At 50.4% G+C, this 115,343-nt stretch carries 114 protein-coding genes, 1 tRNA gene and 1 pseudogene (1 of these 116 running past the window's edge); 100 read left to right on the top strand and 16 right to left on the bottom strand.

The annotated features are described in order from the left end of the window. From INF30_RS08545 to INF30_RS08515, 7 genes are all read left to right on the top strand, one after another. Positions 1-248 carry the 3' end of an MATE family efflux transporter gene (locus tag INF30_RS08545; protein WP_226394884.1) on the top strand. Its footprint begins 1,045 nt before the window's first position, so only the last 248 of its 1,293 coding nucleotides appear in the window; its start codon lies beyond the left edge, outside the window; the stop codon is at positions 246-248. Then, positions 232-1,113, top strand: coding sequence for a carbohydrate ABC transporter permease (locus INF30_RS08540; RefSeq protein WP_226394883.1), 882 nt, complete (start codon positions 232-234; stop codon positions 1,111-1,113). Before INF30_RS08545 ends, INF30_RS08540 begins: the two co-directional genes overlap by 17 nt. Before the next feature lie 15 nt (positions 1,114-1,128). Further along, positions 1,129-1,965 (top strand): carbohydrate ABC transporter permease, encoded by an 837-nt coding sequence (locus INF30_RS08535; protein WP_226394882.1) that lies wholly within the window; start codon positions 1,129-1,131, stop codon positions 1,963-1,965. A gap of 75 nt (positions 1,966-2,040) precedes the next feature. Then, positions 2,041-3,333 carry an ABC transporter substrate-binding protein gene (locus tag INF30_RS08530; protein ID WP_226394881.1) on the top strand — a complete coding sequence of 431 codons (1,293 nt, stop codon included), beginning with the start codon at positions 2,041-2,043 and terminating at the stop codon, positions 3,331-3,333. Position 3,334: 1 nt separating this feature from the next. After that, positions 3,335-4,822: a CehA/McbA family metallohydrolase gene (locus INF30_RS08525; protein WP_226394880.1), complete on the top strand. Its 1,488-nt coding sequence runs from the start codon at positions 3,335-3,337 to the stop codon at positions 4,820-4,822. 2 nt (positions 4,823-4,824) lie between these two features. Further along, positions 4,825-5,556: an HAD family hydrolase gene (locus tag INF30_RS08520; protein ID WP_226394879.1), complete on the top strand. Its 732-nt coding sequence runs from the start codon at positions 4,825-4,827 to the stop codon at positions 5,554-5,556. Between the two features lie 39 nt (positions 5,557-5,595). Beyond that, positions 5,596-6,678, top strand: a complete 1,083-nt coding sequence (locus INF30_RS08515) for an ABC transporter ATP-binding protein (RefSeq protein ID WP_226394878.1) — start codon at positions 5,596-5,598, stop codon at positions 6,676-6,678. Between the two features lie 104 nt (positions 6,679-6,782). On the opposite strand, the gene INF30_RS08510 is transcribed toward INF30_RS08515, so the two are convergent. Continuing rightward, on the bottom strand, positions 6,783-7,535 hold the full coding sequence (locus tag INF30_RS08510) for an alpha/beta fold hydrolase (protein WP_226394877.1): 753 nt from the start codon (positions 7,533-7,535) through the stop codon (positions 6,783-6,785). A gap of 366 nt (positions 7,536-7,901) precedes the next feature. Between INF30_RS08510 and INF30_RS08505 the strand changes: the two genes are divergently transcribed. Together INF30_RS08505 and INF30_RS08500 are read left to right on the top strand one after the other, a co-directional pair. Continuing rightward, positions 7,902-8,063, top strand: coding sequence for a hypothetical protein (locus INF30_RS08505; RefSeq protein WP_173829265.1), 162 nt, complete (start codon positions 7,902-7,904; stop codon positions 8,061-8,063). Further along, positions 8,056-8,331, top strand: a complete 276-nt coding sequence (locus INF30_RS08500; RefSeq protein ID WP_226394876.1) for a type II toxin-antitoxin system RelE/ParE family toxin — start codon at positions 8,056-8,058, stop codon at positions 8,329-8,331. Before INF30_RS08505 ends, INF30_RS08500 begins: the two co-directional genes overlap by 8 nt. A 189-nt stretch (positions 8,332-8,520) precedes the next feature. Here INF30_RS08500 and INF30_RS08495 read toward each other — a convergent pair. Further along, positions 8,521-8,603 (bottom strand) — tRNA-Leu (locus INF30_RS08495). 186 nt (positions 8,604-8,789) lie between these two features. Here INF30_RS08495 and sdaAB point away from each other — a divergent pair. Both sdaAB and sdaAA read left to right on the top strand, forming a co-directional pair. Continuing rightward, positions 8,790-9,464 (top strand): L-serine ammonia-lyase, iron-sulfur-dependent subunit beta, encoded by a 675-nt coding sequence (gene sdaAB / locus INF30_RS08490; RefSeq protein ID WP_033126995.1) that lies wholly within the window; start codon positions 8,790-8,792, stop codon positions 9,462-9,464. Positions 9,465-9,479: 15 nt separating this feature from the next. Next, the gene (gene sdaAA, locus INF30_RS08485; RefSeq protein WP_033126996.1) at positions 9,480-10,355 is read left to right on the top strand and encodes an L-serine ammonia-lyase, iron-sulfur-dependent, subunit alpha; all 876 of its coding nucleotides are present in this window, start codon (positions 9,480-9,482) and stop codon (positions 10,353-10,355) included. A gap of 88 nt (positions 10,356-10,443) precedes the next feature. On the opposite strand, the gene INF30_RS08480 is transcribed toward sdaAA, so the two are convergent. After that, positions 10,444-11,358: a DUF368 domain-containing protein gene (locus tag INF30_RS08480; protein WP_226394875.1), complete on the bottom strand. Its 915-nt coding sequence runs from the start codon at positions 11,356-11,358 to the stop codon at positions 10,444-10,446. A gap of 165 nt (positions 11,359-11,523) precedes the next feature. Between INF30_RS08480 and INF30_RS08475 the strand changes: the two genes are divergently transcribed. The 15 genes from INF30_RS08475 (at position 11,524) to INF30_RS08405 (ending at position 24,332) form a co-directional block, all read left to right on the top strand. Beyond that, the gene (locus INF30_RS08475; RefSeq protein WP_226394874.1) at positions 11,524-12,075 is read left to right on the top strand and encodes a class I SAM-dependent methyltransferase; all 552 of its coding nucleotides are present in this window, start codon (positions 11,524-11,526) and stop codon (positions 12,073-12,075) included. Positions 12,076-12,196: 121 nt separating this feature from the next. Next, entirely contained in the window at positions 12,197-13,162 is a 966-nt protein-coding gene (locus INF30_RS08470) for a beta-ketoacyl-ACP synthase III (protein ID WP_033126998.1), read from the top strand. A 78-nt stretch (positions 13,163-13,240) separates the two neighbouring features. Beyond that, complete coding sequence (gene acpP / locus INF30_RS08465) at positions 13,241-13,465, top strand: acyl carrier protein (RefSeq protein ID WP_226394873.1); 225 nt, start codon at positions 13,241-13,243, stop codon at positions 13,463-13,465. A gap of 16 nt (positions 13,466-13,481) precedes the next feature. Beyond that, complete coding sequence (gene fabK, locus INF30_RS08460) at positions 13,482-14,468, top strand: enoyl-[acyl-carrier-protein] reductase FabK (RefSeq protein WP_076779205.1); 987 nt, start codon at positions 13,482-13,484, stop codon at positions 14,466-14,468. Beyond that, the gene (gene fabD / locus INF30_RS08455; RefSeq protein ID WP_226394872.1) at positions 14,461-15,393 is read left to right on the top strand and encodes an ACP S-malonyltransferase; all 933 of its coding nucleotides are present in this window, start codon (positions 14,461-14,463) and stop codon (positions 15,391-15,393) included. The genes fabK and fabD overlap by 8 nt, the downstream gene beginning before the upstream one ends. 51 nt (positions 15,394-15,444) lie before the next feature. Beyond that, the gene (fabG, locus tag INF30_RS08450; RefSeq protein WP_076779201.1) at positions 15,445-16,185 is read left to right on the top strand and encodes a 3-oxoacyl-[acyl-carrier-protein] reductase; all 741 of its coding nucleotides are present in this window, start codon (positions 15,445-15,447) and stop codon (positions 16,183-16,185) included. Further along, the gene (fabF, locus tag INF30_RS08445; RefSeq protein ID WP_033127020.1) at positions 16,185-17,423 is read left to right on the top strand and encodes a beta-ketoacyl-ACP synthase II; all 1,239 of its coding nucleotides are present in this window, start codon (positions 16,185-16,187) and stop codon (positions 17,421-17,423) included. Before fabG ends, fabF begins: the two co-directional genes overlap by 1 nt. A gap of 16 nt (positions 17,424-17,439) precedes the next feature. Continuing rightward, positions 17,440-17,910, top strand: a complete 471-nt coding sequence (accB, locus tag INF30_RS08440) for an acetyl-CoA carboxylase biotin carboxyl carrier protein (protein ID WP_226394871.1) — start codon at positions 17,440-17,442, stop codon at positions 17,908-17,910. A 25-nt stretch (positions 17,911-17,935) separates the two neighbouring features. Then, a complete protein-coding gene (fabZ, locus tag INF30_RS08435) occupies positions 17,936-18,364 on the top strand; it encodes a 3-hydroxyacyl-ACP dehydratase FabZ (protein ID WP_076779198.1) in 429 nt (142 codons plus the stop codon). A gap of 32 nt (positions 18,365-18,396) precedes the next feature. After that, entirely contained in the window at positions 18,397-19,752 is a 1,356-nt protein-coding gene (locus INF30_RS08430) for an acetyl-CoA carboxylase biotin carboxylase subunit (RefSeq protein ID WP_076781041.1), read from the top strand. 2 nt (positions 19,753-19,754) lie between these two features. Further along, complete coding sequence (locus tag INF30_RS08425) at positions 19,755-21,485, top strand: acetyl-CoA carboxylase carboxyltransferase subunit alpha (protein WP_076779195.1); 1,731 nt, start codon at positions 19,755-19,757, stop codon at positions 21,483-21,485. 9 nt (positions 21,486-21,494) lie between these two features. Next, positions 21,495-22,604, top strand: coding sequence for an NAD(P)H-dependent flavin oxidoreductase (locus tag INF30_RS08420; RefSeq protein WP_033127006.1), 1,110 nt, complete (start codon positions 21,495-21,497; stop codon positions 22,602-22,604). 22 nt (positions 22,605-22,626) lie between these two features. Then, positions 22,627-23,079 (top strand): MarR family winged helix-turn-helix transcriptional regulator, encoded by a 453-nt coding sequence (locus INF30_RS08415; RefSeq protein WP_033127007.1) that lies wholly within the window; start codon positions 22,627-22,629, stop codon positions 23,077-23,079. A 92-nt stretch (positions 23,080-23,171) separates the two neighbouring features. Then, positions 23,172-23,591: a PPC domain-containing DNA-binding protein gene (locus INF30_RS08410; RefSeq protein WP_033127008.1), complete on the top strand. Its 420-nt coding sequence runs from the start codon at positions 23,172-23,174 to the stop codon at positions 23,589-23,591. A 12-nt stretch (positions 23,592-23,603) separates the two neighbouring features. After that, a complete protein-coding gene (locus INF30_RS08405) occupies positions 23,604-24,332 on the top strand; it encodes an NAD-dependent protein deacylase (RefSeq protein WP_076779193.1) in 729 nt (242 codons plus the stop codon). Here INF30_RS08405 and INF30_RS08400 read toward each other — a convergent pair. Beyond that, entirely contained in the window at positions 24,319-24,921 is a 603-nt protein-coding gene (locus INF30_RS08400) for a putative ABC transporter permease (protein WP_226394870.1), read from the bottom strand. The genes INF30_RS08405 and INF30_RS08400 overlap by 14 nt on opposite strands. Before the next feature lie 143 nt (positions 24,922-25,064). Between INF30_RS08400 and INF30_RS08395 the strand changes: the two genes are divergently transcribed. Next, positions 25,065-25,688, top strand: coding sequence for a cysteine peptidase family C39 domain-containing protein (locus INF30_RS08395; RefSeq protein ID WP_076779189.1), 624 nt, complete (start codon positions 25,065-25,067; stop codon positions 25,686-25,688). A gap of 51 nt (positions 25,689-25,739) precedes the next feature. On the opposite strand, the gene INF30_RS08390 is transcribed toward INF30_RS08395, so the two are convergent. Further along, positions 25,740-26,420, bottom strand: coding sequence for an RraA family protein (locus tag INF30_RS08390; protein WP_076779187.1), 681 nt, complete (start codon positions 26,418-26,420; stop codon positions 25,740-25,742). 27 nt (positions 26,421-26,447) lie between these two features. Next, positions 26,448-27,626, bottom strand: coding sequence for a pyridoxal phosphate-dependent aminotransferase (locus tag INF30_RS08385; RefSeq protein WP_076779186.1), 1,179 nt, complete (start codon positions 27,624-27,626; stop codon positions 26,448-26,450). A 251-nt stretch (positions 27,627-27,877) separates the two neighbouring features. On the opposite strand from INF30_RS08385, the gene INF30_RS08380 reads away from it, so the two are divergent. The 9 genes from INF30_RS08380 to INF30_RS08340 all read left to right on the top strand — a co-directional run bounded on the left by INF30_RS08380 (position 27,878) and on the right by INF30_RS08340 (position 36,028). Then, positions 27,878-28,396 (top strand): peptidylprolyl isomerase, encoded by a 519-nt coding sequence (locus tag INF30_RS08380; RefSeq protein WP_087173385.1) that lies wholly within the window; start codon positions 27,878-27,880, stop codon positions 28,394-28,396. Between the two features lie 186 nt (positions 28,397-28,582). After that, on the top strand, positions 28,583-29,440 hold the full coding sequence (locus INF30_RS08375) for an energy-coupling factor transporter ATPase (protein WP_226394869.1): 858 nt from the start codon (positions 28,583-28,585) through the stop codon (positions 29,438-29,440). Further along, positions 29,425-30,288, top strand: a complete 864-nt coding sequence (locus INF30_RS08370; RefSeq protein ID WP_226394868.1) for an energy-coupling factor transporter ATPase — start codon at positions 29,425-29,427, stop codon at positions 30,286-30,288. The genes INF30_RS08375 and INF30_RS08370 overlap by 16 nt, the downstream gene beginning before the upstream one ends. Beyond that, positions 30,289-31,113, top strand: a complete 825-nt coding sequence (locus INF30_RS08365) for an energy-coupling factor transporter transmembrane component T family protein (protein WP_226394867.1) — start codon at positions 30,289-30,291, stop codon at positions 31,111-31,113. 58 nt (positions 31,114-31,171) lie between these two features. After that, the gene (truA, locus tag INF30_RS08360; protein WP_226394866.1) at positions 31,172-31,957 is read left to right on the top strand and encodes a tRNA pseudouridine(38-40) synthase TruA; all 786 of its coding nucleotides are present in this window, start codon (positions 31,172-31,174) and stop codon (positions 31,955-31,957) included. A 321-nt stretch (positions 31,958-32,278) separates the two neighbouring features. Further along, positions 32,279-33,094 carry a hypothetical protein gene (locus INF30_RS08355; protein WP_226394865.1) on the top strand — a complete coding sequence of 272 codons (816 nt, stop codon included), beginning with the start codon at positions 32,279-32,281 and terminating at the stop codon, positions 33,092-33,094. Positions 33,095-33,221: 127 nt separating this feature from the next. Further along, positions 33,222-33,548, top strand: a complete 327-nt coding sequence (locus INF30_RS08350; RefSeq protein ID WP_033126037.1) for a PadR family transcriptional regulator — start codon at positions 33,222-33,224, stop codon at positions 33,546-33,548. A 31-nt stretch (positions 33,549-33,579) separates the two neighbouring features. Beyond that, a complete protein-coding gene (locus INF30_RS08345; protein ID WP_264176884.1) occupies positions 33,580-34,158 on the top strand; it encodes a hypothetical protein in 579 nt (192 codons plus the stop codon). Positions 34,159-34,489: 331 nt separating this feature from the next. Then, positions 34,490-36,028, top strand: coding sequence for an ATP-binding cassette domain-containing protein (locus tag INF30_RS08340; protein ID WP_226394864.1), 1,539 nt, complete (start codon positions 34,490-34,492; stop codon positions 36,026-36,028). 45 nt (positions 36,029-36,073) lie between these two features. Here the strand turns inward: INF30_RS08340 and INF30_RS08335 are convergent, their stop codons facing one another. Further along, positions 36,074-37,357 carry an L-cysteine desulfidase family protein gene (locus INF30_RS08335; protein ID WP_033126040.1) on the bottom strand — a complete coding sequence of 428 codons (1,284 nt, stop codon included), beginning with the start codon at positions 37,355-37,357 and terminating at the stop codon, positions 36,074-36,076. A 174-nt stretch (positions 37,358-37,531) separates the two neighbouring features. On the opposite strand from INF30_RS08335, the gene INF30_RS08330 reads away from it, so the two are divergent. The 7 genes from INF30_RS08330 (at position 37,532) to INF30_RS08300 (ending at position 43,990) form a co-directional block, all read left to right on the top strand. Then, positions 37,532-38,233, top strand: a complete 702-nt coding sequence (locus INF30_RS08330) for a response regulator transcription factor (protein ID WP_226394863.1) — start codon at positions 37,532-37,534, stop codon at positions 38,231-38,233. Beyond that, complete coding sequence (locus INF30_RS08325; protein WP_226394862.1) at positions 38,223-39,272, top strand: sensor histidine kinase; 1,050 nt, start codon at positions 38,223-38,225, stop codon at positions 39,270-39,272. The genes INF30_RS08330 and INF30_RS08325 overlap by 11 nt, the downstream gene beginning before the upstream one ends. A gap of 125 nt (positions 39,273-39,397) precedes the next feature. Next, positions 39,398-39,730 (top strand): hypothetical protein, encoded by a 333-nt coding sequence (locus INF30_RS08320; RefSeq protein ID WP_033126041.1) that lies wholly within the window; start codon positions 39,398-39,400, stop codon positions 39,728-39,730. Between the two features lie 113 nt (positions 39,731-39,843). Then, positions 39,844-41,016 (top strand): N-acetylglucosamine-6-phosphate deacetylase, encoded by a 1,173-nt coding sequence (gene nagA, locus INF30_RS08315; RefSeq protein WP_033126042.1) that lies wholly within the window; start codon positions 39,844-39,846, stop codon positions 41,014-41,016. Positions 41,017-41,021: 5 nt separating this feature from the next. Then, complete coding sequence (locus tag INF30_RS08310; RefSeq protein ID WP_076779167.1) at positions 41,022-41,741, top strand: DUF5714 domain-containing protein; 720 nt, start codon at positions 41,022-41,024, stop codon at positions 41,739-41,741. A 488-nt stretch (positions 41,742-42,229) separates the two neighbouring features. Then, positions 42,230-43,450, top strand: a complete 1,221-nt coding sequence (gene tyrS, locus INF30_RS08305) for a tyrosine--tRNA ligase (RefSeq protein WP_033127030.1) — start codon at positions 42,230-42,232, stop codon at positions 43,448-43,450. 15 nt (positions 43,451-43,465) lie between these two features. Beyond that, positions 43,466-43,990: a flavin reductase gene (locus INF30_RS08300; RefSeq protein WP_226394861.1), complete on the top strand. Its 525-nt coding sequence runs from the start codon at positions 43,466-43,468 to the stop codon at positions 43,988-43,990. Positions 43,991-44,019: 29 nt separating this feature from the next. Here INF30_RS08300 and INF30_RS08295 read toward each other — a convergent pair whose 3' ends face one another. From INF30_RS08295 to INF30_RS08285, 3 genes are all read right to left on the bottom strand, one after another. Then, positions 44,020-44,958, bottom strand: coding sequence for a carbohydrate kinase family protein (locus tag INF30_RS08295; protein ID WP_226394860.1), 939 nt, complete (start codon positions 44,956-44,958; stop codon positions 44,020-44,022). Positions 44,959-44,981: 23 nt separating this feature from the next. Continuing rightward, entirely contained in the window at positions 44,982-46,289 is a 1,308-nt protein-coding gene (locus INF30_RS08290; RefSeq protein WP_226394859.1) for an alpha-amylase family glycosyl hydrolase, read from the bottom strand. A gap of 156 nt (positions 46,290-46,445) precedes the next feature. Next, positions 46,446-47,819: an MATE family efflux transporter gene (locus tag INF30_RS08285; protein WP_226394858.1), complete on the bottom strand. Its 1,374-nt coding sequence runs from the start codon at positions 47,817-47,819 to the stop codon at positions 46,446-46,448. A gap of 332 nt (positions 47,820-48,151) precedes the next feature. Here INF30_RS08285 and rplM point away from each other — a divergent pair, with 332 nt between their 5' ends. The 11 genes from rplM (at position 48,152) to INF30_RS08230 (ending at position 55,768) form a co-directional block, all read left to right on the top strand. After that, on the top strand, positions 48,152-48,580 hold the full coding sequence (rplM, locus tag INF30_RS08280; protein WP_033127025.1) for a 50S ribosomal protein L13: 429 nt from the start codon (positions 48,152-48,154) through the stop codon (positions 48,578-48,580). Between the two features lie 28 nt (positions 48,581-48,608). Further along, the gene (rpsI, locus tag INF30_RS08275; protein ID WP_033127024.1) at positions 48,609-49,001 is read left to right on the top strand and encodes a 30S ribosomal protein S9; all 393 of its coding nucleotides are present in this window, start codon (positions 48,609-48,611) and stop codon (positions 48,999-49,001) included. 443 nt (positions 49,002-49,444) lie between these two features. After that, positions 49,445-50,266, top strand: a complete 822-nt coding sequence (locus INF30_RS08270) for a ParA family protein (protein WP_002576359.1) — start codon at positions 49,445-49,447, stop codon at positions 50,264-50,266. Continuing rightward, complete coding sequence (locus INF30_RS08265; RefSeq protein WP_002576358.1) at positions 50,223-51,149, top strand: ParB/RepB/Spo0J family partition protein; 927 nt, start codon at positions 50,223-50,225, stop codon at positions 51,147-51,149. Before INF30_RS08270 ends, INF30_RS08265 begins: the two co-directional genes overlap by 44 nt. 12 nt (positions 51,150-51,161) lie before the next feature. Then, positions 51,162-51,437, top strand: a complete 276-nt coding sequence (locus INF30_RS08260; RefSeq protein ID WP_002576357.1) for a DUF5720 family protein — start codon at positions 51,162-51,164, stop codon at positions 51,435-51,437. Between the two features lie 33 nt (positions 51,438-51,470). Beyond that, positions 51,471-51,656, top strand: a complete 186-nt coding sequence (locus INF30_RS08255; RefSeq protein ID WP_038270780.1) for a hypothetical protein — start codon at positions 51,471-51,473, stop codon at positions 51,654-51,656. 69 nt (positions 51,657-51,725) lie between these two features. Then, on the top strand, positions 51,726-52,619 hold the full coding sequence (locus tag INF30_RS08250; protein ID WP_076779157.1) for a DUF6017 domain-containing protein: 894 nt from the start codon (positions 51,726-51,728) through the stop codon (positions 52,617-52,619). A 48-nt stretch (positions 52,620-52,667) separates the two neighbouring features. Beyond that, the gene (locus INF30_RS08245) at positions 52,668-53,030 is read left to right on the top strand and encodes a DUF7768 domain-containing protein (RefSeq protein ID WP_002576354.1); all 363 of its coding nucleotides are present in this window, start codon (positions 52,668-52,670) and stop codon (positions 53,028-53,030) included. Then, the gene (locus INF30_RS08240) at positions 53,023-53,334 is read left to right on the top strand and encodes a DUF5720 family protein (RefSeq protein ID WP_002576353.1); all 312 of its coding nucleotides are present in this window, start codon (positions 53,023-53,025) and stop codon (positions 53,332-53,334) included. The genes INF30_RS08245 and INF30_RS08240 overlap by 8 nt, the downstream gene beginning before the upstream one ends. A gap of 101 nt (positions 53,335-53,435) precedes the next feature. Then, positions 53,436-53,936, top strand: a complete 501-nt coding sequence (locus tag INF30_RS08235) for a PcfB family protein (protein WP_002576352.1) — start codon at positions 53,436-53,438, stop codon at positions 53,934-53,936. Positions 53,937-53,938: 2 nt separating this feature from the next. Continuing rightward, positions 53,939-55,768, top strand: a complete 1,830-nt coding sequence (locus INF30_RS08230) for a VirD4-like conjugal transfer protein, CD1115 family (protein WP_026649524.1) — start codon at positions 53,939-53,941, stop codon at positions 55,766-55,768. Between the two features lie 146 nt (positions 55,769-55,914). Here INF30_RS08230 and INF30_RS08225 read toward each other — a convergent pair whose 3' ends face one another. Further along, positions 55,915-57,123 carry an IS110-like element ISEnfa110 family transposase gene (locus INF30_RS08225; protein ID WP_002382856.1) on the bottom strand — a complete coding sequence of 403 codons (1,209 nt, stop codon included), beginning with the start codon at positions 57,121-57,123 and terminating at the stop codon, positions 55,915-55,917. Between the two features lie 471 nt (positions 57,124-57,594). Here INF30_RS08225 and INF30_RS08220 point away from each other — a divergent pair, with 471 nt between their 5' ends. The 13 genes and pseudogenes from INF30_RS08220 to INF30_RS08160 all read left to right on the top strand — a co-directional run bounded on the left by INF30_RS08220 (position 57,595) and on the right by INF30_RS08160 (position 70,766). Continuing rightward, complete coding sequence (locus INF30_RS08220) at positions 57,595-57,813, top strand: Maff2 family mobile element protein (protein WP_002588903.1); 219 nt, start codon at positions 57,595-57,597, stop codon at positions 57,811-57,813. Positions 57,814-57,896: 83 nt separating this feature from the next. Then, the gene (locus INF30_RS08215; protein ID WP_002578790.1) at positions 57,897-58,766 is read left to right on the top strand and encodes a VirB6/TrbL-like conjugal transfer protein, CD1112 family; all 870 of its coding nucleotides are present in this window, start codon (positions 57,897-57,899) and stop codon (positions 58,764-58,766) included. A gap of 20 nt (positions 58,767-58,786) precedes the next feature. Beyond that, positions 58,787-59,209 (top strand): PrgI family protein, encoded by a 423-nt coding sequence (locus tag INF30_RS08210; RefSeq protein WP_002578789.1) that lies wholly within the window; start codon positions 58,787-58,789, stop codon positions 59,207-59,209. Positions 59,210-59,219: 10 nt separating this feature from the next. Beyond that, positions 59,220-61,601, top strand: coding sequence for a VirB4-like conjugal transfer ATPase, CD1110 family (locus INF30_RS08205; RefSeq protein ID WP_002578788.1), 2,382 nt, complete (start codon positions 59,220-59,222; stop codon positions 61,599-61,601). Further along, entirely contained in the window at positions 61,598-61,972 is a 375-nt protein-coding gene (locus INF30_RS08200) for a DUF3851 family protein (RefSeq protein WP_033126285.1), read from the top strand. The genes INF30_RS08205 and INF30_RS08200 overlap by 4 nt, the downstream gene beginning before the upstream one ends. Continuing rightward, positions 61,965-63,701 carry a CD1108 family mobile element protein gene (locus INF30_RS08195; protein WP_002588927.1) on the top strand — a complete coding sequence of 579 codons (1,737 nt, stop codon included), beginning with the start codon at positions 61,965-61,967 and terminating at the stop codon, positions 63,699-63,701. The genes INF30_RS08200 and INF30_RS08195 overlap by 8 nt, the downstream gene beginning before the upstream one ends. A 30-nt stretch (positions 63,702-63,731) precedes the next feature. Then, entirely contained in the window at positions 63,732-63,989 is a 258-nt protein-coding gene (locus tag INF30_RS08190) for a DUF4315 family protein (protein ID WP_002588926.1), read from the top strand. Next, positions 63,979-64,752, top strand: a complete 774-nt coding sequence (locus INF30_RS08185; RefSeq protein WP_002588925.1) for a DUF4366 domain-containing protein — start codon at positions 63,979-63,981, stop codon at positions 64,750-64,752. The genes INF30_RS08190 and INF30_RS08185 overlap by 11 nt, the downstream gene beginning before the upstream one ends. A 195-nt stretch (positions 64,753-64,947) precedes the next feature. After that, entirely contained in the window at positions 64,948-67,047 is a 2,100-nt protein-coding gene (locus INF30_RS08175; RefSeq protein WP_226394857.1) for a type IA DNA topoisomerase, read from the top strand. After that, complete coding sequence (locus INF30_RS08170) at positions 67,044-67,325, top strand: hypothetical protein (RefSeq protein WP_002588923.1); 282 nt, start codon at positions 67,044-67,046, stop codon at positions 67,323-67,325. Before INF30_RS08175 ends, INF30_RS08170 begins: the two co-directional genes overlap by 4 nt. 2 nt (positions 67,326-67,327) lie before the next feature. Beyond that, positions 67,328-69,989, top strand: a pseudogene (locus tag INF30_RS08165) (LPD16 domain-containing protein); the annotation flags it as partial. A gap of 26 nt (positions 69,990-70,015) precedes the next feature. Continuing rightward, complete coding sequence (locus INF30_RS14925; protein ID WP_416385621.1) at positions 70,016-70,549, top strand: YodL domain-containing protein; 534 nt, start codon at positions 70,016-70,018, stop codon at positions 70,547-70,549. Position 70,550: 1 nt separating this feature from the next. Then, positions 70,551-70,766, top strand: coding sequence for a transposon-transfer assisting family protein (locus INF30_RS08160; protein WP_002588921.1), 216 nt, complete (start codon positions 70,551-70,553; stop codon positions 70,764-70,766). Between the two features lie 49 nt (positions 70,767-70,815). Here INF30_RS08160 and INF30_RS08155 read toward each other — a convergent pair whose 3' ends face one another. Then, on the bottom strand, positions 70,816-71,619 hold the full coding sequence (locus INF30_RS08155) for a hypothetical protein (protein ID WP_072853160.1): 804 nt from the start codon (positions 71,617-71,619) through the stop codon (positions 70,816-70,818). Here INF30_RS08155 and INF30_RS08150 point away from each other — a divergent pair. The 6 genes from INF30_RS08150 to INF30_RS08125 all read left to right on the top strand — a co-directional run bounded on the left by INF30_RS08150 (position 71,618) and on the right by INF30_RS08125 (position 81,931). Next, positions 71,618-71,974, top strand: a complete 357-nt coding sequence (locus INF30_RS08150) for a TnpV protein (RefSeq protein ID WP_072853158.1) — start codon at positions 71,618-71,620, stop codon at positions 71,972-71,974. The genes INF30_RS08155 and INF30_RS08150 overlap by 2 nt on opposite strands. Before the next feature lie 53 nt (positions 71,975-72,027). Continuing rightward, a complete protein-coding gene (locus tag INF30_RS08145) occupies positions 72,028-80,016 on the top strand; it encodes a MutS N-terminal domain-containing protein (RefSeq protein ID WP_226394856.1) in 7,989 nt (2,662 codons plus the stop codon). Position 80,017: 1 nt separating this feature from the next. Next, positions 80,018-80,824: a DUF3848 domain-containing protein gene (locus INF30_RS08140; RefSeq protein ID WP_002578490.1), complete on the top strand. Its 807-nt coding sequence runs from the start codon at positions 80,018-80,020 to the stop codon at positions 80,822-80,824. Beyond that, complete coding sequence (locus tag INF30_RS08135) at positions 80,821-81,165, top strand: plasmid mobilization protein (RefSeq protein ID WP_002578491.1); 345 nt, start codon at positions 80,821-80,823, stop codon at positions 81,163-81,165. The genes INF30_RS08140 and INF30_RS08135 overlap by 4 nt, the downstream gene beginning before the upstream one ends. A gap of 152 nt (positions 81,166-81,317) precedes the next feature. Continuing rightward, positions 81,318-81,623, top strand: coding sequence for a hypothetical protein (locus INF30_RS08130; protein WP_002578492.1), 306 nt, complete (start codon positions 81,318-81,320; stop codon positions 81,621-81,623). After that, the gene (locus INF30_RS08125; protein ID WP_002578493.1) at positions 81,620-81,931 is read left to right on the top strand and encodes a CD1845 family protein; all 312 of its coding nucleotides are present in this window, start codon (positions 81,620-81,622) and stop codon (positions 81,929-81,931) included. Before INF30_RS08130 ends, INF30_RS08125 begins: the two co-directional genes overlap by 4 nt. Before the next feature lie 33 nt (positions 81,932-81,964). Here the strand turns inward: INF30_RS08125 and INF30_RS08120 are convergent, their stop codons facing one another. Next, the gene (locus INF30_RS08120; protein WP_002578494.1) at positions 81,965-82,204 is read right to left on the bottom strand and encodes a helix-turn-helix domain-containing protein; all 240 of its coding nucleotides are present in this window, start codon (positions 82,202-82,204) and stop codon (positions 81,965-81,967) included. Positions 82,205-82,324: 120 nt separating this feature from the next. On the opposite strand from INF30_RS08120, the gene INF30_RS08115 reads away from it, so the two are divergent. The 6 genes from INF30_RS08115 to INF30_RS08090 all read left to right on the top strand — a co-directional run bounded on the left by INF30_RS08115 (position 82,325) and on the right by INF30_RS08090 (position 86,724). Beyond that, positions 82,325-82,762, top strand: a complete 438-nt coding sequence (locus INF30_RS08115; RefSeq protein ID WP_002578495.1) for a hypothetical protein — start codon at positions 82,325-82,327, stop codon at positions 82,760-82,762. A gap of 136 nt (positions 82,763-82,898) precedes the next feature. Next, positions 82,899-83,492: a type IV toxin-antitoxin system AbiEi family antitoxin domain-containing protein gene (locus INF30_RS08110; protein WP_002578496.1), complete on the top strand. Its 594-nt coding sequence runs from the start codon at positions 82,899-82,901 to the stop codon at positions 83,490-83,492. Next, a complete protein-coding gene (locus INF30_RS08105; RefSeq protein ID WP_002578497.1) occupies positions 83,489-84,343 on the top strand; it encodes a nucleotidyl transferase AbiEii/AbiGii toxin family protein in 855 nt (284 codons plus the stop codon). Before INF30_RS08110 ends, INF30_RS08105 begins: the two co-directional genes overlap by 4 nt. Next, entirely contained in the window at positions 84,340-84,672 is a 333-nt protein-coding gene (locus INF30_RS08100) for a hypothetical protein (RefSeq protein ID WP_002578498.1), read from the top strand. The genes INF30_RS08105 and INF30_RS08100 overlap by 4 nt, the downstream gene beginning before the upstream one ends. A 55-nt stretch (positions 84,673-84,727) precedes the next feature. Beyond that, entirely contained in the window at positions 84,728-86,143 is a 1,416-nt protein-coding gene (locus tag INF30_RS08095; protein ID WP_002578499.1) for a relaxase/mobilization nuclease domain-containing protein, read from the top strand. Positions 86,144-86,427: 284 nt separating this feature from the next. Then, entirely contained in the window at positions 86,428-86,724 is a 297-nt protein-coding gene (locus tag INF30_RS08090) for a hypothetical protein (RefSeq protein WP_002576327.1), read from the top strand. 80 nt (positions 86,725-86,804) lie between these two features. Here INF30_RS08090 and INF30_RS08085 read toward each other — a convergent pair whose 3' ends face one another. After that, on the bottom strand, positions 86,805-87,158 hold the full coding sequence (locus tag INF30_RS08085; protein WP_002576326.1) for a helix-turn-helix domain-containing protein: 354 nt from the start codon (positions 87,156-87,158) through the stop codon (positions 86,805-86,807). 165 nt (positions 87,159-87,323) lie between these two features. On the opposite strand from INF30_RS08085, the gene INF30_RS14740 reads away from it, so the two are divergent. From INF30_RS14740 to INF30_RS08040, 9 genes are all read left to right on the top strand, one after another. After that, complete coding sequence (locus tag INF30_RS14740) at positions 87,324-87,521, top strand: helix-turn-helix domain-containing protein (RefSeq protein WP_009246557.1); 198 nt, start codon at positions 87,324-87,326, stop codon at positions 87,519-87,521. Continuing rightward, positions 87,511-88,125 (top strand): bacitracin resistance transcriptional activator BcrR, encoded by a 615-nt coding sequence (bcrR, locus tag INF30_RS08075; RefSeq protein ID WP_226394855.1) that lies wholly within the window; start codon positions 87,511-87,513, stop codon positions 88,123-88,125. The genes INF30_RS14740 and bcrR overlap by 11 nt, the downstream gene beginning before the upstream one ends. A gap of 180 nt (positions 88,126-88,305) precedes the next feature. Further along, positions 88,306-89,223 carry a bacitracin ABC transporter ATP-binding protein BcrA gene (gene bcrA, locus INF30_RS08070; RefSeq protein ID WP_002576324.1) on the top strand — a complete coding sequence of 306 codons (918 nt, stop codon included), beginning with the start codon at positions 88,306-88,308 and terminating at the stop codon, positions 89,221-89,223. Then, a complete protein-coding gene (locus INF30_RS08065; protein WP_002576323.1) occupies positions 89,216-89,965 on the top strand; it encodes an ABC transporter permease in 750 nt (249 codons plus the stop codon). Before bcrA ends, INF30_RS08065 begins: the two co-directional genes overlap by 8 nt. Next, positions 89,965-90,792 carry a bacitracin resistance undecaprenyl-diphosphatase BcrD gene (gene bcrD / locus INF30_RS08060; RefSeq protein WP_002576322.1) on the top strand — a complete coding sequence of 276 codons (828 nt, stop codon included), beginning with the start codon at positions 89,965-89,967 and terminating at the stop codon, positions 90,790-90,792. Before INF30_RS08065 ends, bcrD begins: the two co-directional genes overlap by 1 nt. A 167-nt stretch (positions 90,793-90,959) precedes the next feature. Next, positions 90,960-91,430, top strand: a complete 471-nt coding sequence (locus INF30_RS08055; RefSeq protein WP_226394854.1) for an RNA polymerase subunit sigma-70 — start codon at positions 90,960-90,962, stop codon at positions 91,428-91,430. 476 nt (positions 91,431-91,906) lie between these two features. Further along, on the top strand, positions 91,907-92,137 hold the full coding sequence (locus INF30_RS08050) for a hypothetical protein (RefSeq protein WP_002576320.1): 231 nt from the start codon (positions 91,907-91,909) through the stop codon (positions 92,135-92,137). An 84-nt stretch (positions 92,138-92,221) separates the two neighbouring features. Further along, positions 92,222-93,433, top strand: a complete 1,212-nt coding sequence (locus INF30_RS08045; RefSeq protein WP_002576319.1) for a tyrosine-type recombinase/integrase — start codon at positions 92,222-92,224, stop codon at positions 93,431-93,433. 145 nt (positions 93,434-93,578) lie between these two features. Continuing rightward, positions 93,579-94,790, top strand: a complete 1,212-nt coding sequence (locus INF30_RS08040) for a tyrosine-type recombinase/integrase (RefSeq protein ID WP_002576318.1) — start codon at positions 93,579-93,581, stop codon at positions 94,788-94,790. Positions 94,791-95,121: 331 nt separating this feature from the next. Here INF30_RS08040 and INF30_RS08035 read toward each other — a convergent pair whose 3' ends face one another. Both INF30_RS08035 and INF30_RS08030 read right to left on the bottom strand, forming a co-directional pair. Continuing rightward, the gene (locus INF30_RS08035; protein WP_070087364.1) at positions 95,122-96,183 is read right to left on the bottom strand and encodes a tyrosine-type recombinase/integrase; all 1,062 of its coding nucleotides are present in this window, start codon (positions 96,181-96,183) and stop codon (positions 95,122-95,124) included. 29 nt (positions 96,184-96,212) lie between these two features. Further along, on the bottom strand, positions 96,213-96,803 hold the full coding sequence (locus INF30_RS08030) for a helix-turn-helix domain-containing protein (protein WP_226394853.1): 591 nt from the start codon (positions 96,801-96,803) through the stop codon (positions 96,213-96,215). Positions 96,804-97,011: 208 nt separating this feature from the next. On the opposite strand from INF30_RS08030, the gene INF30_RS08025 reads away from it, so the two are divergent. The 12 genes from INF30_RS08025 (at position 97,012) to INF30_RS07970 (ending at position 114,943) form a co-directional block, all read left to right on the top strand. Next, positions 97,012-97,260 (top strand): hypothetical protein, encoded by a 249-nt coding sequence (locus INF30_RS08025; protein WP_226394852.1) that lies wholly within the window; start codon positions 97,012-97,014, stop codon positions 97,258-97,260. 109 nt (positions 97,261-97,369) lie between these two features. Beyond that, a complete protein-coding gene (locus INF30_RS08020; RefSeq protein ID WP_226394851.1) occupies positions 97,370-97,993 on the top strand; it encodes a CHC2 zinc finger domain-containing protein in 624 nt (207 codons plus the stop codon). Between the two features lies 1 nt (position 97,994). Further along, positions 97,995-99,290: a virulence-associated E family protein gene (locus tag INF30_RS08015; protein ID WP_226394929.1), complete on the top strand. Its 1,296-nt coding sequence runs from the start codon at positions 97,995-97,997 to the stop codon at positions 99,288-99,290. A gap of 336 nt (positions 99,291-99,626) precedes the next feature. Continuing rightward, positions 99,627-101,168: a MobA/MobL family protein gene (locus INF30_RS08010; RefSeq protein WP_226394850.1), complete on the top strand. Its 1,542-nt coding sequence runs from the start codon at positions 99,627-99,629 to the stop codon at positions 101,166-101,168. A 530-nt stretch (positions 101,169-101,698) separates the two neighbouring features. Continuing rightward, positions 101,699-104,881: a helicase-related protein gene (locus tag INF30_RS08005; RefSeq protein WP_226394849.1), complete on the top strand. Its 3,183-nt coding sequence runs from the start codon at positions 101,699-101,701 to the stop codon at positions 104,879-104,881. A 25-nt stretch (positions 104,882-104,906) separates the two neighbouring features. After that, complete coding sequence (locus INF30_RS08000; protein ID WP_226394848.1) at positions 104,907-105,629, top strand: DUF4391 domain-containing protein; 723 nt, start codon at positions 104,907-104,909, stop codon at positions 105,627-105,629. A gap of 16 nt (positions 105,630-105,645) precedes the next feature. Continuing rightward, a complete protein-coding gene (locus INF30_RS07995) occupies positions 105,646-106,350 on the top strand; it encodes a hypothetical protein (RefSeq protein ID WP_226394847.1) in 705 nt (234 codons plus the stop codon). A 20-nt stretch (positions 106,351-106,370) separates the two neighbouring features. After that, positions 106,371-108,242 (top strand): site-specific DNA-methyltransferase, encoded by a 1,872-nt coding sequence (locus INF30_RS07990; RefSeq protein ID WP_226394846.1) that lies wholly within the window; start codon positions 106,371-106,373, stop codon positions 108,240-108,242. Positions 108,243-108,254: 12 nt separating this feature from the next. Continuing rightward, positions 108,255-111,347: a restriction endonuclease gene (locus tag INF30_RS07985; RefSeq protein WP_226394845.1), complete on the top strand. Its 3,093-nt coding sequence runs from the start codon at positions 108,255-108,257 to the stop codon at positions 111,345-111,347. 35 nt (positions 111,348-111,382) lie between these two features. Beyond that, positions 111,383-112,912, top strand: coding sequence for an ATP-binding protein (locus tag INF30_RS07980; RefSeq protein ID WP_226394844.1), 1,530 nt, complete (start codon positions 111,383-111,385; stop codon positions 112,910-112,912). A 62-nt stretch (positions 112,913-112,974) separates the two neighbouring features. Beyond that, positions 112,975-113,892: an abortive infection system antitoxin AbiGi family protein gene (locus INF30_RS07975; RefSeq protein ID WP_226394843.1), complete on the top strand. Its 918-nt coding sequence runs from the start codon at positions 112,975-112,977 to the stop codon at positions 113,890-113,892. A 1-nt stretch (position 113,893) separates the two neighbouring features. Further along, positions 113,894-114,943 (top strand): hypothetical protein, encoded by a 1,050-nt coding sequence (locus tag INF30_RS07970; protein WP_226394842.1) that lies wholly within the window; start codon positions 113,894-113,896, stop codon positions 114,941-114,943. Positions 114,944-115,343: the final 400 nt, after the last annotated feature.

Genomic DNA, 115,343 nt, shown 5'->3' with positions numbered 1-115,343 from the left:
TTGCCTTTCTTGTGACAGGATTTGTCAAATTCAATCTGTCCTATCTGAATGCAGTGCTGAAGACGAAGCTGGCCGTGATCCTCACGTTTGCAGAAAGTCTGATCGTCTCGCCGGCGTACCTGTTTCTGCTTCCGGTGGCTGTGGGGATGTCCGGCATATGGATCTCACTGCCCGCAACGGCGGTTACAATGCTTGTGATCTATGGAATTATAAACAGAAAGGAAATGAGTTATGAAAAAAAGGATTAATATCCGAAAGGTGGGAAGTGTGTGGCTGTTTGTCCTGCCGGCACTGATCCCGCTGATCGTGTTCTGGATTTACCCGATACTTCGGTCAGTCTACATCAGTTTTACAGACTGGGATTACATGTCGCCAACATACAATTTTGTATTTCTTGACAACTTTATAGCGCTTTTTAAGGACGACCGTTTCTACGATGCACTGTGGAATACACTTGTATTTACTGTGGGAACCCTGGTTCCCACCATCGTACTGGGACTGCTCCTGGCGCTGCTGATGCAGAAGGCGTTCAAAGGAAGCGGGATCGTGAAGTTTATTCTGTTTTCCCCGTGGATCACGCCTACAGTGGCAATTTCCATTGTGTGGACCTGGATCTATGATCCGGACACCGGAATTGCAAACGCAGTGCTGGAATTTCTGCATCTTCCGGCACTGCAGTGGATAAAAAGTTCCGAGACAGCCATGCTGGCGGTGATCATTGTGACTGTCTGGAAGAGCCTGGGATACGCTATGATCTTCTACCTGTCGGCTCTGGAGAAAGTTCCGGGAGAGCTGTACGAGGCAAGCGGCCTTGACGGGGCGAAGAGCTGGCAGAGATTCCGGGATGTGACGCTGCCGTGTATCTCCCCCACCACATTTTTCCTGGTGATCATTACAATGGTCAGTTCCCTGCAGGCCTATGATCAGATACAGATCCTGACCCAGGGCGGCCCGTCGGGAAGCACAAGGACGCTTCTGTATATGTACTATCAGCTTGGATTTGAGGAATTTAATATGGGACAGGCTACAGCGGTGGCTATTGTCATGATCATTTTGACGGTGCTCCTGTCAGCCATACAGTTCACAGCATCCAAAAAATGGGTCCACTATTAGAAAAGAGGGAAAAATATGAAGATAAAAACAGGAATTCAAAAGACAGGAAAAATCATCATACTTCTTGTGTTCTGCGTGTTTACAGTGTTCCCTTTCATCTGGATGGTGCTGAGTGCGCTGAAGACAAAGGCGGAGGTTATGGATGTGTCTGCCTTCTTCCCGGCGGAATTTCAGTGGCAGAATTTTTATGAAGTCATCTTTAACTCCCCGCTTCTGAAATACGTGGCAAACAGCTTGTATGTATCTGCATTTACACTGCTGATACAGATTGTCACAGGGGCCATGATCGCCTATGCCATCGTGTTTATGAACTTTAAGGGTAAGAAAGTTCTGTTTGCCATTATCATGGGAACCTACATGCTGCCAACGGCGGCTACCTACATTCCCAGCTATATCATCCTGGCAAATGGGGGTCTTCTGAATACATACACAGGACTGATCATCTCCGGATGTGTCAGCATATTCGGCATCTTCCTCCTCCGCCAGGCCTTCATGCAGGTGCCTGCGGGCATGATCGAAGCAGCCAGGATAGACGGGGCAAGCCACTGGCAGATCCTCTGGAGAGTGGTGTGCCCCATGACAAAGTCCTCTTTTATCACCATGGGACTTATGAATTTTATCACCTGTTACAACAACTACATGTGGCCGTCCCTTATCACGGACACAGACGAGAAAATGCTGGTGTCCCAGGGACTTCGGAAGTTCTTTATCGAAGGAGGCGCCTACGGAACCGAGTGGCCCCTTGTTATGGCGGGAAGCGCCATCATTGTCCTGCCGCTTCTGATCCTCTTTGCCTTTACCCAGAAATGGTTTATCAACGGCATCGGCGGAGATACGGGTATGAAGGGCTAGTCCCTCTTACATAGATTATTTTTAACTGAATAAAGGAAAAGTAAAAAAGGAATTGAACAAAAAAGGAGAAATGACATGAAAAAAAGAATTGTATCAGCACTTTTATTATGCGCAATGGCAACCTCTCTTCTGGCTGGCTGCGGCGGTAGCTCCGCTTCTGAGACAACTACCACAGCAGACGGAAAGATCCAGATCGATCTGTGGTATTCCGGAGGAAAGACGGCTGTGAACGTGTTCCAGGAGATCGTTGACGACTTCAACGCATCCCAGGATGAGTACGAGGTGGCCACCACCACACAGGCAGACTACACAGAGACCTACGAGAAGCTCCAGGCGGGGATCGCAGGAAAGAACGCGCCGGATATGGCCCTTCTCGGCACAGACAATTCCAGGAACCTCTCAGAGAAGAACCTGGTGGCAGACATCAATGAGTTTGTGGACGCTGACGACGAGTTCGACAAAGAGGACTACGTTCCGGTCTTCTATGACCAGGGCGTGGACGCGGACGGAAAGCTCTTTGCCCTTCCGGCCTACGGGACCACACAGGTGCTCTACTACAACAAACAGATATTTGCAGACGCAGGGATCGACCCCACCACCATTAAGACATGGCAGGACCTGGAGGCGGCAGCAGAGAAGATCACAACAGACAGCGTGGTTGGATGGGAGCCCATGTGGGGCTACGGGAACCTTGTGGACGCAGCTCTCAGCAACGGAGCTTCTCTCCTCAGCGAGGACGGGGAGACATGTCTGATCAACTCACCAGAGTGGGTAGATGTGTGGGAGAGCTTCCGCCAGTGGATCCACGATGACCAGATCATGAAAGTACATTCCGGCGGACAGGGATGGGAGTACTGGTATACAACCATTGACGATGTGCTCCAGAACAAGGCCGGCGGATACACAGGATCCTCAGGAGACCAGGCAGACCTTGACTTCAGCATTGTGGGAGCCATCGAGCAGCCGGGATTTGGCGACAATCCGTCCGCACCTACAGCAGACGCACTGCAGCTTGTTATGCTGGAGGGATCCTCTGATGAAGAGAAGCAGGGCGTGTATGAATTTATGAAATACTTCACAACACCGGAGAACCAGGCAAAATGGTCCATGGCTACAGGATACGTGGCAGTGCGTGAGTCCACACAGGAAGTGCCGGATTTCAAAGCCTACACAGATGAGAACCCCCATGCACTTGTACCTCTGCAGCAGTCCATGCACGGCACATCAGCCCTTGTAGACCCGACGGGAGGCAAGATCCTTGACGCACTGAAGATCGCGGCAGACCAGGTAGAGCTGGAGAATGTTCCGGCACAGGAGGCGCTGGACGCAGCACAGGAAACAGCACAGGAGGCGCTGGACGCGTTATAAAATGAAAGAGACACTGACATTTACCATCAGCCGCAAAGCGGACAATCTGCACAGGGAACCGTTACAGGTTCCCTGTGATACAGAAAACCTGTATATCCAGGTGGATCTTCCGGATGAGTTCCGGTACATGAGCTTTATCATTGTGGAAGATCCAGACGGCCGCGTCCGGCTGCAGAAGCAGCTTGCCTGGGGAGAACAGAACCTGGGCATCGGGGCAGGACCGGAGGATACCACAATCGGAGGCGTGCCCGGCAGGATCCAGACGGGCACATGGCAGGTAGGACTTGGTATTTTCACAGAATATCTGAATCAGAGACTGGGGGAAAGAGAAGGACAGATCACCATGACAGTGTCCGATGAAAAGGGCGCTGTCTCAGATCCGATGGATACCTGCTGGGTGGATGACGGGCTGGCTATCTCGCCGGAGAAGTACCGCTGGGACAGAATATGTGGAACGAAAAAGCAGTGGTACAAGGGCGATTTCCACACCCATACAAGGCTGTCTGACGGCAAGGAGTCCCTGGAAAGTGCCATGAAGAAGGCACAGGATATGGAGATGGATTTCTACGTGCCGACAGAGCACAACCTGATGCACACAGGATGGTGCAATACATCCCTGTGTATCCTTCCCGGCATAGAAGTGACGACGGACAAAGGACACATGAATCTGTTTGGTATCACAAAGATGCCGGAGCGCATCATGGACATCGTGGCTCACAATGGGGAGGAGATCGTGGATACCTATATGGAGGAGACCATACAGGAGGCCAGAAGAAATCACTGGATCACAAGCATCAATCATCCTTTCCTCACCATCTGGAAATGGCTCTATGAACAGACGGATCTGCGCGACATAGACTGCCTGGAGATCATCAATGATCCCACGTACACAGACGCTCCGGACTCCAACGAGAAGGCGGTGCGCTTTCTGGACGCGCTGTGGCAGGACGGACACAGGATCTACGGCGTGGGAGGCAGCGACTCACACAATCTGGTGGAGGAGCGCTACGAGGGGGCGGATCTTCCGTCTATCCCCGGCGATCCGGCTACATGGGTCTACTGCGGCGATCTGTCACCGGAAAATCTGATGACAGCCGTGAAGGCGGGACATATGTGTGTGACCCGGTTCTGTAAAATGACGCCGGTGATCCATGCGGCAGGAGAAACATTCCTGCCCGGGGACGAACTTCCGGAGGAAGCCAGGACAGTCACCATACAGGCTGTCGTGGAGGGCCTTTCTGAACAGCCGGAGATCTCCCTTGTGAAAAACGGCAGCTTTGAGAAGCTGGAAGTAAAAGAACTGGGAAATGGCGCCTGGGAAGTCCTGGCGGAGACAGACCTGGAAGAAAGGCAGTGGCAGTGGATACGTCTGGAGATCCGCAGCAGCAAAAAGCATCTTCTTGGTTACATGAACCCTGTGTTCAAGGGACAGAAGATATCCAGATATCGCACATTCGGCGAAATAAATAAGATGATGGATGAACCATAAATATGATCAGAGGAATTTTATTTGACAAAGACGGAACCCTGGTGGATTTTTTCTCCCTGTGGCTTAAGGCGGCTCTGGAAGTGACTCCGGCGTTTTTACGAGAAAACAACCTGGACGACAACGCGCAGATGACCGACTATGTGCTGCGGGCCATGGGCGTGGAAGACGGGAAAGTGGATCCCAAAGGTGCGCTTGCCTACAAGTCCTACCAGGAGATCGCGGAAGATATCTGCCGGGCGCTGGAAGAAAAAGGCATTGTCCTGGATACCAGCAGGGTTCAGGAGCAGCTGGAGCGGCTCTTTAACGGGAGTGTCACCAGCGGAGACATCAGCTACAGAGAGCTGACAGATATCGGACAGGTCATGCGGGATCTGAAAGGAAAAGGGATCTGCGTGGGACTTGCCACGGCGGACACCCTGTACTCGGCAGAGAGCTGTCTGAAAAAGCTGGGCACATACCAGGAATTTGACTATGTAGGAGCCGATGACGGTATCCGAAAACCCAAGCCGGAGGCGGATATGTTCCTGGAGTTTCAGAACAAATTTCATCTGAAACCGGAGGAGATCGCCGTGGTGGGAGACACTTACAATGATGTTGTGTTTGCAAAGAACAACGGCGGCATTGCCATTGGAGTCTTAAGCGGCGTCAGCAGCGAGGAAGACTTCCGGGGCGATGCGGACTATATTCTGAATTCCATCCAGGAACTGCCGCAGCTTCTGGAGCGGATGGAATAAATAAAACAGATCAGACACGGATGACAAGGAGGAATAGCTGTGGCTGAAATTCAGTTAAACCATGTTTATAAAAAATTTGATGATGGAGTTACCGCGGTAAAGAATTTTACCCTGGATATACAGGACAGGGATTTCGTGGTCTTTGTAGGACCTTCCGGGTGTGGAAAATCCACCACCCTGCGCATGATTGCCGGTCTGGAGAAGATCTCCGACGGCACTCTTGTGATCGATGGGAAGAAGATGAATGATGTACAGTCCTGCGACAGGGATATAGCCATGGTATTCCAGAATTATGCTCTCTATCCACATATGACAGTGGCGGAGAATATGGCATACAGCCTGAGGCTGAAGCATGTGCCGAAAAAAGAACGCAGACAGAAAGTGGAGGAAGTGGCAAAGATCCTGGGACTGGAAGAGGTGCTGGACAGAAAGCCGGCAGAGCTTTCCGGCGGACAGAAGCAGAGAGTGGCCATGGGGCGCGCCATCGTGCGGCAGCCGAAGGCCTTTCTCATGGATGAGCCTTTGTCCAACCTGGACGCCAAGCTCAGGACCCAGATGAGGAGGGAGATTCAGAAGCTGTACAGGGAACTGAACAGTACATTTATCTACGTGACCCATGACCAGACAGAGGCCATGACGCTGGGGACAAAGATCGTGGTTATGAAAGCCGGCGAGATCCAGCAGATCGCCTCCCCGGAAATGCTGTACAATGAACCGGCCAATGTGTTCGTGGCAGGATTTATCGGCATGCCGCCCATGAATTTCTTCAGAGGCAGATGCCAGATGCGCTATGAGAAGGTCTATGTCAGCACAGCGGGTATGCAGATCGAGCTGCCCCCGGACATGGCTGACCGGGTAAAGAAAAAAAGCGAGCTTGGGAAGGACGTCATTATCGGCGTGCGCCCGGAGGATATGCTGATCGCGGACGAGGGAGTAGAAAGCAAGGTCCGTGTCTATGAGATGCTGGGCTCGGAGACATATCTGTATTTCGATCACGATGGGGGAACTGTGGCAGTCAGAACAGCGGCAGACACTCCCATCCGCAAAGGAGACAGGGTGCACTTCAACTTCCGAAAGGACAAGATCCATCTGTTTGACGCTCAGACAGAGAAGAGAATATAAAATATCACAACAGATAAAAGGAACGAAGCGCCGCTTCATCTTCAGAATACGAGGATGAGGCGGCGCTTTGCGTTCACCTGTACCTGGCAGTGTCAGAAACCAGGTTATCCGTAGATAAATTCAGTTATGACTCTGGCGGAAAGCTCTGCGTTTGTCAAGATGGAAGGGTGCCCGCCTGTCTGAAACATGTGGATAGAACCGTCCTGCACGAGACGGCTCATCTCAAGGTACTCCTCTTCTATATTCCTGCGGCACATAGAGTCCTCTCTGCTTCCCATGAAAAGGATGGGAACCTGCAGCTTCTCAAGGGGCATGCAGAACAGAGGAACACGGTCTGCGGCGCACTTTACAAGCGCCTGTGTGTTGAGCTCCACGATGCTTTCCCAGTCCTCACCCTGGCACCACTGGTAAAACTGCCTGGCAGAAGGATCCTGCATGGCGGCTCTGCGCTCTTTTAACAGGTCTTCTGCGAATGTTTCGTGCAGTGTTCTGCCGTCAAAGCTGTCGGCGATCACTTTTTCTGTCAGATCGGGACGCTTCAGAGCAGTGTTGGCTGCTATCCAGGCCCCTCCGCTTGTGCCAAGAATATTTACTTTCTCGATATGCATATGCTCAATAAGCGCAATGACCTGCTCGGCCTGCGAACTCCAGAGATCTGCGGGAAAATGACTGACTCTGTCTGACTGTCCGTTTCCGAGAAAATCAAGCAGGATCACCCGGAAATTTTCTTGGTACAGTGGTAACAGAAACTCGAACATGACAGAGGAAGCGGTGTCGCCGTGCAGCATGACAAGGGGCTTTCCGTGCCCGGCTTCCTTATAAAAAATCTTTTTTGAATGAAAAGTTAAATAAGACATATTTTCGGCCTCCTGATCATTTGATTTGTTCGACTGACCAGCAAGGCGCAGCAACAAAGGTACACCCTGCTGTTACTTTGCGTTCCAGATCCCCATATAGGCGGCCTCCTTTCTCTGTATTCTGTTTTCATTATACCATGTGGGAGGGGAGATGGGCTATGAAATAGAAGGATGTACCGGGAAAACCTAAATCCTTTCAGCAGCCTGTAGATAGTGGAAAAGAAGAATACTGCACATCGTTTTTGAAGGTAAGCAATCAATATATTTAGGAAAAATTAAGGGATATAATAATAGAATTATATGGAGTAATCGGATATAATGAAATTACGGAAGCAACCAACTTTTCTTGTGGAAGGAGTTGTTAATATGACATCAGCAGAAATGTTAGCCTATGAAAAAGAATTGGAAGAAAATCAGAGAACTGTTCGGCAGATGGTTTTAGACAGCCTGGAAGATGTTAGAGCGGGAAAAGGAAGAGACTTTAACGAATTCTTTGATGAATTGGAGAAAAAGTACCAGAATGTATAAATATCGAATTATCATTGAACCGTTAGCCGAGGAGGATATTATCAGAAATGCAGAGTATATTGCATATGAGAAAAAATCTCCGAAGACAGCCAGAAGCCTGTTAAAAGGACTTAGAAAAGAAATAGGAAGCTTGTCAATTAATCCTCAAAGACACATGTTTGATGAAGATGAGGATTTAGCTAATCTGGAAGTTAGGAAGCATTATTACAAAAATTATAAAATTTTTTATATAGTGGATAAGACAATATTACGTATTGTAAAAGATTAAGAGACCAGTTGCTTGAAAAAGTCGCTGGTTTTTTATATAGAATTACTGGAAAGGATAATATTCTCTCTTTTGCTTCGAAAAAGGACAGCAAAAAGGTAATCAAAGGTAATCAAATCTTACCGGCGTAAAGGCAACAAAAAAAGAACGGAAACCCTTGGAATACCAAGGATTTCCGCTTCTCTCAAAGCATGCGGAGAAAGGGACTTGAACCCTCACAGGATTGCTCCCACTAGAACCTGAATCTAGCGCGTCTGCCATTCCGCCATCTCCGCTCGACAAAAAGTATATTATCATATATCGCTGAGAATTGCAAACATTTTTTTGAAAAATTTAAAAATTTTTCTGAGGTGTCCTGTGGGCGCATATGGTATAATAACTACAGAGCGGTTTTTATACCACATACATGAAGTGAGTAACACTGAGACAGACGAAAAAGGAAGAAAGGAAAGGTAACCAGTATGGCAAGTATTTTCGACATTTTAGGTCCTGTAATGGTAGGGCCGTCCAGTTCCCATACGGCAGGGGCAGTGCGTATCGGGCTTATCGGCAGGCAGCTTCTGGGGAGACAGCCGCAGAAAGCCACCATCTATCTGCACGGTTCTTTTGCGGCGACAGGTGAAGGACATGGAACAGACCGGGCGATTGTGGCAGGGCTTCTGGGGATGAAGCCGGATGACATGCGTATACCGGACAGTTTTAAGATCGCGAAAAAGGAGAAATGTGATTTCACGATCCAGAAGAAAGAGATCCGCGGCGCTCATCCGAATACCGTGCAGATGCTTCTGGAGGCGGGCGATGCCAGTCTTGACATTCAGGCCTGTTCCATAGGAGGCGGACGTATCGTGGTGAGCAAGTTGGACGGTATTGATGTGAATTTCAATGCAGAGAGTAATACGCTGATCGTCCATAACCAGGATCAGCCGGGGCATGTGGCCCAGGTGGCAAATATTTTAAGCCAGAAGAACATCAATATTGCCACCATGCAGCTTTTCCGGGACAAGCGGGGCGGCTATGCGGTCATGGTCATTGAGACGGATCAGATCATCCCGGACAGCGCCATATCGTGGCTGGAGAATCTGGATGGAATCATTAAAGTTACGTTCCTCAATGTGAGCGGAGCAGAAGAAGAATAGGAGGGGCGCAAAGATATGTCATATGGATCAATAGATGCAATCAAGGAAAGATGTAAAAAAGACGGTATTGAGTTCTGGAAGGCCGTGCAGATCGAAGACTGCAATGAGAGGGATGTGTCTGAGGAGAGTTCCTGGAAAGAGATGACCCGCATGTGGCGGATCATGTGTGAGAACGTGGACACATATGAGCCGGACCGTGTTTCCAGAAGCGGCCTTGTGGGGAAAGAAGGCGGCCTCATGGAAGAGTATCAGAAAAAAGGGGATACTCTTTGCGGGGATTTTATGGCAAAGGTTATGACAGTGGCTCTGAAGATGGGCTGCAACAACGCCTGCATGAAGCGTATCATTGCGGCGCCCACAGCCGGGGCCTGCGGTGTTCTTCCGGCTGTGCTCATTCCTTATTTCAAGGAGCATGAAGTGCCGGAGGAGAAGATGGTGGAAGCCATGTACGTGGCGGCCGGTGTGGGACAGGTCATTGCCAACCGGGCGTTCCTTGCCGGTGCGGCGGGCGGATGCCAGGCAGAGATCGGCTCGGGTTCCGCCATGGCGGCGGCAGCCATCTGCCATGTAAAAGGGGCGGATGCGGAGACCATGGGCCATGCGGCGGCTATGGCTCTGAAGAATCTGATGGGCCTTGTGTGTGACCCGGTGGCAGGCCTGGTAGAGGTGCCCTGCGTCAAGAGAAATGTAGGCGGGGCTGTCAATGCCCTGGCGGCGGCTGACATGGCCCTGGCGGGCATCACAAGCCGGATCCCCGTGGATCAGGTTATCGACGCCATGCGGGAAGTGGGCGACAAGATGGATGTGACTCTGCGGGAGACCGGAGCAGGCGGCGTGGCAGCCAGCATCACGGGTGTGGAGATCGCAGAGCGGATCATACAGACGGATTAAAGATAAGCGGACAGTGTCCGGATAAAAAAGCAGAGGCGGCGTTCTCCCGGAAGGGAGGCGCTGCCTCTGCGTTACTGTACAGAGTTTTTTATTCAGCTTTCACCCCGCTGTTGAACTTATCCAGCGCCAGCGCAATCACCACGCCTGCCGCAATGCAGATGATGTTGACAATGGCGGAACCCGGTGTGGCAAAGCTGGACACAGGGATGATCATGACCGTGGCCGCGATGACAATGCCGATAATGCCGTGGAAGGCAAGAGAGTAGTAATTTTCAAACAATGTGTTGACGGCTTTGGCCAGCAGGATGACTGTGACGACTGCTCCGATGCCTCCTGGTACAAGGACATTCATGTCAAAGTGTCCGATGCCGTCCACAAAGGGTGTGTAAAGCCCCAGAGGCATCAGCAGGGTGGAAAAGCTCATGCCGGGAGCAATAATGCTCAGAGCCAGGCAGAAGCCGCAGAACAGATACCAGACGAAGCCCGGAGTTACTTCTATAGAGTTCATCTGCAGGCCCATAAGCAGGGCAAAGATCACGCACATGCAGACGACAAGAGAGATCCAGGAACCTTTGCTGCGCCCCTGTTCGCCCGCCTCCCGGAAGAGAGAGGGGAGCATGCCCGCGATCAGACCGATAAAGAGGCAGACGGAAGGATCCGGGTATCTGTTTAAGAAAAAGGACAGGATATTGGCCACACCCAGGAAACCAATGGCGACTCCGATAAGTACTGGGATCAGCTTTGGAACATGGGTCTTAAAGTTCCTGACCGGACTGGACAAAAGCTCCATGATAGGTTTATAGATGCCGAAGACCACGCACAGGACGCCTCCGGAGATGCCCGGGAGGACGGCTCCAAGTCCGATCAGAGCTCCCTGGATAATGCGGAATAGAAACTGTACAGGTGACATTTTGCTGTTCTGTTTTTTGTTCATATAAATCAAAAATCCTTTCTTATGGTGCGCCGCATCCTGCAGCGCGGTGAGTTTCTTTACTACTTCCATATTTGACAGACCCTATATTTATACTATTATTTCGATTATTTTTCAAGTATATCCGTTCGGCAAAAAGTCTTCTGTGGAAACCGGGTTGTAAAGGGCCGCAACTTCTGCTATCGTTGCCATGGAGACATTTTCCCGTGAAGGGAGAAGAAGACGGAGGAAAAAGTTATGGGAAATATATATGATGATCCGGTGTTCTTTGATGCCTACGCACAGATGGACAGAAGCCGGAAAGGGCTTGAGGGAGCCGGGGAGTGGCATCAGCTGGTGCGGCTTTTCCCGGACATGGAAGGAAAGCATGTACTGGATCTGGGATGCGGATACGGCTGGCACAGTAAATATGCGGCGGAAAATGGGGCCGGGGCAGTGACGGCCATAGACCAGAGCAGCCGCATGATCGGGGAGGCCGGGAAGCGAAATGCAGACGGCAGGATCACTTACAGGGTCTGTGCCCTGGAGGACTATGAGTATCCGGAAGAGACCTTTGACCTTGTGGTGTCCAACCTGGTGCTCCACTACGCGGAAGATCTGAATGGCATATACAGGAAGGTATATCGGACACTGAAAAAGGGAGGCGACTTCCTTATGAATATTGAACACCCTGTGTTTACCGGCAGTGTCATGGAGGAGGCGTATCCGGACCCGGCCATGCTGGATCTGCCGGGCATGAAAGACGAGATGCGCCGACCCATGATGCTTTTTGTGAAGGCAAAGAAATAGCGCAAAACTCTTGACAGAAGCCATGTGCTGCTATATACTTTGAAAGTCAAAATATTTCAGAATAAAAATATTTGAAGCATCGAAATAATAATAGAAATAAAGAAACGAGGAAGCAAAGAACATGACCGGAGTGATATGCGGTACAGGCTCAAGTGTGCCTGTACATACGATGGATAACAATGATATTGCCCAGCTTGTGGAGACCAGCGACGAGTGGATCCAGGAGAGAACCGGAGTGGTACGGCGCCACATCATCACTGAGGAGACGACAGTGTCCATGGCCGCCGATGCAGCCAGAAAAGCGCTGGAGAACAGCGGCACTGCTCCGGAGGAAGTGGATCTGATCCTTGTGTCCACCATCTCCTCCAACGTGATCCTGCCCTGCGCGGCCTGCGAGGTGCAAAAAGAGATTGGCGCTGTGAACGCCACCTGCTACGACATGAGCGCGGCCTGCACCGGCTTTGTGCTGGGCTACAGCTCCGCTCTGGCCTATCTGGCCTCCGGCATGTACAGCACCATCCTTGTGATCGGGAGCGAGAGCCTGTCCAATCTGACAAACTGGAAGGACAGAGGCACATGTATCCTCTTTGGAGACGGCGCCGGCGCCGCGGTGGTGAAAGCCGGGGAGGGAACCTTCTACTATCCGGTGACCCACTCGGAGGGAGCCAAGGGCGAGGCCCTGACATGTACCAGCCGCTACAACCGGAACTGGGAGAGCATCCCGGAGGAGGAGATGCTTATGCAGATGGACGGCCGTGGCGTGTTCAAATTTGCTGTGAAGAAGGTGCCGGAAGTGATCGGCGAGGTCCTTGAGAAAAACGGCCTTACAAAGGAGGATATCGACCTGTATGTACTCCACCAGGCCAACAGAAGGATCGTGGAGTCCGTGGCAAAGCGGATGGAGGAACCCATCGAAAAATTCCCCATGAACCTGCAGGAGTACGGCAACACGTCTTCTGCCAGCATCCCTATCCTGCTGGATGAGCTGAACCGGGATGGAAGGCTGAAGAAGGGGCAAAGAATTGTGATCGCCGGATTTGGAGCCGGCCTGTCCTGGGGGGCAGCAGTCATAGACTGGACAAAATAAGCGTGCAGCGCCGCAAAAGCGCGGCGATGGCATAGATAAAATCAAAGTAAAAAGGTAAAAGAAAAGGAGAACAAGACAATGCTGGAAAAGATCAAAGAAATGGTAGCAGAATCATTAGGAGTAGATGCGGGAACGATCACAGAGGAGACTTCCTTCAAGGATGATCTTGGCGCTGACTCTCTGGACCTGTTTGAGCTTGTAATGGCTCTGGAGGAAGAGTACGATGTGGAGATCCCCACAGAGGATCTGGAGCAGATCGCTACAGTAGGCGACGTGATTTCCTACATCGAGTCCCACAAATAGATCAGATAAGCAGTATATATTTCATCAGAATAAAAAGACGAAAAAAGAAAAAGAGGTTGTCAATATGAAAACAGAAGTAACGGAATTACTGGGAATTGAATATCCGATTATCCAGGGCGGTATGGCCTGGGTCGCTGAATATCACTTGGCAGCCGGCGTATCAAATGCCGGTGGGCTTGGACTGATAGGAGCAGCAAGCGCTCCGGCAGACTGGGTGCGCGAACAGATCAGAGAAGCAAAAAAACTGACAGATAAGCCTTTCGGCGTCAACATCATGCTGATGAGCCCGTACGCGGACGACGTTGCGAAGGTGATCGTGGAAGAAGGCGTAAAGGTGGTCACCACCGGAGCCGGAAGCCCGGAGAAATACATGAAGATGTGGAAGGAAGCAGGCGTAAAAGTCATCCCTGTTGTCGCCTCCGTTGCACTTGCAAAGCGCATGGAGCGCTGCGGCGCTGACGCGGTTGTCGCAGAAGGGACAGAAGCCGGCGGACACATCGGAGAAAATACGACCATGGTCCTGGTACCCCAGGTGGTGGATGCGGTAAACATTCCGGTCATCGCCGCAGGCGGTATCGCTGACGGAAGAGGCATTGCCGCAGCGTTCATGCTGGGCGCAAAGGGCGTGCAGATGGGCACACACTTTGTTGTCACAGATGAGTCCCAGGTACATGAAAATTACAAAGAACGCATCATCAAGGCAAAAGATATCGACTCCCGTGTCACAGGCCGCACCACAGGACATCCGGTGCGCGCGCTGAGAAACGACATGACAAAGAAATATCTGGAGCTGGAAAATAAAGGCGCAGGCTTTGAGGAGCTGGAGCTTCTGACACTGGGCGGCCTTCGCAAGGCAGTTGTGGAGGGCGACGTGAAAAACGGAAGCGTCATGGCAGGACAGATCGCCGGCATGGTGAAAGAGAGAATGTCCTGCAAGGAGCTGATCGACAAGCTGGTAAGCGAGACAGATGCACTGATCAAAGGAGCGGGCTTTTATGAGTAAGATTGCATTTATTTATCCCGGCCAGGGCGCGCAGAAATGCGGCATGGGCCAGGATTTCTACGAGAACAGCGCTTCCGCGAAGGCTGTGTACGACATGGCTTCAGAGGTGCTGAAAGATAACATGGACATTGACATGAAAGATCTGTGCTTTCATGAGAACGATAAATTGGACCTTACAGAGTACACACAGGCAGCCCTTGTGACCACCTGTCTGGCCATGACAAAGCCGCTTGTCGAGGCGGGGATCCGCCCGGATGTGACAGCAGGCTTAAGTCTTGGCGAGTACTGTGCCATTGCGGCGGCAGGCGGCATGAAGGACGAGGATGCCATCCGCCTTGTGAGAAAAAGAGGCCTTCTCATGCAGAACACGGTTCCTGCAGGGGAGGGTGCCATGTGCGCCATCATGGGCATGACCGGCGAAGAGATCGAGGCAGTCACTGACGGCATGGAAGGCGTGTCTGTTGCCAACTACAACTGCCCGGGGCAGATCGTTATTACCGGGGAGACAAAGGCAGTGGAGGCTGCGGCAGAAAAGCTGAAAGAAGCAGGAGCCAAAAGGGCGGTCATGCTGAATGTCAGCGGACCTTTCCACTCCCCCATGCTGAAGAAGGCCGGGGAGGAGCTGGCGCAGGTGCTGGAGGGCGTGGAGCTGTCCCAGCTTAACGTGCCTTATGTGACAAACGTGACAGCGCAGCAGGTGACAGACATCAGCCAGACAAAAGAGCTTCTGGCAGAGCAGGTCAGCTCCTCCGTGCGCTGGCAGCAGAGCATGGAAAATCTCATCGCGGACGGCGTGGACACGTTCATTGAGATCGGGCCGGGCAGAACCCTTGCCGGTTTCATGAGAAAGATCAGCCGCGATGTGACGGTTTACAACGTAGGCACATGGGCCGATGTGGAGAAAGTGGCGGAAAGTCTGAAATAAAGTCGAAAAGCAAAAAGGAGGCAGGGGCGGTTAACCGTCCTGTACGAGAAAATGTTAGATGGAAAGATTGCAGTAGTAACAGGAGCTTCCCGAGGGATCGGAAGGGCCATCGCCCTGGAACTGGCTTCCCGGGGAGCCTTCGTGGTAGTCAACTACAACGGTTCAAAGGACCGGGCGGAGGAAGTGAAAAAAGAGATCGAGGCAGCCGGAGGAAAAGCGGAAGTCTATCAGTGCAATGTATCTGATTTTGAAAAATGCCAGGCATTTATCCAGGATGTCATCAAAACATACGGAAGACTGGATATTCTTGTCAACAATGCGGGCATCACAAGAGACGGACTTCTGATGAAGATGTCTGAGGCGGACTTTGACAGCGTCATCGAGACCAACCTTAAGGGCACTTTCAACACCATCCGCTTCGCGTCCAGACAGATGCTGAAGCAGAGAAGCGGCCGCATCATCAATATGTCCTCTGTTGTGGGCATTGCAGGCAATGCGGGACAGGCCAATTACGCCTCCTCCAAGGCGGGCGTTATCGGCCTTACAAAAGCCGTGGCAAGAGAGCTGGCTTCCAGGGGCATCACGGTGAACGCCATTGCTCCCGGATTTATCGAGACAGAGATGACGGAGGTCCTCTCCGACGCAGTGAAAGAGGCGTCTGTGGCCCAGATCCCTCTTGGAAGATTCGGAAAGCCGGAGGATATCGCAAAGACAGCGGCCTTCCTGGCTTCTGACGATGCAGGCTATATTACAGGACAGGTGATCCAGGTAGACGGAGGAATGGCGATATGATGAAGAGAAGAGTAGTTGTGACAGGGCTTGGGGCCATCACCCCCCTGGGAAATACAGTTCCCGAGTTCTGGGCGGGCGTAAAGGAAGGAAAGGTGGGCATCGCGCCTATCACGAAGTTTGATACCACTGAATATAAAGTAAAACTGGCGGCAGAAGTCAAAGATTTTGTGGCAAAAGACCGGATGGATTTCAAGGCTGCAAGAAGGATGGAGGCTTTCTCACAGTACGCTGTGGCGGCTGCAAAGGAAGCTTTCGACGACGCAGGCATTGACATGGAGAAGGAGGACTCCTTCCGGGCCGGCGTCATCATCGGCTCCGGTATCGGAAGCCTGCAGCAGGTGGAGTCCAGCTACGAGAAGATCAAGACAAAAGGCCCTAACAAGGTAAACCCGCTGATGGTGCCCCTTATGATCTGCAACATGGCGGCAGGAAATGTTTCCATCCAGCTTGGCCTGCGGGGAAAATGCTCCAATGTGGTGACAGCCTGTGCCACAGGAACCCACTGTATCGGAGACGCCTTCCGGGCTATCCAGTATGGTGACGCGGACATTATGCTTGCAGGGGGAACAGAGAGCGCTATCTGCCCCACAGGAGTGGCAGGATTTACCGCCCTCACCGCCCTTTCCACCAACCCGGATCCGGCCACGGCATCCCGCCCCTTTGACAAAGACAGAGACGGCTTTGTCATGGGTGAAGGAGCAGGCGTGGTTGTTCTGGAGGAACTGGAACACGCAAAGGCAAGAGGAGCAAAGATCTACGCGGAGGTAGTGGGATACGGCGCCACAGGAGACGCTTACCACATCACTTCACCGGCAGAGGACGGCGCAGGTGCTGCCAAGGCCATGGAGCTTGCCATGGAGGAGGCGGAAGTTTCACCTTCCCAGGTAGAGTACATCAATGCCCACGGCACAAGTACACACCACAATGACCTCTTCGAGACAAGAGCCATCAAGAAGGCTTTCGGCGACGCGGCAAAAGACGTAGTCATCAACTCCACAAAATCCATGATCGGCCATCTCTTAGGTGCAGCCGGCGGCGTGGAGTTCATCACTCTTGTGAAATCCGTGGAGGAAGGGTTTATCCACCAGACCATGGGAACCGTGGAGACAGACGAGGACTGTGACCTTAACTATGCGGTAGGCGCTCCGGTGGAGAAGGAGATCCACTACGCCATGACCAACTCTCTTGGCTTTGGCGGACACAACGCAACCGTGCTGATCAAGAAATACGAAGAATAAAAAGAGGTGCGAGATCATGGAATTTGAGAACCTGTTAAAACTCATCCAGGCAGTCTCCGACTCAGAGCTGACCGGACTGAAATACGAAGAAAAGGGCGTAAAGCTCCATCTGACAAAAGAAAAAGAGACCATCGTCACAGCCCTGCAGGCGGCGGAGAGTACTGTGGCGGTTCCGGCCGCGCAGGCAGCAGCTCCCGCAGCGGCTGCACAGGCTGACAAGGCAGCAGAAGAGAAGACATCTGCAGAGCCCTCCGGCAAGATCGTGAAGAGCCCCCTGGTGGGAACATTCTACGCAGCTCCGGCAGAGGATGCGGATCCTTACGTGTCTGTGGGAGACACGGTGAAAAAAGGCCAGGTCATGGCCATCGTGGAAGCCATGAAGCTGATGAACGAGATCGAGAGCGACTTTGACGGGACAGTGGAGGAGATCTACGTGGAAAACGGCCAGGCCGTGGAGTACGGACAGCCTCTGTTCCGCCTTTCATAGGAAATACAGGAAGGAGACAAAGAGCATGAAGCATTTGGATATCAACCAGATCAAGGAGATCATTCCCCACCGCCATCCCTTCCTCCTTGTGGACTACATCGAGGACTATGAGCCGGGACAGTTTGCGGTAGGTTATAAATGCGTCACATACAGGGAAGATTTCTTCAAGGGACATTTTCCCCAGGAGCCGGTAATGCCCGGTGTGCTGACGGTGGAGGCGCTGGCCCAGGTAGGGGCTGTGGCCATCCTGAGCAAAGAGGAGAACAAAGGAAAGATCGCCTACTTCGGCGGCATCAATAAATGCAAGTTTAAAGGAAAGATCGTGCCGGGAGATAAAGTAAAGCTGGAGACAAAGATCATCAAGGCCAAAGGGCCTATGGGGATCGGAGAGGCCACTGCCAGCGTGGACGGCAAAGTGGTAGTCAGCGCGGAGCTGACCTTTATGGTAGGCTAGACTGACAGGAGGATGAAAGAGAAATGAGCCAGATGATTAAGAAAGTATTGATCGCCAACCGGGGCGAGATCGCGGTCCGCATTATCCGGGCCTGCCGGGAGATGGGGATTGAGACCGTGGCCGTCTACTCGGAGGCAGACAGGGACGCCCTCCACACACAGCTTGCGGACGAGGCCATCTGCATTGGCCCGGCGCCCTCCACGGAGAGCTATCTGAGCATGGACCGGATCATCAGCGCCACCATCATTTCCGGCGCCGATGCCATCCATCCGGGATTTGGCTTTCTCTCTGAGAACAGCCGGTTTGCGGAGCTGTGCGAGCAGTGCAACATCACCTTTATCGGCCCCGGATCGGACGTCATTGCCCGGCTGGGAAACAAGCAGGAGGCAAGAAACACCATGGTGGCTGCCGGAGTACCGGTGATCCCGGGCAGCAAAGAGCCTGTGTACGATGCAAAAGAGGGGGCGAAGATCGCGGAGGAGATCGGCTACCCGGTGATCGTGAAGGCGGCTCTTGGAGGCGGCGGAAAAGGCATGCGCGTGGCGCAGACGCCGGAGGAGTTTGAGAGCAGCTTCCAGACAGCCCAGAAAGAGACGCAGATGGCGTTTGGCGACAATACCATGTACATCGAGCACTTTGTACAGCATCCCCGCCATATTGAGTTCCAGATCCTGGCGGACAGCCATGGCCATGTGATCCACTTGGGAGAGAGGGACTGTTCCATCCAGAGGAACCACCAGAAGATGATCGAGGAGTCCCCTTCCGTGGCTATCTCAGAGGAGCTCCGCCGGAAAATGGGGGAGGCTGCCGTGAAGGCGGCGAAGGCAGCCGGGTATGTGAATGCGGGGACCATTGAGTTCCTTCTGGAGAAGAACGGGAACTTTTACTTTATGGAGATGAACACCCGTATCCAGGTGGAGCACCCGGTGACCGAGTGGGTGACAGGCATCGACCTTATCAAGGAGCAGATCCGCATCGCCTCCGGAAGGGAGCTCTCCTACCGGCAGGAGGATGTGCATCTTACCGGCCATGCCATTGAGTGCAGGATCAATGCGGAGAACCCGGAGAAAGGCTTCCGGCCTTCACCGGGAACCATCACCGACATGTATCTGCCGGGAGGCAAGGGGATCCGGATCGACTCCGCCATCTACAGCGGCTACACCATACCCCCCTACTATGACTCCATGATCGCCAAGCTGATCGTGTGGGCTAAGAACAGGGACGAGGCCATCCGCAAGATGAGAAGCGCTCTGGGAGAAGTCATCATTGAGGGCATTGACACCAACGTGGACTACCAGTACGGGATACTGGAAAATCCGGACTACATTGCCGGAAACATAGACATCGAATTCATCGAAGAGCTTGAAAGAGCCCGGAAAGAAGCGTAAAAATGAAGTTAGAAAATATGTTTAAAAAGACAAGAGCTGTCTCGGGGAGAAAGGGATACATCTCCCTGCGGGAGAGGCGGCCGGAGGTGCCGGAGGGCCTGCTGCGCAAGTGCAACAAATGCGGCAGCGCCATCATTGCCGAGGACGTAAAGAGAGGCTACTATATCTGCCCGAAATGCGGAGGCTACTTCCGCGTCCATGCGTACCGGCGCATCGAGATGATTGCCGACGACGGTACTTTTGAGGAGTGGGACAAGGAGCTTGTGGGAGAAAATCCCATGGACTATAAAGGATATCCGGAGAAGCTGGCAGCCGTGCAGGAGAAGACGAATCTCACCGAGGCGGTTGTGACAGGAAAGGCGGAGATCAACGGCATGGAGACTGTCATCGGTGTCTGCGACGGCCGCTTCCTCATGTCCAGCATGGGGGAAGCTGTAGGCGAGAAGATCGCCAGGGCTGTGGAGCGGGCCACCAAAGAGCGGCTTCCGGTGATCCTTTTTGCCTGTTCCGGCGGGGCCAGGATGCAGGAGGGGATCACCTCCCTTATGCAGATGGCAAAGACTTCCGCGGCTCTGAAGCGGCACAGCGATGCGGGACTTCTCTATATTTCCGTTCTGACAGACCCCACCACAGGCGGTGTGACGGCCAGCTTTGCCATGCTGGGAGATGTGATCCTGGCAGAGCCCAAGGCCCTCATCGGTTTTGCAGGCCCCAGGGTCATTGAGCAGACCATCGGACAGAAACTGCCCAAGGGCTTTCAGAGATCCGAGTTCCTGCTGGAGCACGGTTTCATTGACCGGATCGTGGAGAGGGAAGAACTGAAGACGGTTCTCTCCGAGATCCTGCAGATGCACCAGGAGAGCGGCAGGACGTATAAGAGAGGAGCTGCTTCTGAACGGGACGCTGCCTTGGAAGAGCAGATGGAGGCTCTGGCAGCTCCGGAAGAAGAGGAGCTGTCAGCCTGGGAGCGGGTGCAGATCTCCCGGATGAAGGACCGCCCGGTGGGATCGGACTACATCCAGACGCTGTTTACTGATTTCATGGAGTTCCACGGCGATCGGTATTTTGCAGATGACAAAGCCATCATAGGCGGCATTGCCAGATTTCACGGCCGTCCGGTGACTGTCATTGCCCAGGCCAAAGGAACCAGCACAAAGGAAAACATTGAGCGCAACTTCGGCATGCCTTCTCCGGACGGATACCGCAAGGCGCTGCGGCTGATGAAGCAGGCGGAGAAATTCGGCCGCCCGGTGATCTGTTTTGTGGACACCCCGGGAGCTTTCTGCGGCCTGGAAGCTGAGGAGAGAGGCCAGGGAGAGGCCATTGCCAGAAACATCTATGAGATGTCGGGACTGAAGGTGCCGGTGCTCTCTGTCATCATCGGAGAGGGAGGCAGCGGAGGAGCCCTTGCCATGGCTACTGCGGACGAGGTGTGGATGCTGGAGAATTCCGTGTATTCCATCCTCTCCCCGGAAGGATTTGCCAGCATCCTGTGGAAGGACAGCACAAAGGCAAAAGAGGCGGCAGAGGTTATGAAGCTGACAGCCAGGGATCTTTATAAGGCGGGCATTGTGGAGAAGGTCATTCCGGAACCTGCCCACTATACAGTGCTGAACCTGGAGGAAGTGACAGACAGGCTCTCGGAGGGCATGGACCGCTTCCTTGAAACATATGAAAGCATGTCGGCAGAAGAGCTGACCCAGAGGCGGTACGAGCGTTTCCGCCGGATGTAGGAGATCTGTATGGAAAGAAAACCATTGAAAGTGGGCGAAAAGGAGGCCAGGCTGCCTCTGATCCAGGGCGGTATGGGCGTGGGCATCAGCCTGGGAGGCCTGGCCGGAGCCGTGGCAGCAGAGGGCGGCGTGGGGCTTATCTCCACCGCCCAGATCGGCTTTCGGGAGCAGGATTTTGACCGGGACTCCCTGGGGGCCAATCTGCGGGCTTTGAAAAAGGAATTTGACAGGGCCCGGGCCATCTCGCCCCAGGGCGTCATCGGCTTTAACATCATGGTGGCCAGCAGGTGCTATGAGGCCTACGTGAAAGCTGCCGTGGAGGCAGGCGCGGACATCATCGTCTCCGGCGCCGGACTTCCCATGGATCTGCCAAAAGAGGCCGCCTGCGCCGCCAGGGAGGCGGGCAGAAAGAGGGAACCTGCGCTGGCGCCTATTGTCTCCACAGAGAAAGCGGCCCGGGTGATCCTGCGGTACTGGGATAAGAAGTACAGCAGGGTACCGGATCTTCTGGTGGTGGAGGGACCTCTTGCAGGGGGGCATCTTGGATTTAGCGGGGAGCAGCTGGAAGCATTCCGGAGGGAGTCCGGGCAGGGAGACGGGGACATCTCGCTGGCCTACGAAGAAGAGATCCAGGCCATCCTTCAGACGGTCCGTTCCTTTGAGGAGAAATACGGGCGGAAGATCCCTGTGGCTCTTGCAGGGGGCATCGACAACCGGGAGAAGGCGCAGAAAGCCTTCTCGCTGGGGGCGGACGCCATCCAGGTGGCCAGCCGTTTTGTCACCACAGAGGAATGCGACGCAGACATCCGGTACAAGGAGGCATACATCCGTGCCGGCAAAGAGGACATCGTGATCGTGAAGAGCCCGGTGGGCATGCCGGGGCGGGCCATCCGGAACCGCTTTATGGAGCGGGTCATGGGAGGGGAGCAGATCCCCCACAGCCCCTGTCACAAATGTCTTCACACCTGCAATCCGGCAAAAATTCCCTACTGCATCACAGACGCCCTTATCTGTGCTGCCAAAGGAGAGGTGGAGGACGCCCTTCTCTTTTGCGGCGCTAACGCCTGGAAGGCAGACAGGATAGAGACAGTGAGGGAAGTCATAGAGTCACTTCTGTAAGATCATAGAAAGGAAAATGTTCATGGAGGATGCATACAGGGCCATCAACGATATTCTTGTCAATCTGTTCCACGAGATATGGGAACTGGAGGAGAAGGCCATCATAACAGAGGAATTTAAAGATCTGACAAACAATGATATGCACGTCATTGAGGCCATCGGCCTGGGCGAGGGGAACAATATGTCCTCCATCGCCAGAAAACTGAATATCACCGTGGGCTCTCTTACGACAGCCATGAACAGCCTTGTGAACAAAGCCTACGTGGAGCGCCGCCGCAGCGAGAAGGACCGGCGGGTGGTCTACGTCAGACTGACAGAGAAGGGGATCAAAGCCTTCCATCACCACGAGGACTATCACCGGCAGATGACCCAGGCGATCCTGGACAAACTGACGGAGGATGAGATCCCTGTTCTTGTAAAGACACTGGAAGGACTGTCCGAATTTTTCAAAGGGTACAGTCAGAAAGTAAGATAGAGGAACACAGCGGGAGAAAGAGTATCGAGGGGTACTCTTTCTCCTTTTTGCATGATACAATGGATGTAGTGAAAGTGAAAGGAGGGCTCACTGTGGAATACAGGAGATTTGACAATACGATTGTTGCAAGAATTGACAAGGGAGAGGAAATCCTGGACCAGGTAAAAGAGATTGCTCTGAAAGAGGAGATAAAGCTGGCCTCCATCCAGGCGCTTGGAGCCATCAGCCAGTTTACAGCAGGTGTTTTTAAGACGGAGGAAAAGAAATACCTGGCCAATGAATTTGAGGGCAGCTTTGAGATCGTGTCACTGACAGGCACCATCAGCACCATGGACGGGGAATTTTACGCGCATCTGCATATAAGCGCCGGAAATGAAAAAGGGGAAGTCTTTGGGGGACATCTGAACCGGGCGGTGGTCAGCGCCACCTGTGAGATGGTCATCACGGTGATACCGGGCGTGGTGGACCGGCGCTACAGCGAGGAGATCGGATTAAATTTATTTCAGTTTTAAGAAGGTGACAGTATGTACCAGGAGGAAGTAAGAAAACTGCAGGAGATCATAGACGACAGCCGGCGGATCGTCTTTTTCGGAGGGGCCGGCGTCTCCACGGAGAGCGGGATACCGGACTTCCGGAGCGCGGAGGGCATTTACCATCAGCACTACAAATACGCGCCGGAGCAGGTGGTGAGCCACAGCTTCTTTAAAGCCCACCCGGATGTTTTCTATGAATTCTATAAAGAAAAGATGATGTGTCTGGAGGCGGAGCCAAATGCGGCCCACAGGAAGCTGGCCCAGCTGGAGGAGGCAGGGCGCCTCACAGCGGTCATCACCCAGAATATCGACGGACTCCATCAGAAGGCGGGAAGTAAGAAAGTGTATGAGCTTCACGGCAGCATCCACAGGAACTACTGCCAGAAGTGCGGCCGGTTCTACGATGCGGCCTTTGTAAAGGAGGCCCCGGGCATTCCCAGGTGCGGGTGCGGAGGCATCATCAAGCCGGATGTGGTCCTCTATGAGGAGAGCCTGGACTCCATGACAATAGAAAAGAGCGTCCGTGCCATTGCGGAGGCGGATACGCTCATCATCGGGGGCACCTCCCTTGTGGTGTACCCGGCGGCCGGGTTTATTGATTATTTCCGCGGCAGGCATCTGGTGGTCATCAATAAAAGCGCCACAGCCAGGGAAGTGGGAGCGGAGCTTTCCATATCGGCTCCCATAGGGGAGATCCTGGGACAGATCAAAGTGAAGTGATCCCCGGCCCCATGTTGGGGGAGATAAAGGAGAGCACCAGGTCTGCGGCAAAGAGAGCGCACAAGATCACACACAGCAGCCTTTTCCTTTTCCGGGAGACGGACAGGCGTCTGAACTGCCTATCCAGCGCAGGGGCGGCGATGTAGATGATAAAGAGGCCGCCTGTGCCAAAAAGCAGCAGTCCTTCCAGGCAGACTCTGCCCTGGATCTGGAAGAGCATGTCGCTGTAGTTCCACCAGCGGACACCGAACATGGTCTCCAGGAAGAGTCCGGCGAAATACTCCACCGTGCCGCACAGAAGCACAATGAGGCCAAAAGACAGGAGCGGGCGGCTGCGCCATTTTTTCAGAAGCACAAGGATCAGCACGCCCCCTGTCCCGTAGATGGGAAGCCAGGGGCCGGCCATGAAGCCCCGGTTGAAGAACATGCCGTCTACCACCAGGTGGAGGCCCACCTCCCAGAGCCAGCCGATGCCGGAAAAGGTAAAGAACATAAGGACAAGGGAGGACACAGAGTAGTCCTGCCGGCAGGACAGCGCGGGCCTGTGTGTGACCAGTATATTTCCTACGTAAGTAACGGCAGCTCTCATAAAAATCCCCTCCTGTAAAGTATATATAGAGTAAGTTTTCTTTTGTTGTATCCAGTATAAGAAAAAGATATAAAGATAAATGGCAGGAAATTATGAAGAATTTCAAAAGATTATGACAGAAAAAATGAAGGGAAGATACATCTATGGAAAGACATCTGGATTATTTTGAGATTGAAGGTTCCTACGGCGGAAGCCAGGACTGGTTTACCAATATCGTCATGCACGTGGGCGGCTGCGGGGCGGCCACAGCCTGTGACACCTGCATCTATCTGGCTCTGCGAAAGGGAATGAAGGGGCTGTATCCCGGTGACGCGGGCCGTCTCACAAAACAGGCCTACAAGGAGTTCAGCATGAAGATGAAGCCCTATCTGAAGCCCAGGGCAGGGGGCATCGACAGGCTGGAAACCTATATAGAAGGGTATGCCCGCTATCTTGCGGATCTGGGAAATGAGGACGGCAGAAGCCTTCACATGGAGCCCCTTCACGGGGAGACGGATGTGGAGGAGGCCAAAGCGGCGGTCAGAAGGCAGATTGACAAGGGGCTTCCCGTGCCGTATCTTCTGCTCTACCACAAGGACAAAAAGCAGTTCGGAGATTTTACCTGGCACTGGTTTCTTCTCACCGGTTATGAGGAGAGGGAGGACCGTTTCTATGTGACGGCTGCCACCTACGGGGCTGCCACCAGGCTGGATCTCGAGGAAATGTGGGATACCGGGTATGAGAAAAAGGGCGGGATGGTGCTCTACGCCCTGGAAGATGGGAAATAAAAAAAGGACCAGACGGTCCTTTTTTATTTTACCCTGTATCTGATTAACAGATTAGTCTACAAATTCAAATCCAACCTTTTCCAGGGTCTCGTCTACCCATGGACGGGGCCACTCGCCGCGGGTGTGGATGCCTTCCAGCTGTTTTTCCTCACCTGCGTGGTAAGCTCTTGCCTTCTCGGCCAGCTCTTTGGCGAACTCGGGTCTGATGGCGATCAGTCCGTCAGAGTCTCCCACGATGATATCCCCCGGATTAATGATGATGCCTGCAAAGGATACGGGGAAGTTCATTTCCCCCGGTCCGTTCTTGTAGGGCCCGTTGGGAGTCACGCCCTTTGCGTATACCGGGAAATCCATCTGGCTGAGAGCGTAGCTGTCGCGCACGCATCCGTCGATGATGATGCCTGCCAGACCTCTGGATTTCGCGTAGCTGCTCATGATCTCTCCGCATAAGGAGCGGCTCATGCTGCCCTTGTTTGCCAGGACGATGACATCCCCCGGCTGAGCCATATCCAGCGCCTTGTGGAACAGAAGATTGTCTCCTGCCGGTGCATTTACAGTAAAGGCGGTTCCCAGAAGCCGGGCCTTGGGATTTAAGGGATAAATGCTGGCGTCTACCGCAGCGATCCTGCCGCACTGGTCATCAATGTTGGCTACCGGAATTCCGCGGAAAGCTTCCACCAGTTCCTTGTCCGGTCTCTCAAAGTTTCTTTTAATTCTGCATCCTACTGCCATTTCTCTAACCTCTTTCTTTTTGTAGCTTTATTTTTTCAGTTTTTCTACCGCGTCCTTTATCCTGCGGATGGCTTCCTGGAGATCCTCGTAGCTGCAGGCGTAGGACAGTCTCAGATATCCTTCTCCTTCAGATCCGAAAGCGGAGCCGGGAACCATGGCTACCTTTGCCTCCTCAAGGAAGTACTCGGCCACCTCCATGGAGGACATGCCCAGACTCTTGACATTTACAAAGATGTAGAACGCGCCCTGGGGATCATTGCAGCTGATACCGTCGATCTCATTGAGGGCTTTCACCGCGTAATCCTTCCGTCTCTGATACTCCTGGCGCATAGCTTCCACATCGTCCGCGCAGTCGCGAAGAGCGTTCACAGCGGCCTCCTGTACAAAGGAGGAAGCGCAGGTGATGGTATACTGGTGTACTCTGACGCAGGCGGCGATAATGCCCCTGGGAGCGCACATGTATCCAAGACGCCAGCCGGTCATGGAATAAGCCTTGGAAAAGCCGCCCAGTGTGATGGTCCTCTCCTTCATGCCGGGAAGGGAGGCAATGCTGACATGTTTTGTATCGTCATAGACAAGCTGGCTGTAGATCTCGTCTGCCACCACCAGAAGGTCATTCTTGATGGCAAGCTGGCTGAGCTTTTCCAGTGTCTCTCTGGAGAGAACGCCTCCTGTCGGGTTGCTGGGGTTGACGATGACGATCATCTTTGTCCTGTCTGTGATCTTTGATGCCAGCTCTTCCATATCGATCTGGTAGTTGTTCTCCTCTTTCAGATTGTATGTCACAGGGACAGCTCCCAGAGAGGACGGAACGTGAATGTAGTTCAGCCATACCGGATTGGGCACGAGAACTTCGTCTCCGTCTTCCAGGAAGGCTGCCATGGAAGCGTAGGTGGCTTCGCCGACACCTACTGTCACAAGAACCTCATCGGCATCATACTGTACACCGTGATGCTCTGTTTCCCATTTGGCGATCTCTTTTCTCAGAGCCGGTATTCCGTAGTTGGAGGTGTAAAATACATGCCCCGCTTTCAGACTCTCATAAGCGGCCTCCTTGATCTTTTCCGGTGTGTCAAAATCCGGACGTCCGATTTCCAGATGAATGACGTTTTCTCCTGCCTGCTGCATCTTTGTGGCCTTTTCCATTACTGCACGGATCTCGGAAAAAGGCAGGCTTTCCATTCGTTTTGCTGTCTTGTACTCCATAGCATCTCCTCCAAAGTAAATTGCAAAGTGTATTGTGAATTTATTACTATAGAAAAAATCGTAGCATCAGAAGAATGTAAAGTCAATTTAATAATTTGTATCTATAATATTAATAAAATTTATATTTAGTGGACATAAATGGAAGTGAAGAGCAGAGAGGATCTGCTCTGATTGCAGTATTTTTTCCTCTGTGCTACAATACCCAGGAAAGACAATTTCTGAAAAAACAGAAGAAATGAGGTAGACAAAAAATGGCAAATCCAGTCGTTACATTTGAAATGGAAAACGGAGATATCATGAAGGCGGAGCTCTATCCCGAGATCGCTCCCAACACAGTGGACAACTTTATCTCGCTGGTGAACAAAGGCTTCTACGACGGCCTTATTTTCCACCGGGTCATCAGCGGTTTTATGATCCAGGGCGGATGCCCCGACGGAACAGGCATGGGCGGCCCGGGCTACACCATCAAAGGCGAGTTCAGCCAGAACGGCTTTGCAAATGATCTGAAGCACACAGAGGGCGTGCTGTCCATGGCAAGAGCCATGCATCCGGACTCGGCGGGAAGCCAGTTCTTTATCATGCACAAGAACTCTCCCCATCTGGACGGCGCTTACGCGGCTTTCGGAAAGATCACAGAGGGCATGGATATTGTAAATAAGATTGCCCAGACTCCTACAGACTACAGCGACAGACCGCTGGAAGTGCAGAGGATGAAAAAGGTGACTGTGGATACCATGGGAGTGGAGTACCAGGAGCCGCAGAAGGCGTAGAGGTGACGTACACAGAATTTAAAAGAAATGTGATGACCGACAGGTAGAGGAGGAAAAGAAAAGGAAAGTCCCAGACCTTGCAAAATAGAGCATAATCACTTAAAATAAGACACAGCATGTAAGCGCTGTGTCTTATTTTAACGGGAAGATCATTAGGATTTTCCCCATGGAGATGGAAAAACTGATATGAAACATAATATGATCCAGACAGAAAAGCTCATATTTGAATATGAAAAAAGAGATGAAGAAGGAAATGTCATCGGCACCTCCCGGGCCATCGATGAGGTGGATCTTGGCATAGAGGAAGGCCAGTTTATTGCCATTCTGGGCCACAACGGCTCCGGCAAGTCTACCCTGGCCAAACACATGAACGCTATTCTCGTTCCTACAGGAGGCACCATGTGGGTGGACGGCCGGAATACGAAAGATCCCCAGGAGCTGTGGAATGTGCGTCAGAGTGCGGGCATGGTGTTCCAGAACCCGGACAACCAGATCATCGGCACCGTAGTGGAGGAGGACGTGGGCTTTGGCCCGGAGAACTTAGGCGTCCCCACAGACGAGATCTGGAAGCGGGTGGAGGACAGCCTTAAGTCCGTGGGCATGATCGAGTACCGGCACCACTCGCCAAACAAGCTGTCCGGCGGGCAGAAGCAGAGAGTGGCCATTGCCGGCGTCATTGCCATGGAGCCAAAGTGCATTGTGCTGGACGAGCCCACCGCCATGCTGGACCCGGACGGCAGGAAGGAAGTCCTGCGGACGGTGCGTGAGCTGCGCCACAGGAAGCATGTGACGGTCATTCTCATCACCCACTATATGGAGGAAGTGATCTACGCGGACCGGATCTTTGTCATGGACCACGGCCATATTGTCATGCAGGGAACGCCCCGGGAGATCTTCTCCCAGGTGGATACGTTAAAATCCTACCGGCTGGACGTCCCCCAGGTGACCATGCTGGCAGATGAACTGAGAAAGCGGGGACTTGATATCCCTGCCGGAATATTGAAAAAGGAAGAGCTGGTGGAAGCGCTATGTCGATTAAATTAGAACACGTCAATTATATATACAGCCCGGGCACAGCCTACGAGAAGAAGGCGCTCTCTGACATCTGCCTTGAGATCCCTCACGGGGAGTTTGTGGGCATCATCGGCCACACCGGGTCCGGGAAATCCACACTGACCCAGCATCTGAACGGTCTCATACGGGCCACCAGCGGCGAGGTCTTTTACAACGGAGAAAACATTTACGCGGAAGGGTACGATATGCGGAAGCTCCGCAGCCAGGTGGGGCTTGTCTTCCAGTACCCGGAGCATCAGCTTTTTGAGGTGGACGTGCTGACGGATGTGTGCTTTGGCCCGAAGAACCAGGGGCTTACTCCGGAGGAATGTGAAAAGAGAGCCACAGAGGCGCTGCGCCTTGTGGGGCTGAAGGAAAAATACTGGAAATCCTCCCCCTTTGAGCTGTCCGGCGGACAGAAGAGGCGGGCGGCCATTGCAGGTGTCCTGGCCATGCGCCCCGGCGTCCTTGTGCTGGACGAGCCCACTGCCGGCCTGGATCCAAAGGGCCGGGACGAGATACTGGATCAGATCGCATACCTGCACAGGCAGAGCGATATGACGGTGATCCTTGTGTCCCACAGCATGGAGGATATTGCAAAATATGCGGACCGGATCATTGTCATGAACAAAGGAAAGATCCTGTACAACGACACACCGAAACAGGTATTTTCCCATTACCAGGAGCTGGAGAAGATCGGTCTTGCAGCCCCCCAGGTCACTTACATCATGCACGATATAAGAGAGGCCGGGTTCGACGTGGGGGTGACGGCCACCACAGTGGAGGAGGCTGCGGACGAGATCATGGAGGCTGTGAAGAAAAGGCGGGGGAGTGTATAGATGATAAGAGACATTACAATAGGACAATATTATCCGGCCCAGAGCATCCTGCACCGCCTGGACCCGAGGGTGAAGCTGGTGGGGACGCTGCTCTATCTGATTTCCCTGTTTCTCTTCAACAGTATTCCCGGGTATCTGGTGGCCACCATTTTCCTTGTGGCCATCATACGCATGTCAAAGGTACCTTTTTCCTATATCATGAAGGGCATGAAGCCCATTATCATGCTGCTGATGATCACGGTTCTCTTCAACCTCTTTCTCACAAGAGGCGGAGAGACGCTGTTCCACGCCTGGATATTTACCATCACGGAGGAGGGCCTGCGGACCGCGGTATTTATGGCGATCCGTCTGATCTATCTGATCGCCGGCTCATCGCTGATGACCTTTACCACGACGCCCAACGCCCTGACAGACGGCATTGAGAGCCTTCTGCATCCCCTCAACAGGATACACGTGCCGGTGCACGAGGTGGCCATGATGATGTCCATCGCCCTCCGTTTTATCCCCATCCTTCTGGAGGAGACGGACAAGATCATGAAAGCCCAGATCGCAAGGGGAGCGGACCTGGAAAGCGGCAACATCATCCAGAGGGTGAAAAGCATGATCCCCATTCTGGTGCCTCTCTTCGTATCTGCTTTCCGCCGGGCCAACGACCTTGCCATGGCCATGGAGGCCAGGTGCTACCGGGGCGGGGAAGGGCGCACAAAGATGAAGCCTCTGCGGTACAAAAGCAGGGACCGGATGGCTTACATTGTCATGATCGTGTATGTGGTGGCAGTGGTGGTCATCGGACGGTATGTTCCCTTCCACATATGGATTTTTTAGGATGGATTTTCCGGGGCATGTATGAATGTCCCGGTATGTTTTAGAGAGGAAAAGAAACTTGAGACGGATAAAGCTGACAGTGGCCTACGACGGTACAAACTACTGTGGCTGGCAGGTCCAGCCAAACGGGATCACGATAGAGGAGGTCCTCAATAAAAAACTCAGTACACTCACAAAGGAGGACATCCGGGTCATTGGCGCCAGCCGCACCGACTCCGGTGTCCATGCCCTGGGAAATGTGGCGGTCTTTGACACGGAGAGCACCATTCCGCCGGAGCGCATGGCACTGGCTCTGAACCAGAAGCTGCCGGAGGATATTGTGATCGTAAAGTCCCAGGAAGTGCCCCTCTCCTGGCATCCCAGATACCAAGACAATATCACCAAGACCTACGAGTATCACATTTACAATGCCAGGACGGCCAATCCCATGAAAAAGCGCACCAGCACCTTTGTGTACGTACCCCTGGATGTGGAGAAGATGAGGAAGGGCGCGGCTTATCTCGTGGGAGAGCACGATTTTGCCAGCTTCTGCTGTATCCGTACCAACACAGAGGACACGGTGCGGCGCATCGACAGCCTGGAGGTGGAGGAGCGCCCCTGCACGGAAGGAGACTTCTCCTACAGGGAGGCGGAGGCAAAGGAGATCGTCGTCCGCGTCAGCGGCAACGGCTTTCTCTACAACATGGTCCGCATCATCGCCGGCACCTTGATCCGGGTGGGGCGGGGATTTTACGAGCCGGAAAAAGTAAAAGAGATACTGGAAGCGCGGGTCCGCACCGAGGCCGGTGTGACGGCGCCGCCCCAGGGACTGGTTCTTATGGAGATCCGGTACGGGGAGGAGTGACCTGCAGGAAATACGGGAGTTCCGCTTTGCGGAGCTCCTTTTCGCGTGATTTAGGAGAAGGAAATATTCCACAAGATCAAGTAGGGGATTTTGTGCACTATTCCATCTTGCCGATTGTCATAATTCTGCGTATAATGTAAACCATTCACAGAGGAAATCTTTTCTTATGAGGCTGCCAGGGCAGCCATTCTTATTTTTCATCATCCGGCGCATGTCCGGGGCGGTTTCCGCCAGAACCATTCCTTTTTTACAAAGTGTGCAGACAAGGGAAAAGGTTGCAGTACGTTGTCTTTATGTCTATAATGGAGGTATAATATTTCTATGAGTATGACCAGAAAAGTAAATATTGTAAATGTGGATGACTCAGAATATCCCACCGCTGACCGGGAGTATAAGGACCGGCTTTTCCGGCTTGTATTCAGCAATAAGGAGGATCTTCTGTCTCTGTATAATGCCGTGTCCGGCACAGAGTACGAGCATCAGAGCACCTACAATCCCAATATGCCTATGCGGGGGCTTCTATATTATGCAAAGCTGTACGAAAAGATCATTGCACGGAACAATATCAACATCTACGGCTCCAGCGCAAAAACCTTTCCGTTCCCACAGCATATTGTGTTTTACAATGGTACGGACAGCCAGCCGGACCGGACGGTCCTTCGTCTGTCTGACCTTTTTGAGAAGGGCGGGGAGGGGAGAACTCCGGCCCTGGAATGCACCACGGTAATGCTGAACATTAACTATGGCCATAACCGTGAGCTTATGGAAAAATGCCGCAGGCTTAAGGAGTACGCGATTTTTGTGGACAGGGTGCGGAAAAACCTGGAGACAAAGAAGTCTCTGGAAGAAGCGATCATGCAGACGATAGACGACTGCATCCGGGATGAAATTCTGAAGGACATCTTAATCCAGCAGAAGGCGGAGGTAGTGCAGATGATACTGGAGACATTTGACCAGGAGAAGTATGAGAAAGCAGTGAAAAATGAGGCGTTTGAGGACGGATATCAAGCTGGAAAAGAAGCAGTGCTGATGGAAAAGATAAAGAAAAAACTGGCCAGGGGAAAGACGGCGGAGGAGATCGCCCAGGACCTGGAGGAGAGCAAAGAGACGATCCAGGAGATTATTGACCGGATTTAACCTGCAGAAAGTGAGCCTGGCGGCTTGACATAGGTAGATGTTCGATATACTATATAGATAGTCGATATATCGAACATCTATATGAATGACTCCCCTGTATGGGGGAAAAGGAAAGGAGGCCGGGTTTATGGCAGTGGAAAAGAGTCTGATTTCCGGGAGCACAGCTATGCTCATTATGAAACTTCTGGAAGAGAAGGATATGTACGGCTACGAGATGATCGAGACGCTGCGTGAGAAATCAGAGAATGTGTTTGAACTGAAAGCGGGAACTCTGTACCCTCTTCTGCACACGCTGGAGGAAAAAGGATATCTCACCTCCTGGGAGCAGGACGCCGGTGGGAAGACGCGGAAATACTACGGGCTCACAAAGGCCGGAAAAAAACAGCTTGCGAAAAAAGAGGAGGAGTGGAAGGAGTATTCCAGAGCTGTGGTGAAAGTTCTGGGAGGAGCTTGAGGGCCATATCGAGGATCAGAAGCTGGATTACATGGCAGATGGAATGAACACTGATGAGGCGGAAGAGGAGGCTGTGCGCCAGATGGGAGATCCGGTGGAGACAGGGATGGAGCTGGACCGGATACACAGGCCCCGGATGGACTGGAAGCTGGTGGCGGTGATCGTTGTGCTGAGCCTGGCAGGCCTCTTTCTGCAATGGATGACCTACCGGCAGCCAGACTCCGCCTACAAGGCCGCGGAGGTGTGGAGACAGGGGAAATACATGGCCCTGGGAGTTCTGATGATGGCAGGGATCTGCCTGGCAGATTATACGGTGATAGGGAAGTATGCTTTCCGCTTCTGGATCTCTGCCATCGGGATCAATGCGGGCTGTAAATTGCTGGCATGTGCTGAACCGGGCCGCTTTTTTCTGAATGGAGTAAGCTGGTTCTGGACCACGTCCTGGTTCTGGGGTTCGCTGATCCTCCCGGCTTACGCTGCTGTTGTGTGGCGCAGCGGGCGGGAGGGGAAAAAAGGACTTTTCAAAAGTGTGGCGTGTCTGGGGGTGTCGGCTGTTGTATGCCGGTATCCTTCTCAGTATATACCGGAACAGCAGCGTGGTGAAAAATGAAAGGTAAAACAGAAGTCAGAGGTTGACAGCCAGAGGGGTCTGTGCTATTTTGTACAGGAAGAATGTACATGCAAAGGGGTGAAAGGATGAAGAATTTCTGCAGATAATATATGAAGTTCATATAGGCGTGACAGATCCGCCGGGGAAGGAACCGCGGTGGACATGTTTTATGCGCATGCAGAAATGAAAATCCTTGTATCCAGATAAATAGAATCCGTAAGAGGCGCGCAGGGCGCAGCTTTGTATGGAAAGAGACTCCGGATGGAGTTTTTCGGGCACGGGAATTTTCCCGTGCTTTTTTGTATGCGCTTTGAAAAGGAGGGATCACACAATGTCAATGATACAAGTCAGTCATCTGACGTTCTGCTATGAGGGAGGAATGGAGCCGGTTTTTGAGGACGTGTCCTTCAGAATTGATACGGACTGGAAGCTGGGCCTTACCGGCAGAAACGGGCGGGGAAAGACGACGCTTCTTAAGCTCCTCATGGGAGCATATGAGTATACTGGAAGTATCCAGGGGGATGTGCAGATGGAGTATTTTCCTGTCCCGGTGAAAGATGGGAGCAGGGATGTCATAGAGGTGCTGGAGGAGGCGGACCCGTCCTGCGAACTGTGGAAAATCTGCCGGGAGTTGACCTGCCTGAATATGGATCCGGGGATCCTGTACAGACCTTTTGACTCTTTAAGCGGCGGGGAGCAGACCCGGGTTATGATGGCCGGGCTCTTTGCCAGAGAGAACGCCTTCCTGCTGATCGACGAGCCCACCAATCATCTGGATATGGAGGCCAGGGAGAGTATGATGCGCTATCTGCAGGGAAAGAAAGGCTTTATCCTCGTGTCCCATGACCGGTATTTTCTGGACGGGTGTGTGGATCACATTCTGTCCATTAACCGGTCAGATATAGAGGTCATCCGGGGGAATTTTACCACATGGCAGGAACAGAAAGAGAAGAAAGATACTTTTGAGCTGGGAGAGAATGAAAAACTGAAAAAAGATATCCGGCGCCTGGAGGCAGCGGCTGCCCGCACGGAAAGGTGGTCGGACGCTGTGGAGAAGACAAAGACCGGAACAAAGATCGGAGGACTGAAGCCGGACCGGGGAGCCATCGGCCACAAGGCTGCCAAAATGATGAAGCGCTCCAAAAGCATGGAGAACAGAATGCTGACGGCAGCGGAGGAAAAAAGGAAGCTACTGAAAAATGTGGAGACGGCGGAGGATCTGAAGATCTGTCCTCTTACGCATCACAAAAACAGGCTGGTGCTTATGGAGGACGTCACCCTGTCCTACGGCAGCCGCAGAGTGCTGGAGGGGCTCAGTCTGCATGTGGACCAGGGAGAGAGGGTGCTTCTTTCGGGGCGCAACGGCTGCGGGAAATCCAGTGTGCTGAAAGCGGTTCTTACGTCCTGGATGGATGGTGAGGAGGCCGGCGGGATGCAGGCGGCTTTGCCGGCAGAAGCAGGGGAGCTGCGGATCACCGGCGGACGCATCCGGCTTGCCCCCGGGCTTGTCATATCCTATGTGCCCCAGAACCCTGCCGGCCTGTCGGGGGATCTGAGGACTTATGCAAAAAACAGAGGCCTCTCCCTGTCTCTTTTCATGGCGCTTCTTAGGAAGATGGATTTTTCCAGGCTGCAGTTTGAGAAGAAGATGGAGGACTACAGCCTGGGGCAGAAAAAGAAAGTGCTGATCGCAGCCAGCCTCTGTGAGCAGGCTCACCTGTATATATGGGATGAACCCATGAACTATATCGATATCTTTTCCAGGAGACAGATTATGGAGCTGATACAGAAATACAGCCCCACCATGCTTCTGGTAGAGCATGACAGGGATTTTGCCGATCATGCGGCCACGAGAATGGCAGGGCTGTAAATACAGCACATATGTAAAAAAGTATGTAACGTAAAGAAAGGTATGTCAGATGGAAGACAGGTCTGTCTTTCCGATCATCATGTTCAAGATCTCGATATCCGTCTGGCGCATACCTTCCCGGCCCATGTATCCGATGGCCTTTACCGTGTCCTCGGCCGTGTCCATGGCAAGTCCCTCGCCGGCCTCAAAGCGGAAGCCTTTCATGGCCAGGCTGTGGCCCAGGAAGGCGGCCTGCAGGGAGGAGAAGATTTTGGCGGCGCAGCTTGGCTTTGCGCCGTCGCAGGTGATGCCGCCGGCATTGACAATGGTGTTGATCACTGTGTTCTCGATCTGTTCCGCGGTGCCGCCGCACAGGTAGGTAATTCCCGCGCCTGCTCCGGCTGCCGCGCAGACAGCTCCGCAGTAGGCGGACAGGGGACCGATATAGCGCTTCTGATCCTGGGCTGTCAGATTGGAAATGCACAGGGCCCGCAGAAGCTTCTCGTGTGATGCGCCGGTGGAGCGGGCGTATTCAATCACCGGGAGAGAGCAGGTCATGCCCTGGTTGCCGGAGCCGGAGATGATGATCACCGGCAGGGAACAGCCGCTCATGCGGGCGTCTGATCCGGCGGCGGCTCTGGCTATGGACTTCCAGCGCACATCCTGGCCGAATGTTTCCAGGATCGTCCGGCCCACGCCGGCGCCCCAGTTGTTTTTCAGCCCTTCCTCAGAGATGGCCATGTTGTACTCGATCTGGCGCTCCAGACAGTCCTTTACCAGATCCAGATCCACTTCCTCTGCAAATGTGATGATATCATTTAGATTAAGAAGGGATTTGTCTGTCAGAGCCTCCTGGGAGACGGCTTCTTTCTCAAAAAGAACAGCGCCGTTCCGGGAGATGAAGGTAATGTTTGTGTGGGTCTGCTCGATCCGCACAACAGCGGTTTCCGCCCCTTTAAAAGCGTGGATTTCAATATAGAGGTTGGGAACCCCTTCCTTGAGAAGGCAGGTGCAGAAGCGGTCTTTCAGAAGCGCGGCCGTGCGCTCCCTGTCTTTTTCCTGGACGCTCTCCAGCACCTCCAGCTCCTTGGAGGCATCCCCGCCGGCAGCGCCCAGGATGACAGCGGCTTCCACGCCTTTGAGACCTCCCGAGTTGGGCACTTTGACGCCTTTCACATTCTTGATGATGTTGCCGCTGCACAGGGCTTCCATACGGTCCGGAAAATCGCCCAGCACGTCCACGGCTTTGGCGGAAGCGTAGGCAAGAGCGATAGGCTCCGTGCATCCCAGGGCGGGCACAAGCTCCGTCTTCAGTATTTTCACATAACAATCATAGGTTTTCTGGTTCATGTATACATTCCCCTTTGTATTTGAAATTTTACTAAAGCTACTATAACAAAAAAGGGAAAGGTGTACAATCCATCTCCGGCCGGAATTTTCCCAAAAAGGATTGTGATGCGGGAGGGCCTGTGTTACATTCTAAGCAGGATATGTCAGAAGCAGATCAAAGAGAGGGAGAAAGATATGGATAAAAAAGCGAAAATACTTGTGGCGGACGATGAAAAAGAGATACGCGGCATACTTGGCATGCTCCTTGCGGAAGAGGGGTATGAGGTGGTGGAGGCGGCAGACGGCCAGGAGGCGGTGAACCTGGCGGATGACACCATTGACCTCTATATCCTGGATGTAAACATGCCCGGAATGTCCGGGTTTGCGGCCGGGATGGAGATACGAAGGAACTACTATGTGCCCATCATTTTTCTCACCGCATACTCCGGCGAGGCGGACAAGAGAATGGGTTTTGATGCGGGGGCGGACGACTATATGGTGAAGCCGTTTTCCAATGCAGAACTTCTGATGCGGGTGGGAGCGCTGCTGCGAAGGAGCCGCGACTATGCAAGAATGCAGCACAAGGCGGAGGAGGCGCCGGCGGATGAACTGACTTACAAAGATCTGAAACTGGACACGGATCGCCAGTCCGTCTGGAAAGACGGGGAGATGATTATTCTGACGCACACAGAGTACCGGATTCTGGAGCTGCTTATCAGCCACAGGAAAAAGATCTATTCCCTGGACAATATTTACCAGAGCGTCTGGGAGGATGACGCGGTAGGGGATACAACGATCATGGTACATATCAAAAACATCCGGAAAAAGCTGGGGGATGACTCCAGAAATCCAAGGTATATCAAGACGGCCTGGGGAAAGGGGTACTATGTGGAATAAAAAGGGAAAAAAGCCGGCCAGGGCGAAGAAACTGGCGGGAGAGATTTTTGAGTATCTGGTGCTGTCGGTCATTGTGGCTGTCTTTACTTTTTTCTTCCTTTATCTCACCTCCCAGTCCATTGTGGAGGTCTACCTGGACAGAAGGCAGATCATTCCCGAGGGGATCGTGTATGCGGCTATAGGGGTCTGGCTGAGAGGAGTGTGCATTGCCGCGGCTGTGATCGTGTTTGTCATTCTGTTCCTTCTTCTTCTGGGGCGGAGACTCTCCTATCTGATACAGATCATAAACGGCGTGGAGAGCATGCAGAAAAGAGAAAATGTGCAGATCCCGCTGGAAGGAGATGATGAGCTGACCCGGCTGGCAGAGAGCATCAATTACCTTACAGCCACCAGAAAGGAGATCAGCCGGAGAGAGCAGGAGATGAAGGATGCAAGGGAAGCTTTCATACGTTCCCTCTCCCACGATATCCGCACGCCTCTTACCTCTGTCCTGTCCTACACGGAACTGCTGGAAAAAAGAGAGACAGTCACTAAGGAAGAGATGCACAGCTACATGGAGCTTGTCCGGTCCAAAGCCATACAGGTGAAAGAGCTGATGGATCAGCTTCTGGACGGGCGATCCGGGACATGGGAGAAGGTGGAAGATATCCGCTTCCTTGCGGAACAGCTTGCCGCCGGGTGGGAGGAGCTGCTGGAGGAGCGGTTTACATGCAGGACCGATCTCTCCGGGTGTGGTTCTTTCCCGGGGCGGGCGGATATATCTGCCCTGCGTCGCATCGTGGATAACCTTATTTCCAATGTGGAAAAATATGCAGATCCGGACAGGGAAGTGGTGCTTGTCATAGAGAGCAGAGGGAATGAGCTGAGGATCCTCCAGGAAAATGGGATCCGCAGGACAGAGGGACAGGTGGAGAGCAGGCAGATCGGCCTGGAGAGTATAAAGGAGACCGCGGCTGCCTACGGCGGAGAGGTACAGGCCGGCCCCGAGGGAAATGTGTTCCGGATCAGAATTACATTAAATATTCCGGCGCTTCTTTAGAATTCTTCAGAATCATATGCCAGGTTTCTTTATAAAGCCATGATATTCTGTATACCAGAAAGGGATATGAATCCCGCCTCCCGGAAGGGAGGTAAACAATAAATGTATACCAGGAGGAAATAAGAATGGCATTAGGATTATTATTAATTTTTTATGTGGGAATCAGTGTGATCAGCATCGGAGGGCTTCTCGGCCTGTACCTTGTAAAGGGAGAAAAGGTAAAAAAAGTACTCTTTTATCTTATGTCTGCGTGGGGCATCGCTCTTTCGGCGCTTCAGGCAATTTCTCTTCCGACGAACTGGATTGCTCAGCGCGTGATGGGGCTGGCCCCCGGCGTTTTGTGCATCGCGGCTCTGATCGTGCATCTGAAAGCCGGAAACGGCAGACAGAAGATGGCGGCATACCTGCTTCTGACGGTGGCCGTGGCAGCAGATGTTCTGCAGTTTATAATTCGATAAGATTTTTCGCGGAGACTGAATTTTTCAGTCTCCGTGTTGTTTGTACAGGCAGAGTATACTATAATGTTCTCAGCACAGTCTGTCCGGAGGGGACAGCGGAAGGAGAAAGAGATATGCGTATCAAAAATGTAAAAGTATACAGGGAAGATAAATCTTTTGAAGAAGGGGAAATCTGTATCAGAGACGGGCTTTTTGCCGCTCCTGGGGAAGAGACGGAAAATTCCGGGGAACAGGAAGAGACGCTGGACGGAGAAGGATGCTATGCCATTCCCGGCCTCATAGATATCCACTTTCACGGATGCATGGGGCATGATTTCTGCGACGGCACAGAGGAGGCCATAGAGGAGATCGCAAAATACGAGGCCTCTGTGGGAGTTACAGGCATCAACCCGGCTACCATGACGCTGCCTGTGGAGGAACTGGAGGAGATCCTGGCCACAGGAGCTGCCTACGGCAAAAAGCAGCAGGCCCAGCCGGATCCGGCGAGGGCGGACTTCCTCGGCGTGAATATGGAAGGCCCCTTTATCAGTGAGGAGAAGAAGGGAGCTCAGGACGCCAGAAATATCCGTCTCTGTGACGTGGAGATCTTCCACCGTTTCCAGAAGGCGGCGGAAGGGACAGTCAACTATATCGGCGTTGCGCCGGAGAAGGAGGGCGCCCTGGAGTTTGTGGAGGCAGTGAAAGATGAAGTCCATGTATCACTGGCCCATACCAATGCGGACTATGACTCTGCAAAGGCGGCTTACGACAGAGGAGCCTGCCACGCAGTGCATTTATATAATGCCATGCCGGCCTTTACACACCGCGCTCCCGGCGTGGTGGGAGCAGTGGCGGACAGCCCCCACGTGATGGCGGAGCTGATCTGTGACGGCGTGCACATCCATCCGGCGATGGTCCGGGCTACCTTTAAGATGCTGGGCGAAGACCGGATCATTTTCATCAGCGACAGCATGCGGGCCACAGGGATGCCGGACGGGCGGTACACTCTGGGCGGACTGGATGTGGATGTGAAAGGAAACCACGCCACCCTTGTGTCTGACGGGGCTCTGGCAGGCTCTGCCACCAATCTTATGGACTGTGTGCGCACGGCTGTAAAGAAGATGGACATTCCTCTGGAGACAGCCGTGGCCTGCGCCACCATGAACCCGGCAAAAAGCCTGGGAGTTTACGAGACCAGAGGCTCCATCACACCTGGGAAGAAGGCGGATCTTGTGCTTCTTGATAAGGATCTGCGTCTGAAGGCTGTCATCAAGGATGGAAACGTACTGACAGAGACAGGAAGGTAGAAGTCATGGAAGAGAAGAAAAAAGGAGGAAGAGGGGGCTGCCTTGTCTGCGGGCAGGAGCTTGTGTACTGCCAGGAGGCGGTGGACATGACCTGCGTCTTCTGTGGGAAAAAGGAGAAGAGCCACGCTTCCTGCCGGGAGGGTCACTATGTCTGTGACGCCTGCCACGCGAAGAAAGGATTGGAAGCGATACGGGCCCTGTGCCTGGAGACTTCCCTTAAGGATCCTGTGGCCATTGTGCAGCAGATCATGGCGGATCCTTATATATACATGCACGGGCCGGAGCATCACGTGATGGCAGGGGCAGCTCTCCTTACCGCCTGCCATAACTGTGGAGCCGGGTTGGATCTGGAGGAGGCCCTCCGGCAGATGGAAGAGCGGGGCAGCCAGGTCCCCGGCGGCGCCTGCGGGTTCTGGGGATGCTGCGGCGCAGGGGTGAGCACCGGTATTTACATGAGTATTCTCACCGGAGCCACGCCTCTATCGGGGAATTCCTGGGGGCTTTCCAACCGGATGACAGCCAGGGCGCTGGATGCCATCGGCAGGATCGGCGGCCCCAGATGCTGCAAGAGAGATACCTTTACGGCGTTAAAGGAAGCGGCTCTTTTGACAGAGGAAGAGCTGGGTATTCAGATGGAACTGCCGGAGGAGATTATCTGCACATTTTCCGGGGAGAACCAGCAGTGCCTCCGGAAGAAATGCCCTTACTATAAAGGGAAAGTGTGATAGGATGCCCGGGCGATTTCGCCAAACAGGCTTGACAAATGCAGCCGGATAGGCTAGGATGACAGTCAGACAGAAACATACACAAAAGGCTTGGAAAAGAACAAGTAGTATCCGGGACACCCGTACAGAGAGCAGCCGGTTGCTGAGAGGCGCACGAAGGAACCGCATATGAATACGTCTTGGAGCCTCACACCGAACACCGGGAAGAAAGCGGAAGCCAGACAGAAGGCGGAAGCGGATCGGCAAGTAGGCTGTGACGGGTTGGCGCGCGTTAAAGTGCCAGGCTGTGATCCGAAAAGTAAGACACATGTGGATCTGACAGGGGGGAGCAGCCGGATGAGGCCGGTGCCGCGAGGCACAGGTGAAGCAAGGTGGTACCGCGATAAGAGAACTCGCCCTTACTGTGAAAACAGTAAGGGCTTTTTTTGGCTGCTTTGCGGTATTGCGGGAAAGAAGCATAAGTATAAAAAGAGTAAAGGAGAAAAAACATGGGAATTTACGAAGAACTGCAGGCAAGAGGGCTCATAGCCCAGGTGACAGACGAGGAGGAGATCCGGGAACTTATCAATAACGGAAAGGCAACTTTTTATATCGGATTTGACCCCACAGCAGACAGCCTTCATGTGGGACATTTTATGGCGCTGTGTCTGATGAAGCGCCTCCAGGAGGCAGGCAACCGGCCCATCGCCCTGATCGGCGGGGGAACCGGATACATCGGAGATCCCTCCGGAAGATCCGACATGCGCTCCATGATGACGCCGGAGCAGATCCAGCACAACTGCGACTGCTTCAAGAAACAGATGAGCCGGTTTATTGATTTCTCTGACGGAAAGGCTCTCATGGTGAACAATGCGGACTGGCTTTTAGATCTCAATTACATTGATCTGCTCCGGGAAGTCGGCCCCCACTTCAGTGTAAACCGTATGCTGACAGCAGAGTGCTACAAGCAGAGAATGGAGAAGGGATTAAGCTTCCTGGAATTCAACTACATGATCATGCAGAGCTACGACTTCTACGTACTGTACCAGAAGTATGGATGTAACATGCAGTTCGGCGGGGATGACCAGTGGAGCAACATGCTGGGCGGTACAGAGCTGATCCGCCGCAAGCTGGGCAAGAACGCCTGCGCCATGACCATCACGCTGCTCCTCAACTCTGAGGGCAAGAAGATGGGCAAGACCCAGAGCGGCGCTGTCTGGCTTGATCCCAATAAGACATCACCTTTCGAGTTCTACCAGTACTGGAGAAATGTGGCGGACGCGGACGTGCTGAAGTGTATCCGTATGCTGACATTCCTGCCGCTGGAGGAGATCGACAAGATGGACACCTGGGAGGGCGCACAGCTTAATACGGCAAAAGAGATCCTGGCATACGAGCTGACCAAGCTGGTACACGGCGAGGAAGAGGCCGCAAAGGCACAGGAGTCCGCAAGAGCGCTCTTCAGCCAGGGGGACGCAGCCAACATGCCTACCACAACCCTTACAGAAGGGGATCTGGAAGATGGCGCTATGGATATTCTGACCATGCTTGTGAAGGCAGAGCTTGTGCCTTCCAAATCTGAGGCCAGAAGAGCCGTGCAGCAGGGCGGCGTGTCCGTGGACGGCGAGAAGATCACCAACATTCACGAAGTGTTTACAGCGGACGCATTCAAGGCAGGCGTTGTGCTGAAGAAAGGAAAGAAAAACTTCCGGAAGATCGTGATGGAGTAAAAGGAGGAATAGAAGATGGCATTTAAAGAAATGGACATTCACCAGCTGCAGTTCAACCCCTTCGACAAGATCAGTAAGCAGTGGATGCTTGTGACAGCCGGAGACAGGATGAAATCCAATACCATGACTGCAAGCTGGGGCGGCGTGGGAATCATGTGGGGCAAACCTGTGGTGACTGCGTATATAAGACCCCAGAGATACACAAAGGAATTTGTAGACGGCAGCGACCGTTTTACCATTTCGTTCCTTCCCGGGGACAAGAGGGAGGCGCTGAATATCTGCGGCACCGTGTCCGGCCGGGATGTGGAAGATAAATGGGAGGAGGCAGGGCTTCATCCTTTCTATGTAAATGAAAAGACGCTGGAGGAGACCACGGCAGTGGAGGAGGCGGAGATGATCTTCGTGTGCCGGAAGCTGTATGTCCAGGAGATGTATCCGGAGTGTTTTGTGGATACAGAGTGCGATACAAAATGGTATCCCCAGAATGACTACCATACCATGTACATCGGAGAGATCGAGAAGGTGCTGGTAAAAGAATAGAATATTCGTATTGAAGAAGAGCAGGTCCTTTAAAGGCCTGCTCTTTTTATGATCTTTTGTATATTTGTGCCTGCCCCCACAGCTCCTGTCTGTTCGATGCACAGGGAAGCCCCTGCATTAGCGAAGCGGGCGCAGTTCTCCAGGGAAAATCCCTGTCCCAGGGCGTAGAGGAAACAGCCGGTGAAGGTGTCTCCGGCGCCGGTGGTGTCGATACATCGTGCCTGCTCGTAAGACGGGGACCAGAAGCGGAGACCCTCCGTACACACGTAGCAGCCCTTTGCCCCTGCCTTGATGACGACGTGCCCTGTGCCGCAGGAGAGGAAGGCGTCCCCGATCCGGTCAAAGTCCTTCTCCCCGGTAAGGAGGGCTGCCTCCTCATAGTTGGGAAACACGTAGTCCAGATAGGAAAGGCATTCCCGCATATCCTGGATGGTCTCCCCTTTCTTTCTCTTTGTCATGTCCGCGCAGACAGTAAGTCCGGCCTCCCTGGCCCGGGAGAAAAGGTCTGCCAGCTCCCGGTTCCCGAAGTGGGGAGAGACGAAGATGCTGGCAAAGGAGAGAATGTCCCCGCCTTTCAGGGCAGCGTCCGGCACGTCCTTCGGAAAGAATTTCCGCAGGGTACTGTCCGGGCAGGTGATAAAGCTGCGCTCCCCTTTCTGGTCCACAAGGACAATGTTTGTCCCCGTGGGAATGGCGGCATTTCGGCGGATATAAGTGGTGTCCACATGCAGATCTTTGCAGGCGGAGAGGACCAGATCCCCTGCCGGGTCAGTCCCCACCTTGCTGACAAGACTTACGTCCGCCCCCAGATCAGCCAGCACCCTGGCCTCGTTCATGGCATCACCGCCAGTGTGCATGGTGATGGTCCCGGCCGGCAGGGAACCTGTCTCAAAGACCGAAGCATCCACCGGCCGGGCCAGGATATCCAGGATGGCGGCGCCGATCACAATATATTTTGGCTGGCTCATGTGTACCTCCCGTGTAAAAGTGATTAAAACGCAAGATATTGTATGCTGTATGCCGGCATTTCCAGATTTCCCCCAAGGCTCATTTCTGTGCCGGAAAGAAGCTCTGTGACCGTGCCGTTTAAGTCGCCGTGGCTGGCGGTCCAGGGGGCGGCGGATGCGTTGATGGCTACCAGCACACGCTCCTTGTCTGTGGCCCGCTCAAAGATGAGCTGATGGTTGGTGAGAACCACATTGCGGTAGGAGCCATTGCACAGAGCGTCGCTCTTCTGGCGGATGCGTATCAGCTTCCTGATAAGATCTGTCAGCTCATTGGGCTTTGGCTCCTCAAAGCAGGGCCGCAGGGCGTAGTCGTTGTGTGGAGATTTCTCTCCCGGCTCTCCCCACTCGCTTCCGTAGTAGATGCAGGGAATGCCCGGCATGCCCATTAAAAGCCCGTAAGTCAGGGGCAGATGATTTTTGTCCGTGAGGATGCTGGCGATCCGGGTCACGTCGTGATTGTCCACAAAGGTCATAAGATGCTTGCCACGGTACAGGCACCACTGCTCGGAGCCGTACTGCCTCTGCAGGGAATGGGCGATCTCAAACATGTTCATGGAGTTGAAGCTGGAGTAAATGCCCTTGTAGCACTCGTAGTTGGTGCAGCTGTGTAGCATCTCATCGTTGACGATCCGGTTGTAGTCCCCGAAGAGCACCTCCCCGATCAGGGCGAAGTCTTCCTTCAGACCGCCTGTGAAGGCCCTAAGCCTGCGCATGAAATCCGGTTCCAGGCTGTAGGCCACGTCCAGCCTCAGCCCGTCAATGTCAAATGTGTCCACCCAGAATTTCACGCATTTCAGAAGGTAGTCCGCCACAGTCGGGTTCTTCAGGTTTAGCTTGACCAGCTCAAAATGTCCCTCCCAGCCCTCGTACCAGAAACCGTCGTTGTAGCTGTTGTTTCCGTCAAAGCTGATGACAAACCAGTCCTTGTAGGGGGAATCCCATTTTTTCTCCTGCACGTCCTTAAAGGCCCAGAAGCCTCTCCCTACGTGGTTAAATACGCCGTCCAGGACAATTTTTACATTGTGTGCATGGAGATCTTTGCAGACCTCGGCAAAATCCTCATTTGTCCCCAGGCGGCAGTCGATGGTTTTAAAATCTCTTGTGTCGTAGCCGTGGTTATCTGACTCGAATACCGGGTTGAGCAGGACGGAATCCACACCTAGGTCCTCGAGATATTTGCTCCAGTCCATGAGTTTGCGGATCCGCGGGACGCATTCGCCGTCGTTGTGCACCGGGGCGCCGCAGAATCCGATGGGATAGATCTGATAGAATATACTGTTGTAAGCCCACATAATATCTGCCTCACTTTCTTGTTTGCTCGTGTTTCGTCTATTTTACTATAAAAGTAGGCGTAAGTATAGATAAAATTATCTATTTATCATAAAAAAGAGCTGGATGGCAGAAGGAAATGCATAGATTTCTGTCTGCATCCGGCTCTTTTTGTCCGTTTATGAAGAATATCCGGCGGGGGAAGTGAATTTCCCGAGTTCTCTGTCCAGGAAGGAGCGGAACCAGAGGAACAGGACAATGCCCTTGAAAATACTGGAGATGGTGATGCTCCACCATATGCCATTCAGACCCAGCGGAGTCTGCACAAGGACCCAGGCCAGGGGAATCCTGGCAGCGGTAAGGATGGTACTGGACAGGGAGGGCGGCAGCGTCTTCCCAAGTCCGGCAAAGGCTCCGGCCGTGGTGATCTCCACGCTCATAAAGAGCTGGGAGACACCCAGGATCACCAGGTAGTCCACGCCCATGGGGATGACATCCTGCTCTGTGATAAACAGGCGGAATATGGGCTCCGGGAAAAAGATCAGAAGGACGGTACAGAGGACGCCCCATATGAGTACAACGCCCATGGCGCTTCTGTACCCCTTCCTGATGCGGTCCGGCTTTCCTGCCCCGTGGTTCTGGGCCAGGAAGGAGTTGACAGCAGCGGCAAAGCCATCTGCTGTCATCCAGGAGATGGACTCAATCTGAGAACCTACTTTCTGTACAGCCACTGCCGCGTCCCCGTAGCCGGCTACCATTCTTGCGATCATCATGGAGATCCCTGTGAAGAGCATGTTCTGCACGCAGGTGGGAAAGCCGATGCGCAGGATCGGGAGGAAGTATTTTTTTCCCGGATTGCGGAAAAGGCGGACATGGCAGAATACGACGGTGTCCCTGAACGCGAAGATTACAAACACGGTGGTGACAATGAACTGGGCAAAAATGGTGGCTATGGCAGCGCCCATAACACCCATGGCCGGGAAAGGACCTGCTCCGAAGATCAGGACCGGATCCAGCACCATGTTGATGATCAGGCCAGTCAGGGTGGCGGTAAGGGAATTCCGGCTGTTTCCCGCTGCCGTGAAGATCCCTGTAAATGTCTGGTTCAAAAAGGAGAACAGGACACAGCCGCAGGTGATCTGCAGATAGATCTTTGCGTCCTGGATGACCTGCGGACTGTTCAGATTAAAAAAAACGATCAGCGGATCTGCAAACAGGATGGAGCAGATGCCGAACAGCAGTCCAAGAGCTGTGGTCATCCAAAGGGCCGCAGCGGCAAATGAGGCGCTGTCTTCTGTCCTGCCTGCCCCCAGGGAGTGTCCTGTGTTGACCTGCCCGCCCATTTTCGGCAGGGTTGCCAGCCCGTTGGAGAGCCACATGTACATGCCGGCCGCCCCTACCGAGGCCACAGCGCTGCTCCCCAGTCTTCCGATCCAGAGCATGTCCGTCAGGTTGTAGGCCATCTGTATCAGGGATGTTGCCATGATGGGGAGGGCTAACCTGGAAAGAGAAGGCAGTACCGGCCCGTTTACAAGATCTATATGTTTAGCCATAAGCGTTTCCTCCATTGTATATGAAAAGCAAAATTCCGGCGCAAGGGTGTTGCCGGCAGAAGATATTATAAGATATCATGTATACAGATACAAGCATGTAAAATGCTTTTGCAATGCAGGCGTATCTCCGGCCATGTGGGAGCCGGAAAGCCAGGGAAAAAAGAAAAAAAGTCCTAAAAAAACGGTTGACACGCATGGGCGCGTATAATATAATAATGCAGTATGACAAAAGGAGAAACAGCAGGCACCAAAGCCCCGGAACCTGGCTGCTTTCAATATAACATTTCATATTATTTCTATAGTAAGTGAACCAATTCACAGGAGGTAAACCAATGAAAACTTATATGGCTAGTCCAGACAAGATTGAGAGAAAATGGTATGTAGTTGACGCTGCAGATTATACATTAGGACGTTTAGCATCAGAAGTAGCTAAGGTTTTAAGAGGAAAGAATAAACCGGAATTCACACCACATATCGATACAGGTGATTACGTGATCGTGATCAACGCAAAAGATGTAAAAGTAACAGGCAAGAAGTTAAATCAGAAGATTTACTACAACCATTCCGAGTATGTGGGCGGAATGAAAGAGACTACTCTGGCAGAGATGATGAACAAGAAGCCGGAGAAAGTGATCGAGCTGGCTGTTAAGGGAATGCTTCCGAAGGGACCTTTAGGAAGAAGCATGATTAAGAAACTTCATGTGTACGCTGGAGCAGAGCATGCACATCAGGCTCAGAAACCAGAAGAGCTGAAATTTTAATCAGAGGTCGAAAGGAGGATATTAAGAAATGGCTACATCAAAATATTATGGAACAGGAAGAAGAAAAAAATCTATCGCAAGAGTATATCTGGTACCTGGAACAGGTAAGATCACAATAAATAAGAGAGATATCGATGAGTATCTCGGACTGGAGACACTGAAGGTGATCGTTCGCCAGCCTCTCGTTGCAACAGAGACAGACGGCAAGTTTGACGTTATGGTAAACGTTAAGGGCGGCGGATACACAGGACAGGCAGGAGCGATCCGCCACGGTATCGCAAGAGCTCTCCTTCAGGCAGACGCTGATTACAGACCGGTTCTCAAGAAATCCGGTTTCCTGACACGTGATCCGCGTATGAAAGAGCGTAAGAAATACGGCCTCAAGGCTGCCCGTCGCGCTCCGCAGTTCAGCAAGCGCTAAACTTTATCAAAAGTGGTCAAAAACCCCGGAACTACGCGGTTTCCGGGGTTTTTCCTTTTCAAATGGTTTGACGCAATTTGACAGAACGAAGCCTCTTTTAACCCGTTTTCTATGGGTTAAATGGTGGACAACCACCCCAAAAAGAGGGCTTATGGGTTAAAAAATAGGACAACCGAGACGCGATTTTGGGATGCCAAGGGGATGTTTATTTATACATCTCCAAGAGACCTTTTTCGTGAAAACGGTTTGTCTGAATTTGACCTAATTTGAACAAAAGAGAATAAATCTAATCGCCAAGCGCTCAGTATTTTCTACTGGGCGCTTTTTGCGTTTCCGGGGAATTTCATTCCGGGATAAGAAAAGGCCGTCACTTTCAATTTTTGAAGTGGCGGCTTTTTCTATTTCCAGAAGCCATAGAACAATTCAGAAATGAGGTGAAGTCATTGAACACGCAAATCATCGCCATCGCCAATCAGAAAGGCGGCGTTGGCAAGACAACCACCTGCGCGAACCTGGGGATTGGGCTGGCGCAGGCCGGAAAGAAAGTGCTGCTGATCGACGGGGACCCGCAAGGCAGCCTGACCATCAGCCTGGGCCACCCCCAGCCGGACAAGCTGCCCTTTACCCTGTCCGACGCGATGGGCCGTATCCTGATGGACGAGCCGCTGCGCCCCGGCGAGGGTATCCTGCACCACCCGGAGGGCGTTGACCTGATGCCCGCAGACATCCAGCTCTCCGGCATGGAGGTCTCCCTGGTGAACGCCATGAGCCGAGAGACCATCCTGCGGCAGTATCTGGACACGCTCAAGGGACAGTATTCCCATATCCTGATTGACTGCCAGCCATCCCTGGGTATGCTCACGGTCAACGCCCTGGCCGCCGCCAACAGGGTCATAATCCCCGTTCAGGCGGAGTACCTGCCCGCCAAGGGCCTGGAACAGCTGCTCCAGACCGTAAACAAGGTGAAGCGGCAGATCAACCCCAAGCTCCAGATCGACGGCATATTGCTGACGATGGTGGACAACCGCACCAACTTCGCCAAGGAGATTGCCGCCCTGCTGCGGGAGACCTATGGCAGCAAAATCAAGGTGTTCGGCACCGAGATTCCCCATTCTGTCCGGGCAAAGGAGATCAGCGCCGAGGGCAAAAGCATTTTTGCCCATGACCCTAATGGCAAGGTGGCCGAGGGCTATAAGAATCTGACCAAGGAGGTGATAAAACTTGAAAAGCAGCGCGAAAAAAGTAGAGCTGGCTCCATACGATGATTTGTTTTCCACCGAGGAAAGCCGCCAGGATGCCAAGCTGGAGAAGATACAGGAAATTCCGCTGTCTGAGCTGCACCCATTTAAGGGGCATCCCTTCAAAGTCAAGGATGACGAGGCCATGATGGAGACCGCCGACAGCGTTCGGCAGTATGGTGTTCTGGTTCCGGCGATCGCCCGCCCGGACCCGGAGGGCGGCTATGAGCTGGTTGCCGGTCACAGGCGGCACCGGGCCAGTGAGCTGGCCGAGAAAGAAACCATGCCTGTCATTGTCCGAGACCTGGACGATGATGCTGCCACTATCATCATGGTGGACAGCAACTTACAACGTGAAAGCCTGCTCCCCAGCGAAAGGGCCTTTGCTTACAAGATGAAGCTGGAGGCTATGAAACACCAAGGCGCACGGGGGGACTTAACTTCGTCCCAACTTGGGACGAAGTTGCGTGCAGATGAATTGTTGGCGCAGCAGGCTGGTTCGAGTAGGAACCAGGTGCAGCGCTATATCCGCCTGACGGAGCTGATTCCCGAACTGCTGGATATGGTCGATGAAAAGAAAATCGCCCTCAATCCGGCTTATGAGCTGTCCTTTCTCAAAAAAGAAGAACAGCGGGATTTGCTGGACGCGATGGACAGCGAACAGGCTACCCCCTCTCTCTCCCAGGCTCAGCGACTCAAGAAATACAGCCAGGAGGGACATCTGACCCTCGATATGATGCGCGTCATCATGGGTGAGGAAAAGAAAAGTGATCTCGACAAAGTGACTTTCACCTCCGACACCCTGCGGAAGTATTTCCCCAAAAGCTATACGCCCCAGCGGATGCAGGAAACCATTATCAAACTGCTGGAGGCGTGGCAGAAGAAGCGCCAGAGAGACCAGGAACGATGAAAGGAGCCGCCTATGAGGGATATTTCAGCCCGTGAGCTGAAAGGACACAATATCTTGGCCGTAGAGCGTTTTCAGGACAGCACCCGCTGGATGATCGAGTTTTCCGTTCAGCGCCCTTGTTCCTACGGCTGCCCCGGCGATGATATGCGGCTGTTTCTTACGGAGGACGGGTATCAGGCCGCCCTCGTAAGCCAGAAGCGTCGGGAAATCAAAATCAAGCGGTATGCCCGTGTGATCGAGGGCCATGTGCTCGACTTCAAACCGGACAAGCGCCGCCGCCACCCGTAAACTCATTATCACTACGAAAGGAAAGGAATGAATATGTGTACTGTCCAGAGCATCAAAGATGCCATCCGGGAAAGTTGCCAGTCCCAGTATGATATGGAATCCACCGACATTGACCGGGTTTTGCAGACCCTCCCGTTTTCGGAGCATGAGCCGATGTTCAGTCATCCGCCGAAGTACAAGCGTCCTTACCGGCCCTGGCAGAACAACAAAAACAGCTGAAAGCCACAGTCTTTTTCACGAAGGATTGTGGCTTTTTTCATGCCCTAAAATTAGAAAGGAGTGAAGTCAATGGCCGTTTTTCGCATTGAACGGACCAAAGATTATACCGTGATGAGCAATCATCACCTGCGGAACCACGAACTATCCCTCAAGGCAAAGGGGCTTCTTTCCATGATGTTATCCCTGCCTGATGACTGGAACTATACTACCCGTGGACTTGCGAAAATCTGCAAGGAGGGCGTTGATGCCATCGGCAGTGCGCTGCGGGAGTTGGAAACCGCCGGTTACATCGTGCGGAACCAGCTGCGGGACCAACAAGGCCGGATCAGCGACACCGAGTATGTGATTTATGAGAAACCTCAGCCCAGGCAGCCAGAAACGCCAAGGCCGGATACGGCTGTACCAGATACGGCTTCACCAGATACGGAAAACCCGTATCTGGATAAACCGGATACGGAAAAGCCCGCAGAATTAAATATAGAGAAACCAAATACTCAAAAACAAAATACTCATGGAGCAAGTACCGATTCCATTCCCTTCCGGGAAACAGCGGCAGCACAGCTGCCGGAACGGAAAGGAAGGGATGCGATGTCTGTCTCAGAGATAGAAAATTATCGGGAATTGATTCTGGAGAACATCGAGTATGACTATCTGTGCAGAGAGTTTTCGACCTACCGTGAGGACCTGGACGAGATTGTGGAGCTGATGGTGGAGACCGTTTGTGCCAAACGTAAAACCACTCGGATCGCTGGCAGCGACTTTCCCCATGAAGTCGTGCGCTCCCGGTTCTTGAAGCTGGATAGCGAGCATATCCGATTTGTCATGGACGGTATGCAGAAAAACACCACGGAGGTCCGCAATATGAAACAGTATTTGCTTGCAGTGCTGTTCAACGCGCCCACCACGATCAGCAATCACTACACCGTACAAGTCAATCACGATATGAACGCAGGCGGCTGGTAAACAGCCGCTTTTCTGTTGCCCGGCAATACCGGGAGAAAGGATTTTGCCATGAAACGACCTCTTGCCTACATTACGGCTCCCTGGAGCAACAACCAGTATGAGAACGCCGAGAACGCTGCCACCTACTGCCGCCAGGTGTACGACGCCGGGTATTCGCCCATCTGCCCGGTTCTGTTCTTGTCCACCTTCCTCAAGGACGAGATTCCCCAGGAACACAAGGACGGGCTGGATATGGCGCGAGACTATCTGCGCCGGTCCCATGTGCTGGTGGTCTGCGGCCACGGCATCGACGAGACCGTGAAGAATGACATCGCCACCGCTGAGCGCCTGCGGATCACCGCTACCACCCTGGACGGTATCCTGACTGTGAAAGGCCAGGGACGCGGGAAAGGAGGTGCGCGCCATGCCTGAGCGTAAGACCGTGGGCCAGCTGATGGAGGAAATGCGGCTCAAGGCCGGGGCGCAGAACTACCACGGCCATGAGTACATGGATTTGGAGCGGTTTGCCGAGGACACCCGGCACATGATTATCTTCGATGTGCTGACCCACGATTCGCCGGTGGGCTGGAAAGGCGAACGGACCCGCCTGTTTCTGACGGAGGCCGGATACCAGAAAAGCCTGGAGAACCAGGAAAAGGGCCACATCAAGATTCTCAGCCATGCCAAGGTGCGCCAGGGACATCTGTACTATGACCGCTCCGATCAGCTGCGTTGAAAGGAGCCTGCCATGATGAAATACCTGCTGCGGCGGCTGGTGGTCCCGCCTTAGTATCAAGCGCCACCCCTGCAAAATCCGTGGAAAGGAGGCGATGACCTATGCAGGAGGAAGTGGAAAACAGGACTTTGACGCTGGTAGTCAGCGGAACAAAGTTTACCGGGCGGCTGTTTAAGGCCGCCATCACCAAGTACCTTGCCCACCGCAAGGAAAAGAAGCTGCAAAAGCAGAAAAGCCGGGATACCCCCGTGATTCCCCACGGCAAACAGACGGTGAAGCAGCTGATCGGCCAGAATCAGGGCGTTTCCAACATCGAGATCACCGACCCCTCCATCAAGGAGTTTGAAAAGATCGCCCGGAAATACGGCGTTGACTATGCGGTGAAGAAGGACCGCAGCAGCTCCCCGCCCAAGTACCTGATCTTTTTCAAAGGCCGCGATGCGGATGCCCTGACCGCTGCCTTTACCGAGTACACCGGCAAGAAGGTCAGAAAGGCGCAGAAAACAGAGCGTCCGTCCGTGCTGGCAAAGCTGAGCCAGTTCAAAGAGCTGGTGAAACACGCCGTTGTGGACCGGAACAAGCGGAAGGAGCTGGAACGATGAAGATGAAAAAGCAACTTGACATCAAAAAGCTCCTTTTGCTGAATATGCCCTATATCCTGATGGGGCTGTTCGCAACCAACTTCGGTGAAGGATGGCGGATGGCCGTGGGTGCGGACGCTTCGGCAAAAATGCTTTCGTTCTTCTCCACGCTGCCGGTGGCGCTGGCCAGCTGGTGGCCCAGCCTGCACCCTTTGGACCTGCTGGTGGGGCTGTGCTGCGGCGCTGGCCTGCGATTGGCCGTGTATCTCAAAAGCAAGAACGCCAAGAAGTACCGGCACGGTATGGAGTATGGCAGCGCCCGCTGGGGCACCCATGAGGACATCGCACCCTACATCGACCCGGTGTTCCAGAACAATGTGATTCTGACTAAAACCGAGAGCCTGACCATGAACAGCCGCCCCAAGGACCCCAAGACCGCCAGAAACAAAAATGTGCTGGTGATCGGTGGCTCCGGTTCCGGCAAGACCCGCTTCTGGCTGAAACCGAACCTGATGCAGATGCACAGCTCCTATGTGGTGACAGACCCAAAAGGCACCATCCTGGTGGAGTGCGGCAAAATGCTTCAGCGCGGCACACCCAAGCTGGGCAAGGACGGCAAGCCCATGAAGGATAAGCACGGCAAGGACATCTATGAGCCTTATCGGATCAAAGTCCTCAATACCATCAACTTCAAGAAGTCCATGCACTATAATCCCTTTGCCTACATCCACTCCGAAAAGGACATCTTGAAACTGGTCACGACGCTGATCGCCAACACCAAGGGCGAGGGCAAGGCCGGGGACGATTTTTGGGTTAAGGCCGAGACGCTTTTGTACTGCGCCCTCATTGGGTATATCCACTACGAGGCCCCGGTGGAGGAACAGAATTTCTCCACCCTCATCGAGTTCATCAACGCGATGGAGGTCCGGGAGGATGACGAGGAGTTCAAGAACCCCGTGGACCTGATGTTTGACGCGCTGGAGGCAGAGAAGCCCAACCACTTCGCCGTCCGTCAGTACAAAAAGTACAAGCTGGCTGCGGGCAAAACCGCAAAATCCATCCTGATTTCCTGCGGTGCGCGCCTTGCCGTGTTCGACATCGCGGAGCTGCGGGAGGTCACGGCCTACGACGAGCTGGAGCTGGATACCCTGGGAGACCGGAAAACCGCCTTGTTCTTGATTATGAGCGACACGGACGATAGCTTTAACTTCCTGATCTCCATGTGCTACACCCAGCTGTTCAATCTGCTCTGCGAAAAAGCGGACGATGTGTACGGCGGGCGGCTGCCGGTCCATGTGCGGTGCCTCATTGACGAGGCCGCCAATATTGGACAGATCCCTCGGCTGGAAAAGCTGGTTGCCACCATCCGAAGCCGTGAGATTTCCGCCTGCCTGGTGCTGCAAGCACAGTCCCAGCTCAAAGCTATCTACAAGGACAACGCCGATACCATCATCGGCAACATGGATACCTCCATCTTCCTGGGCGGCAAAGAGCCGACAACCCTCAAGGAGCTGGCCGCCGTGCTGGGCAAGGAGACCATCGACACCTACAACACCGGCGAGAGCCGGGGCCGCGAGACATCCCATTCTCTTAACTACCAAAAGCTCGGCAAAGAGCTTATGAGCCAGGATGAACTGGCCGTCATGGACGGCGGCAAGTGTATCCTCCAGCTGCGCGGTGTGCGGCCTTTCCTCTCGGACAAGTACGACATCACCAAGCACCCCAATTACCCGTACACCGCCGACGCGGACCCCAAGAACGCCTTTGACATCGAGGCGTTCCTGTCCACCCGGCTCAAGCTCAAGCCCAACGAGGTCTACGATGTGTATGAAGTAGACGCAGAGGGCGTGTAAATCTGTTCCGCTGTGAAAGACCTGCTAATAAAAGTCAAGTAGAAATTTCAGATTTTTAGGGAGGCGAAAAAATGCAATACAAAATCAAGCCGCTGAGCATCTCAAAATTAAAACGGCGGCCAGCCAGATGGTATAGAGTGTAAAAATCAGTCGTGCTCCAGGGATTCCAAGTAGGCTTTCACAGAAGCGTAGTAGATGCGCAGGAACTTGTTGGCAGAGGCCATCATGTAGACACGATATGGCTTGCCTTCAGAGCGTTTCTTGTCCATGAACTGGTACACCGGCTCGTCTATTGGAGCACATTGCAGGATGACGCTCATCACCAGAAAGAGCGTCCTGCGCAGTGAGGCAGATCCTCGCTTGGAAATGCTACGGCTACGGACATCTATTTGACCGGATTGGTAGGGCGGGGCGTCAATACCCGCAAAGGCAACCAACGCTTTTTTGGAATGAAAACGGCGTACATCGCCAATTTCAGCCAGGAGTTGAGGGCCGAGGGTTGGGCCAACACCAAACATCCCCATCACTACAGGATACTCCGGCAGAGAAGCTGCCAGGGATTGCATCTCCTGTTTGAGAGCAGCTAACGCGGAAGAAGTTGTCTGGAGTTGAGAAATGGCCTGTTCTACCAAAAGTTTTGCCGTATCCGTTTTCGGTATGACACCGAAGTGTCTGCAAGCAGAGGCATAAATATCCAGCGCCTTATCCTCGCTGAAATTGTAGCCGTGCTTTCTGCACCACTTCTGGTATTGGGTAGTAAAGGCCTTCTCAGACCGGCCACAAACGCACTCGCAATGCCAAAAAGTAGCGACAAAGTCCACCCACTTCTCGCTGCCATCGGCGCGGGGCGGACTGGTAAACAAGCGATTTGCGTCTGGGAAGGTGGTGTCCAGCAGGGAGATCAGGTTATTCTTCAGCATGGTCTGAACTTTGGAATACTGTTGGTACTGCCGGTAGCAGATTTTCAGCATGAGTCGGGTATCCTCCTCCGGGATATATCTCGGCAATGTGAGCCAGTGGTCAAGACCGTAGTTGGCCAGCTTTACGGCATCCTTTTTGTCGGTTTTGGCCCGTCTTAAACTGTTGTTTCCGTAGTCATGCACCAGCATTGCATTGACTACCGAGACATAAAGGCCCGCGTCGTGGAGCAGCCAGGCCACCGGAGCATGGTAATTACCCGTGGATTCCATCACCACACGGGTCTCGCCGTCCAGGCTTTTGAGCAGTCCTGCCAGCTCGCTCAGTTCATTGGCGGTGTGACGTACTTCAAAGGGTGAAACCACTACCTCTCCGAAGGGCCGCATGACTGCAATCATGCTCTTACCCTTGGAAACATCGATGCCAACGCAGTTCATTCACATTCCTCCAATACAAAGAATCTGCAACCGGAATCCATCTTTTCTCGCTGCCGATTCAATCTATTGTGTGACACGAACTCTCCGACATCCGGTGGTTCAACCTGCTTAAATCGAACGCTGCAACGAGAGGATGGCTAACAGTCTTTCACACGGACATACAAGCCCAAGGAGTGATTGGTCAGCCAGTTGCTCCTCTCATTGTAGCTTAGGCACGAGATGGAGGGAAAGCCGGACTGGCTGTCCGGCTTTCCTGTCCAAATTTATTGTAATAGGAGTGATCTTATCTACCCGCCTCAACCGCCCCGGATGGGGCCATCGGCGTACAAAGCGGACAATCACCAAAAAATAATGAAAAAAGGAGGACAGCCGGAATCAGGCCCCGGAAACCGGGTGCCGATTGTTCCGGCTTTTGTATGCCTATGAATGACTAAATCAAACTTTTCAAATGATTCCGGCTAACTATAATTTATGGCATTTTTCAATCAGGCTATCACCGTTCTTCAGACCCTCGTTATCGCTCTGGGCGCTGGTCTCGGCATCTGGGGTGTCATCAACCTGCTGGAAGGTTACGGCAACGACAACCCCGGTGCGAAGTCCCAGGGCATGAAGCAGCTCATGGCTGGCGCTGGCGTCGCCGTGGTCGGCATGGTCCTCGTACCCCTGCTCTCCAGCCTGTTCACCGTCTGATCGCTCCCGTCGTTAAGCTGTCATAAGAAATCCTTGCCGCCCCTGCCCCCAAGCGGGGGCGGCTGAAAGGAGGTTGACACCGTATGGATTTCTTACTCGATGCCCTTACTGACTGGCTCAAGGAAATGTTGGTAGGCGGCATTATGAGCAACTTATCGGGGATGTTCGATAGCGTGAACCAGCAGGTCGCAGACATTGCGACACAGGTGGGCCAGACCCCTCAGGGCTGGAACGGGAGTATTTTCAGCATGATCCAAAATCTCTCCAACTCCATCATGGTGCCGATTGCTGGCGTGATCCTGGCTATCGTGATGACGCTGGAGCTGATTCAGATGATTACCGACAAGAACAACCTGCATGATGTGGACACCTGGATGATCTTCAAATGGGTGTTCAAATCTGCCGCTGCCATCCTCATCGTCTCAAACACCTGGAACATCGTGATGGGCGTGTTTGACGCAGCTCAAAGTGTGGTGGCGCAGGCGGCGGGCATCATCGGTTCCGACGCTTCCATCGACATCTCCTCTGTCATGACCGATATGGAGTCCCGGCTGATGGATATGGACCTGGGGCCGCTGTTCGGCCTGTGGTTCCAGTCGCTCTTTATCGGCATTACCATGTGGGCGCTTTACATTTGTATCTTTATCGTGATTTATGGCCGTATGATTGAGATTTACCTTGTGACCTCGGTGGCTCCCATCCCTATGGCCACCATGATGGGCAAGGAATGGGGCGGTATGGGCCAGAACTATCTGCGCTCGTTGATCGCCCTGGGCTTCCAGGCATTTCTCATCATCGTCTGTGTGGCGATCTACGCCGTGCTGGTGCAGAGTATTGCCACCGAATCCGACATCATTATGGCCATCTGGAGCTGCGTGGGCTATACGGTCCTGTTGTGCTTTACGCTCTTTAAGACCGGCAGCCTCGCAAAATCCGTTTTCAATGCACATTAACCAGGAAGGAGGTAATCCCTTTGGCTTATGTACCTGTACCCAAGGATCTTACGAAAGTCAAAACCAAGGTCGCGTTCAACTTAACCAAGAGGCAGCTTGTCTGCTTCGGCGGCGGTGCGCTGATCGGCGTACCGCTTTTCTTCCTGCTCCGGGGGCCTGTGGGAAACAGCGTGGCTGCCATGTGTATGATGCTGGTCATGCTGCCCTTCTTCATGCTGGCGATGTATGAAAAACACGGTCAGCCCCTGGAAAAGATCGTGGGCAATATCATCAAGGTGGCCGTCATCCGGCCCAAGGAGCGCCCGTATCAGACCAACAACTTCTATGCCGTTTTGGAACGGCAGGAAAAACTCGACAAGGAGGTGTATGACATTGTTCACGGTAATCAAAAGCTGGCTGCACCGGCTGTTCGGAAAAGACGAAAAGACCGCGCAGCCGGTTAATCAGAAAAAGATGAAAAAGCTGTCCCGCGCCGACAGAAAGCAGATCGAGGCTGCCATTGCCCGTGCCAATCGCACAGACAAAAAGAAAAAATCGGCTCAGGACAGTATCCCCTATGAACGGATGTGGCCGGACGGCATCTGCCGTGTGGCAGGCAGCCGCTACACAAAGACCATCCAATTCCAGGACATCAACTATCAGCTCTCGCAGAACGAGGACAAGACAGCGATCTTCGAGGGCTGGTGCGATTTCCTCAACTACTTCGACAGCTCCATTCAGTTCCAGCTGTCCTTTTTGAACCTGGCAGCCTCTGAGGAGACCTTTGCCCGCGCCATCAACATTCCTCTCCAGGGGGATGATTTTGACAGCATCCGGGTGGAGTACACCACCATGCTGCAAAACCAGCTGGCAAGAGGCAACAACGGTCTTATCAAGACCAAGTACCTGACTTTCGGCATCGACGCCGACAGCCTCAAGGCCGCCAAGCCCCGTCTGGAGCGCATTGAGACCGACATTCTCAACAACTTCAAACGCCTGGGCGTGGCCGCCGAGACCCTGGACGGCAAGGCGCGGCTGGCACAGCTTCACGGCATTTTCCACATGGATGAACAGGTGCCGTTCCGCTTTGAATGGGACTGGCTGGCTCCGTCCGGTCTGTCCACCAAGGATTTCATCGCGCCGTCCGGCTTCGAGTTCCGCACCGGCAAACAGTTCCGTATGGGTAAAAAATACGGGGCTGTTTCTTTTTTGCAGATCCTCGCCCCGGAGCTGAATGACCGGATGCTGGCGGATTTTCTGGATATGGAAAGCTCTCTGATCGTCAGCCTGCATATCCAGTCCGTAGATCAGATCAAGGCCATCAAGACGGTCAAGCGGAAAATCACCGACCTGGATAAATCCAAAATTGAGGAACAGAAAAAAGCCGTCCGCGCCGGATATGACATGGACATCATTCCCTCCGACCTTGCCACCTACGGTGCCGAGGCCAAGAAGCTCTTGCAGGATTTGCAGAGCCGAAACGAGCGAATGTTCCTTGTGACCTTCCTGGTGCTGAACACGGCGGACAATCCCCGGCAGCTGGGCAACAATGTGTTCCAGGCCAGTTCCATCGCACAGAAGTACAACTGCCAGCTGACAAGGCTTGACTTCCAGCAGGAAGAAGGGCTGATGTCTGCGCTGCCCTTGGGCCTCAATCAGATCGAGATTCAGCGGGGGCTGACCACCAGTTCCACGGCTATCTTTGTTCCGTTCACCACCCAGGAGCTTTTCCAGAACGGCAAAGAGGCGCTGTACTACGGTATCAACGCCCTGTCCAACAACCTCATCATGGTGGACCGCAAGCTGCTGAAAAACCCCAATGGACTGATTCTCGGCACCCCTGGTTCCGGCAAGTCCTTCAGCGCCAAGCGCGAGATCGCCAACTGTTTCCTGCTCACCAATGATGACATCATTATCTGCGACCCGGAGGCCGAGTACGCGCCCTTGGTGGAGCGCCTGCATGGGCAGGTCATCAAGATTTCGCCCACCAGCAGCAATTACATTAACCCTATGGATTTGAACCTGGACTACTCGGACGATGAAAGTCCGCTGTCTCTCAAGTCCGACTTCATCCTGTCTCTGTGCGAGCTGATCGTAGGCGGCAAAGAGGGCTTGCAGCCGGTTCAGAAAACCATCATTGACCGCTGTGTGCGGCTGGTGTATCAGGACTATCTCAATGACCCCCGCCCGGAGAATATGCCCATCCTGGAGGACCTCTACAACCTGCTGCGGGCGCAGGACGAGAAAGAGGCGCAGTACATCGCCACGGCGCTGGAAATCTATGTGACCGGCTCCCTCAATGTGTTTAACCATCAGAGCAATGTGGACATCAACAACCGTATCGTCTGCTACGACATCAAGGAGCTGGGCAAGCAGCTGAAAAAGATCGGTATGCTGGTGGTCCAGGACCAAGTGTGGAACCGCGTTACCATCAACCGTGCTGCCCACAAATCCACCCGTTACTACATCGACGAGATGCACCTGCTGCTGAAAGAGGAACAGACCGCCGCCTACACGGTGGAGATTTGGAAGCGGTTCAGAAAATGGGGCGGCATCCCCACCGGCATCACGCAGAATGTCAAAGACTTGCTTTCTTCCCGCGAGGTGGAGAACATCTTTGAGAACTCCGACTTCGTGTATATGCTCAACCAGGCGGGCGGGGACCGGCAGATTCTCGCCAAGCAGCTGGGCATTTCCCCTCACCAGCTTTCCTATGTGACCCACTCCAGCGAGGGCGAGGGCCTGCTGTTCTATGGCTCCACGATCCTGCCTTTCGTGGACCATTTCCCCAAGAACACCGAGCTGTACCGCATTATGACCACCAAACCCCAGGAACTGAAAAAGGAGGATGAATGACCATGAAACCCAACACCGAACTGAATACCATGATGTTTTTTGACGATGCCCTGGAGGGTGAGCGCACCCAGCTGCTCACCGAGCTGGCCGATGCCGTCAGCGAGACCCGCACGGCGGCGGATCAGGCTGCGGAGCTGAACGAGGACGGCGAAGCGGGCCTGCTGCGCCTGACGGAAATCTGGTGCGCCATGAACGGCGTCCCGGCCATCGTCATCTTCGAGGGCGGGCAGTCCGAGCTGCTGGCCAATGTGGTGGCGCAGATCTACGCCCATCTGCTTCAGCACCCCTCCCGTGACCCTGTGGGGCTGGCCGTCTATGTGGAGCTGCGCTACATGACGGCCTCCCTCATGTTGGGGGAATGGTTTGAATAAGGAACCGCGCCTGCGCTTTACGGACGAGGAACGGGCTGACCCGGCTCTGGAGAAGCCCATCCGTAAGGCGGACAAGGCCGCCGCCAAAGCAGACAAGGCGCAGGCCAAAATCCCCAAAAAGCAGGTCCGGCAAAAGACGGTGGACCCGGAGACCGGCAAAGTGACCACCAAGCTGGTGCTGGAGGACAAGAAGAAGCCGCCCTCCAAATTGTCCCATGCGGTGCGGGATACCCCCGCCAATGCCGCTCTGGGGAAGCTCCACAAGGAAATCCGGGAGACCGAACAGGACAATGTGGGCGTGGAGAGCGCCCACAAGTCCGAGGAGGCTGCCGAGACCGGCGTTAGGCTTGCACGGGAAGGCTACCGCAGCCACAAGTTGAAGCCCTACCGCAAGGCGGCCCAGGCCGAGCAGAAGCTGGAGAAGGCCAATGTGAACGCCTTGTATCAGAAGTCCCTGCGGGAAAATCCCCAGCTTGCCAGCAACCCCATCTCCCGCTGGCAGCAGAAACAGGCCATCAAAAAGGAATACGCTGCCGCCAAGCGCGCCGGTCAAGCTGTCGGGAACACCGCCAAGACTGCGGAGGCCACCGGCATGGCGGCCAAGGCGGTCAAGGAGAAAGCCCAGCAAGCGGGCGCGTTTGTCATGCGCCACAAAAAGGGCTTTTTGATTGCGGGTGCGATCTTCCTGCTGGTCTGTATGCTGCTCAACACCATGTCCTCCTGCTCCATGATGGCGCAGAGTATCGGTTCCGTGGTGTCCGGCACCACCTACCCGTCGGATGATCCTGAGCTGGTGGCGGTGGAGGCCGACTACGCTGCCAAAGAAACGGCGCTGCAAGCCGAGATCGACAACATCGAAAGCAGCCATCCGGGGTATGACGAGTACCGCTATGACCTGGATATGATCGGGCATGACCCCCATGAGCTGGCAGCCTACCTGTCCGCCGTGCTGCAAGGCTATACCCGGCAGAGCGCCCAGGCCGAGCTGGAGCGCGTGTTCGACGCACAGTATGAACTGACGCTTACCGAGGAAGTGGAGATACGATACCGCACCGAAACTTCCACGGACCCCGTGACCGGCGAGACGACCACCGAGGAAGTCCCGTATGAGTATTACATTCTGAATGTGAAGCTCACCAGCAAGCCCATATCTTCCGTGGCTTCGGAGCTGCTAACCCCGGAACAGCTGGAAATGTACCAGGTGTACCGGCAGACGCTGGGCAACAAGCCGCTGATCTTCGGCGGCGGCTCCCCGGATACGAGCAACTCCGAGGACCTGACCGGCGTGGTATTCGTCAACGGCACCCGCCCCGGCAATCAGGCCGTGGTGGACATAGCCAAAAGTCAGGTGGGCAATGTGGGCGGTCAGCCCTACTGGAGCTGGTACGGCTTCAATTCCCGTGTGGAATGGTGCGCCTGCTTCGTGTCCTGGTGCTACGGCCAGATGGGGCTGTCCGAGCCGCGCTTTGCCGCCTGCCAGTCCCAGGGTATTCCGTGGTTCCAGTCTCACGGACAATGGGGCGGGCGTGATTACGCCAATATCGCCCCCGGCGACGCCATCTTCTTTGACTGGGACCTGGATGGCAGCGCCGACCATGTGGGCCTTGTGGTCGGCACAGACGGCAGCCGGGTCTACACCGTGGAGGGCAATTCTGGCGACGCCTGCAAGATCAAGAGTTATTCCCTGTCCTACGAGTGCATCAAGGGCTACGGCCTGATGAACTGGTAAGGCCGATTTATGAGAAAAGGAGTGATTGAAATGGCTAAGAACAAAATCCAGCGCATTGACCAGGAGATTGCCAAGGTCCGCGAGAAGATCGCGGAGTACCAGGACAAGCTGAAAACCCTGGAGGCGCAGAAAACCGAGGCGGAGAACCTGGAAATCGTTCAGATGGTGCGCGCCCTGCGGCTGACCCCGGAGCAGCTGAACGCCATGCTCTCCGGTGGTACGGTCCCTGGCATGGCCGCTGCCTCCGCCAACTACAACGAACAGGAGGATACCGACCATGAAGAATAAGAAAATTTTCAAAACCCTTTCGGCCCTCTGCGCCGCCCTGGTGCTGATGATGGGCCTTTCCGTGACTGCCTTTGCCCAGGGAACGGAAGAACTTCCGGCGGAGGATGCCACCAACGACAGCAATGTGGTCGTGGAGGAAACCGAGGACAGTCCGGCCCTGACCCCGGATGGCAACGCCGCCCTGGTGGATGATTTCGGCGACAACAAGCAGCTCATCACCGTCACCACCAAGGCAGGCAACTACTTCTACATCCTCATTGACCGGGCCAACGAGGACAAGGAAACCGCTGTCCACTTCTTAAACCAGGTGGACGAGGCGGACCTGATGGCGCTGATGGAGGACGGTCAGACCACCCAGGAGCAGCCCGCCACCTGTACCTGTACGGAGAAATGTGTGGCCGGTGCGGTGAATACGGCCTGCCCGGTGTGTGCCACCAATATGAGCGCCTGCACGGGTAAGGAGCCGGAACCGGAGACCCCGGAAGAAACCCCGGAACCGGAAGAACCGGCGCAGAAACCCGCAGGACTGAATCCGGCCATTCTTTTGGCGGTGCTGGCTCTGATGGGTGGCGGCGGCGCTTTTGCCTACTTTAAGCTGGTAAAAAGCAGACCCAAGACCAAGGGCAACGACAATTTGGACGATTATGACTACGGCGAGGATGATACCGATCAGGAGGACGAGGACTCCTGGGAGACCGAGGAATCTGACGAGCCGGACGCTGACGGGGGCGGCGACGAGGAAAGCGAGGACAAGACGGTTTGACCCGCTTCACCGACAGCCCCTATGAACGCATGATGACACGCAGGCCGGAGGGCGGGAAGGAAACTTCCCGTCCTCCTACTTTATCTCCCGGCCACCCCTGTTATGGCTGCGGAAATTACCGTGACGGTCAGCCCTGCGTGGGATTCTGCCACCGGCAGCTGACCGCATGGCTGCGGGAAAGGAGGATGAAAAACCATGAAGCTGGTGATCGCTGAGAAACCGTCCGTTGCCCAAAGTCTGGCCGCCGTGATTGGGGCCACCGCCCGCAAGGACGGCTATCTGGAGGGCGGCGGCTGGCGGGTCAGCTGGTGTGTGGGCCATCTGGCTGGTCTGGCCGACGCCGACGCTTATAACCCGGACTACGCCAAGTGGCGCTATGACGATCTGCCCATTCTGCCGGAACCCTGGCAGATGGTGGTGAGCAAGGACAAGAAGAAACAGTTTGATGTGCTGAAGCAGCTGATGAACGCCCCGGATGTGACCGAAGTGGTAAACGCCTGCGACGCCGGACGCGAGGGGGAGCTGATCTTCCGCAGCGTCTATGAGCTGGCGGGCTGCCAGAAGCCCATGAAGCGGCTCTGGATTTCCTCAATGGAGGATTCCGCCATCCGGGAGGGCTTTGCAAACCTGCGCCCCGGTGCAGAGTATGACGGCCTGCGGGATGCGGCCCTCTGCCGCGCCAAAGCGGACTGGCTGGTGGGTATCAATGCCACCCGGCTGTTTTCCGTGCTGTACCACCGGACCCTCAACATCGGACGTGTCATGTCCCCGACGCTGGCCCTCATTGTCCAGCGAGAAGCCGAGATCGACACCTTCAAGCCGGTGCCATTCTACACGGTCACACTGGAGCTGCCCGGTTTCACCGTTTCCGGGGAGCGCATGGCAGACAAGGCTGCCGCCCAACAGCTGAAAACGGCCTGCCAAGGTGCGGCTGCCACAGTGAAAAAAGTGGGGCGCAAAAACAAATCCGAGAAGCCGCCCGCCCTCTATGACCTGACCACCCTCCAACGGGACGCCAACCGGCTGCTGGGGTTCACCGCCCAGCAAACCCTGGACTACCTGCAAAATTTGTATGAAAAGAAGCTCTGTACCTACCCTCGGACGGACAGCCGCTATCTGACTTCGGATATGGCGGCGAGTCTACCGGAGCTGGTCCAGCTCACTGCCGGGGCGATGCCCTTTTCCAATGGCATGGAGATTGCCTGCAATGCCGCCCAGATTGTCAACGACAAGAAAGTGACCGACCATCATGCAGTGATCCCTACCCGCAACCTCCAGGGCGCGGACCTGTCCGGCCTGCCGGTGGGCGAAAAGGCGGTGCTGGAGTTGGTGGCTCTGCGCCTGCTGTGCGCCGTGGCCCAGCCCTATACCTTTGCGGAAACCGCCGTTGTTGTCGAGTGCGCCGGAGCGGAGTTTACTGCCAAAGGCCGCACAGTGAAAAATTACGGCTGGCGGGCGCTGGACGCTGCCTATCGCGCAGGGCTGAAGAATGTGGAGCAGGACAAAGAACCCGAGGACAAGGCTCTGCCTGAGCTGTCTGAAGGTCAGACGCTGCCCCTTTCTGGTGCTACCGTCAAGGAGGGCAAGACCACCCCGCCCAAGCACTTCACCGAAGATACGCTACTCTCCGCAATGGAGACTGCCGGGAAGGACGATATGCCGGAGGATGCCGAGCGCAAGGGCCTGGGGACCCCGGCCACCCGCGCCGGGATTCTGGAAAAGCTGGTTTCCACCGGCTTTTTGGAGCGCAAAAAGAGCAAGAAAACCGTGCAGCTCATGCCATCCCATGACGCGGTATCCCTTATCACCGTGTTGCCGGAGCAGCTGCAATCGCCCCTTCTGACTGCTGAGTGGGAGTACCGGCTGGGTGAGATCGAGCGTGGCGAGCTGGCCCCGGAGGATTTCATGGCTGGGATTAGTGCCATGCTCAAAGAACTTGTGGGAACCTATCAAGCTATCAAGGGAACGGAGTATTTGTTCAGCCCTTCCCACGAAGTGGTGGGCAAATGCCCCCGCTGTGGCGGAGAGGTTGCAGAAATGCAAAAAGGCTTCTTCTGTCAGACAGAATCTTGCAAATTTGCAATTTGGAAAAACAACAAGTGGTGGGAGATGAAGCACAAGCAACCTACCAAAGCCATCGTAACGGCACTGCTCAAAGATGGCCGCGCTCATGTGAGGGGCTTGTACTCCGAGAAAACCGGCAAGACCTACGATGCCACTGTGGTGTTGGCGGATGATGGGCAGTACGCCAACTTCAAGCTGGAGTTTGACCAGCAGAAAGGTGGCAAACGATGAAGCTCTCACGCTATGAACAGGAAACCATCATCCTCTACAACCAGGCCGAAGCCACCGCCGAGGTCTATACCCATGACCCCCGGCTGCTGGAGAAGCTGCGGCGACTGGCAGAGAAATACCCGGACCAGATTGTGAAAAAGGACCGCCAGACCTTTCTCGTTCCCAAACGCTGTGTGTCCGTCCGGGAACCTTACAGCGCCGAGCGCCGTAAGGCAGCCAGTGAACTGGCCAAGGCTGCCGGATACAGGCCGCCCACCCCCAAGAAAGGCAATGAGTAAGCATGGCTGAAAGTGTCTTTGAGGCTGTCAAGCAGTCCATCACCGTCCGAGAAGCAGCGCAGATGTACGGAATCGAGGTCAACCGGAGCGGCATGGCCTGTTGTCCCTTCCACGATGACAAAAATCCCAGCATGAAGCTGAACGAGGAATATTTTTATTGCTTTGGCTGCGGAGCCACCGGCGATGTGATTGACTTCACAGCGAGGCTCTACAATCTGTCCCCCAAAGAGGCCGCCGAGAAGCTGGCCCAGGATTTTGGCCTGGCTTATGACAGTCAGGCCCCTCCCCGGCGACGCCATGTCCGCCAGAAATCCGAGGCGCAGAAATTCAAGGAGGACCGAGACCATGCCTTTCGTGTCCTGGCCGACTACTTTCATTTGCTCCGCAAGTGGGAAACGGACTACACACCCAAAACACCGGAGGAAAATCCACATCCCCGATTCATGGAGGCAATCCAGAAAAAGGACTATGTGGGCTATCTGCTGGATTTTTTTCTGGAGAACAGCCCGGAGGAGCAAAAGCTGTGGATTGCCGAACATCAATCAGAAATAGCCAAATTGGAAAGGAGAGTGAAATTCATGGCTGATAAGACCACCAATCGAGAACGGTTACAAGAGATCACAGCGGGCATTGAACAGGGTATCAAGGAACTGTTTGAGAGCGAGAAGTATATGCGCTATCTGTCCGTCATGTCCAAGTTCCACCGCTACTCCGTCAACAACACCATGCTCATCTATATGCAGCGCCCGGACGCCACCCTGGTGGCCGGGTTCAACAAGTGGAAAAATCAGTTTGAGCGCCATGTGAAAAAGGGTGAGCATGGTATCACCATCATTGCCCCCACGCCCTACAAAAAGAAGATCGAGGAAATGAAGCGCGACCCGGATACTCATGCACCCATCCTGGACGCGGATGGCAAGGCGGTCATGGAGGAAAAAGAAATTGAAATCCCCATGTTCCGTCCGGTGAAGGTGTTCGATGTGAGCCAGACGGACGGAAAGCCCCTGCCAGAGCTGGCCTCCAGCCTGTCCGGGACGGTGCCGCACTATGAGGCTTTCATGGAAGCTCTGCGCCGCTCGGCTCCGGTTCCCATCGAGTTTGAGCCGATGGCCGAGAACATGGACGGCTATTTCTCCTCTGACCAGCAGCGGATCGCCATCCGGGAAGGCATGAGCGAGGTGCAGACTGTTTCCGCCGCTGTCCATGAGACCGCGCACAGTAAGCTCCACGACCCCAAAAAGTACGAAGCGGAGCCGACCTGGAAGATCGTGATGGTGAGCGAGGGCGGCACCAAGCATGACTTCCGTCTGGACTTCGCCACCGAAGCAGAGGCGGAACAGGCCGCCGCCGAGGAAGGCTGGCGCTATGTGGACGAGAATCGGTTTGAGTGGCGGTTGGAAGTGGAGGAAGATCTGACGGCGGTGAAACAGGCCGCCAAGAACCGCAACACCGAGGAAGTGGAGGCCGAGAGCATTTCTTATGCGGTTTGCCAGTATTTCGGCATCCAGACCGGCGAGAACAGTTTTGGCTACATCGCTTCCTGGTCGAAGGACAAGGAGCTGAAGGAGCTGCGGGCCAGTCTGGAGACCATCAACAAGACTTCCTGCGAGCTGATTAACGACATCGAGCGCAACTACAAGGAAATCTGCAAGGAGCGCGGCATTGACCTGACTGCCGCCACGGAACCGCAGCAGGACTCTATCGAGCAGCTGGCAGCAGACATCGACCAGTTCACTTTCGATTATGACCCTTATGAGTATCGGAACAATGCAGATAGCCGTGAGGACGCACTGCACGAACTGACTGCCACACTCCGAAGCGGAGATGCCAGCGGTGTACGCGAATGGCTCCAGAATATCGTGAACGAGGATGAACCGGATGAAACCACCCAAAAAGCTGCCGAGCTTATGGGACGCTTGGATCAGCTGGTGCCGATGACTGAACCGGAACAGCTGACCGAGCCGGAAAATACCGAAAGTGTCCAGCCCAGCGCCGAGTACCGGGAGGCCCTGTTGGTGCTGGATGATACCAGCTACCTTCATGTTCAGCCCTGCGACACCGGCTGGGACTACACGCTCTACGATGTGGCAACCATGAAGCAGATGGACGGCGGCCAGTTGGACGGGCCGGATATGGGCCGTTCCACAGCGGTTAGCCATATCTGCGAGGACCTGGGGATGGGCGGCAAGTCCATCAAGTATGCGCCGCTGTCCATGATCGAGACTTTGCAGGAGGCGGCTTACCACCAGATGCAGGAACAGGTCAGCCAGCAGACCACAGAAGCTGCCGCCACCCAGCTGCCGGATGCCCAGGAGCAGGCGTTGGACGAGTATCCCATGCCGGACCCGGCACTGACTCAGGATGATCTGGAGAAATGCGGCTACCTGGACGGTGACCTTCTGCCCCTCTCCAAAGAGCGAGCCTATGAGCTGATGGAGCGAGACCTGACCGTTTATATCGTCCAGGAGGGTGAAAACCCGGAAATGGCCTTTGACACTGCCGACCTGGACGCCCATGACGGTATCTTTGCTGTGTCCCGCGAGGAATGGGAGCAAAGCCCGGACTTTCACGAAAAAGTTTTGGAACGACAGGATCGGCAGTTGGAACGGGAACAGGCGTTTCTTTCCCATGAGGGAAATTGTTTTGCTATTTATCAGGTGAGCAAGGATGACCCGCAGAATGTGCGTTTTATGAATCTGGATTGGCTGCAATCGCACAATCTGTCCGTAGAGCGGAGTAACTATGACCTTATCTATACCGCCCCTCTGGACGGTTCCGGCAGCACTATGGAGCAGCTGGAAAGGCTGTATGAGCAGTTCAATCTGCAAAAGCCGGTGGATTTTCACAGCCCGTCTATGAGCGTCAGTGACATCGTTGCCATCAAGCAGAATGGTCAGGTATCCTGTCATTACTGCGACAGTGTTGGTTTCACCCAGGTGCAAGGTTTCTTGCCGGAAAATTCGCTGAGAAATGCGGAAATGACGGTGGAAGATGATTACGGCATGATCGACGGTATCATCAATAACGGCCCAAAGGAGCCGACAGTGGCCCAGCTGGAACAACAGGCCCGCAGTGGTCAGCCCATTTCTCTTATGGACTTGGCAGCAGCCGTCCATCGAGAGGAACGGGAAAAGAAAAAGTCCGTAATGGAGCAGCTGAAAAGCCAGCCCAAGACGGAACACAAAAAGACAGCGCAAAAAAAGAGCGCGGAAAGGGAGCTTTGATATGAACAACTTCACCTTTGAGGAAACGAACCTTCTTTGCATCTACAACACCGGCAGCCGCACCGGGCTGATCGACGCTCTGACGGAGATGCGCGGTGAGCTTTCGCCGGAGGAAGCCGAGCTGCGGGAACTGACGGACAGCGCCCTGGGTAAACTCCAAGCTATGAACGACACCGAGTTTGCCGAACTGGAGCTGTACCCAGATTTCGACGAGTAAAAAACACACATAAAGACCTGATGGGACGGCCTGATATGCCGTCCCATTTCTATTCAACATGAAGGGAGGACAGAAAACCATGCCATCCAAAGCTGAATTTTACCGGCAGATGGCCGAACAGGTATCGACCCAGCTTGTAGGCAGCTGGAAGGAGTGGACGGCTTTTCTCACCACCGCCGCCCGCCTTTATAAATACCCATTCCACGAGCAAATGATGATTTACGCCCAGCGCCCGGATGCCACCGCCTGCGCCGAGTATGACCTGTGGAATGAAAAAATGGGACGGTATGTGCGCCGTGGCTCCAAGGGTATTGCCCTGGTGGACGATTCCGGCGACAAGCTTCGCCTGCGCTATGTGTTCGATATTTCCGATACCGGCACCCGTGAACATTCCCGTACACCCTGGTTGTGGCAGCTGGAAGAACAGCACATTGGGCCTGTGTCGGCCATGCTGGAGCAAAACTACGGCGTTGCCGGTGACAATCTCGCCCAGCAGCTCACGGATGTAGCCGGAAAGCTGGCGAGTGAGTATTGGGACGATCATCAGAGAGATTTCCGCTATATCGTTGACGGTTCGTTCCTGGCGGAGTACGATGATTACAACATCGAAGTCCAATTTAAGTCCGCCGCCACCGTCAGTATCGCCTATGCCCTGATGTCTCGCTGTGGGCTGGATACGGAACAATATTTCCAGCATGAGGACTTCATGCCGATTTTCGATTTCAATACCCCGGCCACGGTTGGGGCGTTGGGCGCGGCGGTCAGCCAGATTAACCAGCAGGTTTTGCGGCAGATCGGCGTCACCATCCAGATCTATGAGCGCGAGCAACTCGCGGAAAGGAGCGTTACACATGGAGAACAGCCTGACTTACACGATGAACGGAGATTATCAGATTCCCGACCTGAAGCTGACCGAACAGCCGGAGAAGCCCCTGGGCAAGTACGGCAGGATGCGGAAAGCGTACCTGAAGGAACACCGGCCCCTGATTTACAATCAGCTGCTGCTGACCGAGAAGCTGTACCCGCACCTCATCGAGATCGACGAGACAGCGCAGAGCCGTCTGGAGCAGATGATGCCCCAGCTGGCGAAAGACGCGGGCGCGACGGAGCAGCTGAAAGCCAGCGACCCGATGCGCTGGGTGGGCCTGATGAACACCTGCAAAGCACAGGCCGAGGAGATTCTGATGGCGGAGCTTATTCACAGCTGAGTTTCTTCCTCTCCGAAGCAGAACAAATCAGAATCATAGATGAAGCAGAGAATGTGAAAACATCCTCTGCTTTTTCTTTTGCCCAGGCTGACATCGACCATGTGCTGCGGCTGGGCGGCAACACCTATCGCCAGAGAGAGCGCATTGTCGCGGCCTTTGAGGAGCAGAAGTCCACCACCGAGATCGCAGACACCCTGAAAACCCTGTACCATGGCGGCAACGGGATTGGCAGCATCACTGCATGGTATGCCGAGGATGGAATCCATCTTTCCCACGGCAAAACTGCCCGTTACGATAAGTCCGCCCAGGTCATTTCCTGGGAGAGTGCCGCTGAGCGTATCGGCCAGCTTTTGCAGGACGGCCAGTTTGCCACCAATGTGGAGCTGGCTGAGGCTGCGGGCTATGAACGCTCCCTCCTCGCGGAAAAGTTCTGGAATCTGTACCACGATTTCAGCGAGGAAGCCAGAGAAGCTGGGTATCTGCCCATCCTTTCCAACAATCCGGGGCGCGGTTTCCCGGAGGAATCTGCATGGCTCACCGAACAGCTGAAAAGCCCGGAGTTTCGCCAGAACCTTGCGGAAGAATATGCTGCCTTCTGGACGGCCTACCAGCAGGATCGGGATTTGCTGCGCTTCCACTACCATAAACCCAAAGAAATTTGGGAGAACCTGCAAGATCTGTCCTTGCCTCGCACCACCTTTACCTCTCAGTTGACGGAAGTACCTTCGGTCAAGCAGTTTATCTCTGAGGACGAGATCGACGCCGCCATGACCAGAGGCAGCGGATTTGAGGGCGGTAAGGGCCGAGTTTTCACCTTTTTCCAGGAACCCCATACGGATAAGGAAAAGGTGGATTTTCTCAAACATAAGTATGGTATTGGCGGTCACTCCCATGCCCTGTCCGGTGCAATGAAAAGCGATGAAAGCCACGACGGAAAAGGTCTGCACTACAAAAAAGACGGCTGCCCGGATGTGCATTTCACCTGGGAGAAAGTCGCCAAACGGATTACCGACCTGATCCAGAAGGGACGCTATCTCACAGAACAGGAACAGGCGGAGTATGACAAAATCCAGGCAGAAAAGGCCCTGGCGGAAGAAGATGCCCTGCAAGCCCAGCAGCCGGACCCGGCTGTGTGGGAATACAACGGCGTCAAGGAGCGCCACCCGGATGATATAATCCTCTACCAAATGGGGGATTTTTTTGAGCTGTACGGTGAGGACGCCAAAACTGCTGCTGCGGAACTGGACCTCAATCTCACGACCCGCGCTATCCCCGGCGGTGGCCGTGTGGAAATGTGCGGCTTTCCGGCAAACCGGCTGGAGCAGGTTGTGGAACAGCTGCGGGATAAGCATGATGTGACCATTTCCGCTGTCCCGAAGGGCGGCAGGGAGCGGCAGGAGTATTCCATGCCCTCTATCGACCATGAGGCGGAACAGCACATCAATGCCCAGGAAGCGGAGTTTGGCGCAGACGGGACCAGAGTATTTCAGGAGACCGAAGCAGCCGCAGCCCCTACGATTCGAGAACTGCATGAGCAATACAAGCCCATTGTACTTGCCGCTGTTATGGAAGATGTGCCATATCGCAATGCCTGCGGTCACAGTGACCATGAGAACGCCGTGATCGAGGGCAATGCCGCTATTCGCCGTGCTGTCCTGGGATCTGGCAACATGGAGCTGCTCCGCCTCTATTCCGACACACCGGAGTTCCGCCAGCGCCTTCATCGAGAAATCATCGACGAGACCTATCCCAAGCTCCATGAGCTGCTGCACCCTCTCACGGACAATGACATCGACAAGGCTATCCAGGACTGGAACGGCAAAATCGAAAGTAAACACGCCGTTGTCCGTTACATGGAGAAACATGGGCGGGAAAAAGATACCGCTGCATGGCTGGCCCATGAGTTTGACGGCGGCGATGGCAAAACCCCGTTTTCGGTTCGCCCGGAAAGCCCCGAAGGAACGGTGCTGCCCTGGCCCAAGGTACAGCGCCGGATCGCTCAGCTTATCAAGGAGGACCGGTTCTACACCGAAGCGGAACAGGACCGGTTCGACAACATCGACCCCATCGCCATTCGGGAGGCTTTGGCCGAGCGCGGCATTGTGAATGGTGAACTGGTGGATGAGGAAAAACTGGATAATGACCCATTCATCCAGCGTGTTATGGCGGATGTGGAGGCCATATCCAGAGAGAGCGTCCCGGCAGATGAGCCGGAACAGCCTTCTCCCCATAATTTGCGTGTTCTGGTTTCAGATGAGGAATACGCTGCGGCTCGTGGCACACTCCGGGAGCGAACCTCCTACGATCCAGCGGTTCCTCCTTACAATGTGGGTGATATTGTCTATCTGGATGACCGGCCCCATCAGATCACAGAGCTGCGGGATGACACGGTGCAGCTGCTGCCCACCGGCATGAGCTATCCCATCTACCGGGCTGAGAGCCGGGAACGGTTTGAGCAGCTTTTGCGGGAGGATAACCGCAACGACTTCTATACCGAATTCCTGCCTGCAAATCTGGATACGGTGGACCAGGACCTTCGGGATGTGCTGGCCCATGGCCTGATTGGTGAGGCGGACAAGGCGGAGCTTTCCGAGCTTCTTCGCAACGGCAAGAGTAACCAGGAGGTAGCCTTGTGGCTGAGCCGGGCCTATCCCAACATCGTGGAAACGATGGAGCTGGAGACCGGCGAGACCGCCGATTACCGCACGATGCCGGAAGGTATCGAGCTGGAAGTGCTGGATGCAGATGAAAAGCGTCTGGCCATGCTGTTCTTCCAGTGGAGCGAGGTTGCGCCTTTGCTGCGCGGGATGTATGCCCGTCAGTTGGACGGTTTTGAGCAGGAACGCCCCGAACCGGCTGCCGAAACCCCGGCCTTCCAAGCCGAGACTGTGGCTGTCTATCCGGGCGATAAGAACAATCTGCCCTATGATGTGGTTGTTCAGACCCTGCGAACCAATGAGCCGGAGCCGCCCACGCCTGCTGTCGAGCCGGAAAAGACTCTGGATGAGGTACTGGACGAACACCCCGTTTCCATTCAGGTAAACGGCGAGTGGCAGACCTTCCCCAATGTCAAAGCTGCCGAGGAAGCCTCTTATGAGGAATACAAGGCCAATCTGCGTCGCACCGCCGAGAATTTCCGTATCACTGACGATCACCTGGGCGAAGGCGGCCCCAAGGCTAAGTTCCAGGCCAATGTCGAGGCAATCAAGCTGCTGAAATACCTGGAGGAAACCACCGAGCAGGCAACGCCGGAACAGCAGAAAATCCTTTCTCGGTATGTGGGCTGGGGCGGCCTTGCCGATGCCTTTGACCCCGACAAGGAAAGCTGGAGCAAGGAATATGCCCAGCTGAAGGAACTGCTGACCCCGGAGGAATACGCTGCTGCCAGAGGTTCCACCCTCAACGCGCACTACACCAGCCCTACGGTCATCAAAGCGATTTACGAGGCTGTGGGCCGCATGGGATTTGAGACCGGCAACATCCTGGAGCCGTCCTGTGGTGTAGGCAATTTCTTCGGTATGCTGCCGGAGGAAATGCGAAACAGCCGTCTTTACGGCGTGGAGCTGGATTCCATCAGCGGGCGTATTGCCCAGCAGCTCTACCCCAAGGCCGACATCACCGTGGCAGGGTTTGAGACCACCGACAGGCGGGATTTCTACGATCTGGCGGTGGGTAATGTACCGTTTGGCCAGTATCAGGTTCGGGATAAAGCCTATGACAAGCTGAATTTCAGCATTCACAACTACTTTTTCGCCAAGGCTCTGGATCAGGTTCGTCCCGGTGGCGTGGTGGCCTTTGTCACCAGCCGCTACACGATGGACGCCAAGGATTCCACCGTGCGCCGGTATCTTGCTCAGCGCGCCGAACTGCTGGGGGCCATCCGTCTGCCCAATGACGCTTTCAAAAAGAACGCAGGTGCCGAGGTCGTTTCGGACATCATCTTCCTGCAAAAGCGTGACCGTCCGTTGGACATCGTGCCGGAGTGGACGCAGACCGGGCAGACCGAGGACGGCTTTGCCATCAACCGCTATTTCCTGGACCACCCGGAAATGGTGCTGGGCCGACAGGAACCGGAAAGCACCGCCCACGGCATGGACTACACCGTGAACCCCATCGAGGGGCTGGAGCTTGCCGATCAGCTGCATGATGCCGTGAAGTACATTCGCGGCACCTACCAGGAGGCCGAGCTGCCGGAGCTGGGCGAGGGCGAAGCCATCGACACTTCTATCCCTGCTGACCCCAATGTGAAAAATTACTCCTACACCGTTGTGGACGGCGATGTGTATTACCGTGAAAACAGCTGTATGGTACGGCCTGACCTGAATGCCACCGCCGAAGCCCGTGTGAAAGGACTGGTGGGTCTGCGAGAATGTGTCCAGCAGCTCATTGATCTGCAAATGGACGCCGCCACACCGGACAGCGCCATCCAGGACAAACAGGCCGAACTGAACCGGCTCTATGACAGCTTCTCTGCAAAATATGGTCTTATCAATGACCGGGCGAACCGGCTGGCCTTTGCTGATGATTCCAGCTACTATCTGCTCTGCGCGCTGGAAGTCATTGACGAGGACGGCAAGCTGGAGCGCAAGGCGGATATGTTCACCAAGCGCACCATCAAGCCCCACAAGGCGGTGGACACTGTGGATACCGCAAGTGAAGCTCTGGCCGTATCAATTTCCGAAAAAGCCTTTGTCGATATGGCGTATATGGCGGAGTTGACCGGCAAGACCGGCGACGAACTGGCCGCCGAGCTAAAAGGCGTGATCTTCCGTGTACCTGGGCAGTTGGAGAAAGACGGCACTCCCCATTATGTAACAGCCGACGAATACCTGTCCGGCAATGTGCGGCGCAAGCTGCGTCAGGCACAGCGGGCCGCACAGCAGGACCCTTCCTTTGCAGTCAATGTGGAGGCCCTTACCGCTGCCCAGCCCAAAGACCTGGATGCGTCGGAGATTGAGGTGCGCCTGGGCGCTACCTGGATCGACAAAGAGTACATCCAGCAGTTTATGTATGAGACCTTCGACACGCCGTTTTATCTCCAGCGCAATATCGAGGTCAACTATTCTTCTTTCACCGCTGAGTGGCAGATCACCGGCAAAAGCTCTGTAAGCCAGAACAATGTGGCAGCCTATACCACCTACGGAACCAGCCGTGCCAATGCCTACAAGATTCTGGAGGACAGCCTGAACCTGCGGGATGTCCGTATCTACGACACCATAGAGGATGCAGACGGCAAAGAGCGCCGGGTGTTGAATGCCAAAGAGACCACCCTGGCCGCCCAAAAGCAGCAAGCGATCCGGGACGCTTTCAAAGACTGGATTTGGAAAGACCCGGACCGCCGCCAAGCTCTGGTCCGCCAGTACAATGAGGAAATGAACTCCACCCGTCCCCGTGAATACGACGGCGGACACATTACTTTCGGTGGTATGAACCCGGCCATCACCTTGCGGGAACACCAGAAAAACGCTATCGCTCATGTGCTGTACGGCGGCAATACGCTGCTGGCACACGAGGTAGGCGCTGGCAAAACCTTTGAAATGGTGGCTGCCGCCATGGAGAGTAAGCGCCTGGGCTTGTGTCAGAAATCCCTCTTTGTGGTGCCGAACCATCTGACCGAACAATGGGCGTCGGAGTTTCTGCGGCTCTATCCTTCCGCCAACATTCTTGTCACCACCAAAAAGGACTTTGAGACCCACAACCGCAAGAAGTTCTGCGCCCGCATTGCCACCGGCGATTATGACGCCATCATCATGGGACACAGCCAGTTTGAGAAAATCCCCATCAGCCGAGAGCGTCAGGAACGGCTCCTTCAGGAGCAGATCGACGAGATCACCGAGGGCATTGCCGAGGTGAAGTACAGCGGCGGTGAGCGTTTCACGGTCAAGCAGTTGGAACGCACCAAGAAGTCCCTGGAAGCCCGGCTGGAGAAATTGCAGGCCGAGAGCCGCAAGGACGATGTGGTAACATTCGAGCAGTTGGGTGTGGACCGCCTGTTCGTCGATGAGGCGCATAACTATAAAAACCTGTTTTTATACACCAAGATGCGGAATGTGGCAGGTCTCTCCACAAGCGATGCCCAAAAGTCCAGCGATATGTTTGCAAAGTGTCGCTATATGGATGAACTGACCGGAAACCGTGGTGTGATTTTCGCCACTGGCACCCCCGTATCGAACAGCATGACCGAACTTTACACCATGCAGCGGTATCTCCAGTATGACCGCCTGCAAGAGCTGAACATGACCCACTTCGACTGCTGGGCCAGCCGCTTCGGAGAAACCGTCACGGCGCTGGAGCTGGCACCGGAAGGCACCGGCTACCGGGCAAGAACGAGATTCAGCAAGTTTTTCAACCTCCCGGAGCTGATGAACTTGTTCCGTGAAGTTGCCGACATCAAAACCGCCGATCAGCTGAACTTGCCCACCCCGGAGGTGGAATACCACAACATCGTGGCCCAGCCTACTGAACACCAAAAAGAGATGGTGCAGGTTCTCTCCGAGCGCGCCTCCAGGGTACACAGCGGCAGCGTTGACCCCTCAGAGGACAATATGCTCAAGATTACCGGCGATGGCCGCAAGCTGGGTCTGGACCAGCGTATCATCAACCAGCTGCTGCCGGATGAACCCGGCACCAAGGTCAATCAGTGTGTGGGTAATATCATGCAGATCTGGCGGGACGGCGAGGCTGACAAGCTGACCCAGCTGGTATTCTGCGACATTTCCACGCCCCAGGCAGCCCCCTCCAAAAAGGCAGCCAAACAGCTGGATAATCCCACACTTCATGCGCTGGAACAGGCTGTGCCGTTGGATGAGCCTGAGCCTGCCTTTACCATCTATGAGGACATCCGCCAGAAGCTCATCGCCCAGGGAATGCCCGCCGAGCAGATTGCTTTTATCCACGAAGCCAAGACCGAGGTGCAGAAGAAAGAACTGTTTTCCAAGGTTCGCACTGGGCAGGTGCGCGTCCTGCTGGGCAGCACCTCCAAAATGGGCGCTGGCACCAATGTGCAGGACCGGCTTGTGGCGCTCCATGACCTGGATTGTCCGTGGCGTCCGGGAGACCTTGCCCAGCGCAAGGGCCGTATCGAGCGCCAGGGCAACCAGAATCCGCTGGTCCATGTGTACCGCTATGTTACCGAGGGAACTTTCGATGCCTACCTGTGGCAGACGGTGGAGAACAAACAGAAATTCATTTCGCAAATCATGACCAGCAAAAGCCCGGTCCGCTCCTGCGATGATGTGGACGAAACGGCGCTGTCCTTTGCCGAGATCAAGGCCCTGTGCGCCGGAGACCCCCGTATCAAGGAGCGCATGGATTTGGATGTGGAGGTTGCGCGTCTGAAGCTGATGAAAGCTGACCATCAGAGCAAGCAGTACCGCCTGGAGGATCAGTTGCTCAAATACTTCCCCCAGGAAATCGAAACTAACAAGGGGTTTATTAAAGGCTTTGAAGCGGATCTGGAGACCCTGGCCGCCCATCCTCACCCGGAGGATGGCTTTGCTGGAATGGAGATCCGGGGCGATGTGCTGACTGACAAAGAAAACGCCGGTGCAGCCTTGCTAGACGCCTGTAAGGAGGTCAAAGGCTCCGAACCGGTGCAGATCGGCAGCTATCGGGGCTTTACTATGTCCGTGGAGTTTTCCGCTTGGAAACAGGAATATACGCTCCTGTTGAAAGGCCAGATGACCCACCGGGCAAGCCTCGGCACAGACCCGCGCGGAAACCTCACCCGTATCGACAATGCACTGGCTCAAATGCCTCAGCGTTTGGAAGCCGTGAAAAACCAGCTGGACAACCTTTACCAACAGCAGGCCGCAGCCAAAGAGGAAATCGGAAAGCCGTTTCCCTTTGAGGATGATCTGCGAGTCAAGTCCGCCCGTCTGGTGGAACTGGACACGCTGCTGAACATTGACGGCAAGGGCCATGCCCAGCCGGAAACTGTGGTTGCCAAGAGCGCACGGCCTTCGGTGCTGGACAGCTTGAAGCGCCCGGTGCCACCCCGTAGCCCTGAAAAGAAACCGAAACAACATGAGGAGGTGCGATAACATGAATACCAACGATCTGAATACGGCCCTTTATGAGAAGATGGCCGCTGAACAGGACAAATACCGGGACTGGCTGAAAAGCCAGCCCCCGGAGGAAATCCTGCACCATACCTATGAGTACACCGTCCGGGAGGACATTGTGATGGCGATGGAGGACTTGGAGCTGACCGATGCCCAGGCCCAGGCGCTTTTGGATTCGCCTACACCGCTGGCCGATGTGTACCGTCACTTTGAGAAGCTGGAGACCGGCTACATGGATGTGATCCGGGACAGCATTGAAAACCGAGCGGATGATGTGTGTAAGGTTTTGGAAGAACAGCGGTCCATCCCTCTCTATCTCCATTCTGCCGCCTATGCGTCCCAGCATGGGGAGATGGCACAATATAACCGCTCTTATCAGGCAAACTTTGACTGTAAAGAGGCCATTGAACACGCCATCAGCGCCCACTATGCGGATAACCGACTGGATACGGAGTCTGCGGTTAAGGCGGTGCTGGAAAAGTTCGGGTCGGAACGAGTACAGTTCATCCTTGCCAACACCATCCAGCATAAGGACAGCGACGGTCGCGTTTCCCGTGACAACAAAGCCTGGGCAAAGACCATTCCCATGCCGGAGGACAGCGGCACTTCGCGCCACTGTGCTTATCTGGTTGTGGATGAGGTCAATCTTGGTCTGACCGATCTGTTTACACGGCAGGCACGAAAAACGCTTCAGGAACCGGAGAAAGGCTCTGTCTTGCAAAAGCTCAAACAGGAGCCTACCACCCACAAGCCTGCTTTATCGAAGAAACAGGAGCCGGAACGATGAGCGCCAAAAAGCGTAAACGGGATGTGCCGGTCCTGTTTTGGGTTTCCGATGCGGAGATGGAAGCGATCCAGCAGAAAATGGCACAGTTCGGAACAAAAAACCTGAGCGCCTATCTGCGGAAGATGGCTGTGGACGGCTATGTGGTACAGCTGGACTTGCCGGAGCTGAAGGAACTGGTATCCCTGTTGCGCCGAAGCAGCAATAACCTGAACCAGCTCACCCGACGGGTACATGAAACGGGGCGGATTTATGATGCTGACCTGGAGGATATAGCCCAACGGCAGGAGCAGTTATGGGAGGGCGTGAAAGAAATCCTAACCCAGCTTTCCAGGCTTTCGTAACAGGGATATATGCCCCAACTGCGGAGGGAGGAACGGCGTTCTTTTCGCCGCGCCTTCCTCCGTTTTTTCTTTTGCCCATATCCTTGTCTTTTTGAAATGTTGGAAGGATAATATGGGTAGAAAACAGATTGCCGCAAAGGAGTTGAGAATAGATGAAAACCTTTGAGAAGGTGTTGGAGATTTTTCGTGAGTATTTGGACTGTGATCTAGAGGAAGAAGTCCTCCCTTGTCGAGAAGGTTATCTCCGCGTCACATGGAATGGAGATTCCCGCTACTGTGTGGATGGACTTCTCAGCCGGACACCGGACGAACTATTCGAGGTGCTGTTATCTGATTATCGCAGCTATGAGGAACTGCGGCTAACCAAAGGATGCCGAGAAGTGACGGAAGAAGATGAAAGACAGGCAGAAATTCTCTGTCAGAGCTTTCGGGAACGATGGAAGGAGGAAGAAAAATGAGGGCGATCTGGTTCATTCTGAAACTGCCGTTGAAGATTTTAATGGCTCCGGTGATTCTGTCGCTGACCCTGTTCGTCTGGATTTGTGTGGGGATTGTCTATGTCTCCGGTTTGGTGCTGGGGCTTATCAGCATGGTGGTTGCCCTGCTGGGTGTGGCAGTTCTGATTACTTACTCCTTGCAAAACGGCATTATCCTGCTGGTGATAGCATTTCTCATTAGTCCCTATGGTTTGCCAATGGCTGCAATCTGGCTACTGGGCAAGGTACAGGACTTGAAGTTTATCATTCAAGATTTGGTTTATGGATAATATGAAAACCTCCGACGAATTTCGTCGGAGGTTTTATGGTTCTAGGTTATCTTCTTGAAAAAGCGGCGATGCAAAAAAGGTATCTATCCCAATCCCCATTCCTTGGCACATCTCATGAATGATCCGTAGCTTAACCGAATCATACGAGCAGTTGATGACATTTCCAATCGTAGACTTGGGAACACCGCTTTTCATATACAGTTGATATTGTGTCATTTTTCTTTCATCTAGTAATTCTAACAGACGTTTGCTTACCGCCTCGTTTAGCTTCATTCTATACACCGCCCCTGTGACTGTACTATATTTAGTATATGGGCAGTTTTGCTAAAATTGGTCCCTGTACCTGTACTAATAGAGCTATTTGCAGTATGATGGTAATAGGGGTGCCATCGTATGAACGTAACTTTTTGTGGCCATTCGCAAATCACAAAGGCAGACAATATTGCGAATTGGCTTCGCAATGTAACACAAGACCTAATTGAGCAAGGAGCAACAACTTTTTATCTTGGAGGATATGGAGAGTTCGACAGTTTAGCAGCGTCTATTTTACGGGAACAAAAGAAAAAGTATCCGCAAATCGAGCTGGTTCTTGTATTGGCATATTTGAACACTGGCCGGGATGTTTCTGGCTATGACAGTACCGTGTATCCACCGCTGGAAAACGTACCGCGCCGTTTTTCGATTTCTCATAGAAATCGCTGGATGGTAGAGTCCGCCGATGTAGTGGTGGCCTATGTTCTCCATGATTGGGGCGGAGCAGCCACAACGTTACGGTGTGCCAAACAGAAAAAGAAGCAGATTATTTCATATCGTGATGAAATGGGCAGCTGAGGTTGTCTATTTTGCTGCCACTTCATATTTCCAAAACTGTTGAACGTTAAGCTGTCGGTAAAATTATGCCGAATTTTCATCACTTTACTTTTGAACTAATATTGCTTATAATATTAGTGTGAAAGGAAGTGGTACGGTGGGACAATTTGAACAGCTGGATCAGCTGCTGGAAACACAGGATGGGATGCTGCGAACAGCTCAAGTAGTATCTGCTGGTATTTCTAAGCCTGTTTTTTATGATTATGTGCACTCACGGGAATTGGAGCGGGTCGCGCATGGAATTTATCTTTCCAAGGATGCCTGGGTCGATGCCATGTACTTACTTCATCTGCGGGTCGAACAGGCAGTGTTTTCCCATGAGACAGCTTTATTTTTTCACGATCTGACAGACCGCGAGCCGCTGGAATATACGGTCACAGTCAAGACCGGATATAATCCCTCCAAGCTGAAAGCAGAGGGCGTACAGGTATTCACCATTAAGGCGGAACTGCATGGGGTGGGCCTGACAACGGCTCAGACACCATTTGGGCATACAGTTCCTGTCTATGACCTGGAGCGCACCATCTGCGACCTGCTCCGCAGCAGGAACAACATGGAGATGCAGACTTTTCAAGGGGCATTAAAGATGTATGCCAGAAGAAAAGACAAAGACCTGCGGACATTGATGCGGTATGCCGGTATGTTCCGGGTAGAAAAAATTCTGCGGCAGTATTTGGAGGTGCTTTTATGATAAAAACAGCAAGGCAGTTGAAGGATCTGATCCGCAATCTTTCCAGAAAAAAATCTGCGGACGCCCAGCTCTTGATGCGGAACTACATGATGGAGCGTTTTCTGGAGCGTATCTCCCTTTCTGAATATCGTGACAAATTTATTCTGAAAGGCGGTATGCTGGTAGCGGCTATGGTTGGTCTGGATGCCCGTTCCACGATGGATTTGGACGCTACTGTAAAAGGAGCCAATGTCAATGTGGAGGACATAGAGAATTTGATTTCCGCTATTGTGAGTGTCCCGCTTGATGATGGCGTCAAATTCCAGCTGAAAAGTATTTCGGAGATTATGGATGAGGCGGAATATCCGGGGATTCGCGTAAATATGACTACAACCTTTGACGGTGTGGTGACGCCTTTGAAGATTGACATTTCCACAGGGGATGCCATTACCCCCAGGGAGATCCGCTACTCTTTCAAGCTGATGCTGGAAGATCGCTCCATTGATATTTGGGCGTACAATCTGGAAACGGTTCTGGCCGAAAAGCTGGAAACGATCATTACCAGAACTACCACCAACACCCGCATGAGAGATTTCTATGACATTTATATTCTGGAACAGCTGCATGGGAATACATTGGACCCTCAGATTCTCCATGATGCGCTGCGGGCCACTGCTCACAAACGCGGGACAGAACGACATCTTGCAGAAGCTGCCGAAGTTTTTGAGGAAGTGGAGAACAGCTCGGTTATGCAGAAACTTTGGGAATCGTACCGCAAAAAATTTTCCTATGCGGCAGATCTGGAGTGGAACATCATCATGGGGGCGGTGCGCAGTTTATACGCTCTCAGTGAAAAGGAATCGAGCCTATGAAGAAGCACGGCCATTATTGTAAAGTCTGCGGAGAATATAAGGCTAATGAAAAATTTTCCGGCAAAGGTCATGCGGCGCACGTCTGTAAATCCTGTGCTTCTTTGCCGCCGGAGAAGCAAGCGGAGCAAATGACAATAAACCGCTTGCTGAATCTCCCATGGAGATTATCAAAGGAGCAGATTTCCTGGCTGAAGAACCGAATGAAAGATAAGCGCCGGGAAGTTCGTGCGCTGGCAAAAGAACAATACGAGATGAGGTTTCCTCCGAAGCGGTTAGAGGACATCGAGGACAATTTTGATTTTCTCGATGAGGACGATTTAATAGAATAACAAAAGCGGTCTGCACCATGCAGGCCGTTTCTTTTTTGGAAAGGAGGTCTCCCTTATGGCAACCACACGCATCATGCCGCTGCATATCGGCAAGGGTCGGACTGAGAGCCGTGCCATCAGCGATATTATTGACTATGTGGCAAATCCCCAAAAGACCGACAACGGAAAATTGATTACCAGCTATGGATGTGACAGCCGCACTGCTGATGCAGAGTTTCTGTTGGCAAAGCGGCAGTATATTGCCGCCACCGGACGAGTGCGCGGTACAGATGATGTGATCGCCTACCATGTGCGCCAGTCGTTCAGGCCCGGAGAGATCACACCGGAGGAAGCCAACCGGCTGGGCATAGAATTTGCCAGGCGGTTCACCAAAGGCAATCATTCCTTTGTGGTCTGCACCCACATCGACAAATCGCATATTCATAATCACATCATCTGGTCGGCGGTCAATATGGATTGTGACCGGAAGTTCCGTAACTTTTGGGGAAGCACCAGAGCTGTTCGACGTTTAAGTGACACCATTTGTATCGAGAACGGACTATCCATTGTGGAGAACCCCAAGCCCCACGGAAAAAGCTACAACAAGTGGCTGGGCGAACAAGCCAAGCCCTCCCATCGGGAACAGCTACGGGTGATGATTGACCGGGCGCTGGAGCAAAAGCCAGCAGACTTTGACACACTTCTGCAACTGCTTTCCGAGATGGGCTGCGAGGTATCTCGGCGCGGGAAAGCAATCCGCCTTAAAGCTCCCGGCTGGAAGAATGTAGCCCGTATGGATGACAAGCTGGGAGCCGGGTACAGCGAAACAGAAATCCGTGCGGTGCTGGCTGGAGAAAAGCAGCACACGCCCCGCAAGAAATCCACCGTGCAGCCGGAGCCACCCAAGGTCAATTTGCTGGTGGATATTCAGGCAAAATTGCAGGCCGGGAAAGGTGCTGGATATGCACGCTGGGCCAAGGTTTTTAACTTAAAACAGATGGCGCAGACCGTGAATTTTCTTACCGAACATCACCTACTGGACTATACAGAGCTGGAAGAAAAAGCGGTGGCGGCTACCGCCCATCACAATGAGCTGTCAGCGCAGATTAAGGCGACGGAGAAACGCATGGCAGAGATCGCCGTCCTGCGTACCCATATCGTTAATTATGCCAAGACCCGCGAGACCTATGTTGCCTATCGCAAGGCCGGTTATTCCCGAAAATTTCGGGAGGAACATGAGCAAGAAATTCTGCTCCATCAGGCGGCAAAAAATGCCTTTGATGAGATGGGAGTGAAGAAGCTGCCCAAGGTCAAAGACCTGCAATCTGAGTATGCCAAACTGCTGGAGGAAAAGAAGAAAACCTACGCCGAGTACCGGCGTTCCCGTGAGGAAATGCGGGAACTTTTGACGGCAAAGGCCAATGTGGATCGGCTGCTGAAAATGGATGAGGAACAGAAAAAAGAACAAGAAAAAGACCACGGCCAGCGGTAAGCCGGTCATGGTCATAAGCGTCCATCGGACGCGTAGCCGCAGAATGAAATTCTGCGTTCAAAGGGGCTTGGGGGCGCTGCCCTCAACAAGCAAAGCAGAGGGGGAAATCACGTCAGGATTTTTCCCTCTGTGGGCCGAGTGTATTAACACCGGCATCGCTTGCCACTTTTGTTCGCAAACAATATCCGTATCCTTTACACGATGATTTACTTTTATTATCATAGTCGTAATAAGTATATAAACTACTTACATATAAGCACCTAAAATATGAAAGGGCTGATAAAATGATGACCTTTGAAAAGGTTTTAGAAGTATTCAACGATTACCTAAATAAAGATAGTGTTTTGGAGGTGGTGAACACTAAGCGAGGATACACCGTTATGATTTGGGATGAAAAAGATGAGCAATGGTTTGGTGTGGAACATTGCAAAGCCCCCGAGCTTTTACGGGATGCCTTACTTGATGGCTATCGTGATTTTTTAGAGCAACAACTTACTCATAACCGCAGGAGTTTAACCGAAACAGAAATCTTAGATATTCAAAACCGATGTGAACAGCTTTATGATTTGTGTGGAGAATAAAAAAATAACCTAAAAAGTGCGATAGCCTGTGTAGGTGTCGCACTTTTTTCAGTTGGCTTGGCTTACGAAAACAGCGTTAATTATTCCGCAGTTTCTCTTGCCTTTTTCAAGCCTTGAGCCGTAGCTTCCATCACGATAAGCTCCTTTTCTTCCATATCATTCAACAGTACATCAACTTGTTTGCGGCGATTGTTGTCGCCATCTTCATTGCATGGAAAAAAGAACTGGTCTACAGAGATGTCAAGCAAGGTAGTAATGAGATAAAATTTGTTAAGCCTTGGGTGCTGCCCCCTGTTCTCTATATACATAATAGAGCGTGGCGTAAGGTCTACCAGTTGGGCAAGATATTCCTGTGTCCACCCTTTTGCTTCCCGAGCTTTTTTTATCGCTATACCTAACGGCTTAAAATCAAGTTTTCTTTCATCTTGGTACATTTTAATATCATCCTATATCATTGTACATTTCGGGTGATGATATTTGAACGAAGTATGATTTTATGTTTAGTAGTGTATAATTTCGTATTAGTGGAGAGAAACTTGCTATTATTCGTCATTCCGTATATAATAATTATATACTCTTTGCGAAAGGAAGTTGATATTATGAATTACATTTCTGTGAAAGCCGCTTCTGAAAAATGGGGCATATCGGAAAGACGGATACAAAAATTATGTGAGGAAAATCGCATTGACGGAACTGAAAAATTTGGTCGTGCATGGATGATACCAAAAGATGCAGAAAAACCCGTTGATGGACGTATGAAAACAAGGAACAAACAGGAGGAGAATCATGGAATTTAATGAAAAGCTACAACAGCTTAGGACTGGAAAGAACTTAACGCAGGAACAACTTGCGGAGCAATTATATGTATCAAGAACAGCCATTTCAAAATGGGAAAGCGGCAAGGGTTACCCTAACATTGAGTCGCTCAAGTGTATTTCTAAATTCTTTTCTGTGACCATAGATGAACTGCTATCGGGCGAAGAACTGATTACACTTGCCGAAACTGAAAATCGTTCCAACTTGAAAAAAATTTACAGTTTCATTTATGGAATATTAGATATGATGGCGGTTACTTTTATACTTTTGCCGTTGTATGGTAAGCTTGTTGACGGATATATTTATTCTGTCAATCTACTTTCATTTACAGACACTACCCCAATATATCTTGCAATCTATTGGATTGTTTTTATTGTTTTGATTGCACTTGGGATAGCGAAACTGATGTGTGTTTGTTTTGAAAAGGAATCATGGAGCAACATAATCACAAAATGCTCTCTCGTGCTGAGTACGCTTTTTATCTGCTTCTTCGCTGCGGCAAGACAACCCTATGTAACCGCCCTTATGTTTCTGCTATTTGTTGCTAAAATATTTGTCTGGATAAAGCAAACCCAAACAAAGTAAAATGCCATAAACCCTTTAAAATAGGCTCTGACACGATAAGTGTCGGAGCTTTTTTCGTGCTGACATCTATTGTGTCGGCATTGTGACGGTAGATTTCTTGGCTTCTATGCAATACTCGTGGATAATAAGATTGTGGTCAGCGAAAACAAGAACAGCAACCCACGGAAAGGAGAATCAAATATGGATTATATCATTGAAACAGAAAATCTTACGAAGCGATACGGAACAGCCACCGTTGTCGATAAGGTAAATCTTCATGTGCCAAAGGGCAAAATTTATGGTTTGCTCGGCAGAAACGGAGCAGGCAAAACCACAGCAATGAAAATGATGTTGCAGCTTGCTTTCCCAACGGAGGGAACGGTACGCTTGTTTGGCACAAACTATAAGGAAAATATCCATACCCTTTATAGCAAAGTAGGCTCTATTATCGAAACACCGGGATTTTACAGTAATTTAACAGGGTATGAGAATTTGCAAATTCTCGCTAAACTGCGAGGGGGAGTATCTAAAAGTGGAGTAGAAAAAGCTCTTGAAGTTGTGGGGCTGCATAAGGAGAAAAGAAAAGTCTTTTCCGATTATTCCCTCGGAATGAAGCAACGGCTTGGTATTGCCGCCGCCATTATGCACGAGCCGGAGCTTTTAATACTTGACGAACCGATTAACGGACTTGACCCCATTGGAATAGTTGAAATACGCTCATTTTTATCTGAACTTAGTCACAATCATGGCATTACCATTTTTATCTCAAGCCATGTTTTAAGCGAGATTGAACAGATAGCAGATATTATCGGCGTTATGCACGAGGGGCATTTAGTAGAGGAAGTGAATATATCCGAGCTTCACAAAAGGAATCGAAAATACATTCAATTTGATTTATCTGACAGTGAGATAGCCGGAAAGATTTTAGAAAACCACTACCACATGACGGATTTTACAGTGCAGGACGGTACGGTGAGAATTTATGACTTTAGCCAAAGTGTTGGAGAAATCAATCGAGAATTTGCACGAAATGGACTGCTCGTGACAAGGATAAATGATAGTGAGGAAAACTTAGAGGACTACTTTTCTAAACTGATTGGAGGTGGCGGTATTGCTTAATCTTATTTCTTGTGAATTATTAAAACTAAAGCGTTCAAAAATGGTGCTAATTAGTGTGGCAGGGGTATTATCTACCCCACTTTTGATGTTAATAGAAGCCTTGCAAACACATTTTGATAAGCCGGAGATTATCTTTACCTTGTCTGACATATACAGCGACAGTGTACTGTATATCATGCTGCTGGTAAACATTATGATATATGTGGCAATTGCAGCTTACTTGTTTAGCAGAGAGTACACAGAAAGCACCCTCAAAACCATATTGCCCATACCCATTTCAAGGACAAAACTATTAATTGGAAAATTTTGCACCCTGCTTCTTTGGATTGTTATGCTAACCCTTGTAACATGGGCAGGTATATTTATCGTTTGTGGGCTATATGACGCTGTCTTTACATTGGAGGGATATAGCTTACTAGTGGCAATAGTATGGCTCCCCAAGTTTTTGTTTGGCAGTATCCTGATGTTTTTAACAGTTTCTCCTTTTGTGTTTGTTGCTATGAAAACAAAAGGATTTGTCGCCCCGATGATTGGCTCTGCCGTGATTGTCATGGGAAGTGCCGCACTTTCAAATCAAGAATGGGGAGCGTTGTATCCGTGGACAGCCACCTATTTCTTGGTGCAGGGTAAACTTCAGAGTACCGGCTATCCTACACTGCTGTCTGTATCTATTATTATTCTTGTATCAGCAGTTGGTTTTCTTATGACCTTTCATCATTTTAAAAAGGAGGATTTGAAATAATGGTACTTGATTTTATAGAAATTTTAAAAGTTATTTTTCTTGGAATTGTTGAGGGTATTACTGAGTGGCTACCTATCAGCAGCACAGGACATATGATTCTTGTGGACGAATTTATCACACTTAATATGAGCGAAGCATTTAAAGAAATGTTTTTTGTTGTTATTCAACTTGGAGCTATACTCGCAGTGGTTGTAATGTTTTGGAACAAGATGTTTCCCTTTCAATTTAAGAACAAAGCACAGTCAATTGTTAAAAAGGATACTTTCTCGTTGTGGTTCAAGGTTGCGGTAGCTTGTGTACCGTCAGCTATTATGGGGATTCTATTTGATGATTATTTGGATGCTTACCTCCAAACCCCCATTGTGATTTCAATCATGTTAATCTTTTATGGTTTGTTATTCATTCTCATAGAAAATTGGAATAAAAAGCGTACTCCTACTACTATGGCACTTTCTGACATCAGCTATAAAACAGCAATCTTGATAGGGGCATTTCAAGTGTTATCACTTATACCCGGCACATCACGGTCGGGAGCAACGATTATAGGTGCTTTACTCATAGGAGTTTCACGAGTGGCAGCAGCAGAGTTTACTTTTTTCCTCGCAGTACCTACTATGCTTGGAGCAAGTGCTTTTAAGCTGTTAAAATTCGGGTTTGAATTTACAAGTGCAGAACTGCTCGCTCTTGTTCTCGGTATGGCTGTGGCATTTGCGGTATCTGTCTTAGTAATTAAATTCCTAATGAACTTTATCAAAAAACATGATTTTAAGGTGTTTGGTTGGTATCGAATTGTGCTTGGTATACTTGTTGTACTTATAAAATCTTAATAATGCGTTTTCTTTGTGCGCGAATAAAAATGCCAGTTGGTCCTTAAGATCAGCTGGCATTTTTGTTTCTGGGGATGGAAAACAACCCAGAGATTCTCGTTGTCGATCTCCTCCTGATTTTAGTTTGCATGGTGAATTTTGCAAATTGAATCTACAGGAGGTTAATAATGGGATTTAATTATGGATATGAGAAAAAGAAGTTTGATAGTAGATGGAAGCGTTTAGAAGTTGAGTATTGTGATGCAGGGAGGAGCGAAGAACAGATTGCTGCCATGAAAGAATATGACTGGGCATGGTTTTGCAGTCAAAGGGTTTTTCAAAACCATACGCAACCAATACCTTGTGAACAATATGATGAAGTATGTGGTCAATCACAGCTGTTCCGAAAGTTTGCATCGTTATCTTATCAATGGGATGTTGATAAGATTGATCAAACGCGATATGGATGGTTGGCTTCGGTGGAAAACGAACAACTACTGTTGAGATTGAAGAAGCTGTCGAAGAAAGATTTGGAGCTATTGACATTACTTTTTGTGGATGGTTATCGTCAAATTGATGTAGCACGTCTTTGGCATTGTTCCAGAAGTGCTGTTGCACAAAGATTTAAAAAAATAAAAAAATTTTTGAATAACACTTAACAAATGAAGCGTATCAGTGCCTACCCATTGAGGGAAGAACATTCTCCCAATGTGGAGCTTGACAATTTCATAGACGGCATTTCCGGTACATAACCTATGTACGAGCGAATCAGGCACGCCGCGAAGATGGACAGCCCCAGGAGGTGATGAATAGGACTGTTCCGAGCGATCCACGTCAGCCTGATACCCGAAAGTGGCATTTCAGGGCGCGATGACTGCATAGGGGTTAAAGATACTTCCTCACGGCCTCCTAAAGACTTGGGGGGAACTCTGCGGCGCACGAGTAAAACGACGCTGTGGAGTTATGACAGCCGCGCCAGCGGAGACCGGAATGTCCCCATCGCCAGGGGTGCGTGGCAAATGTGGCGAGTAAATTTTTCAAAGTCAGATACCATGCGCTGGCAGCTTCGGTTGCCAGCGCATTCATGTGATTTTGAAAGCAACAACCACATCTTTGACAGAAAGGGGGACCACCTATGGAAAAATTGATTTCGCGGAAAGAGGCTGCCAAATTACTGGGGATTAGCATTGCCACTTTGGATGCAGCTCGAAACAGTGGGCTAATTTCCTATGTTCAGTATGTGCAAAATGGTTGCGTGTACTTTACAGATGCTGGCCTTCAGGAGTATATCGCAAAATGCACCCATCGTGCAAAGCCAGTGGAAAAAAGCGCTACATACCGCAAGCTGCGAAGTGTCCGAGCTTGAGCTGTTCCGTATCCTTGCTGGAACCTAATATGTCTGATAAAACAAAGGTACAGCGCTGGACATTATTCTTAGGAGGTGACGGAATTGGCAAAAAGAAAAAGGGCAATTCCTCAATATGGTACGGTCGTGCTTAACGGCATTGAATATTATAGAACCAGAGTCGAAGATTCGGATGGAAACAGAGTGGCGCTTTATGCAAAGACGCCCGAAAAGCTTTATGACAAGGAACTGGAGGCGTTAGAGCAGATTGACAGTACTACGTTTCGTCGAAGATCGCCTACGGTTGCTGAGTACTGTGAGAAGTGGCTGCTGATGCAGTCCGTCCATGTTCGGGCCACCACCTTGACAGATTATACCTCTAAGGTGCGGCGGCACATTATTGGAGGGCTGGGAGACAAGAGAATGGCTGATGTATCCCTGGATGACATCCAACTTGCCCTCGTACCTGTTTCCAAGAAGTCGGCTTCGGTTTATAAGTCTGTGGTGATTCTCTGCAAGTCCATTTTCCGGGCGGCCAAGGAGAGCCATGTGATTGACGAGGACCCGACCATATACCTGGATGCAAAGGGAGGAGTTCCCCAGGAAGAAAGACAGGCATTGACGGATGAACAGGTTGAGCGGCTTTTGGACACGATCCGGGATTTGCCGCCCTATGTATTTGTGATGATCGGTTTATATGCCGGTCTGCGCCGGGAAGAAATCCTGGCGCTGCAATGGGATTCTGTGTATCTGGATGCAGAGGCTCCGTACTTAACGGTACGGCGGGCATGGCACACAGAACATAACAGGCCGGTCATTCTTACCGAGCTAAAGACCAAAGCGGCACAAAGAAACATTCCTCTCCCGGTCTGTCTGGTTGAATGTCTGAAAGATGCAAAGAAAAAATCCACTTCGGATTATGTGATTGCCAATCGGGACGGTGATCCGCTATCCTATACACAGTTTAAGCGGCTGTGGCAGTATATTGTGACGCGGACTGCAAAGCCGAGAATGGCCAGAAAACTTGTGGACGGAAAGTATGTAAAATATATGCTTTACCCGAAACTTGGAGAAAAAGCCAGGAATAACGGCCATGTGGTATATAGCCTGGATTTTGAAGTGACACCGCATCAGCTGCGGCACACCTACATCACCAATCTGATTCATTCTTCGGTGGACCCCAAAACGGTACAATATTTGGCGGGCCATGAAAGCAGCAAAATCACGATGGACATTTACGCAAAGGTCAAATACAACAGGCCGGATGATCTTGTCAAAGCAATGGGCTGTGCCTTTGACTTATGGGACGCTGTGTAAGTTCCGAACAATTCAGAAAATGAAGTAAGAGCGAGACAAGGATGTCTCGCTCTTAGTTTTTCCTTGGCCGTATCTTTGATTCAATTTGAAATCTCTGATAAAAAGGAGGTGTAGATACATCACCACGCGAGAAAGGAAATTAATTATGGCAAAGAAGAAAAAAAACATACCTCAATATGGAACCGTCACACGAAAGGGTGTCCTGTATTACAGAACCCGGATTCTGGACGCAGACGGCAAGCAGGTGAGCTTGTATGGGACTACCTGCGAGGAACTGTACGATAAAGAGCAGGAGGCGAGACGCCAGGTAGCGGAGATCATCTTCCACCGGGAGCATCCTACTGTGGCCGAGTATTGTGAGAAGTGGCTGTTGATGCAATCCGCAAAAGTGTCGCCGGCTACACTGAAGGGCTACGCCTCCAATATGAAGAACTACATTATCAAGCCTTTGGGAGATATGTATATGGAGGAAGTAACAGCGGATGATATTCGTCTGGCGCTGATCCCATTGTCCAATAAGTCCGAGAGCCTGCACAATACGGTGAATATGCTCCTCAAGTGCATTTTTTACTCGGCAGAGCGGAGCCAGTTGCTGGAATACAATCCGTGTGAGGGGATTTCGGCAAAAGGAGGGAAACCGACCCAAAAGAAAGATTCGCTGACAGACCAGCAGGTGGAAGTGCTGCTGGAAACCGTCAAAGGACTTCCGCCGTATCTGTTTACCATGATCGGCTTATATGCCGGTCTGCGCCGAGAAGAAGCTCTCGCCTTGCAATGGGATTGTGTGTTCCTCGATGCACCCACTCCATATATCTCTGTGCGGCGCGCATGGCGATCAGAGCATAACAGACCGGTTATCTCTACAACGCTTAAGACGAAAGCAGCAAGAAGGGATATTCCCATTCCCAAATGCCTTGTGAATTGTCTGCGGGAAGCCAAGGCTGCCTCCAAATCGGAATATGTGATTGCCGATAGTGAGGGACAGCCCTTGTCATATTCGCAGTTCAAACGTGTCTGGCAGTACATCGTTGTTCGGTCTACCAAGGAGCGTACCTATTATAAGTATGTGAACGGACAGAGCATCAAGTACACTGTTCAGCCGAGTCTGGGAGGACATCAGAAAAACAATCCCAACATTGTGTATAGCCTGGACTTCGATGTGACACCGCACCTGCTGCGGCATACCTACATCACCAATCTTCTGTATGCAGGTGTTGACCCCAAGACGGTCCAGTACCTTGCCGGACATGAGAACAGCAAGACAACTATGGACATCTATGCAAGAGTAAAGTATAATAAACCAGAACAGCTATTCGATGTAGTAAATTCTGCATTTCATCAAGCTGTCCCCTCGTAAAAGTGGCCTGTTTTTTGGTTAAGGAATAGGACAACCGAGGGGCCGAGGCTCAAAAAAGCCCGGAATATCAAGGAAAATCATCGCTCAGACGATTGAAATACGGACTCAAAGCTGCACGTAGAGCACCGCAGTTCTCCAAACGTTAAGCAAGCGTTAATCGGGATTACCCAAGAGATAACCGAAGAGTTATTGAAATTGCAGGCAAACCCTGGAAACATCACGTTTCCGGGGTTTTTCTTTTCGCCCTGGAAACGCGGTGGAACGGGGGAAAACCGGGTGAAAATCACCGGATTAGCAGCGCGTTTGTAACACGTTTGCAACAAAAATATCTTTACTCAAGAGTCCTGTTTATGGCGTCAATCAGGATCCGTACATCCAGATGGGTGTAGACCTTTTCAGTCAGTGTCATGGCTCCGGAATGCCCCACAATTTTCTTGATGACCGTTTCCTGCACACCGGCTTCGGACAGCATGGAGATACAGGTGTGGCGGGTGCAGTGCGGTGTCCGCTGGATACCGATCTGCTCCATCAGGGGTGTCCAGTAACTGTCGAAGTAGTTGCGGTACTTGAACGGTTTTCCGTCTTCTGTATGGAGAAGATATTCACATTCCGGGCAGGAGTTGTACCAGTTCCGGTAGAACGGGAGCAGCTTGTCGGCAATGGGCACTTTCCGGATACCGTTTTCTGTTTTGCTGTCGATCACATCAAAATACTGTTCATCCAGGTGCACATTTACTTTTTTCAGGGACAGGAATTCGGAAATCCGGGTGCCGTTATAGAGCAGCATGAGGACAATCTGGTAATATTTATCATCCTGCATGGTCCAGATCCTGTCGATCTCTTCCCTGGGAAATTTGTTCCTGCTGTGTTTGTTCGGGTTCCGGTCTTTGTACTGTGCGATATCCACGTAGGTGGAATAATCTTTGTTGCAGATATCATTCTTCAGGGCAAATCCGTACAGCTGGTTAAACAGGATCTTTACTTTCTTCAGTGTCGGATAATTTTTGCCGCAGGTATCGATCACCTGCTGAAGATCTGCCAGTTTCAGGTCTTTGAAAACCCGGTGGTAAAGGAGGGTACAGGCCTTGTAGGAGGCTGTGTATCCTTTTACATTGCTTTCAGATACGGTCGGATATTTCTTCTTCGACCATTCCTCGTACACCTCGGAAAAAGTCATTTTCGCGGCTTTCGTATCATAAGGATTATGATTATAATCAGCCAGCATCTCCAGCCCTTCGGATTTTGTCCGGGCATAGCCGATGATAATATATTCTGCAATCTTCTTTTCTTTTACGGGATCGATCCGGTATCCTGTTGTCTTGCGGACCATATATGGTTTTCTCCGTTTTCCGGATAATTTCACTACACTTCCGTAGCCGTTTGGTAATTTCATTCAGTCATTGCTCCTTTCTTTTAAAGGACTTATGATCTGAACTGCTCCTTTAAAAAGGCGTTCCGGCGGCTGATGCGCTCTTCCTCTGTCAGTTCTTCCGTTTCCGTTTCAGACAACGGGACAGCTGCATAGTAGGCAAGTGTCTTGTCTTTCCAGTCCTGATAGGAACTGGCAGTATGGCCATATGCAGCATATTCCTCTCTGTTTTCCCTGAATTCTTCCAGGAATAAACACATATCTGCATTTTCAGAGGCCGACAGGTCTTTGCCGTTGAAGGTAATGGAGCACTCCCAGCGGTCGTGTTCCGGCGGACGCTTCACATCAATCCGGAAGCCAAGCTCCCGGATCTGATCCAGCTGGAAGAGAAACTGCATGACGTCTGCCATATTGGTCAGCGGCTTCTCCTGCGTGTCATAGCCGGTCAGATAAGTAGAAGTGGTGTCCAGTACCCCGGCAAGCTCGTTGATCATGGCGAGCGACACTTCAATCTCTCCGCTTTCGTATTTCTGGATTGTGCGGAGGGATTTACCAAGTGCGGTTGCCAGCTGAGTCTGATTCATACCTTTTTGCTTTCGGGCAGTCCGGATTCTCAGTCCGATCTGTTTCGTATCATGTTTCATGATTGAATTCACCTCTCTTTCGTCCATCTTATCACATTAAAATACGAATTACAAGTACGGGTTTTTAGAAATATATCTTGACGCACGCAATTTTAATGCGTATAATAAAATACGAACTGATAGTGCGGTTCGCGTGTAGAGAAAGGAAATGATGAAATGAAAAATGCACTAAAAATACGGATATAGAATCCGGAAGGAGGTGAAGAGAATGGAAAAGAAAATGTATGTGGAACTGCCGCCGTTTACTGGCAGAAATGTTCCGATCAAAGAGATCGCCCGGGCAATGGGAAAAGATCCCCATTACGTCCGACTTGCCATCCAGCAGGGTATCGTCAAGTTCGGTGTGGCAATGAGGGTGGGAGACGCCAGCGAATTCAGTTATTACTGCCCGGACCGGAAAGTCTGGGAAGAAACCGGATACTTCCGGGATGTGACAAAAGAAAAAGCCCATGCATGATCGCACGGGCAAATTCTCCAGAGATATTGCTATACTCTGACTTCGCAACTCAAGTATAGCAAATACCTCTGCGAGATACAATGAAAAATTTCAGCAGAGGAGGTTATAAGTGAATATATTTCAGGAAGTAAAATCATACGTTACCGCAAAGCAGGCGGCGGAGCAGTACGGGATCCGGGTCGGCAGGAACCGGATGGCATGCTGTCCGTTTCATGACGATCATCATCCCAGTATGAAAATTGATACTAATTATTGCTGTTTTGCCTGCGGAGCAAAAGGGGATGTGATCGGGCTGACTGCCGGTCTGTTTGGTCTGTCACCTTACGAAGCAGCCAGAAAACTGATCGCAGATTTTCAGCTGCCGTTGACAGCAGAGAAGTGTCGGGAAAGACGAAAAAAATACAGAAACAGGAATCCGGTTTCTGTTAAAGAGAAGATGACAGACTGGCACCGGCATGCGGTAAAAATTCTGACTGATTATCTGTCATGGATCCGGTTCTGGAAACGGTTCTATGGATCGGAACCGGACGCCTTTGAGCAGGAACAATTCCTGGAGGCGTTGGAAAACGAGAGGAAGATCAATGATTATCTGGATATTCTTCTGACCGGAAGCGGAGAAGAAATTACAGAATTCTTTATCTGTAAACGGAAGGAGGTGGCGGAGATTGAGCAGCATGTGGAACGATATCAGCGAGGAGTCCATGCGGAAATTAGAGCGTATTGCAGAAAATGAAATGCTGACTCAGGAAGAAATCCGGGAGAACCTGGACGTGACAGAGAAAGGCAAGATCCGTCAGTCGATCCAGAACTGCAAATATGCGCTGGAGCATGATCCGTATCTGCAGGGAGCAATTTGCAGAAATGAAATGACCTGCCAGATCGATATTATGAAAAAGGTTCCATGGAAACGCCGGGGCGTCCAGATGACGGATACGGATATGAACAATCTGTCCCTTTATCTGGAAAAGAATTACGGACTGACCAGTGACAGGGTGATCGCCAAAGCGGTGGATATTGTGGCAAACGATAATAGCTTCCATCCCATTATTGATCTGCTGGAAAGCCTGATCTGGGACGGAACGCCGAGGATCCGCAACATGCTTACCCATTTCTTCGGGGCGTCTGATCCGGAGTATTCCGGTGAGATCATGAAAATGCATATGCTTGCGGCCATCAGCCGTCTGTATGACCCGGGGAAGAAATATGATATCATGCTCTGTCTGGTAGGTGGACAGGGAACCGGGAAATCTACATTTTTCAAATATCTGGCGATCCGGGATGAGTGGTTTACCGATGATGTGAAACGGCTGGATGATAAGAGGGTTTATGAATATCTGCAGGGACACTGGATTGTAGAAATGTCAGAAATGAACGCAGTGGCCAATGCCAGGAGTATTGAGGAAACAAAATCATTCCTGAGCAGACAGAAGGATACCTACCGGATCCCTTATGAGAGGCGGGCAGAAGACCGGTACCGGCAGTGTGTATTCTGCGGAACTTCCAATGATCTTGCATTCCTGCCCTTTGACAGGACAGGAAACCGCCGGTTCGGACCGGTCAGAGTATGCCCGGAAAAAGCGGAAACGACCATTTACAGTAATGAGAAAGAGTCCAGGGAATACATCCTGCAGGCATGGGCGGAAACTATGGAGATCTATCGAAGCGGAGATTTTTCTCTCACATTCTCGCCGGATATGGAAGATTATGTGAAAGCACTCCAGAAAGAGTTTATGCCGGAAGATACCCAGACGGGCATGATCCAGGCGTTCCTGGACCGTTATGAGGAAGACTATGTATGTTCTACCATCATTTATCAGGAAGTGTTCCACCATGAAGGGATGGTGCCGAAATGGCAGTCCAAAGAGATTGGCGACCTGATGGATAATGAGATCATCGGATGGGAAAAACACGGGACACACCGGTTCCCGGGAAGCCTTGGGACTCAGCGTTCCTGGAAACGGATCCATCCCAAAAAAGACGGGGACGGTTTTATAAATATAGATGAAAATACAGAGCTGCCCTTTGAATAAAAGATAACTTTTAAAATGTTTTGAGCCTTGTTTACAAAAGTTTGTTTACAGAAAAAATGAGCAATCTGTAAACAAGAACCTGTAAACAGGATGAAAAAAACTTTGAAAGTTAAAAACCAGAGAAAAGGAAACAGCCCGGATACGGGCATAAAATAACAGGCGGATACGCCGGAAACCAAGCCCTCGGCGCTTGAGAGCGAAATACACCCATCGCGCAGATCTGAAGATCTGCACTCTGTGTATTTCGCGACTGCGTCGGGCCGGGACGCCCCGCAGGGCGGCTCAGAACCGAAAGACCGGTTCATTTCTGACGTACCACCGCCGGAAAGGAGATGTATGGCAAATGGAAAGAATTGTTTTATCCAGACGGTCAAACTGCCTCACGTCCGGGGCAGGGTACGTTATATCTCGGATCCAAAGCGGCAGGAAAATCTGTATGCTGCCTATACCAGTGCGGATCCGAAATTCTGGCAGTATCTGTCAAAGGAGAATCAGGCGGATTTTGCCAGAAGCGGAACGGAAGGAAAATGTATTGAGGCCAGGGAACTGATCATCATGCTGCCGCCTGGCCTGATCCATTATGATCATGACACGCTGCTGAAATATTTTACTGCGAAATTTGTGGAACGGTACGGCGTGGCTGTGGCAAGCGCCCTTCATCACAATAAACGGAAAACCAATCTTCATATCCATCTTATTTTTTCAGAGAGAAAAGCTTATGATGAGCCGGTGGAGAAGATCGCTTTAAGAAATATGTTTTACGATGAAACAGGGAAACATGTCCGGACGAAGAAAGAAATCCTGGATGAAAATGAAGAAATCCGTTCCGGCTGCAGGATCATCAAAAAAGGAGAGGTTTACGAAAAGCATTTCTTCCAGCCGAAGAATCCGGAATTCAAGTCGAAAAAATTTACAGAGGATATGAAATATTTCTATACGGATCTGATCAATGGACTGGTGCAGGATCCGGCGGAGAAACTGAAGGTGTTTGATAAGAACAGTCCGTATCTGCCAACCAGAAAAATCGGGAAGAACAATCCGAAAGCAGAGGAGATACGGATCGATAATTATCTCCGGCAGGAGTGGAACAACATGGTAGACCGGGCGATAGTGGAAGGTGTGACCGAAGAGGAACTGCGCTTTGCAAAGAAAAAAGAGATCACAGATCCGGCGGTAGAATCCATCCGAAGGTCAGGGTGGAAACCGGAGATTTTCCGGACAATCCTGCAAAAGGCGATTGGAAAGCTGCGGGGTTTTATCCAGTATATCAAAGAACTCCGGAATGCAGAATATGACGAGAATGAACAGCCAGTATTTTACCGTGACCTGAAATTTGATGTGACGCCGGCGCCGCTGCCGGAGATCGCAAAAAGGAAAAGACCATCTTCAGCAGCGCAGGAAGCAGAAGTAATGAGGCTGGATAACATTCTGCAGAAGATGAAGAAAGCAGAGCAGAGGATCTATGCTGTCGAGAAAGTTCTGATCCGGCTGGAGAAAGAACGGCAGGATATTGACGGGAAATGGTTTCACGGAAAAGAAAAGAAGGAGCTGGATCAGAAGATTGCCGGAAAACAGCAGGAACTGAAAAAAGCGAAGGCTACACTCGCCGGAATACCTGGACTGCATGGATATGAAAATGCGCTGGCTGTGAAAAAAGCATATACAGTTGCAACGAAGGAACTGGATAAAATCCGCAACAGGCAGAAAGAATGGGATCAGAAAAGCGTTCCGGAAAAACAGTATCTGGTGATCCGAAGTAATAAGCTGGAACAGAGGGCAGAGCGGCAATGCGTACTGGAGCAGCTGGATAAAAAGAAAAGGGAGATGGAAAAGAGACAGCGAACAAAGAAACGGGGATATGACAGAGATTGTCTGTAAAGAAAAATAGCAGTTGGAACGGATGTTCTGATAAAATCAAATCAGGCACTGCCAGAGAACGGTAGGCGGTTAGTCCTTCGACAGAGGGACTGAACCCTCTGATTACATAGAAATCTCTGCAAAGAGAAATCTTGGAAAGGAGGGCAAACTTATGAGTGATTTTGAAATGCTCTCCATCGTTTTGATGATACTTGGTATTGTCGTTACGATCTTAATAGCATACATAGATCACATGAAAAAGTAACCGCCCCTCAGCCAAAGTGTGCGGTTACTTTTTTGTAACTAATTCATTTTTGGACTAACCGCTTATCGGTAGTGCCTATTTCTATACTTATATTAGCAAAGTAAGATGAGGATGTCAAATTGTTTAAAGCAATTGTTTAGCACAAATACGGAACAGATTAGTAACTTTTGCCATAATCGGGGTGAAATAACGAACGAATTATGATACAATTTATTTTGGGATTTTATATATAAAATAAATTAGAGCACGGTTTTGAGGAAGTGTTCAGCAAGGAGCTGGCTGATAAATGAATGCGATAAATTCCAATGAGCAGATGATACAGAAAATCAATGAAGTTCTTCAGAATAAACGGGAGGCAGTAGTAAATATTGTTAATGATAAATTGACATTATCAGTTTTTTCCTTGCTTGAAAATAATCTGCACAATGTAAAAGAAATAAATTTTGTAATACGTGATGTGAAATTTTTGCCACATCAGTCAGAAATAGCCCACGAGTTTGAGATAAATCCGACAGATGTGCTCTTTAGTGCATATGATATTACAGAGAAGAATAAATTGCAGCATTTCTCCAGAGCCAGAAGTATGCATGATTTTATAGAAAAACATGTTAATATTCGTAAAGTGAATGCCGGTATTCGTATAGGCGGCAATATTTTGATTATAGATGATGACTTTATGATTCAGGGCAGTTCATCCCTTGAGGTTTCTAAAAAGAGTGTTAGAGAAATTTTTAGTAATATAAATTTTGATACGATATTGAGCGGCAGTGCGGATAAAGATCAGATACAGAATGCTCTGGAAACTTTTAAAAAGATTTGGTTTAATGAGCAGGTATCTGTGGATTACAAAGAGGAACTTCTGACGAGCCTCCGGTATGTGTATAAGGAACATGCGCCTGAATTTTTATATTATTTCACATTGAACGAATTATTTGGCAGTCAGTTGGATGCAGGTGTAGAGCGATTTGAGAGAGACAGTGTCAGATTTAAAAAAACAGAGATCTGGAATGCACTCTATGATTTTCAGAAGGATTGTGTAGTATCTGCAATTCGGAAACTTAATAAATATGGTGGTTGCATTATAGCAGACTCAGTTGGTTTGGGAAAAACCTTCGAGGCTCTCGCAATCATAAAATACTTTGAAATCGGGATGAACCGTGTCCTCGTGCTTACGCCCGCAAAACTATATGATAACTGGAATTCTTTCAGGGGGGATTACAAAGATTCCTTTTTGCATGAAACATTCAATTACAGGATTATGTTTCATACAGATCTATCGAGATATAGCGGTATTTCAAGATCAGGACAGGATTTGAAGAGATTTGATTGGGGGCTTTATGATCTTTTAGTAATTGATGAAAGTCATAATTTTCGTAATCGTAATGACAGATATGACGACAACGATCAACTTATTATGACTCGATATGCCAGATTGATGCAAGATGTTATTAAACATGGAAATAATAATACAAAAGTGTTGATGCTGTCTGCAACTCCAGTCAATAACAGTTTGGTAGACTTGAAAAATCAGATCAGCATTATTACGAGAGATACAGACTCTGCATTTGAAGAACAGGGTATTGCAAGTGTAGAAAACCTGTTGCGCCGTACTTCTGCCAATATTAATGCATGGGAAAGAATACCACATCATCAGAAAGACCAATTGTTAGACAGTCTACCGTCAGATTTTTATAAATTGTTGGAATTGATTACTATATCCCGCAGCAGAAAGCATATTACCAGTTATTATGGAGCTCAGGGAGTGGGGAAGTTCCCAGAGAAGAACAAACCCATTACATTTAACAGTGATATTGATACAAAAGGGGAACTTCTTCATTTCAAGAGAACAAATGAACTGTTGGAAGCACTGATCTTGAGTGTATATACACCTACAAGATATATTAAAGAAGAATATAAAAAACTGTATATCGAAAAGTACTCTCTTAAAGGGAAACATGGTGGGGATATGAATTTTGATACACAGGCAAATGGTATGATTATTCTTCACAGATTTAATCTTTTTAAACGCCTGGAAAGTTCGGTGTATTCTTTTGAAGAAACCCTGCGGCGACTGCTGGAGAAAATAGAGCGTACAGAGCAGCAGTTGCAGAATGGAAGTGGAAATATATCGGAAGAAGACACAGATTTCAGTGATCTTGATTCAGAGGATTTATATATCGAGGGAAAGTACGAGATAGATGTCCGGCATTTGAGAGTGGATGACTATTTGGAGGATTTATTTAGTGATAAACATATAATTTCTGAGATATATAAAGATGCCAGGAGTATCCTTGATGGAGAAAGGGATCAGAAACTTAAGGATCTTACAGATATCCTGGAGAGAAAAATTAAGGAAACACCATACAATACGGGCAACCGTAAAGTTATTATTTTCACAGCCTTTGCTGATACGGCGGATTATTTGTATAGCAGGCTGTCAGAGAAAATGGAACGATATGGAATATATACTGGCTGTATTACTGGAAAGAGGGTGGCTGTAAATAACAGAAATGTAGACTGCGATTTTAATTCAGTATTATGTGCATTCTCGCCGGTATCGAAAATGAAAAAAGAAATTGCGGAAGAAGATCAAATAGATATATTAATCGGAACGGATTGTATATCTGAAGGACAGAATCTGCAGGACTGTGATACTGTGATTAATTTTGATATCCAGTGGAATCCAGTATCTTTGATACAGAGGTTTGGACGAATTGACCGTATAGGCAGCAAAAATGAAAATATTCAGATGATCAATTTTTTCCCCAATATGGAATTGAACGAGTATTTGGGGCTTGAAGCGCGGGTCAAAGGTAAAATGACTACATTAAATTTAGTGTCTACTGGAGATGAAGATGTACTTACGCCGGAGATGAATGATTTTAATTTCAGAAAACGGCAGTTGGAAAGATTGAAAGACGAGGTCATCGATATAGAAGACGCAAACGATAATATCTCTCTTACCGATTTGAATATGAATGAGTATCTGAATGAGTTGTCAGAATACATTCAGAATATACCGGAAATAAAAAAGGTTCCCAAGGGAGTTTATTCTGTAACAGATGGGGGAGATGCTGGTGTGCTGTTTTGCTTTAAGCATCGTAATGATGCAAGTAAGCCAAAGTCAGACAGTTCCCTGTATCCGTATTACCTCATTTATATGAAAAATAGTGGGGAAGTTCTATATGGAAATGGACAGGCGCGAGAGGTAGTAAAACAATTCCGTAAGCTTTGCTACGGAAAGAACAAGCCTGTTATGGAGCTGTTTCATAATTTTTTTACACGCACGAACAATGTTAAAGATATGCGTTTTTATTCAGACTTGCTGAACAAATCTATTCAATCAATTAAGGGAGCGGAAGAGTCAAAAGCAGCTCAGCTGATGTTTGATTTTGGGGGATTTAATAATGCCTTTGCCGATGTGACGACAGATGACTTTGAATTGATTTCCTTTTTGGTAGTAGAGTAGAAAGGTATAGATAAAGGGGGGAATTATGTTTAATTTGCCGGATGAGTACAGAACAGATGTTGATGTGATGCTGAAAGATTTTGTGCCAAATGATTTAAAAGCGAACGATAAAAAGAAAATAAAGGATGTTATTAAATCTGTAAGATTGGATTACCAGGTTGCAGGTGAAGAAATTCCATCAGTTAATAATGAGGAGTATCGCTGTCAGGTTATTCAATTCTACAATATAGAAGTAACGAATATTAAGGTGGCAAATTATCTGGCAGCAATATACCAGGAACTTATAAAACCATTATGTGTGATACACATATACGACGCAAAAGATGAGGTGTATTCTCTGGCGATCAAGCGACTCAGCCAGACGGACAATACAAAGATCGTAGTTGAGCAGCAAGTGCTTACGGATAAATACATGCTGGGACTTCCAGACATTAATAGAGATAGACTTCTTGCCTACATGGATTATACAAAATTAAAAAATAAGACAGATAAGGTGCAGGCTTATAAGGAGTGGTTTTATAAAGCCTATATGCTCATTCACGAAAAGTCATATAAATATACGGATAAATTACTGGATGGAAATAATTGGTACGATTCTGGAAGAACTGCCCGGATATGTCAAAAATATGTAGAGCTGGTAGCGTCCAGAGGGAAACTAAAAGCGGCAGTTACAAATGCAGAGAGGATGAAACTTAACAAAAAAATTAAAGCGGAAACTCAAGAACTTACAGATTTTTTGCGGTTTTAGAAATATGGAGTAATGTATGAAAATAGTCAAACCAAAGTATCTGATGCTAAACGGGAAAAATGCTTTTCCGAATGTTACATATGAAAATTTTTTGATTGATATCATAAATTGTTCCAATTTTTTCTCGCACAAACACAGTTATATGGAACAGTTCGTATTAACTACGGAGCAGTCACATGGGGAAGACGATGCATATACATCGGATTATCAGCTAGATTTTAAGCTTATAGTAGGTTCGGATATCATGAGAATACGAAACAAAAATATGCCAGAGTTTGATTACAGTCGTATGGAAGAGGGGTTCATATTTACAAAAACAAAGAATGATATGGAAGAAGAGTCGGAGGATACGGTTCTTTTAGATTTATCACAGGTAAAAATAGAAAATTTACGGAATGGGAGATATGCAAATAATACAATTAAAAGTATTGTAAAAAATATAAAAAAATCCAAAAATATATTCATGTATTATCCATATGAATTTGTCGTTCAGAACAGTATGGAATATAAAATTTTGGTGTCAGAAGTTTTGAAGGCATTCATAACACTTCTGACCTATAGAGACGAGATGAAACTTGGAAAAGATACTTTTTTGTGTATTAAGGTTAATAGGTACTTTGAAATATTTGAATGGATAAATAAGAAATTTGTTCATAGAGATAGCGTCGCTGAATATATGTCGGCGAACTATCGAGATTTAAAAGCATATTCTGTATTCTAAAGCAACGGAGGACATAAGTTATGGATAATAAGGTATCACAGCAGATTAATGATATTGTAGGAGACAATGTAAAAAAAATAGCACAGTTATTTCCATCTGCAGTAAAGGATGGAGAAGTGGATTTTGAAGCCTTAAAGGAAGAATTAGGAGAATTTAGGGAAGTTGACAGTGAAAAATATGAGCTTACCTGGGCGGGTAAAAAGAATGCAAAGAAGATCGCGCAGGAAGAGGTTTTCGGAAGAACTTTGAAATTTATTCCGGAGGACAGCAAAGATATAGACACAACAGAAAATCTTTATATTGAGGGCGATAATCTGGAAGTTTTAAAATTACTCCGTCAAAACTATTATGGCGCTGTCAAGATGATATATATCGATCCTCCGTATAATACGGGGAATGATTTTGTCTATATGGATAATTTTGTATCAGCAAAAGAAGAAAGTGATATGTCGGAAGGACATTTTGATGAAGAAGGAAATCGTTTGGTTGTGAACAATAGGTCGCAAAATAGATTTCATGCTAATTGGTTATCGATGATGTATCCTAGATTGAAAATTGCCAAAGACATGCTAACAGATGATGGAGTTATGTTTATTTCTATAGATAGGAATGAACATGCAAATCTTAAAGAAATATGTGATGAGATATTTGGTGTGGATTGTTTCATGGCAGATATGGTTTGGAAATCTAGTGACAATAGTAATAATAATGCATTAACTTTTTCGGAGGATCATAACAATATTCTTGTTTACGCAAAGAGTTCGCAATGGAAGCCGCATTTTCTGAATGATCCAAAGAAAAGGGCTCATTTTAAGAATCCAGATAATGATCCGAAAGGTCCATGGTTTGATGGAAATCCAGTAAACAATCCTGGATTGAGAGTAAATTTGCAATATGATATAACAACACCGAGCGGAAAAATTATAAAGCATCCAGCTAATGGATGGAGATGGTCATGGGAAACTGTTCAAGAGAAACTAAAAACTGGAGAACTGCGTTTTTCGGAAGATGAAACAAGGCTGATTAGAAGAACATATTTATCTGATATGAAAGGTCTTCCACCATCAACGCTTTGTGTGGACTTAGATGTGACAGGACATACAAGGAAAGCAAAGTATGAGCTAAAAAATCTGTTTCCAGAAGTTCCAGTAACTAGCTTATTTTCTACGCCAAAGCCGTCATTACTCATAAGATACCTGCTTACGTTAGCATCAGAACATGACTCAATCATTATGGATTTCTTTTCTGGTTCGGCAACTACAGCTGATGCAGTAATGCAACAAAATATAGAAGATGGTGGAAAGCGTAGGTGGATATTAGTTCAAATATCAGAAATGTGTGATGACAGTAATGAGTTTTTTCAATCAATTTGTGACATGGGGACAGAACGCATTCGTCGAGCTGGTGACAGAATAAAGCAGGAACATCCAGACGCTGATATTGACATCGGTTTCAAAGTTTTCAGAACTGCTGATACGAATATCAAATGGAATTCTTTGATGGATTTAGGACAGATAGATATCAGTCAGCTTGAGTACACTCCAGATCTCTTGGATTTTATGCCTGATGCAAAGGATATTGACATTGTATATGAATTGATGCTCCGTCAGCGAGATGTTGCGCTTTCGGAAAAAATGGAACAGTTATCGGATATTGGGGATCGTACCTATCTTTATGCAAGTAGTTACCTCGTATGTCTGGAAACGGAAATCACAGAGAATTTAGTGTCTAAACTTGCAGAACTGGATCCGCTGCCCATTAAGTTTATCTTCAGAGATTCTGCGTTTAAAGATGATATTGCCTTGAAAGACGAGACATTCCGAAGGCTCAAAGCACTGATAGAAAAGAATGCGGGTACAAACAAGCCGACATATACCGTAGAATTTATTTAAGGAGAACGGGTTATGACGAAACGTATTACATTCCAATTCGAGGATGATCTTGATTACCAGATACAGGCAATCCGTTCTACGGTAGAGTTATTCAGGGGGCTGTCAAGGTATGTGGATGGAATTTACAGACCCAATCGCAGCCGTAAAACTAACGAAGGTGATCCGGTCAGAAATAACGATATTGTTGTAGGAAGCCGGCTGCTTGAAAATTTACGTAAAGTACAGTTGTCGAATGATTTGTTTGCGGACAGTGTTCTGGCAGCTGGGAATAATTTCACAATTGAGATGGAGACGGGTACTGGCAAGACTTATGTATATCTCCGTACAATCCTTGAACTTTATCAGGAGTATGGATTTCGTAAGTTTATGATTGTAGTTCCATCTATTGCCATCCGGAAAGGAGTGGAAAAATCTATAGATCAGCTGACCGATCATTTTAAGAGGCTTTATAACATTGATATCGGCAAACACAGTTTTATTTACGATAGTGATGAAGCTAAAAATATCAGCTCAAAACTGGTAGAGAGCAATGATTTAAGTATCTGTGTCTTAAATATCCAGGCATTTAATAAGGATACAAATAAAATACGTAAAGAAGATGAGTACGGTCAGAATTTATGGGAGGACATTAAATATATAAAACCGATAGTCATTATAGATGAACCGCAGAAAATAGAAGGAACAAAGAAGAAAAAGTCAAAATCGCTGACTGCTATTGAAGAATTACATCCACTGTTTACCTTGCGGTATTCGGCGACGCATAGGCAATTATATAATCAGATCTATAAATTGGATTCATATGCGGCATATCAGAAAGATTTAGTAAAAAAAATTGTAGTTAAGACTGTATATGGTGTGATTCCAAAGGATTACCCTTATATTAGATATCTTGCATTTACCTCTGATTTAAAGGCAAAAATAGAAATCTTTACACAGGATCAGGGCGGTACGATCCGGTTCAAGTCATTTCATGTAAGAGGCGGAGCGTCGCTGGAAGAGTTATCCGGAGGATTATCCCAATATAAAGATTATCGTATTGCAGAAGAACCGCATAAATTAAAACCCTTGTCAGTAGCGACTAAGGAGGGATTTTTCAGTCTTGAGACAGGACACAGTAATTATGAAATTGAAAAGAATGAGGCTGTTCGGATTCAGATAAGACTGGCAATCCAGAGCCATTTCGCGAAACAGTTTAATATTATCCGTCAAGGAAGAAAAATTAAGGCACTGACTTTGTTTTTCATTGATGCGGTAGACAAAGTGCGCGATGAGTCTGCTCCGGATGGAAGAGGCGAATATCTACGTATTTTTGATGAGGAATATAGAAAATATGTATCAACACACGCGCATCTATTGGAGATGAATAAAGAATATTTCCCGGATTATATGAATGTACAGGCTGTCCGGGAGGGGTATTTTGCCAGGGATAAGAAAAATAATGCGGTGGATGTAGAAGGATGGGATTCGGCTGTAGATGATAATGATGTAAAGCTTAAAGCAAAATCTCAAGAGGATATTGACAGAGGTATCAGTTTGATTCTTGAAAAGAAAGACGAGTTGATTTCATTTGACGAACCGCTTGCTTTTATCTTTTCTCATTCTGCTCTCAGGGAAGGATGGGATAACCCGAATGTATTCACTTTGTGTACATTAAAAGCTGGCGGGTCTGATATTGCGAAGAAACAGGAGATCGGTCGAGGATTAAGATTACCGGTTGACAACACAGGTAATCGTTGTATTGATCGTAGAATTAATGAACTGACTGTCATTGCGAATGATTATTATGACCATTTTGCCGCTGCACTTCAGAAAGATTTTAATGAACAGATGCACTTTGTTAAGGATGAGGTTACCGCTGAAATTCTGATTGAAACGCTGAAATCTGCCGGAGTTTCTGAGAGTGTGATTAGCGCTGAACTGGTGGACACGCTGAAAGAAGAATTGGTATCGGCGGGTGTAATGAATTCCGACAATATGCTGAAAGGTTCAGCAAAACAAATCACAAGAACTTTGGATAATATGGTATTTGTTAATGATACATTATACGTACATACGCAGATGATTAAGCAGCGGTTTAAAGAATTAATGGTCCAGAAAGGCACAAGAAAAATTGAGATTATCAATGGAGATAACGTATCGTATGAAAATGGTATAAGATCTTATGTGACAGAAGGCGAATTCAAAAAGATTTATTTGGGGCTGAGAAATAATTTGATGAAACGATCTATTTACAGATTTAAGATCGATAAAGATAAGTTCATTGAAGATTGTATTTTCCAGATAAATCAGGCCCTTTTGTTTAAGAGGGCAAAGAATGAGTATAAGGTTGAAACAGGAAGAGCGAAGTTCAATGCATCCCAGATGTTTATTATGGAGGAGACGGTTTACGGAGATAAAGAACTGGAAGTAGAAATTAGTTCTGATCCAAAGTCGGATTTTGAAATTGTGAACTTTATCATGTATCATACTATGTTGCCCCGACTTGCAATTTTTAAAATTATAAACGGAATAGAAAAGCGAGAATTGTTGAATAATCAAGATATTCTTGATGATGTAACACAAATGATTAAAGGAATTCTTGATGATACGAAAGCAGCAAATCTTACCTCTTATGAAGTGATAAATGGCTATGAATTGGACGAGCGCAATATTTTTGAACTTGATACGATCACAGAGGCGGATTTTGAACAGGAATGGAGAGTATTCAAAGCAAAGTCTGACAGAAGTTCTGCGATGAATGAGTATTATAAATTAGATAGCGAGGGAGAGTCGCAATTTGCCCATAAGCTGGAAAATAATGAAAATGTACTACTTTTTACAAAATTGAAGAAAGGCGGATTTATAATCGATACACCTTATGGTAATTACAGTCCAGACTGGGCTATTGTTTGTCGTAAAGAAGCTTTGACAGATGCCGATATAGGGATTTATTTTATAGTGGAGACAAAAGCCGGTAAGACATGGGCAGATCTTACAGAAATTGAACGAAACAAGATACACTGTGGTGAGCTTCACTTCCAGGCAGTGTCAAATGACATGAAATTTGCATGGGTTAATGGATATGAAGATTTTGTTAATAAGTTTGGTGTGGCAGAGAGTGATTGAGCAGTCCTGCACTTGTGAAAGGTGAGCCTATATTTATGAAGTTTGAAGATTTTCAGGGAATAGAAGCGACACATTTGGATTACAAAGTGTCCTTGGAGAAAGAAAAACCTAAAAGCTGGTTAAAATCTGTTGTAGCATTTGCAAATACAAAAGGCGGACATATTCTTTTTGGAGTAACTAATAATGGACATGATCCGATAGGACTTGATGACGCACAGAGCACGGCAAGTAAAATTTCAGAGCTTTTGACCTCAAGAGTAGAACCGCCGGTACGCTACACGCTGACGCCGTTTAGTAGCAGAATTGATGACCGGTTATGTATTGATCTTGAAGTGGCCAATGGCCCTCATTATCCATATTACTATGTTCATGAAAAAACAAGAGAAATATATGTAAGACGGGGAGACAGATCTGAAATCGCTACTGTAATTGAACAGAATAATCTGATTCTGAAAGGAATGAATAAAACATACGATTCCCTTCCCAGTTCCTATAACTTATCAGATGTCAGTTTTACACTGCTCGCAGCTACGTTTAAAAAGGAAACAGGGGACGATTTCGATTTGACAAAAGACCTTGTTTCGATGGGGTTTGTGACAGAAGATGGAATAGTAACAAATGCCGGACTGCTTCTTTGTGATCAAGGTTACTTAAAACAATCGAAAGTCGTATGTACCAGATGGAAAGGTATAGAAAAAGGCTCTGTAGAAGGAGATGCATTGGATGATGAGGAATTTACAGGTGTAAGCTTAATAACGCTTTTAGCGAATGCAGAGGCTTTTATTCGTACTAACTCAAAGAGCCCGTGGTCGATTCGCGGGATGCGCCGGGAAGAGAAGAGTGATTATCCTTTTAAAGCAGTCCGCGAAGTGCTTGTAAATGCGCTTATCCACAGGGATTACCAGAGCATAGGAGCAGAGGTGCATGTGGATATGTATGATGACAGAATGGAAATATCCTCGCCGGGAGGAATGATAAATGGCAGTCGGATACAGGATTTAGACTTAAAACGCGTGCCATCTATGCGGCGAAATGAAATCATTTCGGATACGTTTGGAAGGCTTCATTATATGGAACGCCGAGGAAGTGGCATTCGGAGAATTCTTAATTCTTATGTTGATTATACAGAGCAACCGGAATTCTATTCAGATGAATATTTCTTTATTGTAACTTTGCCAAATCGAAGTGAAGCTCGCTCTGCACAGTTGGAATTAAAATTAGAAATTGAAAATGCAAAACCGCAACAATCTTCCGGTAAATTGCAACAATCTTCCGATAAACCGCAACTTTCTTCCGGAGATATGCAACTTTCTTCGGGTGAAAAGGAGAAAGAAGAGCTGAAAAAGTGGTTGGAATGTAAAGTGGGAAAGAGCTTTAATAAAAGAAATTTTGAAAAGTTATTGGAGCTGTTGGGAAAATATGGATCAAAGTATTGTTTTAATCGGACAACAATAGCAAATACTTTCGGTATTTCAGAGAACACAGCATCAAGAATTATCAGAAAATCGATGGATTGCGGAATTATGCGAAAAGAGAAAAATGGCGAATACTATTTTAATATGTAAAATTGTGGAATGGTAAGTCTTTATGGAGATTATGAGAAAATGCAATTATAGAGGGATGATGCATGGAAATAGAATTATTTAATGAAAATAGTGAATATGTACAGAGTGCGAATACTCTTTTTCATTTTATGAATCAGATACAGTATTTGAAAAGTGCATTGAAGAAAAAAGCGCTCATACCGCGATATTGTGATGAGGATATCTCTTATTTGAAAATAGAAGTGGATGGTCATATTAAAACTGATATTTCTATTCTTCAAAAGTGTTTTTGTGACGTACCGTTCCACAATTTGACAAACAGTTTTCAAATTGAAATAGCTGAAGATGATTGGGGGCAAATGACAGAAACTGAAAAAAAGGAGGCTAGAACATATAGCACACATCCCGCTTTTTATGGAAAATACGCAATTGCATTTTCTAAGAGATGGGGCGAGCAGCATAATTTGCAACCTATTCATTATCTGAACGCCATGTCTGGATTTTCTGCTGAAATGCATAAATTTTTAGGATATGCGTTTGGGTTAGAGGATCTGCCAGATGAGTTATATGAGGATATATTATCAAAACTTTCATTTATAAAGCCTTTGAGAGGAACGATGACTCGGATATTGTCTACTGGGAAATCAGTTCATTTTATAAAAAATTTTCATGATGAAAAGGAATGGAGATATATTCCAAATAGTGAAGAACTTCATAAATGTAATGTGGAAAAGGTAATTGTTAAGCAGAATATTATCGGAAAAAAGAGTGCAATTAACCAGTTCTTAGAAGATGATCAATATAGTAATTTGTGGTTGAAGTTTGATTATAAGGATATTAAATATCTTATCGTATCAAATTCGAGTGATAGGATTGATTTAATTAAATATATTAGTAGTTTGTCAAAGGAAAACTTTTCTGATTCTCTTTCGATGGATGAACAAAAAGGTTTATTGATAAGCAGAATTTTGGTATTAGATGAGATAAAAGGGGATTGGTGATATGTCAAATAGACTTAAAAAATTATTTTCTGATGAGGACGAAAAATATACAGAAACTTTAACATTTGATAATCCCGACAGTTACAAAGCGTTTGCTGCGGCATTGGAAAAGGTTCAGTTGACTGGACAAGGTCAGATGGTTGAAGGAATAAAAACCATTCGATCAAGTTTGTTTGATGGGGATAATAAATACCCTATTAGTGATGAACATTCTGTAGAGCGGGTTGTTGTTGGGCCTTATATGGAATTAATTGAATGGCCGGTGCAGATAGAAGATCGGACTATCAATATAGAATTCTATAGGACGATATTGAAAAAAAATATCAAATTAACGTCCGTAAAAAAAGAGATAATAGATATAGAAATTGAAAATTATTTAGAAGAGAAAAAAACAGTATTTAGATACAACTTACATCCTGAAAAAGCGCAAAATTTAGAAATACTTATTAAAGAATATAAAATGGCTAAAGCTCTAATTATGAGTTTGTTTAGGCCTAAAGCAGAAGTCCCAGAATATAAAGATATGCTTTCTTTTTTCTCTCAAAGTATCGGGTATTTTGAAAGGCTACATGAATTGGAGAGTGCTTTGGATATAGATATTTTTCCGTCAAAATTGGAGAGTGAATATGATAAAAAACTTTTGATAGAGAAACTGTATCTGTTATTAGTTAAGCACAAAAAAATTAGAAGTAATGATAGATTAAATTTTATAAAAGCAGATATGTTCGACGGAAGTATAGGACAAGAAATTTTGACTGCATATATTGACAGAATGGAATATGAAATTTTTGGCCAAACTATAAGGGTTTATATTGTTAATAGTATATTTAATGCAGTGGTTAGTAAAATCGAAGATGTTCAAGATAAATTGAAACAAGTTTATTTTTCCGATACAGATGATAGGCCAATGTATAGAGCATATTCAGGATTCCTTTCAGAAGAGGAAGCAATCGAAGAACAAAATAGTATAAGAATAAAAATTCGGGAATATAGGGAGGCAAAGAAAATAGATGAATGTTTGAAAGAACTGTATACTGATGAAATGGAGTGAATTATATTTTATAAATTAGCAATAAGATATATAGCATTAAAGTTTAAGAGAGGTGTCCTCAATCGTATTCAGTCTTCTACGGTTTGTAACGCATCTGCAACAAATCCCGGCTGAATCCCCGTATTTCCGCCCTTTTCGGTTACCCAAACGTTAATATTTACCGAAGTATGTTTATCCCGGAAGCATTCTGGCTTCCGGGATTTTTCAAACTTTTTACCGCACCGTGGCCAATATCTGCGCGCGTACGGTTCTGATTTAAAATCTGCCGTTTTATGCAAATGTCAAGCACTTTTTTACATTGTTAGGTAAGATGTTTTTTACATCGTATGGTAAGGAGTTTTTTACATACCTTGGTAAGCAGATTTTTACATCCCAGTTTCTCCCTGCGGGTACAGGTCAG

Source organism: Claveliimonas monacensis (assembly GCF_014982975.1).
In the GTDB taxonomy this organism is placed as follows: domain Bacteria; phylum Bacillota; class Clostridia; order Lachnospirales; family Lachnospiraceae; genus Claveliimonas; species Claveliimonas monacensis.
This window is presented reverse-complemented; position numbering and strand designations above follow the sequence as displayed.

Bases quoted from the DNA above. Each gene is read 5' to 3' on its own strand.
- INF30_RS08540 (WP_226394883.1), top strand. From the start codon at position 232: ATGAAAAAAAGGATTAATATCCGAAAGGTGGGAAGTGTGTGGCTGTTT.
- INF30_RS08535 (WP_226394882.1), top strand. From the start codon at position 1,129: ATGAAGATAAAAACAGGAATTCAAAAGACAGGAAAAATCATCATACTT.
- INF30_RS08530 (WP_226394881.1), top strand. From the start codon at position 2,041: ATGAAAAAAAGAATTGTATCAGCACTTTTATTATGCGCAATGGCAACC.
- INF30_RS08525 (WP_226394880.1), top strand. From the start codon at position 3,335: ATGAAAGAGACACTGACATTTACCATCAGCCGCAAAGCGGACAATCTG.
- INF30_RS08520 (WP_226394879.1), top strand. From the start codon at position 4,825: ATGATCAGAGGAATTTTATTTGACAAAGACGGAACCCTGGTGGATTTT.
- INF30_RS08510 (WP_226394877.1), bottom strand. From the start codon at position 7,535: ATGTCTTATTTAACTTTTCATTCAAAAAAGATTTTTTATAAGGAAGCC.
- INF30_RS08505 (WP_173829265.1), top strand. From the start codon at position 7,902: ATGACATCAGCAGAAATGTTAGCCTATGAAAAAGAATTGGAAGAAAAT.
- INF30_RS08500 (WP_226394876.1), top strand. From the start codon at position 8,056: ATGTATAAATATCGAATTATCATTGAACCGTTAGCCGAGGAGGATATT.
- sdaAB (WP_033126995.1), top strand. From the start codon at position 8,790: ATGGCAAGTATTTTCGACATTTTAGGTCCTGTAATGGTAGGGCCGTCC.
- sdaAA (WP_033126996.1), top strand. From the start codon at position 9,480: ATGTCATATGGATCAATAGATGCAATCAAGGAAAGATGTAAAAAAGAC.
- INF30_RS08480 (WP_226394875.1), bottom strand. From the start codon at position 11,358: ATGGAAGTAGTAAAGAAACTCACCGCGCTGCAGGATGCGGCGCACCAT.
- INF30_RS08475 (WP_226394874.1), top strand. From the start codon at position 11,524: ATGGGAAATATATATGATGATCCGGTGTTCTTTGATGCCTACGCACAG.
- INF30_RS08470 (WP_033126998.1), top strand. From the start codon at position 12,197: ATGACCGGAGTGATATGCGGTACAGGCTCAAGTGTGCCTGTACATACG.
- acpP (WP_226394873.1), top strand. From the start codon at position 13,241: ATGCTGGAAAAGATCAAAGAAATGGTAGCAGAATCATTAGGAGTAGAT.
- fabD (WP_226394872.1), top strand. From the start codon at position 14,461: ATGAGTAAGATTGCATTTATTTATCCCGGCCAGGGCGCGCAGAAATGC.
- fabG (WP_076779201.1), top strand. From the start codon at position 15,445: ATGTTAGATGGAAAGATTGCAGTAGTAACAGGAGCTTCCCGAGGGATC.
- fabF (WP_033127020.1), top strand. From the start codon at position 16,185: ATGAAGAGAAGAGTAGTTGTGACAGGGCTTGGGGCCATCACCCCCCTG.
- accB (WP_226394871.1), top strand. From the start codon at position 17,440: ATGGAATTTGAGAACCTGTTAAAACTCATCCAGGCAGTCTCCGACTCA.
- fabZ (WP_076779198.1), top strand. From the start codon at position 17,936: ATGAAGCATTTGGATATCAACCAGATCAAGGAGATCATTCCCCACCGC.
- INF30_RS08430 (WP_076781041.1), top strand. From the start codon at position 18,397: ATGATTAAGAAAGTATTGATCGCCAACCGGGGCGAGATCGCGGTCCGC.
- INF30_RS08425 (WP_076779195.1), top strand. From the start codon at position 19,755: ATGAAGTTAGAAAATATGTTTAAAAAGACAAGAGCTGTCTCGGGGAGA.
- INF30_RS08420 (WP_033127006.1), top strand. From the start codon at position 21,495: ATGGAAAGAAAACCATTGAAAGTGGGCGAAAAGGAGGCCAGGCTGCCT.
- INF30_RS08415 (WP_033127007.1), top strand. From the start codon at position 22,627: ATGGAGGATGCATACAGGGCCATCAACGATATTCTTGTCAATCTGTTC.
- INF30_RS08405 (WP_076779193.1), top strand. From the start codon at position 23,604: ATGTACCAGGAGGAAGTAAGAAAACTGCAGGAGATCATAGACGACAGC.
- INF30_RS08400 (WP_226394870.1), bottom strand. From the start codon at position 24,921: ATGAGAGCTGCCGTTACTTACGTAGGAAATATACTGGTCACACACAGG.
- INF30_RS08395 (WP_076779189.1), top strand. From the start codon at position 25,065: ATGGAAAGACATCTGGATTATTTTGAGATTGAAGGTTCCTACGGCGGA.
- INF30_RS08390 (WP_076779187.1), bottom strand. From the start codon at position 26,420: ATGGCAGTAGGATGCAGAATTAAAAGAAACTTTGAGAGACCGGACAAG.
- INF30_RS08385 (WP_076779186.1), bottom strand. From the start codon at position 27,626: ATGGAGTACAAGACAGCAAAACGAATGGAAAGCCTGCCTTTTTCCGAG.
- INF30_RS08380 (WP_087173385.1), top strand. From the start codon at position 27,878: ATGGCAAATCCAGTCGTTACATTTGAAATGGAAAACGGAGATATCATG.
- INF30_RS08375 (WP_226394869.1), top strand. From the start codon at position 28,583: ATGAAACATAATATGATCCAGACAGAAAAGCTCATATTTGAATATGAA.
- INF30_RS08370 (WP_226394868.1), top strand. From the start codon at position 29,425: ATGTCGATTAAATTAGAACACGTCAATTATATATACAGCCCGGGCACA.
- INF30_RS08365 (WP_226394867.1), top strand. From the start codon at position 30,289: ATGATAAGAGACATTACAATAGGACAATATTATCCGGCCCAGAGCATC.
- INF30_RS08355 (WP_226394865.1), top strand. From the start codon at position 32,279: ATGAGTATGACCAGAAAAGTAAATATTGTAAATGTGGATGACTCAGAA.
- INF30_RS08350 (WP_033126037.1), top strand. From the start codon at position 33,222: ATGGCAGTGGAAAAGAGTCTGATTTCCGGGAGCACAGCTATGCTCATT.
- INF30_RS08345 (WP_264176884.1), top strand. From the start codon at position 33,580: ATGGCAGATGGAATGAACACTGATGAGGCGGAAGAGGAGGCTGTGCGC.
- INF30_RS08340 (WP_226394864.1), top strand. From the start codon at position 34,490: ATGTCAATGATACAAGTCAGTCATCTGACGTTCTGCTATGAGGGAGGA.
- INF30_RS08335 (WP_033126040.1), bottom strand. From the start codon at position 37,357: ATGAACCAGAAAACCTATGATTGTTATGTGAAAATACTGAAGACGGAG.
- INF30_RS08330 (WP_226394863.1), top strand. From the start codon at position 37,532: ATGGATAAAAAAGCGAAAATACTTGTGGCGGACGATGAAAAAGAGATA.
- INF30_RS08325 (WP_226394862.1), top strand. From the start codon at position 38,223: ATGTGGAATAAAAAGGGAAAAAAGCCGGCCAGGGCGAAGAAACTGGCG.
- INF30_RS08320 (WP_033126041.1), top strand. From the start codon at position 39,398: ATGGCATTAGGATTATTATTAATTTTTTATGTGGGAATCAGTGTGATC.
- nagA (WP_033126042.1), top strand. From the start codon at position 39,844: ATGCGTATCAAAAATGTAAAAGTATACAGGGAAGATAAATCTTTTGAA.
- INF30_RS08310 (WP_076779167.1), top strand. From the start codon at position 41,022: ATGGAAGAGAAGAAAAAAGGAGGAAGAGGGGGCTGCCTTGTCTGCGGG.
- tyrS (WP_033127030.1), top strand. From the start codon at position 42,230: ATGGGAATTTACGAAGAACTGCAGGCAAGAGGGCTCATAGCCCAGGTG.
- INF30_RS08300 (WP_226394861.1), top strand. From the start codon at position 43,466: ATGGCATTTAAAGAAATGGACATTCACCAGCTGCAGTTCAACCCCTTC.
- INF30_RS08295 (WP_226394860.1), bottom strand. From the start codon at position 44,958: ATGAGCCAGCCAAAATATATTGTGATCGGCGCCGCCATCCTGGATATC.
- INF30_RS08290 (WP_226394859.1), bottom strand. From the start codon at position 46,289: ATGTGGGCTTACAACAGTATATTCTATCAGATCTATCCCATCGGATTC.
- INF30_RS08285 (WP_226394858.1), bottom strand. From the start codon at position 47,819: ATGGCTAAACATATAGATCTTGTAAACGGGCCGGTACTGCCTTCTCTT.
- rplM (WP_033127025.1), top strand. From the start codon at position 48,152: ATGAAAACTTATATGGCTAGTCCAGACAAGATTGAGAGAAAATGGTAT.
- rpsI (WP_033127024.1), top strand. From the start codon at position 48,609: ATGGCTACATCAAAATATTATGGAACAGGAAGAAGAAAAAAATCTATC.
- INF30_RS08260 (WP_002576357.1), top strand. From the start codon at position 51,162: ATGAGGGATATTTCAGCCCGTGAGCTGAAAGGACACAATATCTTGGCC.
- INF30_RS08255 (WP_038270780.1), top strand. From the start codon at position 51,471: ATGTGTACTGTCCAGAGCATCAAAGATGCCATCCGGGAAAGTTGCCAG.
- INF30_RS08250 (WP_076779157.1), top strand. From the start codon at position 51,726: ATGGCCGTTTTTCGCATTGAACGGACCAAAGATTATACCGTGATGAGC.
- INF30_RS08245 (WP_002576354.1), top strand. From the start codon at position 52,668: ATGAAACGACCTCTTGCCTACATTACGGCTCCCTGGAGCAACAACCAG.
- INF30_RS08240 (WP_002576353.1), top strand. From the start codon at position 53,023: ATGCCTGAGCGTAAGACCGTGGGCCAGCTGATGGAGGAAATGCGGCTC.
- INF30_RS08235 (WP_002576352.1), top strand. From the start codon at position 53,436: ATGCAGGAGGAAGTGGAAAACAGGACTTTGACGCTGGTAGTCAGCGGA.
- INF30_RS08230 (WP_026649524.1), top strand. From the start codon at position 53,939: ATGAAAAAGCAACTTGACATCAAAAAGCTCCTTTTGCTGAATATGCCC.
- INF30_RS08225 (WP_002382856.1), bottom strand. From the start codon at position 57,123: ATGAACTGCGTTGGCATCGATGTTTCCAAGGGTAAGAGCATGATTGCA.
- INF30_RS08220 (WP_002588903.1), top strand. From the start codon at position 57,595: ATGGCATTTTTCAATCAGGCTATCACCGTTCTTCAGACCCTCGTTATC.
- INF30_RS08215 (WP_002578790.1), top strand. From the start codon at position 57,897: ATGGATTTCTTACTCGATGCCCTTACTGACTGGCTCAAGGAAATGTTG.
- INF30_RS08205 (WP_002578788.1), top strand. From the start codon at position 59,220: ATGAAAAAGCTGTCCCGCGCCGACAGAAAGCAGATCGAGGCTGCCATT.
- INF30_RS08200 (WP_033126285.1), top strand. From the start codon at position 61,598: ATGACCATGAAACCCAACACCGAACTGAATACCATGATGTTTTTTGAC.
- INF30_RS08190 (WP_002588926.1), top strand. From the start codon at position 63,732: ATGGCTAAGAACAAAATCCAGCGCATTGACCAGGAGATTGCCAAGGTC.
- INF30_RS08185 (WP_002588925.1), top strand. From the start codon at position 63,979: ATGAAGAATAAGAAAATTTTCAAAACCCTTTCGGCCCTCTGCGCCGCC.
- INF30_RS08175 (WP_226394857.1), top strand. From the start codon at position 64,948: ATGAAGCTGGTGATCGCTGAGAAACCGTCCGTTGCCCAAAGTCTGGCC.
- INF30_RS08170 (WP_002588923.1), top strand. From the start codon at position 67,044: ATGAAGCTCTCACGCTATGAACAGGAAACCATCATCCTCTACAACCAG.
- INF30_RS14925 (WP_416385621.1), top strand. From the start codon at position 70,016: ATGAATCTGGATTGGCTGCAATCGCACAATCTGTCCGTAGAGCGGAGT.
- INF30_RS08160 (WP_002588921.1), top strand. From the start codon at position 70,551: ATGAACAACTTCACCTTTGAGGAAACGAACCTTCTTTGCATCTACAAC.
- INF30_RS08150 (WP_072853158.1), top strand. From the start codon at position 71,618: ATGGAGAACAGCCTGACTTACACGATGAACGGAGATTATCAGATTCCC.
- INF30_RS08155 (WP_072853160.1), bottom strand. From the start codon at position 71,619: ATGTGTAACGCTCCTTTCCGCGAGTTGCTCGCGCTCATAGATCTGGAT.
- INF30_RS08140 (WP_002578490.1), top strand. From the start codon at position 80,018: ATGAATACCAACGATCTGAATACGGCCCTTTATGAGAAGATGGCCGCT.
- INF30_RS08135 (WP_002578491.1), top strand. From the start codon at position 80,821: ATGAGCGCCAAAAAGCGTAAACGGGATGTGCCGGTCCTGTTTTGGGTT.
- INF30_RS08130 (WP_002578492.1), top strand. From the start codon at position 81,318: ATGAAAACCTTTGAGAAGGTGTTGGAGATTTTTCGTGAGTATTTGGAC.
- INF30_RS08125 (WP_002578493.1), top strand. From the start codon at position 81,620: ATGAGGGCGATCTGGTTCATTCTGAAACTGCCGTTGAAGATTTTAATG.
- INF30_RS08120 (WP_002578494.1), bottom strand. From the start codon at position 82,204: ATGAAGCTAAACGAGGCGGTAAGCAAACGTCTGTTAGAATTACTAGAT.
- INF30_RS08115 (WP_002578495.1), top strand. From the start codon at position 82,325: ATGAACGTAACTTTTTGTGGCCATTCGCAAATCACAAAGGCAGACAAT.
- INF30_RS08105 (WP_002578497.1), top strand. From the start codon at position 83,489: ATGATAAAAACAGCAAGGCAGTTGAAGGATCTGATCCGCAATCTTTCC.
- INF30_RS08100 (WP_002578498.1), top strand. From the start codon at position 84,340: ATGAAGAAGCACGGCCATTATTGTAAAGTCTGCGGAGAATATAAGGCT.
- INF30_RS08095 (WP_002578499.1), top strand. From the start codon at position 84,728: ATGGCAACCACACGCATCATGCCGCTGCATATCGGCAAGGGTCGGACT.
- INF30_RS08090 (WP_002576327.1), top strand. From the start codon at position 86,428: ATGATGACCTTTGAAAAGGTTTTAGAAGTATTCAACGATTACCTAAAT.
- INF30_RS08085 (WP_002576326.1), bottom strand. From the start codon at position 87,158: ATGTACCAAGATGAAAGAAAACTTGATTTTAAGCCGTTAGGTATAGCG.
- INF30_RS14740 (WP_009246557.1), top strand. From the start codon at position 87,324: ATGAATTACATTTCTGTGAAAGCCGCTTCTGAAAAATGGGGCATATCG.
- bcrR (WP_226394855.1), top strand. From the start codon at position 87,511: ATGGAATTTAATGAAAAGCTACAACAGCTTAGGACTGGAAAGAACTTA.
- bcrA (WP_002576324.1), top strand. From the start codon at position 88,306: ATGGATTATATCATTGAAACAGAAAATCTTACGAAGCGATACGGAACA.
- bcrD (WP_002576322.1), top strand. From the start codon at position 89,965: ATGGTACTTGATTTTATAGAAATTTTAAAAGTTATTTTTCTTGGAATT.
- INF30_RS08055 (WP_226394854.1), top strand. From the start codon at position 90,960: ATGGGATTTAATTATGGATATGAGAAAAAGAAGTTTGATAGTAGATGG.
- INF30_RS08050 (WP_002576320.1), top strand. From the start codon at position 91,907: ATGGAAAAATTGATTTCGCGGAAAGAGGCTGCCAAATTACTGGGGATT.
- INF30_RS08040 (WP_002576318.1), top strand. From the start codon at position 93,579: ATGGCAAAGAAGAAAAAAAACATACCTCAATATGGAACCGTCACACGA.
- INF30_RS08035 (WP_070087364.1), bottom strand. From the start codon at position 96,183: ATGAAATTACCAAACGGCTACGGAAGTGTAGTGAAATTATCCGGAAAA.
- INF30_RS08030 (WP_226394853.1), bottom strand. From the start codon at position 96,803: ATGAAACATGATACGAAACAGATCGGACTGAGAATCCGGACTGCCCGA.
- INF30_RS08025 (WP_226394852.1), top strand. From the start codon at position 97,012: ATGGAAAAGAAAATGTATGTGGAACTGCCGCCGTTTACTGGCAGAAAT.
- INF30_RS08015 (WP_226394929.1), top strand. From the start codon at position 97,995: ATGCTGACTCAGGAAGAAATCCGGGAGAACCTGGACGTGACAGAGAAA.
- INF30_RS08010 (WP_226394850.1), top strand. From the start codon at position 99,627: ATGGCAAATGGAAAGAATTGTTTTATCCAGACGGTCAAACTGCCTCAC.
- INF30_RS08005 (WP_226394849.1), top strand. From the start codon at position 101,699: ATGAATGCGATAAATTCCAATGAGCAGATGATACAGAAAATCAATGAA.
- INF30_RS08000 (WP_226394848.1), top strand. From the start codon at position 104,907: ATGTTTAATTTGCCGGATGAGTACAGAACAGATGTTGATGTGATGCTG.
- INF30_RS07995 (WP_226394847.1), top strand. From the start codon at position 105,646: ATGAAAATAGTCAAACCAAAGTATCTGATGCTAAACGGGAAAAATGCT.
- INF30_RS07990 (WP_226394846.1), top strand. From the start codon at position 106,371: ATGGATAATAAGGTATCACAGCAGATTAATGATATTGTAGGAGACAAT.
- INF30_RS07985 (WP_226394845.1), top strand. From the start codon at position 108,255: ATGACGAAACGTATTACATTCCAATTCGAGGATGATCTTGATTACCAG.
- INF30_RS07980 (WP_226394844.1), top strand. From the start codon at position 111,383: ATGAAGTTTGAAGATTTTCAGGGAATAGAAGCGACACATTTGGATTAC.
- INF30_RS07975 (WP_226394843.1), top strand. From the start codon at position 112,975: ATGGAAATAGAATTATTTAATGAAAATAGTGAATATGTACAGAGTGCG.
- INF30_RS07970 (WP_226394842.1), top strand. From the start codon at position 113,894: ATGTCAAATAGACTTAAAAAATTATTTTCTGATGAGGACGAAAAATAT.